This window comes from Microbacterium pratiae, from assembly GCF_047302165.1.
In the GTDB taxonomy this organism is placed as follows: domain Bacteria; phylum Actinomycetota; class Actinomycetes; order Actinomycetales; family Microbacteriaceae; genus Microbacterium.
In genome coordinates this window covers 853,070-967,294 of the sequence record NZ_CP154843.1, presented here as the reverse complement: position 1 = coordinate 967,294, position 114,225 = coordinate 853,070, and the positions used below count along the sequence as shown (strand labels likewise).

Genomic DNA, 114,225 nt, shown 5'->3' with positions numbered 1-114,225 from the left:
CGACGACGGAGCCCACCGGGCCGGTGCCCGAGAGGCTTCCGGCGAGCAGGTCGATCATGAGCGACAGCCCTGCACCCTTGGGACCGCCGAGCGGGGCGAGGTCGCCGTCGAGCGCGGCCGCGGGATCGGTCGTCGGCGCGCCGGTGGCGTCGGTGGCCCAGCCGGCGGGGATCTCGGTCTCACCGTTGTCGAAAGCGCGCCGGATCTTGCCGCGCGCCACCGTCGTCGACGACATGTCGAGGACGGCCAGGGGGCGGCGCCGCGAGGGCACCCCGATCGCGATGGGGTTGGTGCCGAGCAGCCGACGCGTGCCGTTGAAGGGCGGCATGGCGGGCGACGCGTTGGTCAACGCGATGCCGACGAGCCCGCTCTCGGCGGCAGCGCGGACGTAGTGTCCCGCGACGCCGAAATGATTGGAGCGGGCGACCGACACGACGCCCGCTCCGTACGCGCGCGCCCGCTCGATCGCGTGCACCACCGCGCGGCTCGCCGCGAGCTGCCCGAAACCGTTCGCCGCATCGAGCAGCGCGGTCGCACCGCGGTCGCGAATGAGCACCATCTCGGGATCGAGCGCCATCACTCCGGCATCGACACGGTCGAGGTACGTCGCGAGACGCGTGGTGCCATGAGAGTGGACACCGAGCAGATCGGCTCCGACCATCACCCCCGCGACCACGTCGGCGTTCTGCCGCCGCATCCCGGCCGCCGTCAGCACGTCGGTCGCGAACCGTCGCAGTTCGATGCCGGTCGTCGTCATAGCCGTCTCCCCGTTGAGATCGTGCAAGTTTCACTGGTTGCAATACCAGTGCGTCAAATGAAACTAGCACGCCGCGTGGGCAGCCGGAAGGCGCGGGCGTCGGGCCGCGATGTAAGGTTTCGCGCCTGGACACCCCGTGGCCCGGGTCACCCGGCCGGCGTGTCGCCCGGGATGTCTTGCGTCCGCGCACCGGCGTCACCGAACGCCGCCGGTCGGCGCGGCCGGCGGGTGCGAGGTGCGGGTACCCTCAGGAGCGCCGTGCGCGAGCCCGAGTGGCCGCCAGCGCGGTGGCACCGGCCGCCGCGACGAGCGCGCCGAGGAGCGCCGTGGTCGCGAGCGGCTGACCGGGGGCTCCGGATGCCGCGAGCCGGCCCGAGCCGGCTCCACCGGAGCCCGCGGGGACGACAGGCGGCGCGGCGTTCCCCGTCCCCGGCGCTCCGGGCTCCTCCGGCTGCCCCGGTCCGGCGACTCGCTCCACCGCGAAGGCGACGACGACGACCTCGCCGGCCCTCACCTCGACCTCCTGCGAGACATCACCGACGGCCGTGAACCCCTCGGGCGCCTCGAGCGCGACGGTGTAGACCCCCGGGGGCAGGTCGTCGACAGCGAAGACACCTGCTTCGGAGGTCTCGGCCTCGACCGCGACATCCGCTCCCACGACGGTGGCGACGGCCCCCGCGACGGGGGCTTCGTCCGCGTCGAGCACGACCCCGGCGATGCCGCCCGTGGGGACCGGCACGACGACCGGCGCGATCACGAAGTCCTGGTCGGTCACGGGCTCCTCCGAACCCGCCTCGACAGTGAACGGTGCAGGGGCGGACACGACCTCGAACCCATCGGGAGGCGTCAGACTCGCCTGATAGGCACCCGGGTCCACGTCGGTGAACTCGAACGCGCCCTCCGTCGTCGTGACCGCGGTGCGGTCTTCATCGAGAGACACGACCACGTCGGCGACCGGTTCGCCCGCGTCGTCGACCACGGTCCCCGTGACCGCCACCGACCTGACATCGCGGATGACGAAGTCGGCGACGGCATCCGACACGCTGAGGTCGACGATGGCGCTGGCGACATCGGCCGTCTGGCCCGTCGGCGGCACGATCGTGACGCTGTAGCCGTCCGACGCCTGTACGGCGGGGAACGCATACGTGCCGTCGGATGCGGATTCCGTCGTCGCGATCACCGAACCGGCGGGATCACGCAGTTCGAGCGTCGTCCCGCCGATCCGCTCGTCGGCCACGTCCGTCACGGTGCCGGTGATGCCGCGGCTCAGGGAGGCGAACCACGTCTGGTAGATCGGGGTGCCCGACCGGACCGAGAACTCGAACGTGAGCGTCGCCAGTGGGACCGACGGCTCGAACCATCCCGCAGCGCCGGAGGTGTCGAGTGCACCGTCGTTGCCGATGAGGATCTGCGTGTCGGCGTCCCACCGCGCGACGTCACCGGCGAGGATGACGCCGGAGCACGACGGCCGACCCGGGAGCCCCTGCTCGCAGTAGTTGAAGCCACCGCGGAAACCCAGCCCGGACGCCGGGACGGACGAGCCGTCGGGCGCCGTCGCCGTGACACGCACCTGGTCGGCGTCGATGTCGCCGAGGGCGAAGGCCCATCCCGTCGCGGGAGTGGGGCGGTCGAAGGTGTAGGTCGTGACGGACGGCGTCGAGCCGCGCGCGCCGATCGTGAGGTAGGGCTCGTCGCGGCTCGAGCCGTAGCGGGCGCCGATGGGCGTCCCCTCGCTCAGCCACGTGCTCGCGCCAGACGCGCGCTGCATCGTCGACGCGGTGCTGGCGATCGTGGCGTTCAGCGCGGGCAGCTCGGCGATCGCCACGCTGCCGGTGCGGGCTCCCGCGGTCCCCTGAGGTTCTGACGGCTGCCCCCACTGCGACGACTGCGCTGCGGAGGCGGGGGCGGCGCCGGCCCCCAGGACGGCCGTCATGGTCCACGCCGCCGCGACGACCAGTGCCGCCGCGGAGCGCCACCTGCGTCCGGTCGTCGAGGTCGTACCGAGGGGGGTCGCATCTGAGCGCATGGGGGTCATCCTCCGCCCGCGAGGGGGAGCCTGTCCAGAAGTTTTCCTGAGCAGATGAAGATGCTTATGCCACCAACCCAGGTCGGACCGGCCCGGGCCGCGATGCCAGAGTTCGAACGGGACATCCCGAGCCCGCGGCATCCTGACCGGGGTGTCAGGTCCGATTCATTGCATTCCGGCCCGGAACGGACGGATGCCGGCAACCCGGGTCAGGCGTCGAGAACGACCTCGTCGCCGATCCGAACGACACCGCCGCCATCGGCGGGGAGGAGCAGGATGCCGAGGGTCGGCTCGGCCTGGTCGAACTCGGTCGTCAGCACGCGCAGCAGCCGCGCGTCACGCTCCCCCGTGTCGGGATTGGCCATGATCGCGGCGCACCGGCCGATGGGGCGCTGCACGTCGAAGGCGACGTCGCCGATGCGGATGCGTCCGCTCCAGCCCAGCTCGTCCCACGCCGCGACACCCGAAACGACGATGTTCGAGCGGAACCGCCGGCTGTCGACGGGCGCGGCCACCGCGGCATCCACATCATCGACCGAGGCGGCGCCGTGCAGCGAGACGTAGCCGCGGGCACGGTCCTGGAACCGGGCGGTGACACCGTCGCCGACGAGCCGCAGCGGCAGCACGCCCTCCCGATCGAGCCGACGCGCATCGGGAGACGCCTGCACGAACGCGGTCGCCGCCGCTTCGAGCTCCCGCCGTCCCGCGTCGTCGAGCCCCGCCTCGGCGAGCACCACTCCGTCGGCGCTCAGCCTCAGCCGCTGCGCGTCGGCGTCGAACGCCAGTGCCACGCGCGCGAGCGCCGGGAAGTCCATGAGAGCGAGACCGCGGCTCTTCGGCCAGGACTCGAGGCCGTCGGCATCCTCCGGATCGACGGCGTCGGCGAACCGGAACGCGAGCACCCGGTCGCCGGCGATCCGCCCGTCGGCCTGCACGACGAGCTCGTCGCGCGTTTCGGGAGTGAATCCCTTGACGGGATAGCGGTAGAGAGCGGAGACGACGGGCACACCGATACTCTGCCGCACCGGACCCCGCGCCGCCGCACCCGACCCCGCGCCGCCGCAACGGACCCCGCACCCGATCAGCGGCCCGCGACCGCCCAAGCCGCGAGGGCCGCGACGAGCGTCCGGTGCCCGGAGGCCTCGAAGGCGCGTGCGTCGTGCCCGAGGACATCGACCGCGATGCGGCCGCCGCCGTACTCGCGCACCCACGCCGCCGCCTCTTTCGCGCCGTCGCCTTCGTGCCACGCGACGACGGTCCGATGCCCGAGCCGCTGCAGCGCGCAGTAGCGCTCGTCGTGCGTGTGGAAGGTGGTGGGCACCTCGACGGGCACGGCATCCGGTTCGACCTGGACCGTCATCTCGCCCGCCTCGGGGTGGAACGAGAGCTCCGGCAGCCAGATCGCACCCAGCGCGGGCGCCCATTCGGGATAGTCGCGCAGCGACGAGACCGCGGAATGCACGGCGAGCACGCCGATGCCGCGTTCGAGGGCTGCGGCGAATCCCGCCACCGACGACGGCGGCGCGCCCCGCGTCAGGCTGCTGCCACCGCGCCAGGGATCGCCTGCGCAAACCGCGACGAGGTCGTAGCCATCGAGGTTCGCCATGCCCTGGTCGACGTCGTCCGACACGGCGACATCCCAATCCCGGTGGCGGAGGATGTCGGCGACCTGCGCGCCCACCTCGGCGAACGGATGCCACGGGTCGGCGTACCGTCCCGATCCGGTCAGGACGAGTGCTCGATGTGCCATGGCTGCGCTCCCTCGCTCGCGTGCTCCCACCGTAGGGGTCGCCCGGCACCCGCGCCGACGGGTTGAGAATCGCCGTCGCCTGTGACAGCGATCGCGGTCAGACGGAGCCGAGCTCTCCCGCCCGGAGCCCGAGCAGAGCCTCGACGGCCGTCGACATCAGGCGGATGCGGGAGTCGGCGTCGCGCCACGACACCAGTGCGTGCGCATTGAGCCCGTCGATCATCCCGAGCACCTGGGCCGCGACGGCAGCGGCATCGTCGACGCGGAACGCCCCCGCGCGGACGCCGTCGCGGATGATGCCCTCGAGGAAGGCCGTCCACGCGTCCATCTGTGCCCGCACCCGCTCGGCGAGCGCTTCGTTGCGGCGACCGAGGGCCCACGACTGCACCCACACGAGCGTCACGTCGGAGCGGGTGCCGTCGAGGAGCGTGTGCAGAAGTTCGCGGACGAGCACGACGGCGTCGGGATCGCCCGTCCGCAGGTGCTCGAGGTCCGTCAGCTCGGCGGCGACGATCGTGTCGAACGCCGCGGCGACGACGTCGTCCATGCTGGGTGCGTGGTGGGCGACCAGGGCCGGTCCGACACCGACGGCGGCCGCGACGGCCCGCAGGGTGACCGCACTCAGGCCCTGCTCGCGGGCGATGCGCTCGGCGGCGGTGGCGATCTGCGCACGCCGCTGCTCTCCGCTCAGCCGCGCTCGCCCCGGGGATTCCTTTGACGCCATGCCCGCCAGTCTGTACGCTTCCGAGAAATTGATCAACTGATCAACTAGACCTCGGAGGACCGCGATGCCCTGGAGGATGCCGGCCGAGTCCGCGCCGCACGAGCGCACCTGGATGGCGTTCCCGCGCGTCGGGTTCACCCTGGGTGAGACCGACGCCGACCGCGCGGAGGGGTACGCAGCGTGGACCGCCGTCGCCCACGCCGTCGCCGAGTTCGAGCCGGTCACGATGCTGGTCGATCCGACCGAGACCGCGCGGGCGCGCAACCTCCTCGGCAGCGGGATCGAGCAGCACGAGACGCCGGTCGACGAGTTCTGGATGCGCGACCACGGCCCGACCTTCGTCGTCGACGACGACCGACCCGGCGTCCTCGGCGCGGTCGACTGGATCTTCAACGGATGGGGCGCCCCCGACTGGGCGGACTGGCGGCTCTCAGCCCAGCACGCCCGTACCGTCGCAGCCCACGTCGGAGCCGACCTGGTCAGCTCGATGCTCGTCAACGAGGGCGGCGGCATCCACGTCGACGGCGACGGCACCGTGCTGGTGACCGAGACCGTCCAGCTCGATCCGCGCCGCAACCCCTTCGCGGACCGGGCGCGCGTCGAGGCCGAGCTGCTCCGCACGCTCGGCACCGGCACCGCCATCTGGCTGCCGCGGGGACTCACGCGCGACTACGACGAGTTCGGCACGAACGGCCACGTCGACATCGTCGCGACGTTCGCGGCGCCCGGCCGGGTGCTGCTGCACGCTCAGCCCGACCCCGCGCATCCCGACCACGCGGTCATGCCCGAGATCCGTGCCGCTCTCGAGACCGCGACGGATGCCGCGGGCCGGCGCCTCGAGATCATCGACCTGCCCGGTCCGGCGCAGCTGCGCGACGACGAGGGCTTCGTCGACTTCAGCTACGTCAATCACCTCGTCGTCAACGGCGGGGTCATCGCGTGCGGGTTCGGTGATCCTGTGGCCGACGACCGCGCCCGCGGCATCCTCTCCGACGCCTACCCCGGCCGCCGGGTCGTGACGGTCGATGCCCGTCCCCTGTTCGCCCGCGGCGGCGGCATCCACTGCATCACGCAGCAGCAGCCCGCCCTGCCCGCGCAACCCCCCGTCGACTCGCCACGAATTGCGGATGCCGCCCCCTCGGGATCCGCACTCTCTGGCGAGTCGACGGTGAGCAGAACAGAGACCGACCGGTGACCGAGGTCTGGGAGGCCTCCATCGCCGAGCTCGGGGCGGCGCTCACGAGCGGCGAGACCACCGCGGTCGAGCTCGTCGAGGCCTACCTCGCCCGCATCGACGCCTACGACGGCGCCGACACCGCCACGGCTCTGAACGCGGTCGTCGTGCGCAATCCCGACGCCCTCGCCGAGGCGCAGGCGTCGGACGAGCGTCGCGCCCGCGGCGAGAGCCGGGGCCCGCTCGACGGCATCCCGTACACGGCGAAGAACAGCTACCTGGTCCGCGGCCTCACCGCCGCCGCGGGAAGCCCCGCGTTCGCGGACCTCGTCGCGCAGCGCGACGCCTTCACGATCGAACGACTGCGGGATGCCGGGGCCATCTGCCTCGGGCTGACCAACATGCCCCCGATGGCCAACGGCGGCATGCAGCGCGGTCTGTACGGGCGCGCCGAGAGCCCCTACAACCCCGATCGGCTGACCGCCCCGTTCGCTTCGGGGTCATCGAACGGATCGGGCACCGCCACCGCCGCGAGCTTCGCCGCGTTCGGTCTCGGCGAGGAGACCTGGTCGAGCGGGCGCGGCCCGGCCTCGTACAACGCCCTCTGCGCGTACACGCCCTCGCGTGGCGTGATCTCGGTGCGCGGCAACTGGCCGCTCGTCCCGACGATGGATGTCGTCGTGCCGCACACCCGCACGATGGCCGATCTGCTGGCCGTGCTCGATGTCGTCGTCGCCGATGATCCCGACAGCCGCGGCGACTTCTGGCGCATGCAGCCCTGGGTCGAGCTCCCGGCGGCCTCGACCGTCCGGCCGCCGAGCTACCGCGACCTCGCGGTCGCGGACCCCGTCGACGCCCGCGCCGTCCTGGCCCGCCAGCGCATCGGCATCCCGCGGATGTACATCGGCGCCGACGGGGATGCCGGCACCGCGACCGATCCCGGTATCGGCGGGCCCACGGGGCGGCGCATCCAGACACGGCCGGGCGTGATCGCGCTGTGGCGCGCACTCCGCGACGATCTCGAAGCCGCCGGAGCCGAGGTCGTCGAGACCGACTTCCCCGTCGTGTCGCGCTACGAGAACGACCGCCCGGGCGCGGGGTCCATCGCGACGAACGGACGGGTGAGTCCCGCGTACCTGCGCCGCGAGATCACCGACCTGTCGGCATGGGCATGGGACGACTTCCTCCGCGCCAACGGCGACCCCGCCTTCCCCGGCCTCGCGGGCATCGACGGCGCGCGGATCTTCCCGCATCCCGACGGCGCCCTGCCCGACCGCTACGACGGCTTCGACGACGACATCGCCGAGTACCCCGAGTGGGTCCGCACCCACCCGGACGTCGAGCTCATCGACATCCCGCACCTCGAGGGCGGGCTCCGCGGTCTCGAGGACACCCGACGCATCGACCTCGAGGAGTGGATGGATGCCGCCGGCCTCGACGCCGTCGTCTTCCCCGCTGTCGCCGACGTCGCTCCCGCCGACATGGACGTGAACCCCGCCTCGGCCGACCTCGGCTGGCGCAACGGCACCTGGATCGCCAACGGGAACCTCGCCATCCGCCACCTCGGTATCCCGACCGTGACGGTTCCGATGGGGCTCCTGCCCGACATCGGGATGCCGGTGGGCCTGACGATCGCCGGACGCGCGTACGACGACAGCGCGTTGCTGCGCCTCGGCGCCGCCGTCGAGGCGCTCGCTCCGCGCCGGGTCGCGCCACCGCGCACCCCGCCGCTCTCCTGAACCGCTCCTCCCGGCCCCGGCCCGCCCCGACAGAACTACCCTCGACGCAAGGAGGACCCCATGACCGAGCGCTTCCCCGCCCGCATGCACGATGTCACCGATGAGACACGGGCGATCGTCGATCTCGTGCTGGAGTACTCGCGCGGCCGGCTCCTCGCCGAAGACACCCCGCTCGACAAGCCCCTGCCGCCGTCCGAGCTGCGCCGGCTCGCCGGACGCACGATCGAGGCCGAGGGCATCGGCGCCCGCAAGGCGATCGGCGTCTTCGAGCACATCCTCGCCCCGTCGTGCATCTCGACCGACGACCCCCGCTACCTCTCTTTCATCCCAAGCGCGCCGTCGAAGGCCGCCGCCGCGTTCGACCTCGTGGTCTCGGCGAGCGCGCTCTACGGCGGGTCGTGGCTCGAGGGCGCCGGAGCGGTGCACGCCGAGAACGAGGTGCTGCGCTGGCTCGCCGACGAGTTCGGGCTTCCCGCGGGCGCCGGCGGCGTGTTCGTGCAGGGCGGCACGCTGGGCAACCTCTCGGCGCTCGTCGCCGCTCGCGAGACCGCCCGCGCGCGCGGCATCCGTCCCGACCGGTGGCGCGTCGTGTGCAGCGCGGAGGCCCACTCGTCGATCGCGTCGGCCGCGCGGGTCATGGATGTCGAGGTCGTGGCGGTGCCCGTCGCGGACGACGGTGTGCTTCGAGGAGAAGCTGTGCGCGCCGCGCTCGCGGAGCACGGCGAGAGCGTGTTCGCCGTCGTCGCGACCGCCGGGTCGACCAACTTCGGCATCGTCGACGACATCGCGTCGGTGTCGGCCGTGACGCGCGAGCACGGGGTGTGGCTGCATGTCGACGGCGCGTACGGTCTCGCCGCGATGCTCTCCCCCGTCGCACGCCATCGGTTCGCCGGCGTGGAGAACGCCGACTCGGTCATCGTCGACCCGCACAAGTGGCTGTTCGCCCCGTTCGACGCGTGCGCGCTGATCTACCGCGATCCCGAGCTGGGACGGCGAGCGCATACCCAGCACGCCGAGTACCTCGACACCCTCACCGAGACCTCCGACTGGAGCCCCTCCGACTACGCCGTGCACCTCACGCGTCGACCGCGCGGCCTTCCCCTGTGGTTCTCGCTCGCGACCTACGGCACCGACGTGTACCGCGACGCCATCACCCGCTCGATCGAGCTCGCCGAGCGCATCGCCGCCGAGATCGAACGCCGCCCGGAGCTGACGCTGGTGCGCCGCCCGCAGCTCGGCGTCGTCGTCTTCGAGCGGGTCGGCTGGGAGCGTGCCGACTACGCGCGCTGGTCGTCGGACCTGCTCGAGCGCCAGCACGCCTTCGTCACCCCGAGCAGTCACGCGGGGCGGACGAACGCCCGGTTCGCGATCCTCAACCCGCGGACGACGTACGACGACCTCACCGGCATCCTCGACACGATGGCCTGACAGGCACGGCGGCGCTCGGCCTCACGCCGCGCAGGACGAGGTGAGCCCGAGCGCGACGGAGACGAAGCCGATCGTCGCGGTGTTCGTGGCGGCACGCTCCCACCCGCCGGGGCCGACGGCATACAGGGTGAAGACCGACGAGCCGAGCTCGACGAGACTGGGCGCGAGCGACACTGAGGTGGCCGTGGCGGGCAGGGTTCCGGATCGGTTCGCCGCCCCGACGAGCGTCCACCGGTACCCGGTGAGGTTGCCTCCCGCCGGCGCGGCGTTCCACCCGACGATCGCAGGAACCAGGAGCCCGGACTGCACGCACCGCACCGCGCCGGGCGAGGTCACCGTCACAGCGGAGAAAGTTCCCGACGAGGCGACCTCGGCATCGACCCACGCCGCATCGGTCGCGATCGGCGCGGACAGACCCGCGGCGATGCACCCGGCGAGCACGAGGGCGGCGGCGGCGGATCGGCCACGGGCACGATGCGGGCGCGGCCTCACGACGTCCTCCTCGACGGAGCTGCCCGTCGCCGTCGAGGCCCTCTCCGACGTCGCCGCGGCCAGAAGACCGCCACGACGAGCACCGTCGCCGCCAGGGTCACCGCGACCATGACGGGCGGCGTCGCGCCGGCGGCGATCAGTGGCGCGACCCCCGGAATGGAGAACACGACGATGCGAACGCGTTCCACGTCGTAGGGGAAGGGGTCCTCGACCGCGTTAGCGTCGCCGCGCATCGTGATCCGCCGCGCATCGAGAGCGCCGCCCGGGGCAGGGGCGACGCTCGTCACCCGGTGGGTGATCGGCAGCTTGCCCGCCCGGTCGACGGTCACGACGTCACCGACGCGGACCTCGGATGCCGGGATGCCGCGAGCCACCGCGGCCGCCCCGGCCGGGATCGTCGGCGACATCGAGCCCGTGCTGAAGAGCGTCACCCGCACGTCGAACACGGCCGCCGCGATGGCCAGCACGATGCAGATCGCTCCTGCTGCCGCAGCCAGCACGAGCATCGCGTCACCGATGCGCGCGAGACGCCCGCGCCGCGGGGCGTCGGCCCGCGCATCCCGGGCCTCGGCACGGGTCGACGGCTGCGTCGGCATCGGCACGGTCGGCGACGTCATGCCGGGCTCAACTCGCCGATGTTCCGGTGAAGGTCCACGTGACCGTTCCGGATGTTCCCTGGAAGGAGTTCGCGGCACCCGGCTGGATGCGCACCTCGACGCAGAAGCCGAGCTGGGCTCCCGCTGCGTCGATCGGGTTCGCGACGGCGCTGCCCGGAACGGTGGTGACCGGGATGTAGGTCGTCGCACCGCCCGCCACGAAGACCGGTGTGCCCGACGTGAAGGCGGCCGCGTTGCACGTCGCCGTGGGAACGGCGGCGCTCAGCCGCACCGCGCGGTACTCGAGGGCCGAGGCCAGCCCGCCGGTCGCCGACGCGGACGTCAGCGAGATCGTGCCCCCGACCGTCGAGGCCGGCGTTGTGCGCACGTTGATCCAGGCCTGGGCGAGCGCACCCGGCGAGAGGGCCCCGCCGGAGAACGTGAGGGTCGCCGCGTTCGGGGACGTCGCGTGGCTCGCGTAGGTCGGCGACCCGGCCGTCTGCGACTGCGTGTCGAAGACGCTCGCGACGAAGGAGCCCGTCGCCACCTCGCTGTCGGTCCAGGCCGCGATGGTCGATGCCGTGCCGACCCCCAGCACGGTCCCCGCCGCGAGCACCGCCAGGAGGCGTCGACGCCGCCACCGGCGCCGCACATCGCGTCTCGTCTGCATCCGCGGACTCAGGGCAACGTGTCGCCCGAGGTGCCCGCGAACTCCCACGTGATCGTTCCGGCCTCGCCCTGCCCGATCGCTCCGGCTGTCACGACGAAGCAGAGGCTGACGGGCTCCCCGGCTGCGGTGAGGTCGAATACGTCGACGGTTCCCGTCGCGTCGGCGGCACGGTCCGCGACCACCTCGGCACCCGCCGGCGGCGTGGCCGCAGAGCACGTCGCGCCGAAGTCGTCCTCGATGAACAGCGAATAGGTGAGGTCATCGCCGATGGTCCCACCGATGACGTTCTCGATCGTGACCGCGGCCTCGTTCGTCGAGGTGTCGGAGAGCTGCACGGCGAACGGCGCGTAGACCACGTCGTCGGGGGCGAGGGTGTCGGCGTCGAGCGTGAAGGTCAGGGTCTTGCCGGGTGCGGCGGCGTCACTCGTGAACGCTGCGCCGTCGGTGCTGCCCTGCAGGTCGAACGAGCCCGCCCCGAATGTGCCCGTGGCGAACTCCGAGTCGTTCCAGACGGCGAGGGTGACGATCGCGCCGACGCCGAGGACCAGGCCGCCCGCTGCGAGCGCCAGCGCCATCCGGCGGCGGCGGTGCGGCTCGGCGGGTCCGTCCGTCCGGGATCGTTCGGTTCGTGCGGGTGCGGATGTCATCGGTGAGGCTCCTCGGACGCGACGCGGACGGTTCAGGTCCTGAGGACTGTAGCCGCGGGGCAGACGCGCGCGAGAGCGTCGGGGACGGAACCCGGTACGCGGGGATTCCGCCCCAGCGGTCCCTCAGTAGTCAGCCTGACGCACTACCGAGAAACCGCGCGAGGCGCCGACCTCACCCGATGACGGCGATGCGCTGCTCGTCACCCGCGGAGGAGACGAGCACGATCTCGCCCGGCCGCGCGTCGTCCGAGACGCCCTCGACCGCGAGCACGCTCAGCCGGGGCGCGTAGTCCATCGTGCAGACCTGGTCGGCGGCTGCCGCGGCCTCGGTCGCGCGCACGGCGCCGCCCTCGTCGATGGCGACGGTCTCGAACACCGGCGGGCAGCTCGACGAGCCCCATGTGAGCAGGACGAGGCCCGCGTCGTCGAACCAGCCGGCGCTCGGCAGCATCTCGTCGTTCACCGCGCCCGTCGGACCCTCGAGGCCCGCGACCCCGTCGAGATCGGCGTCGCCGGTGTACCCGCCGGTCACGATGATCTCGACGTCCTGCGCGGGGTCGATGCCCACCGGCAGTCCGACGTACGACGCCCGCGGCACGTAGTCGCGCGTGCACGCCGCGCCCTCGGGGTCGTTGAGCTCGACCGTGACCGTCTGTCCCGAGGCCGACACCTCTCCGACGACGGGCTGACACGACGAGCTGCCGTAGGTCACGAGGCCGACGGACCGCCCGCCGTCGAGCCACGCGGCCTCGACGTCGGCGTCCTGCGCCGGCGCCGACGAACCGGCATCCGCCCCGCCGGAACCGGTGCTCTCCGGAGTGGCCCCGCCGGGGGTCGTGGCGCAGCCGGCGAGGGCGAGTGCCGCCAGGAGCAGCAGAGCGGATGCTGCGGTCGTGCGTGTCGTCGTCATGGTCTCATCCTTCCGTCATCCCGAGAGTGTCGCGTCACCGCGCATCGTCTCACTGCAGGGCAGAGGTCAAGCGCGCGAGGTTGTCGAGCACCGTCGATCGGAGGGGCTGCTTCATCCACTCCTCGAGGGTCAGCTCGCGGGAGAGCGACCGGTACTGGTCCTCGACCGCACGCAGCTGGGCGATGAACTCCTCGCCCCGCACGAGCATAGAGATCTCGAGGTTCAGACCGAACGACCTCATGTCCATGTTGCTCGATCCGATGATGGCGACGTCGTCGTCGATCGTCAGGCTCTTCGTGTGCAGGATGTACGGCTTGCGGTACATCCAGATCTTCACGCCCGCTCGCAGCAGCGCCTCGTAGTAGCTGCGCTGGGCGTGGTAGACCATCGCCTGATCGCCTTCTTCCGAGACGAACAGCTCGACCTGCAGGCCCCGCTGGCAGGCCGTCTGCACCGCCAGCAGCAGCCCTTCGTCGGGCACGAAGTACGGACTGACGATGATCACGCGCTTCTGAGCGGCGAACAGAAGGGCGGTGAAGAGCTTGAGGTTGTTCTGGAACTCGAAGCCAGGTCCGGACGGGACGATCTGGCAGTCCAGGTCGCCCGGCCCGCTCTCGAGCTCGAACAGGCCGACGTCCTCCGAAGGCGCCGATCCGGTCTCGCTGTACCAGTCCGAGAGGAACACCGCGTCGATGCTCGCCACCACGGGCCCCTGCACCCGCACCATCAGATCGACCCAGTGCAGACCGCGCTTGATGTTCTTCTTCAGGTTGTAGGTCGAGTCGGTCATGTTCTGCGACCCGGTGAACGCCACCGTGCCGTCCACGACGATGAGCTTGCGGTGGTTGCGGAGATCGGGACGCTGATACTTCCCGCGCAGCGGCTGCACCGGGAGCATGTGGTGCCAGTCCGCCCCCATGGCCGTGAGGCGTTTGACCGTGTCGCGATAGAACGGCTTGCCGCGGTTGGCCCAGTAGTCCAGAAGCACCCGCACGGTCACCCCGCGGGCGGCGACCTCTTCGAGCGCGGCGAAGAACACCTCGGTCGTCTTGTCGGACTGGAGGATGTAGAACTCGACGTGCACGTACCGTTCGGCCTTGCGGACCTCCTCCGCCATCCGACGGATGCTCTCCTCGTAGTCGGAGATGATCTCGGCGCCGTTGTCGCCCGCGAGCGGCATCGCGCCGAGGTTGCGGTTGAGCGTGACGACCGACGTGAACCACGCCGGCGCGTCGGGACGCAGGGTGCCGAAGTCGAGCCCCTCGCTGGTCTCACGGATGTACTGGTTGATCTCCCGCTGCATCCGGCGCCGCTTGCGCGGAAGGCGCGGGTTGCCGATGAGCAGGAAGAGCAGCACGCCGACGAACGGGATGAAGTAGATCGCGAGCAGCCACGCCATCGCGGCGGTGGGACGCCGGTTGCGGGGCACGACGATGATCGCCGTGATGCGGATGATGAGGTCGGCGATGAAGACCAGGACGAGCCACCAACCGGGGAACTCGAACGCGGTGAACTCGATCGTCACGCCGCCCCTCCGATCTCCTCGGAATCAGCGTATCGGGCCAGACCGCTCATCCCACGGGGTCAGGGGGTCGAGCTATCGGGCGTCGGCGCGGCGAGCCCGCGGGCCGCACGCTCCTCCGCCTCGATCTTCGCGTACGCCCGGCGCTCGGTGCGATCCATGCGCAGGATGCCGCGGAGGACGAAGACGAAGAGCACCGAGACCACCAGGGTCGGCAGCAGCGACCAGATGACCGCGCTCACGTATTCGTCCATGCCCCCTATCGTACGTGTCCCCGCTGATGAAAGGCCCAGTCGGGCAGGTGGCCGATCTGCGCGAACGACAGCAGGATCTCGGCGAGCCCGTGATCGGGATCGATCTCCAGGGCGCGCTCGGCATACGACGCCGCATGCGTGGATCGCCCCAGTGCCCAGGCGAGCCAGGCGCACAGCGCGAGCGGCCCGGGCCGTAACCGGCGCGGAGCGAGCGCGGCGACCTCGCGCACCACCGCGAGTGCTGCGAGCAGTCGCTCAGGGTCGGGCCTGTCACCGTCGCCCCACATGATGCGACCGAGCCGCTCGGGATACTCCTCGCCCTCCTCCCACCGACGCTGCGCATCGAGGGCGTCGTCGCCGCGACCCGCGTCCGTAGCCCACTGCACGAGGGCGACATCGCGCAGCGAGGGACGCGACAGGCACCACACCAGCAGAGCGACGGCGAGCGGCTCGAGCTCGGCGGGATCGCCGTCGAGGACCCGTTCGAACAACCGCGGCGGATCGTCGAGCTCGCACGCGGCCTCGAGGGCAGCCGGATCCACGTTCCCGTCGCCGCCCGGCTTCGCTGCGCGTGACGGGCGCCGGCCGCCACCCACCCGCGGAATGCCGCACACCACCGTGAGCGCCGTCTCGAGCGAGCGGAGCGCTCCGCCCACGACGCGGCGTTCCGCGGCGCTGCGTCGCGGGAGCTCGGCTCCTGACTCGTGATCGCGATCGATCGCGGGGCCGGGCACCGGATCGCCGTGATCCGCGGCGGCGCGCTCGATCTCGGCGAGCGACCTCCCGCCCGCCGGGCACGCGGCGTCGAGATGCGAACCCCAGCCGTCGGCCGCGACGGCGAGCAGGTCGACGACCCGCACACCGCAGACGTCGGCCGCGCGACTGACGGCCGCCAGGACGGGCACGCCGGGAAGCCCCTCGGCCGCGGACTCCGCCGTGTACGCGATCGCCGTCAGCGCGTCGGCATCCGGAATGCGGCACACCATTCCGACGATCGTCGCGGCGGCGCTGTCGAGGTCGCCGAGCGCGCCGGTCGGCAGATCGACACGCATCGCACCGAGACTGCGTGACCCGGCGAACGGCACGACGACGAGACTCCGGCTGGGCGCGAACCCGAGCAGATGAGGGACGAGGGAGAGGAAGTGCGCGGCATCCGCTGCGCGAACAGTCGTGGTCATGCAGACCAGGCTGGCGGCGGGCGCACCGCTGCGGAGACGGTCCGGAGGAGGATGTGGAAACCGCGCCGACCGCTCCTCCTTCGCAGGAATCGACGGTTACTTGACGAGCGGGAAGAGGATCGTCTCGCGGATGCCGAGGCCCGTGATCGCCATCAGCAGGCGGTCGATCCCCATGCCCATGCCACCGGTGGGCGGCATCCCGTGCTCGAGGGCACGCAGGAACTCCTCGTCGACGCGCATCGCCTCGTCGTCGCCGCGGGCGGCGAGCTTCGCCTGCTCGACGAAGCGCTCGCGCTGGATGACGGGATCGACCAGCTCGGAATAGCCGGTCGCCAGCTCGAAGCCGCGGACGTACAGGTCCCACTTCTCCACGACGCCCGCGATCGTGCGGTGCTCGCGGACGAGCGGCGATGTGTCGACGGGGAAGTCCATGACGAACGTCGGGCGCTCGAGACCGCCCTTGACGAAGTGTTCCCAGAGCTCTTCGACGAGCTTGCCGTGGGTGGCGACCTTCTCGGGCACGACGACGCCGACCTCGGCCGCGAGAGCCTGGAGCTCGTCGAGCGAGGTGGCGGGGGTGATCGCACGCCCCGCGGCGGCCGAGAGGGAGTCGTACATCGAGATGCGGTCCCACTCGCCGCCGAGGTCGAACTCGGTGCCGTCGGCCCACGTGACGGTCGTCGATCCCGCGACGGCGATGGCCGCGTTCTGGATGAGCTCCTGCGTCAGATCGGCGATGCCGTTGTAGTCGCTGTACGCCTGATACGCCTCGAGCATCGCGAACTCGGGGCTGTGGGTCGAGTCGGCGCCCTCGTTGCGAAAGTTGCGGTTGATCTCGAAGACCCGGTCGATTCCGCCCACGACCGCCCGCTTGAGGAACAGCTCGGGCGCGATGCGCAGGAACAGCTCGGTGTCGAAAGCGTTCGAGTGCGTGATGAACGGCCGCGCGGCCGCGCCGCCGTGCTGCACCTGCAGCATCGGGGTCTCTACCTCGAGGAAGCCGTGCTCGTCGAACGTGCGGCGGAGCGAAGCGTTGACCTTCGCCCGCGCGACGACCGTCTCACGGGCCGTGTCGCGCACGATGAGATCGAGGAAGCGCGAGCGCACGCGGCTCTCCTCGCTCAGCTCCGAGTGCAGGTTCGGCAGCGGCAGCAGCGCCTTCGACGCGATCTGCCACGTGGTCACCATGATCGACAGCTCACCGCGGCGGCTGGAGATGACCTGGCCCGTGACCGAGACGTGGTCGCCCAGGTCGACGAGCTCCTTCCACGCCTGCAGCGACTCGTCGCCGACCTCGGCGAGCGAGACCATCGCCTGGACACGGCTGCCGTCGCCGGCCTGCAGCGATGCGAAGCACAGCTTGCCGGTGTTGCGGCTGAACACGACGCGCCCCGCGACCGATGCGACGACCCCGGTCTCGGCGCCGGCCTCGAGATCGGCGTAGCGCTCGCGCAGCGCGGGGATGGTGTCGGTGACGGCCACGGCGACGGGATAGGCGCCGCCCGCGGCATCCTCTCGCTCGCTCAGCAGCCGCTCGCGCTTGGCGAGGCGCACGGCCTTCTGTTCGATGACGTCGTCGGCGTCGTCGGCGGGGGGCACGGGCGCGTCGCTCATGGCAGAAGAACTCCTCGGGATTCGACAGGCCAGTCTACCGAGCGCGCCGCGGCTGCTTGGCGATACACCCGTCGGACCGCTGGTGCTGGTGTCGCCTCGTCGGCGCGGTGGCGTCACTCCAGCACCGCCGGTCCGACGAATGTGCACCCGGCGAGCGGCCGGCGGCGCCGATCCGGCCTGCTATGCGACGGGCCCGCGAGCGACCCGCAGCCCGATGTCGTCGTGCGCGCTGTCGGGGCGGGCCCCGCGGCGCGTTCCCGCCCGCACGGACGTCGCGGCGTCGGCGAACCCGCCACCGCGGAACACGCGATCGCGCGAACCCGTGTCGGGCGCGAACAGATCCCAGCACCACTCCGAGACGTTGCCGAGCATGTCGAACAGACCGAAGAGGTTGGGATGCCGTCCGCCCACGTGCTGCGGCGACGAGAGGTTGTCGGCGGCGGTCCAGGCGATCTCGGCGAGCGGTCCGTACTGCGCGGCCCGCGAACCGGCGCGACAGGCGTACTCCCACTCGAGCTCGGTCGGCAGTCGGTAGCCGTCGGAGTCGTCGTACCAGCGCACCTCATCGCCGTCGACCGCGTAGGCCGTGTCGAGCCCCTCCCACTCCGACAGCGCGTTGCAGAACCGCACCGCCCGCAGCCACGACAGCTCCACGGCCGGCCGCCGCGGGTGCACGGCCGTCACCCCGAGCACCTCGCCGAGCTGCTCCTCGGTCACGGGATACACGCCGATCTCGAAGGACTCGACCCGCGGTCCCCGGGCAGCGCCCGCGACCGGCAGGTGACCCGCGGGGATGCGGGCGAGCTCGACGTCGCTCACAGCAGTTCGTCGTCGGGGGTCGCGCCCCGACCCGCAGCGGTCAGCGCACGCTCGACGGTCGAGTGCACGAGGGTCGAGAGGAAGCGGCCCGGGGCGGGGACGCCGGCATCCTCGAGCAGGGATGCCGACTGCTGCACGATCGACGCGGCGAACTGCGTCGCCGTCGCGATCGCCTCGCCGTAGGCCGGCCGGTCGGCGTCGGCGACGACGACGGGCTCGCAGCCCAGCTCGACGGCGAGCGCCTGCCCGATCGGCAGGACGGCGGCCGGCGCGGTCACGGCGGCGTAGGCGCCAGTGAGCTGACGCAGGTCGAGCGTCGATCCCGTGAAGGCGATGGCCGGGTGGACGGCGAGCGGGATGGCTCCCCGCGAGGCGGCCGGTGCGAGCACGTCGAGGCCGTGGCCGGGGTCGGTGTGCAGCACGAGCTGTCCGACCTGCCACGCGCCGAGCTCGGCGAGACCGCTGACCAGCGGACCCAGCTCGTCGTGAGGCACCGCGATGACGACGAGCTCGCTGCGACGCACGACCTCGTCGGCGTCGAGCACGGGAACCCCGGGGATCACCGCGTCGACGCGCTCGCGGTCGGATCCCGCGGTGACGCCCGTCAGCGCGTGACCGGCGCCCGCGAGTGCGGCACCGATCACGGGTCCGACCCGGCCGGCTCCGATGATGCCGACGCCGAGGCGCGAGCTCGCGGTCATCGCCCGTCCTCCGACGACGTTTCGCCCGTACCCGGCGGCACGTACGGCGGCGGCGGAACCGCACCCGGCGGCAGCTCCGTCACGCCCGGGGGAACCGCGCCCGGCGGGGGCGGCAACGGCACCGCCGTCCCCGCCGGCGGCCGCGTCTCGAGGCTTGGGGCGAGAAGCGCGGGCTGCGCGTCATCCGTCAGCTCGGCCCAGCGGTGCGAGCGGTCCGACGCGGCAGCCGAGACGGCCAGCCGGGCGACCCGGTCGAATGACGCGATCGCGTCGTCGCGGTCGATCGCCGCGACCGAGGTGAGGACGGGTCCGGCGACGGTGTGCGCCCGCAGGGTCGCGACGCGCAGACGACGGGCGATCGGCCCCTGGTGCAGCGCGACCGACTGCAGCCGGGCGAGCGGCACCACCGCGAGCATGCGCCAGATCAAGCCACGCCGCAGCATGAGCAGGTCGCCCGTGATGGCGAGGCCGTTCCGCCGCCACGACAGCAGGCGCAGGATGCGGGCCCGCCGAGGCGTCGTGACGTATCCCCCGGCGGACGATCCCCCGAGCACGCCGTCGCGGACGATCGCGGAGCGCGCCTCCTCGCCCACCGACGGCAGGATGAGGGCGAGCACCCGCTCGACGTCGCCGAGCGTGCCGACGGGCAGGACGGTCGTGAACTGGTCGGTCGTCGTATCGGACGCGCTGCGGCCGGTCATGCGGTTGATCCGGACCGTCCACCACCCGAACCCGCGCCAGAGGATCGACTGCGTGACCTCGACCGCGTGGATGCGTCCGGGGGGCAGGATCTCCGACACGGTCGTGAGCAGGCCGAACGTCACGCGGACGCCGTCGCGGGTCGGCGCGATGGAGTACCGCAAGGACTTCACGATCGTGCGCACCCAGTATGCGCCGAAGCCGAGCAGCGCCGGGAAGTAGGCGAAGAGCACCCAGAACACACCCTGCGACAAGGCGATCGCGAGGGCCGTCGCGCCCGCCAGGATCACGACCGTGCCCCAGCTGGCGAGCTGCGAGCCGATGAGCCGCCCGGGCGGGATGCGCACGACGGACTCGGGCTCCGCGGCATCCGCGTCGTCACCCTCGATGAGGCCGGTGATGCCGCGGGCGACGGTGTCGGCGACGGCGACGCGTCCTCCGCCGGCGGCCGCCGCGGCCGCGCGCTGTTCGGCGAGGCGCTGCCCCGAGGCCAGCCGCAGGATATCGGCGCGGATCGTCTCGGCATTGCCGGTCGAGAGGTACTCGAGCTTGACGTTCGCGTCAGCGCCCGCGCCGACGATCTCGAGCTTCGCCGCGCCCAGAAGTCGCGCGACCGCCGGACGGGTGAGGTTGACGCCCTGCACCCGGTCGAGCGGTGCACGCCGTTGCGTGCGCGAGAGGATGCCGCTGCGCACCTCGACGTCGTCGTCGGTGATGCGGAAGGTGTGGAAACGCCACGAGAGGTAGAACGCTCCGATGATGACGGCGAGCACACCGGCGGTGATGAGCAGCGCGATGAGGAGGAGGTTGTTCGCCAGCACCCACCCGATCGGGTCGCCGGCGGCCTCGTACTCCTCCCACTCGTCGATGGGAGCGTCGGGAGCGAAGGCCGGCACGAAGATGCTGATCAGCCGGTCGCGCATGTTCGCGACGACGATGCCGAGCACCACGAGCAGCGCCAGGCCGCCGCGCAGCAGCGGTGTGAGCGGGTGCAGCCGGTGCCACTCGCCGTCGCTCAGGGGCGATCGGACGAGAGCGGCGGGCGGGGCGGAGACGCCCGCGTCGGCCGGAGGCGGAGTCGGAACGGGATCGGTCACAGCCCGGTCCGCCGCGATTCGGCCACCGACATCAGGTGATCGCGCAGGGCTTCGGCGGCCTGCTGCGTGAGGCCCGGGATCACAACCCCCGTCGCTGCGGCGGCGGTGACGAACTTCAGCTGCGCGATGCCGAAGCCGCGGTCGAGCGGCCCGTGCGTGATGTCGACGAGCTGCATCCGGCCGTACGGCACCGCCACCATGCGCTGCCACAGGATGCCGCGGCGGAAGACGAGGTCGTCCTCGCGGAGCTGGTAGCCGATCGAGCGCACCTGGCGCGGCAGGATCGCCATGCCTGCCAGGGTCAGCACGATCAGGATGACGCCGGGGATGAGCGCCCACGACTGCTCGGCCACCAGGAACAGCACGAGCATCACCGCGACGATGATCGCCAGGATGAAACCGTTGCTGATCAGCTGTACGGCGAGGTACTTGCGCGAGATCTGGTGCCACACGCCCTGCTCGAGGGCGAGACGTCCGGCGCCGCGCGGCTCGCGGATGCGGTCGTAGGTTCCGGCGTCGAGGGTCGCACCGATCGCGCCCGGCTCCGCGGCGTCAGTGGTGGGAGGGAGTGGCGTCGGGCTCGGGTGGTCCGGGCTGGTCGTCATCGTCGTCCTTCCGAATGGTGCAGAGCTGTTCTGCGATCACGCCGGCCGCCACGAGCAGCACGGCTCCGACGATCGCGGCGACGACCGCTCCCGATGAGCCTACTGACGGCGGGACGGGCCGTGTGAGGAGGAAAAGCAGGAGGCCGACGCCGACGCCGCCGACGAGCGCTCCGACGATGCTCGAGGCTTTCGCCAGCATCGCGACGCGAACCGCTCGGAACGGGTCGACCCGCGGAGCCTGTCCGCGCGTCGCGCGACGGATCGGCAGGGCGAGGGCGATGACCGAGACACCCAGCAGCACGAACAGCACGGGCAGCATGATCGACGGCGTGAAGGTCGCACGCCCCGCGCCGGTGAGCACCTGGTCGATGACGAAGCCCGCGGCGATGCCGAGCACCGCCGAGACGACGAGGGTCGCGGGCGACGTCCGTCTCACGGCGTGCTCCCGGGCAGAGCAGTCAGCAGCGCGTCGACGCGCCCCCGTCCGGGAAGCACGGCGTCGGCGTCGACGGCCAGCCACGGCCGCAGCACGAAGTCGCGCTCGTGCGCGCGCGGATGCGGCAGCACGAGCGTCGGGGTCTCGCAGACGACGTCACCGTGAGCGATGAGGTCGAGGTCGAGCGTCCGATCCTGCCACCGGGCCTGGTCGGCCGAGCGCGGGGCTCGGCCGTGCCGCTCCTCGATCGCATGCAGGTAGCCGAGGAGCACGCTGGGGGCGAGCCGCGTGTCGACGAGGGCGACGGTGTTGAGATAGGCCGGGGCGGCGGCATCCGGGCCGTCGAGGGTGATCGCGACCGTCTCGATCGGGTCGGCGGCGCGCACGACCCGCGTCAGCGGCAGCCGGTCGAGCTCGGCGATCGCCTGATCGACCGTCTCGGCCCGGTCGCCGAGGTTCGCACCGATCGCGATGACGGCTCGTCGCGCGGGTGCGGTGTCGGCGGGACGGGGCTCGGGCGATTCCTGGGCGAGGCGGCGGCTCATCGGTTCTCCCGTCGTCGGATGAGGGTCACGCTGACGTCGCCGAAGGGCATCGCGATGGGCGCCTGCGGCTTGTGCACGGTCACGGCGACGGCATCCACGCGATCGAAGGCGAGCGCCGCTCGCGCGATGCGATCGGCGACGGTCTCGACGAGGTTCGCCGGGTCGCCCGAGAGGATCGCGGCGACCCGCTCGGCCAGCTCGCCGTAGTGCACCGTGTCGGTGACGTCATCGCTCGCGGCGGCGTCGGCCAGCGACAGTTCGAGCTCGACGTCGGCGACGAACTCCTGCCCCTCGCGTCGTTCGTGCTCGTAGACGCCGTGGTACCCCACGGCCCGGATGCCGCGCAGCGTGATGCGATCGCTCATGAGGCCTCCCGCCACCGCGAGCGCACCGTGAGGGCGTCGCGGGTCGTTGCGACATCGTGCACGCGCACGCCCCACGCTCCCGCGTCGGCCGCCAGCACGCTCGTGACGGCGGTCGCGAGGTCGCGCCGGGCGAGGTCGGGTTCGCCCGCTGCAGGGCTGCCGGCGCCGGCGTCAGCGCCGAACGGGGTGTCTCCGATCGCCTCGCGCAGGAAGCCTTTGCGGCTCGTGCCGACGAGCACCCGCTTGCCGAGCCCGACGATGCGGTCGAGGCGGTTCAGCACCGCCCAGTTCTGGTCGCCGCGCTTGCCGAAGCCGATGCCCGGGTCGAGCACGATGCGCGAGGGGGCGATTCCGGCCGCGGCCGCCGCGCTCACGCGCTCCTGGAGTTCGGCGACCACTTCGCCGACGACGTCGTCGTACCGCGCAGTCGCATACATGTCGGTCGAGTGCCCGCGCCAGTGCCCGATGGCGACATCCGCATCGGATGCCGCGACCGCGGCGAACATATCGGGATCAGCGAGCCCGCCCGAGACGTCGTTGACGATCCGGGCTCCCGCCGCGACCGCGGCCGAGGCGGTGGCGGCGTTCATGGTGTCCACGCTCACCACGACGCCTCGCGCCGCGAGTGCCTCGATCACCGGGACGACGCGTCCGCGCTCGACATCGGGGTCGACGCGCTCCGCGCCCGGACGGGTCGACTCGCCGCCGACATCGACGATGTGCGCGCCGGCGCGGCGCAGGGCCTCGGCGTGACCGATCGCGACGTCGAGGTCGAGGTACCGACCGCCGTCGCTGAACGAATCGGGCGTGATGTTGAGGATGCCCATGATCAGCGTCACGGGGCACCGCCCGAGATCAACGCGATCAGCTCGGCCCGGTCGGCGGGCTCGGTGTAGACGCCGCGGGCGGCGACCGTCACGGTCGAGGCGTCCGTCTGGCGTCCGCCGCGCATCGTGACGCATTCGTGGGCGGCATCCAGCACGACCAGCACGCCGCGCGCGTCGAGCGCGCCGGCGATCGTGTCGGCGATCTGCTCGCCCAGGCGCTCCTGCACCTGCGGTCGCGCCGCGAGCGTGTCGACCACACGCGGCAGCGCGCCGAGCCCGACCACCTGCTCACCCGGCAGGTAAGCGATGTGCGCGTGCCCGGCGAAGGGCAGCAGGTGGTGCTCGCAGAACGAGCGGAACCGGATGCCGCGCACCATGACGGCGCCCGACGGCAACGTGTCGGGCGCCGGCCCGCGAGCCACCGAGATCGTGTGCGCGAGCGGTTCCGCGGCGTCCGCGCCGACCCCCGAGAAGAACTCGGCGTACGCGTCGGCGACCCGCTGCGGGGTCTGCTTCAGCCCGGGACGGTCGGGGTCCTCCCCGATCGCCTCGAGCAGGTCGCGCACGAGGGCGGCGACGCGTTCGCGATCGACGGCCACGCCCCGAGCCTACGCGGTCGCGGGTCGCGCCTGCCCCGAGGGGCGACGGTGCGGAGCACGCTCGGCGGCCGCCTCGGCCTCCGCATCGGCGACGGTGGATGCCGCGAGCCCGGCCTCCTCGCGACGCTTGGGAACGTCGATCGGGGGCAGAGTCGACACCGGACGGTCCTGGCTCGAGAGCCACTGCGGGCGCGGCGGGAGCTTCTTGATGTCCTTGAAGATCTCGGCGAGCTGCAGGTGGTCGAGGGTCTCCTCCTCGAGGAGGGCGAGCGCGAGCTTGTCGAGCACGTCACGGTTCGCGTTGATGACCTCGTACGCCTCGTTGTGAGCCTGCTCGATCAGCAGCCGCACCTCGGCGTCGACGCGCTCGGCGATGCGCTCCGAGAAGTCGCGTCCGTGGCCCATGTCGCGTCCCATGAACACTTCGCCCGACGACGACCCGAGCTTCACGGGGCCGACCTCGGTCGTCATCCCGTACTCGGTCACCATCTTGCGGGCGATGCCCGTCGCCTTCTCGATGTCGTTGGAGGCACCCGTCGTGGGGTCGTGGAACACGACCTCCTCGGCGACGCGTCCGCCCATCGCGTAGGTGAGCTGGTCCTGGAGCTCGTTGCGCGTCACGGAGTACTTGTCCTCGAGCGGCAGCACCATCGTGTAGCCGAGCGCCTTGCCGCGCGGGAGGATCGTGACCTTCGTGACCGGGTCGGAGTGGTTCATCGCCGCGGCGGCGAGAGCGTGGCCGCCCTCGTGGTACGCCGTGATGAGCTTCTCCTTGTCCTTCATGACGCGCGTACGACGCTGCGGACCGGCGATGACACGGTCGATCGCCTCGTCAAGGGCGCGCATGTCGATCAGCTGCGCGTTCGAGCGCGCGGTCAACAGCGCGGCCTCGTTCAGCACGTTCGCCAGGTCGGCACCGGTGAAGCCCGGGGTCTTGCGGGCGATGACGGCGAGGTCGACCGAGGGCGAGAGCGGCTTGCCTCGCCCGTGCACCTCGAGGATCTTCTGCCGGCCCTTCAGGTCGGGGGCGTCGACGCCGATCTGGCGGTCGAAGCGGCCCGGGCGCAGCAGCGCCGGGTCGAGGATGTCGGGACGGTTGGTCGCCGCGATGACGAGCACCGACACCTTCGGGTCGAAGCCGTCCATCTCGACGAGCATCTGGTTCAGCGTCTGCTCGCGCTCGTCGTGACCGCCGCCCATGCCGGCGCCGCGGTGACGGCCGACGGCGTCGATCTCGTCGATGAAGATGATGGCGGGAGAGTTCTCCTTCGCCTCCTTGAAGAGGTCGCGCACACGGCTCGCGCCGACGCCGACGAACATCTCCACGAAGTCCGAACCCGAGATCGAGTAGAACGGCACGCCGGCCTCGCCCGCGACGGCACGCGCCAGGAGGGTCTTACCGGTTCCGGGAGGGCCGTACAGCAGCACGCCCTTCGGGATGCGGGCGCCGACGGCCTGGAACTTCGTCGGATCCTTCAGGAAGTCCTTGATCTCCTGCATCTCCTCGATGGCCTCGTCGGAACCCGCCACGTCGCCGAAGGTGACCGTCGGGGTCTCCTTCGTGACGAGCTTCGCCTTCGACTTGCCGAACTGCATGACACGGCTTCCGCCGCCCTGCGCGCTCGACATCAGGAACCAGAAGAGCAGGCCCAGCAGCACCAGCGGCAGCATGAGCGAGAGGAAGCCGTCGAACCACGTGGCCCGCGGCACGACGTCGTTGTACCCGTCGGCGGGGTTCGCCGCGTCGACGGCCGCCACGACCTCGTCGGCACGTGCGGAGGTGTAGTAGAACTGCACCTGCGTCGAGCCCTCGAAGTCGTCGGAGAGCGTCAGATCGACGCGCTGATCGCCGTCCGTGGTCTGCACCTTCGTGACGGTGTCGCCCTTGAGCAGCTCGAAGCCCTGCTGGGTCGTGATCTGCTTCGCGCCGGTGAGGCTGGAGATCAGCATGAAGCCGATCAGCAGCAGCGCGCCGATGAGCAACACGTACATCAGCGGGTTGCGCGTGACTTTCTTGACGTCCATGGTGCGATCAGGCTACCCCGCGCCGACTATGCGGGCTCTGTGCGTTCGTTTTGGGCGTACCGGGAGCCGCCACGCGAAGCGGGTTCAGCTGTAGACGTGGGGCGCGAGGATCGCGACATCCCGCAGGTTGCGGTACTTCTCCGCGTAGTCGAGGCCGTAGCCCACGACGAAGTCGTTCGGGATGTCGAAGCCGACGTAACGGCAGTCGATCTCGACCTTCGCGGCCTCGGGCTTGCGCAGGAGGGCGAGCACCTCGAGCGACTCGGCGCCGCGCGACTGGAAGTTCTCGAGCAGCCAGCTGAGGGTGAGGCCCGAGTCGATGATGTCCTCGACGATCAGGACGTGCTTTCCGTGCAGGTCGGCGTCGAGGTCCTTCCGGATCTGGACGACACCGCTCGACTTCGTGCTCGCGCCGTACGACGACACCGCCATCCAGTCCATCGTGATGTCGCGCTTGAGCGCGCGGGCGAAGTCGGCCATGACCATCACCGCGCCCTTGAGGACGCCGACGAGGATCAGCTCCTTGCCCTCGTAGTCGGCCTCGACCCGGGCGGCGAGCTCGGCGAGCTTGGCCTGGATCTCCTCCTCCGTGACGAGGACGTCGGTGAGCTGGTCGGCGATCTCGGCAGCACGCATGCGACGAGTTTAGGCGCCGGTCCCGCCCGCCGAGAACTCGACGAGTCGGCCGACGCGGCGGGCGCGGCATCCGGGAAGGTCGATCGGCCCCTGGCCGGAGAAGTCGGTGACGAGCCGGGCGACCTCGAGCGTCTGGCTGCGTGTCAGGCTCTCGTGGAACTCGCTCTGCACGACGTGACGGATGATGCGATGCCGCAGCGCCGGCGGGTTCGCCGCGAGCGCCGCGACCGAGATGGCGATGCCCGCCTCCGCCGGCTCGACGATGTCTTCGATCGTCTCGGCGATCATGTCGTCGAAGGCCTGCGCGTCCTCGCGCAACTGCTCGGCGGTACGCGCGAGCGCCTCGGCCACGCCCGGGCCGAGCTCGGCCTCGAGGAGTGGCAGCACGCGCTCGCGGACCCGCACCCGGCTGAAGCGGTCGTCGCGATTGTGCGGGTCGAGCCAGGGATCGAGCCCGGCCGCGGCGCAAGCGGCGACGGTGGTCTCTCGGCGCACCGTCAGCATCGGGCGAAGCCAGCGCACGCCCGAATCGTCGTCGGTGCGGTCGGGGGCCATGCCCGCGAGGCTCGTCGCTCCGGAACCTCGAGCGAGCCCGAGCAGCACCGTCTCGGCCTGGTCGTCGAGCGTGTGGCCGAGCATCACGGCGGCGGCGCCCGCGTCGCGCGCGGCATCCCGCAGCACTCCGTATCGCGCGTCGCGGGCCGCGGCTTCGGGGCCACCCGTCGTGCCGACCTCGACGCGCACGACGAGCGGATCGAGCCCGAGGCCCGCAGCGGCGCGGGCGGCGGCGAGCGCGACCTCGTCGGAGCCGGGCTGCAGTCCGTGGTCGACCGTCACCGAGGCGGCGCGCAGGCCGAGCTTCGGAGCCTCGAAAGCCGTCGCCGCGGCCAGGGCCAGCGAGTCGGGCCCGCCCGAGAGTGCGACGATCACCGTGCTGCCGGCGGGCAGCGCGGACAGTGACGCGCGCACGGCGCGACGGACCTCGGCGATGGCAGGGCTGAGCGACGGCACGCCCCTACGGTATCCGGGCTCGCGCCGCCCGGCGGCGGCCCGTGCCGTCGACAGGCTTAGCTCGCGTTGCGACCGCATCGGCAGCCCGAACACCGGGCTGAGCCTGCTGACGGCACAGCACGACGCGGGGAGGCGCACCGGCCAACCCCGCCCGCCATACGACGGGGCTCGCACCGTCGACAGGCTGGGGTTCCCTGGCAGCTCGGCGTCAGACTCAGAACCCGGGTTCAGCCTGTATACGGCACGGCGGGCGGCGCAAGTAGGCTGGACGGCGGCATCCCACCGTCATATCGAAGGAGCACACGTATGGGCGCGTACGACGCCGTCATCGAGATCCCCCGCGGCAGCCGCGTGAAGTACGAAGTCGACCACGGCACCGGCCGGGTCTTCCTCGACCGCGTGCTGTTCACGCCGATGGGGTACCCCAGCAACTACGGCTTCTTCGAGAACACCCTCGGCGAAGACGGCGACCCGCTCGACGTGCTCGTGCTGCTCGACCGCGACATCTACCCCGGCGTCCTCGCGAAGGTCCGCCCCGTCGCCGTGCTGAAGATGAGCGACGAGGCCGGCGGCGACGACAAGGTCGTGGCCGTGCTCGCGAAGGACCCGCGCTGGGCGCACATCCAGGATGTCGGCGACATCGACGACTGGACCAAGAACGAGATCGGCCACTTCTTCGAGCACTACAAGGACCTCGAGCCCAACAAGTGGGTCAAGGTCGACGAGTGGGCCGGAGCGGCCGAGGCCGAGCGTCTCGTCTCCGAGGCGTTCGAGCGCTTCGAGGAGCACGAGGGCCAGACGAAGACGCAGGGTGAGGGCGAAGCCCCCAACTCGCTCTGAGTCTCAGACGACCGAAAGGAGGGGCGGATGCTGCGGCATCCGCCCCTCCTGCGTCGTTCGGGCTCGTGAGCGCTGAGGCTCAGACCGAGATGCCGCGGTTGCGCAGGAAGGGCGCCGGGTCGATGCGGACGCCGCCCTGGTAGATCTCGAAGTGCAGGTGGCATCCCTGCGAGATGCCGGTGTTGCCGGCGTATGCGATGACCTGTCCGGCTGAGACGCGCTGTCCGTATCCGACGTTGTAGCCGCCGTTCTGGATGTGCGCGTAGCCCGAGATGATGCCACCGCCGTGGTCGATCTTGATGTAGTTGCCCCAGTCGCCGGTGTAGGAGGCGTGGACGACCGTCCCGGATGCTGCCGCGTAGATCGGCGCGCCGCAACCGCCGGCGAAATCGATGCCGCGGTGGCCCGTGGTGCAGTATCCGTTCGAGCAGATCGTGCCGCGGTTGCCGAACCACGAGCTGATGTAGCCGGGGCCGGGGCGGACCCATCCGGAGGGCTGGACCTGACCGGCGCCGCCGCCCCCGCCACCGCCGCTGTTACCGCCGCCACCGCCGCCGCCACCACCGCCACCGCCGCTGTTGCCGGCGTTGGCTGCAGCTTCCTGACGGCGACGCTCCTCCTCGGCGGCACGGCGGGCTGCTTCTTCGCGCTCGCGCTGCTTGCGGGCCTCTTCGCGGCGTCGCTCTTCCTCGACACCCGCCTGGTAGCCGGCGACCGTGGCCGCCGTCTCGTCCTTGAGCGCCGCGAGCTGAGCCTGCAGGGTCGCCATGTTGGCGGTCTGCTCCTCGAGAGCGGCCTGCGCGACGGCGGCGGCTTCCTGAGCGGCAGCGAGCTTCTGCTCGGCCTCCTTCTGCAGGCGGTCGCGCTCGTCACGCGCCACACCGGCTTGATCGCTCAGGCTCTGGGCGGTCTCGCGGGCGGTGACGGCATCCGTGTAGACGCCGCGGTTCGCCTGCAGCAGCTTGTCCATCGTGCCGAGTCGGGCGAGCAGGTCATCGGCGCTCGCTGCGGAGTCAGAGAAGAAGAGTTTGAGGCTCGTGTCGTCTCCACCGTTGCGATAGAGCTGGGCCGCGAGCTTTCCCGCTCGACGAGCGGCCTCGAGTGCCGCGGCCGACTGCGCGTCTGCCTGCTCCTGGAGCGAGGTGGCTCGGTACGCGGCATCCTCGAAGTCGGCCTGCGCCTTGGCGTACTCGGCTCCCAGGCGTTCGGCCTCGGCCTGCTTATACGCGACGTCGGCGGTGAGGTCGGCGATCAGCTTCTCGATACGCGAGATCTCGGCCGCCTTCGCCGCTTCGTTGCCCTTGGCGCGCTGCACGTCGTCCCACGACGGATAGCCCTCGATACCGAAGGCGGAGGGGATGCCGGGGGCGAGGAACGCCGTCGCTGCGACGAAGCCGACGGCGCCGAGGCCGAGGGCGCCGCGGCGCGAGATCAGCTGGGAGAGCTTCTTGCTCTCTGCGGGCGTCGGGGCGCAACCGCAGTCTTCCGGGGAGTCGAGGCTCTCGTATCGCACGCGGGTGATCCTCCATATCGCGTGAGCAACTTCGTTCACAGTAGCAACACACGTCACATCACCGGAAGCGTCGCGAACGACGTCCGGCCCGTGCGAACCCGGCCATTGTGCCCCGCAGACACGCCCGGGCTGCGGACGCCACGCCCCCGATTCGCACATCGGCGGCGGATCGCATATGCTTGTCCCTCGGTAAGCGTGAACGTTTGACTCCCGGGTCTGGGTTCGCTCGGCCCCATCGTTTAGCGGCCTAGGACGCCGCCCTTTCACGGCGGTAGCACGGGTTCGAATCCCGTTGGGGTCACTCCCACAACTTAATAAGCATGGCCCTGTAGCGCAGTTGGTTAGCGTGCCGCCCTGTCACGGCGGAGGTCGCGGGTTCAAGTCCCGTCAGGGTCGCTCTAAAGCGACGGGCCCTTTGGTTTCCAGAGGGCCTTTCGTCTAGGACATGGCATCCTCTGACGCCATGCGGCTCTGTAGCTCAGTTGGTAGAGCGCACGACTGAAAATCGTGAGGTCACGGGATCGACGCCCGTCGGAGCCACACGGACCGTCATTACAACGGCCCTAGAAACCCTCGCCTAGCTTCTACATGGCGGGGGTTTTGCTTTGCCCCGCGGCCGCGGCGCGGTCCTCCGATCGACCGCGAGGCCCTATGGTCAAGGCATGAACGCGTCTCCGCGACCGCAGAGCCCCCGCACGAGGCGTCTGCGCCGGTGGGCGGTGGCGTTGGGCGCATTGAGTGCCGCCGCGTTCATCACGTCGATCGTCTTCGCGGGTCTGCTTCCGGATGCCCCGGCACTGGTCTACCCGGCATTGCACTTCGTCGGGCTCGCGACCGCACTCGCCGGATACCTCCTGTGGCAGCGGTCGGACCCCGTGTACGACTACCGGCAGGAACCGACTGCCGACGAATGACGTCGCCGGACGGCGCGCCGACGAGATATCGCTCCCCTCAACTCGCCCCAGCGGGGCGAATGACAGCCGTCGAGTCGGCGTCGACGGCACGCCCGTCCGAGTCCGCCGGCCTCATCTCTGCGAGCACATGCCCGTCCGCATCGACAAGCACTGAGCGCGGCTCGCCATCCTCGAACGCGTGACGCTCACCCCACTGCCGGAGCGCAACGATCACCGTGAAGAAGTCGCGCCCCGCCTCGGTGAGGACGTAGTGCTGGCGGCGACCGGATGCCGCGGCCTTACGCCGCAGGAGTCCGCGATCAACGAGGCGCCGCAGCCTCTCCGTGAGAATGTTGCGCGCGACGCCGGTGCGCTGCTGGAAGTCCGTGAAAGACCGGGCGCCGTCCATCGCGTCGCGGATGATCAGCAGGCTCCACCGGTCGCCGACGAGGTCGACCGTCCGAGCGACCGGGCAGGTCGGGTCGGTCCAGGTCACGTCCTCGATGTCTCCGACCACTCGCTCGGCTCCTCCCGCTGAGTTGCGAATTGCCACTATCCTGACATACTGCGATAAGTTGCAAATAACTACCATTGGGGGCTCGTGAACGGGATCGGTGGAGCGAGGATGCTGCTCGCAACGGTGTGCGCGGTCGCTGTCTCGACGATCTACGTCGCCCAGCCGATGCTCGCTCACATCGGCCGAGACGTCGGCATCGCGACATCCGAATGGGGATGGGTGATCGCTGCCGGGCAGGTCGGCTACCTCATCGGGCTGATCGGCCTCGTGCCCCTCGGTGACGTGATCGATCGGCGGCGGCTCATCGCGCTCCACCTCGTTCTCTGCGCCGCCGGCACCCTGGTCACGGCATCGGCCACGGGTGCCGTACTCCTGGTCGTCGGGCTCGCGACGACGGGACTCTTCGCCGTCGTCGTCCAGACGGCCGTCGCCTTCGCCGCGGATCTCTCCGCTCCCGCCGAACGCGGCCGTTCGCTCGGTGTCGTCACCTCCGGGGTGGTGCTGGGAATCCTCGGCGGACGCGTCGTCGCCGGGGTTCTGACCGATCTCTGGGGCTGGCGAGCCGTCTACCTCGCACTCGCAGCGATGCTCGTCGCGCTTGCGGTCGCTGTCCTCACCCGGTTACCGACGGAAGAGCGAATGAGTCGCAGAACTTACGGTGACGTGCTCGGCTCGCTCGTCCGCATGTTCGCCGCACCGTTCTTCGTCTCCCGTGGTGTGATCGCGTTCTTCCTCTTCGCGTCGTTCGGCACGCTCTGGAGCGGACTGGCCCTGCCCCTGGAGGCCGGACCCTGGCATCTGGATGCCACGCAGGTCGGGCTGTTCGGCATCGCCGGGCTGGCCGGCGCGCTCGGGGCAGCCCGGGCCGGCCGGTGGGCGGACAACGGTCGAGCGAGCCGCGTGACCGGGACGGCGCTCGTCGTCCTGGCGCTGTCGTGGATCGCGTCTGCTCAGGCCACATGGTCGCTCTGGCTCGTGATCATCGGCGTCATCGTTCTGGACTTCGCCGTCCAGGCGGTTCACGTCAGCAACCAGTCGCTGCTCACCGAGGCCTACCCCGAACAGACCAGCAGCGCGATCGGTGGCTACATGGTCTTCTACTCGCTCGGATCCATTCTGGGCGCGACCGCCACGACCGCCGTCTACGCGGCGTCGGGGTGGGCGGGATGCGCGTTACTCGGCGCAAGCTTCGCGCTCTGCGGGCTGCTCACGTGGGCGCTCAGCCTGCCCAGGGCAGAGCGGCCGGCGGAGCTCGAGGCGCTACCCGCGGCCCGATGACGCGGGCCCGAAGGGCCGGTCAAGCCACCGGGTCCAGCAGCGTCGGGTCGGCGGGATCGACCGTGCGGGAGTTGCTGACCTTGCGATCGACGACGTGCTCGCGGATCGTCGAGGCGACCTGACCGGACGTGTGCTCGAGCATCGCTAGCGTCTCGGCCTTGCGCTCGCCGGTGAGCTTCTCGGGGGTCAGCCAGGCATCCCAGGTGTCCGGCGTCAGGAAGGCCGGCATCCGGTCGTGCACCTGTCCGCTCGCATCGCGAGCCTCGCGGGTGATGACGACGAAGCAACGCGTCTTCTCCCCGGTCGGCAGTTCCATCGACCAGGTGAGCCCGGCCGCCGAGAGCAACCCGTCGCCGTGGAGGAAGTGCGGGGTCTTCGGGGTCTTGTCGCCGGTCCACTCGAAGTAGCCCCGCATCGGAACGATGCATCGAGCCGCGCTGAACGCCGGCGCCCAGAAGCCCTGGCCGAGCTTCTCCATGCGCGCGTTGATGATCGGAGCGCCCCGCGGGCGATTCGCCGGCTTCTGCCAGTCCCATCGGACGAGTTCCAGCACCCGGCCCTCGCCCCGGTCGCGGAGGATCGGCGCGTCCTCGGTCGGCGCGATCGAGTAGGCGCCGGCCCAGGAGTTCACCCAGTCCTCGGGGTTGCCGCCCTCGGCGACGTACTCCCGGATCAGCTCGTCCGTCTTGGCGTCGTTCGCGAATCGCCCGCACATGGGAGTGACCCTACGGCGCAGGGTGACCGGCGTCGAGCGGTCAACGTTAGGCGGATGCCGGAACTGACCGAGCGCGGCGACGTCCGCTGGAGCACGCCGGATGGCGGGGGTACTTTTGCCGTCAAAGCGAAGCAGCGAGGCAGTCGGAGAGGAGGATGATGCTCACACGACTCAGCGCCGATGCCGTGGCGGTGCTCCGAACGGCTCTGAAACACGTGCCCGACGATCTCGCGCACCCGAATGACCTGCTCGCGGCGTTGCGGTCGTCCGACACTCCGACCGGGCGGCTCCTCCGCCAGCGGATTCCAGCCGACGAGCGTCGCCCGGTCGAGCGGGCATCGCCTGCCAGCGCGTCGCTCGCTCTCGCCGACGCGCTCCGCCGGGCGTCGCAGCTCGCGCCGAGCGACCGCCCGATCACGACCCGCGACCTCCTCGCCGCGCTGGTGCCGGCATCCGAGTTCTCTGCCGAACTGAGCTCATGCGTCGCCGTGATCGACGCGCAGCGGTCGGGGGCACCCGAGCAGCCGCAACGACGCGCGTCCCAGTTGACGGTGACATCCGCAGCACGTCCCGCGAACAACGCGGAGGCGTAGGGGGCAGACCCTGTCGCGTAGAGCCTGGGCTCACACGACCCAGGCTCAGGCCGGCTCGGTGACGCGGACGAGTCCGCAGTTCAGGCACGACCACGCCACGAGGAACGCCTCGTCGTCGAGGATCTCGAAGCGCAACGGATCGCCGCAGGTCGGGCAGACCCACGGTGCCGGCTGCGCGCTCACGCGCCATCCCGATCGGTCACCCGCCGAGCCTAAACGCCGTATCGCACCGTCGGGCGAGAGCGACGGCATCGTGCGGTGCCCTCCCCCGCACGTCGTTGTCGAAGTACACCCACACGTCGCGCGGACGACCATCGGATGCCGCCGAGCCGTCGGCCCATCCGCGGATGCGGTCCGCCCACTCGTCGAGCTCGGCGTCGGTGTACCCGCTGGCGTACAGGTCGGTCGCGCCGTGGAGCCGCACGTACACGTGCCCCGCGGTCGTGACCTCTTCGAAACAGGGGAAGCGTCCAGCGGTGTCGGCGACCACGAGAGCGGTGTCGTGCGAACGGAGCAGCGCGAGCGCGGCATCCGTCCCGAACCCGGCCGATCTCGGCTCGAGGGCGTGCCGGATCGGCCGGTCCTCCTCGATCTCGAGCCACGCGCGCCCGTCGAGGCGTTCGTCGTGCCGCTCGGCGAGCGCGAGGGCTTCGCCGGTCGTCCGCGGCAGGAGCGCCAAGAACTCTGCGAGCACGTCGGCGTCGAACTCCTCGCGTTCGGGCAGCTGCCAGAGCACCGGACCGAGCTGCCGCCCGAGCGCGAGCACTCCCGAGGCGAAGAAGTTCGCCAGCGCCGTCTCGACACCGCGCAGGCGCAGCATGTGCGTGACGTAGCGCGAGCCCTTGACCGCGAAGACGAACGACGCGGGCACTTCGCTCCGCCAGCGCTGGTAGCTCGACGGGCGCTGCAGCGAATAGAACGACCCGTTCAGCTCGGCCGTCGACATCCGCTGCCCCACGTATTCGAGCTCCCGCCGCTGCGCGAGGCCCGTCGGGTAGAAGTCGCCGCGCCATCCGGCGTATCGCCACCCCGAGATGCCGACGCGCACCCGGCCCGGGGTGGCGGGAGCTGCGTGCGCGTTCATGGTCCGGCAGTCTTCGCCGCACCCGCCGGACGCGGAAGGGGGTTGCTCTCGGCGCGGCATCCGGGAACGCGGCCCTGCGTCCTCAGCCGCGCACCCTAGGATTCGACGGACGCACCGGGCACCACAGGGGGAGTATCGATGGCCGCAACGCGACGTTCGAACGCGCGGCGACAGCGCAAGCGCCGGGCCGTCGGCATCAGCGCGGCTCTCACCGGAGTCCTTCTCGTCGCAGCGGTCGGCGGCTGGTTCACCGTCGCCGCGATGCACCGGTCGAGCACGGACCCCGACCCGGCGGCATCCGCGGGCACCCCCACCCCCGGGCCCGAGACCCCGACGCCCGAACCGCTGTCGCCGGCGGAACAGCTGATCGCCGACGCGAACGATCCGAACGCGTGCGCCGTGTCGTTCACGGGCGACGCGATCGACATCGCCCCCGTCCTCGAGACGCAGGGAGAGCCTTACTCCTCGCTGCCGATCCCCTCGCGAGACGGCATGGTGTTCGCCGGCTGGTACGACACGGCCGAGGATGCCGCCGGGCTCGCGATCCCCGGACGACTCAACGGCGCGGATGCGGTCGCCTGCGACGCTCAGCAACGCACGGTGCACGCCGCGTGGATGAGCGCCGCCGACAACGCCGCCGCGAAGACGCGCATCCCGATCCTGATGTACCACCAGTTCACGACGAAGCCGGAAGGCGAGTCGGGGTGGCTGCGCGGCAACTACGCCTACGTCGGCGACTGGGAAGCGCACCTGAGGTACATCTCCGAGCAGCGGTTCTACCTGCCGACCTGGCCCGAGCTGAGCGCCTTCATCGACGACGAGCTGTTCCTGCCCGACCACTCGGTCATCATCACCGACGACGATGCCGACCCGTCGTGGCTCGAGCTCGCCGTGCCGCTCGTGGAGAAATACGGGGTGATGACGACATCCTTCGTCATCACGGTGAACGGCGCCGGACCCGACCTCACCCCTTACGTGCTCAAACGCTCGCACACGCACGACATGCACTCCGCGGGAGCCGACGGCCAGGGCCGCATCGTCACGTGGACGCACGACCAGATCGTCGCCGACCTCGACACTTCTGCGGGTGTCCTCGGCGGAACGAAAGAAGTCGTCGCCTACCCGTTCGGCCACTACAACGACGCCGCCAAGCAGGCGGTCGCCGACGCGGGCTTCGAGATGGCGCGCACCATCGAGCCCGGCTACGTCTCGATAGGGAGCGACAAGCTGGCCCTGCCCGTCGTGCGCGTCAACTACGGGATGACCGTGGATGACATCAAGAAGGCCATCGGGTGAATCTCAGGCGATATCCAAAGAGTCAACCGCTTGTACGCGTATGAATCCTCAGTACTGTGTGAATTCCCCCGTCCCTTTCGACTTGCGAGCGTTCCATGGACCTGACGATCGTCGTCCCGACCTTCAACGAAGGTCCGAACGTCGTGGAGCTGCTGCGACGGATCGGTGACGCGGTCGACGACCGGATGATCGAGGTCGTCTTCGTCGACGATTCGACCGACGACACCCCCGCGATCATCGAGCAGGCCGCGAAGACGGCCGACTTCCCGGTGCGGCTGGTCCACCGCGACGAACCGGTCGCGGGACTCGGCGGGGCCGTGGTCGAAGGCATACGGGCCGCGAACTCCTCGTGGTGCCTCGTGATGGACGGCGACCTGCAGCATCCGCCCGAGGACATCCCGCGCCTGCTCGCGCGCGCCGACCGTGGCGATGTGGATGTCGTCGTCGCCTCGCGCTACATCGCGGGCGGCGACTCGAAGGGACTGGCCGACGCGACGCGTACGACCGTCTCGCGCGCGTCGACCCTGCTCACCAAGGCGATGTTCCCCCGCAAGCTCGGCGAATGCAGCGACCCGATGACCGGGTTCTTCCTCGTCGACCGCGACACGATCGACATCGACGCGCTGCGCCCCCGCGGCTTCAAGATCCTGCTCGAGATCCTCGCCCGCCGCCATATGCGCGTCGCCGAGGTGCCGTTCGCGTTCGCGCCGCGATACGCCGGCGCGTCGAAGGCGACCTTCACGCAGGGCATCCGGTTCCTCACGCAGCTGCTGATGCTGCGCTTCGGACGGATGTCGGCCTTCGCGCTCGTCGGCGGCGTCGGCGCCATCGCGAACCTCGTGATCATGTGGGGCCTGATCCGGCTCGGAATGGACTACCTGCCGGCATCCATCATCGCCAGCGAGATCACGATCATCGGCAACTTCCTGTTGCTGGAGTACCTCGTGTTCTCCGACATGCGCTCGGAATCGGGCAGCATGACGCAGCGGTTCGTGAAATCGTTCGCGTTCAACAATGCCGAGGCCGTCATCCGCATCCCCGTGCTGTGGGTTCTCGTCGAGAACGCACATATCCCGAGCGTCATCGCCGCCGGGCTGACCCTGATCGCGGCGTTCGTCGTGCGGTTCGTGTTCCATGCGCTCGTCGTCTACGCACCCAAGAAGCAGCGGGTACCGGCGATGCTCGAGGCCGCGCCGGAGCGCGCTCGGGCCGCCGAGTACTGAGCCCTTCGCGCCGAGAACGCACCACCCCGTCGAGAGTGCTCGCGGGGCGGTGCGTTCTCGCGTGCACGGTACACGCTGAGGGAATGGAGGCAATCGCCTCCGGTCCTCGTCGCGGACGTACCCTGGAATCATGACCGCTTCCACCGACACGATCACGATGTTCGGCGCCGACTGGTGCCGTGACTGCCGACGCACCAAGGCTCAGCTCGACGAGCTCGGCGTCGACTACACCTACATCGACCTCGAGGCGGAGCCTGCTGCAGCCGACGTCGCGCGCGAGATCTCGGGACGCACCCAGATCCCCGTCGTGGTGTACCCCGACGCGACCCACCACGTCGAGCCGAGCAACGACGACGTCGCGTCCAAGCTGCGCGAGCTCTCGCTCATCTGACCTGGCGCCGGGCGCGCCTACGCGCGCGTGGCAGGCCGGATTGCAAGACATCCGGGCCCACTGGCGTCCGTGGGAATGGCCGGAATGCAAGAGTTCCGGCCCGACACCCTGTGACGGATGCCGTTCGGCCGGGGTGTCGGGGCGAATCCCTTGCATCGCGGCGCGAGGGCCCGAACCGGGCCCGGACCGACGGGAAGGCGCGCACTGGTAGACTGGGAGTTCTTGTGGCGCGCTCGCGCCGCACGCGTCGTAGAACGCCTTCCGCCTACCGGGTCACGACCGGCATCCCGCGGACTCTTTCGTACGGCGACCCCGCATGCGCACCCGCATCCGGGCCACCGACCAGGGCGCCGACGTGCGCCCGGAGACACACTCCCTCATGACTGACACCACTTTCCGCACGCTCGGCGTGCCCGCTCCCCTCGTCGAAGCCCTCGCGAAGGACGGCAAGACCACGGCCTTCCCGATCCAGGTCGACACCCTGCCCGACACGCTCGCCGGTCGCGACGTGCTCGGCCGCGGCAAGACCGGCTCGGGCAAGACGCTCGCCTTCTCGATCCCGATGGCCGCGCGCCTCGGCGGCGAGCTGGCCGGCGGTAGCCGCCGCGCCGCCCGCATCCTGGGTCTCGTGCTCGCCCCGACCCGCGAGCTCGCGACGCAGATCAACGCGACCCTCGAACCGCTCGCAGCCGCCTACGGCATGAAGACGACGACCATCTTTGGCGGCGTCAACCAGAACCGCCAGGTGCAGGCGCTCAACGCCGGCGTCGACATCGTCGTCGCCTGCCCGGGTCGCCTCGAAGACCTGCTGCAGCAGCGCCACCTGACCCTCGACTCGGTCGAGATCACGGTGATCGACGAGGCCGACCACATGGCCGACCTCGGCTTCCTGCCGGCCGTCACGCGCATCCTCGACAAGACCCCGCGCGACGGACAGCGGATGCTGTTCAGCGCGACCCTCGACAACGGTGTGGACAAGCTCGTCAAGCGCTTCCTGCAGAACGAGGTGCTCCACTCGGTCGACGAGGCGCACTCCCCCGTCGCGGCGATGACGCACCACGTGTTCCACCTCGCCGGTGCCGAGGAGAAGAAGGATGTCGTCAAGGCGCTCGCCTCGGGCATGGGCCGCCGCATCCTGTTCACCCGCACCAAGCACGCCGCGAAGAAGCTCGCCAAGCAGCTGACCTCGCAGGGCATCCCCTCGGTCGATCTGCACGGCAACCTCTCGCAGCCGCAGCGCGACCGCAACCTCGCCGCGTTCTCGTCGGGCGCCGCGAAGGTGCTCGTCGCGACGGACGTCGCCGCGCGCGGTGTGCACGTCGACGACGTCGAGCTCGTCGTCCACGTCGACCCGCCCATGGAGCACAAGGCGTACCTGCACCGCTCGGGCCGCACCGCCCGCGCGGGCGCCGAGGGTGCCGTCGTCACCCTCGTGATGCCGGGCCAGGAGCGCGACGTCAAGGATCTGCTCCGCAAGGCAGCCATCGCGGTCACCCCGGTCTCGGTCACGGCCGAGTCGCCTGAGGTCACCGCTCTCGTCGGCAAGGTCGCGCCCTATGTGACTCCGGCTCCGGTCGAGGTCGCACCGCGCGGCACGAGCCAGGGCGCCAACGCTCAGCGCAAGCGCGCTGCGCGCGACGCTCGCGAGGGCGGGTCGGCGAACGGCGGCGGCCGCTCCGGCGGTGGCAACGGCCGTGGCCGCGGCGGACGCGGCCAGGGTCAGAGCCAGGGCACTGCCGGTGGCCGCGACGGTCAGGGCGCACGCTCGGGCGGTCAGCGCGACCAGCAGCAGGCCCGCGGTGGACAGCAGTCCTCGCGCGGCGGCCAGACCGCTGACCGCGCACCCCGCGAGACGCGTGACGCCGCACCCGCGGGCAACCCGCGCCGCACCGGCCGCCGCGCGTCGTCGAACGGCGGCGCCTCCGGCGGCAAGCTCATGGTCGGCTCGGTCGTGCGCCAGAACAGCGCCGGCCGCCGCAGCGGTCGCTGACCCGCAGCATCCGCCTCGCCCCGGCATCCGCGAACGACTGAGCCGCCGCAGCCTGCCGTCTCCCGTCACGGGATGACGCAGGCCGCGGCGGCTTTCGTCATGGCACCCGGCGCTGCTCGCCGGGGCCTATCGCCGAGAACGCACGCTCGCCGCGAAAACGCACCCTCGACCGTGCGTTCTCGCCGCGACGGTGCGTGCTCGGCGCGCGCCGCGCGTCTATCTCGCGATGACCTCGGCAACGCGACGGAGAGCACCACCCGGCGCGGACCACCCCACCGAGAACGCACGCTCGCCGCGAGAACGCACCCTCAACCGTGCGTTCTCGCGGCGACGGTGCGTTCTCGGCGCGCGGTGCGCGCGCGGCGCGCGGGTCAGACCGTGAGCGCGAACTCGGCGTCGAGCGCGTCGAGTTCGGCGGTGACCTCGGCGACGCGACGGGCGCGCTGCTCGGCGGGCAGCCAGGATGCCTCGAACGACGAGACCGCCATGCGGCGGACCTGCTCGTGGGTCGCCCCGATCTGCTCCGACACGATGCCGTACTCCGCTGCGAGCGTCGTGGGGAACATGCCGGGATCGTCGGAGCACGGGATGACGTTGAGCCCGGCCTCGAGCATCGCGCCGATCGACGCGCGACGCCAGGGCCGCCACGAGCGACGCGACGTGGTCGACGCGACCGTGAACGCGACCTGCTCCTCGCGCATCCGCTCGACGACGGCGTCGTCTTCGAGCACGTAGTACCCGTGGTCGATGCGGTCGCAGCCGAGCAGATCGAGACACGTGATCGTGTTGACGGCGGTCGGCGCGTGCTCGGACGAGTGCGCCGTACGGCCGAGCCCGGCCTCGCCGGCCAGACGGTACGCGTCGACGAAGCGCTCGGGCGGACCGGCCGTCTCGAGGTTGTCGAGGCCGATGCCCGCGACGTACGGGTGCGGGTTGTCGACGACGCGGCGGACGACCGCGAGGGCCTCCTCGCCGCTGCGGCTGCGGTCGATGCCCTGGATCATCAGCCCGGTCATGCCGAAGTCGCGCTCGGCCATGCGGATGCCCTCGGCGTACGCCTCGACGGCGCCCATATATCCGAGGGACTCGAGGTGCGGCGGCAGGGCGTCGAAGAAGAGCTCGAGGTGGCGCGTACCGCTGCGGCGATGAGCATCCTCGAACGCCTCGTAGACGATGCGCGTCAGGTCGTCGGCATCCCGGAGCACCTCGACAACCCAGTTCGACACCTGGAAGAGCGAGTACGACACCTCGGGCTCATCTGCGGCTCGCTGCTGAGGGACGGGGATGCGCGTGTCGCGATACAGCGCCGGGTCGGGCGGCAGCGAGTTGATGTCGGCGAAGATGCGCTCGGGGTCGGCCGGCAGTTCGAGCGACTCGCGACGGGCCAGCTCCGCGAACGTGGACGCTCGCACGGTGCCGATGAGATGGCAGTGCAGGTCGGCCTTCGGCAGACGCTGCAGGTAGTCGACGGGGAGGGATGCTGCGGAGGTCATGGTGCCGTTCGTACTCGTGGAGCGGTGCGGTCCGGGAACCGCGAGAAGAGGCCCGGCCGTCGAGGATGGGGGATGCTCGACGGCCGGGCGGTCTGGATCAGCGCGAGGCGACCTCGCGCGCGAACCGCTCGACCCACTGCGCACGGTTCGGGACGACCTCGGCGGGGTCGAGCGTCGCGTAGCCGGCTGCGATCGGGTCGGTGGCGATGTCGCCGACCACCGCGGTGATCTCGGCGGGGATCGTCGCGTCGAGGGCGACGGGCAGGTCGCCGACGATCTCGGCCGACGACGTCTGCGCCTCGACGGAGAGCAGGTAGTCGATGAAGGCGTACGCGCCCTCGAGGTTCTTCGCGCCGCTGGGGATCATGGCCCGGTTGGTCGCCATGTAGCGACCCTCGGCCGGCGCGGTCCAGGCGACGGGCTCGCCCGAGGCGACGAGCGTCGTGGCGAAGCCGCTGAGCGCGTCGGCGGCGACGATCTCGCCCTGGGTCAGGAGGTTGGTGACCTCGGTCGACGACGAGTAGAACTGCAGGATGTTCGGCGCCCACTCGCCGATCGTCGTGTAGGCGGTGTCGATGTCGTACGGGCCGTCGCCGAAGGTCGAGGCGACACCCGAGACCGCGAGCTGGCCGGCCGTCACGGCGATGTCGGGGAAGGCGAGACGTCCGCTGTAGGCGGAGTCGGCGTAGAGCGACCAGTCGGCGGCCTGCGCGGCATCCAGCTCGTCGGTGTTGTAGAGCGTGCCGTTGAGCTGGTAGCTGTAGGCGGGGCCGTCGTAGCCCTCCTCGACCGCGAAGTCGGCGATCGTCGCGAGGTTGGGGACGTCGGACTCGTCGAATTCCTGGAACAGCCCCTGCTCCTGCCCGGATGCCGCGAAGGTGTCGGAGATCAGCATGACGTCGATCCCGGCGTCACCGCCGGCGAGCTGCAGCTGCGAGAGACGGTCGGCGTTCGAGCCGGTCTCGATCTCGACCGTGATGCCCGTCTTCTCGGTGAAGGGATCGACGATCGCCTCCTGGAACTGCTCGACGCCGAACGGGAACGCGCTGACGACGATCGAGTCGCTCGAGTCGCCGTCGCCGGCATCCCCCGAGCCGCCGGAGCAGCCGGTGACGACGAGGGCCGTGGCCGCGACGGCGGCGGATGCCGCGAGGATGCGGCTGGTGCGGGTGCGGATCATGCGGGTTCCTCTCGGTGCTCTGCGGGCGGGCCGCAGGGGCGCGGGTGCTGGTGCTAGTGCTGGTGGAGCGGGATGTCGGCGGAGGTCAGGCCGCGAGACGGATGAGTCGGGCGGTGGGGGCGGTGACGGTCACTCGGTCGCCGGGGCGCGCGGCGACGGCCTCGTCGCGGACGTCGGCGACGAGACGCACGACCGCGCCGGTGGCGTCGGCGGTCTCGACGGTCACGAGGCGATCGACGCCGCGGTAGGCGACATCCAGCACGAGTCCGTCGAGCGCGAGTCCGGTGCCGTCCGCGGGGCGTCCGAGAGCGAGATGCTCGGGCCGCACGGTCGTGAGCGTCCCGTCCGCTCCGGCGAGGAAGTTCTCATACCCGAGGAACTCCGCGACGAAACGGTTGGCCGGAGCGGTGAACACCTCGGTCGGAGCACCCTCCTGCATGATGCGGCCGTCGCGCATGAGGACCATGCGGTCCGACATCTCGAGGGCCTCATCCTGATCGTGCGTGACGAGCACGACGGTCAGGCCGGTCTCGGACTGGATGCGGCGGATCTCCGCGCGCATCTGCACGCGCAGGCGTGCGTCGAGGTTCGACAGCGGCTCGTCGAGCAGGAGCAGGGTCGGCCGGATCGCGATGGCGCGGGCGAGAGCCACGCGCTGCTGCTGTCCGCCGGAGAGCTTCTTGGGCCGGCTCGCCGCGAGGTGCCCGAGGCCGACGAGGTCGAGCGATTCCTTGACACGACGCCGACGCTCGGCCGCCGGAACCTTGCGCAGCTTCAGGCCGTAGCCGACGTTCTCGGCCACGGTCATGTGCGGGAACAGGGCGTACGACTGGAACACCATCCCGAGACCCCGCCGCTCGGGCGGCGTGCGGGTCGCGTCCGTGCCCGCGATCATGATGCGCCCCGACGTGGGCTGCGTGTAGCCCGCGAGCATCCGCAGCGAGGTGGTCTTGCCGCATCCGCTCGGGCCGAGCAGCGTCGTGAGCTGCCCCGACGGGATGGCGAGGTCGATGTCGTCGACGGCGGTGAAGTCGCCGAAGCTCTGGGTCACCCCGACGAACTCTGCTGCGGTGGTCATCGGTTGATCCCTCCGAAGATGCGGGCGAAGCCGACCGTGCGCTCGGCGATGACGGCGATGACGACGGTGCCCGCGAGGATGATGGTGCTCGTGGCCGCGACCATCGGGTCGTAGCTCTGCTGGACGTAGTCGAGCATGGTGACGGGAAGCGTGCGGAAGTCGCGGCTCTGCAGCAGCAGCGACAGCGGCACGTTGTTGAACGAGGTGACGAAGCTCAGCAGCCCCGCCGAGAAGATGCCGGGTCGCAGCAACGGCAGCGTGACGGAGAAGAACGCGCGCAGCGGCGAGGCGCCGAGGCCCCGGGCGGCCTCCTCGATGCCGGGATCGGCGAGAGCGAGCGACGCTCCGGTGACCCGCACCGCGTAAGGCAGCATCAGCACCGTGTGGCCGATCAGCAGCACGGGGAAGTTGTCGAGTCGCAGGCCGATCATGAGCTGCTGGTAGAGCGCGAGGCCCACGACGAGCTCGGGGACGATGAGCGGCGAGAGGAAGAGACCCTCGACGAGTCCCTTGCCCGGCAGCTTGCCACGGTGGATCGCGAGCGTCACCGGGACACCGATCAGCAGCGCGAGGACCGTCGCGATCAGGGCGAGCTGCAGGCTCGACAGCAGGGCGCTGATGAACGGGTCGTAGTTCAGTGCCGCCTCGAACCACTGCAGCGAGAACCCCTCGGGCGGGAAGCGCAGGGTGCGTCCGCCCGTGAACGCCGTGGCGACCACGAAGAGGATCGGCACGATCATGATGATGTAGCCGGCGACGGCGAGGGATGCCGCGACGGGACGACTCGTCTTCACGCGGTGGCCCCCCGTCGTCCGACGACGGCGGACAGGCCAGACACGGCGAAGACGAGGACGGTCATGATGATGGCCGTCGCACTGGCCGCCGCCCAGTCGATCGTGACGCTCGAGTACGAGTAGAGCTGGGTCGACAGCATCCGCTGGCTCGAACCGCCGAGCAGGTACGGCGTCGTGTAGGCGGTGACGCTCCCCGCGAAGACGAGCGTCGACGCGACGACCATGCCCGGCGCCGAGAGCGGCACCACGATGCCCCAGAACGTCCGGGTGCGGCTCGCGCCCAGACCCCGGGCGGCGTCGTCGAGACCCGGGTCGACCTGGGCGACGGCGGAGTAGCACGAGATGATCGCGAGCGGCAGGAAGAGCTGCGTCAGACCCAGCACGATCGCGAGCTCGGTGTAGAGCAGCTGCGGTGCACGGTCGACGAGGCCGAGGCCGGTGAGGAGCTGCCCGATTGCGCCGTTCGAGCCCAGCAGCACGAGCCAGCCGAACGTGCGGACGACGTTGCTCAGCAGCAGCGGGAAGATCGCGAGCGCGAGCAGCACTCCCGACCAGCGCGAGGTCGAGCGGGCGAGCAGGTAGGCGATCGGGAACCCCAGCACGATGCAGATGACGGTGACGATGAGGCCGAGGCCGACCGTGCGCCCGATGATCGCGAGATCGAACGGGTCGGTCAGCATCCGGCCGAGGCGTTCGAGGATGTCGACCAGGCTGACGCCGGGAGGGGCGAACAGCATCGCGATCGACGGGATGAGGAACCCCGCCAGCAGGAGCGCGAGCCCGGGGAGGGCCAGCAGTCCGGTGCGGCGTGAAACCACGAGCGAACTCCGTTCGTGCGAGGGGGGTGCGGGTGCAACCGGTTGCGCAACCGGTTGTTCCTACCGTAGAGCCCATGCGGCGAGGCCCGCGACCATTCGTGTTAACACCGTGTAAAACCGCCGATCAGCGGCGGTGCAACCGGTTGCTTCGGCTCAGTAGGATGAGCGGACCGTCGCGGCACGCGGCGGCGGGACGAAGCGGCGCGACGAAAGGGGCACGGTGACGACACTCGCCGACGTCGCCGCGCATGCGGGTGTATCGAAGTCGACGGCATCCCGTGCGCTCAGCCGCCCCGACCTCGTCGCGCCCGAGACGGTCGCGCGCGTGCGCGCCGCGGCCGAGACGCTCGGCTTCATCCCCAACCGGGCCGCGAGCCACCTCGCCCGGGGACGCAGCGGCATCGTCGCTCTCGTCGTGCCGACCCTCGACAACGCGTTCTTCACCCCGATCATCGCGGGTGCTCAAGAGCGCGCCCGCGAGTCGGATCTGCAGCTCACGGTCGCGGTGCACCGGCTCGACGACGTCGACGGACTCGACGAGCTCGAACGGCTCGCGCGGCAGGTCGACGGCTGCATCCTCGTCGCCCCGCGCGGCCCCGACGACATCGTCCGTGCCGCCGGCGCCTTCGGTCCGACGGTCCTCGTCGATCGCGAGATCGAGGGCATGACCTCGATCGTGGCCGACACCGCGAGCGCCTTCGCCGAGCTCGCGACGCGCCTCGCCGACGCCGGTCATCGCGGGATCGTGTACCTCGGCGGCCCCGAGGGGTCGTGGCAGGACCGGCAGCGCTCCGCCGCGATCGAGGCCGCGGTCGGCGAGCGCGTCGAGCTGACGGCGCTCGGTCCGTTCCCGGCGACCTTCGCGGCGGGCGTCGCGACCGCCGACGCGGTCATCGACTCGGGCGCGACGGCGGTCGTGCCCTACGCGACATCCATCGGCCTCGGTCTCGTCTTCGCGCTTCGCGCTCGCGGCGTCGCCTCGCCCGGTGAGATCGTCGTCAGCGCGGAACGCCTGGTGGCCGAGGCGATCGGGGCCGACGACGTGCCCGCGATCGACGTCGACGGTGACGAGCTGGGCCGCGAGGCGATGGCCGCGCTCATCCCGATGCTCGCCACCCCGCCGTCCGCCCCCACCCGGCGTCGCCTCGACGTGTCGGTGCACTGGCCCGCGGCGAGCCCCGCCGAGAACGCACTCTCGCCCCGATAACGCACCGTTCGCGGTGCGTTATCGCGGCAACGGTGCGTGCTCGGCGCACGCCGGCGGGGCGCGGGGTCAGCGTGCGAAGCGATCGGTCGCGGCGACGAGGGCTGCGGCGATGCCGGGCTCGCCGGCCGAGTGGCCGGCATCGTCGACCATGACGAACTCGGCCTCGGGCCAGGCCCGGTGCAGGTCCCACGCCGTCATGGGCGGGGTGCATGCGTCGTAGCGGCCCTGCACGATCACGCCCGGGATGCCGCGGAGCCGGCCCGACGCGGCATCCTCGATCAACTGCCCCTCGCGCAGCCACCCGCCGTGGAGGAAGTAGTGGTTCTCGATGCGCGCGAAGGCCGTCGCCGACTCGGCCCCCGTCATGCCCGCCACCAGCTCGGGATCGGGTCGAAGCGTCACCGTCGACGCCTCCCAGCGGGTCCAGGCCTGCGCCGCGGGAACGTGAACCTCCGGATCGGGGTCGGTGAGCAGGCGGTGGTACGCCTCGATCAGCCGGCTGCGTTCGATGACCGGGACCGGAGCGAGGTAGTCCTCCCACAGGTCGGGGAACAGCGCCGCCGCGCCGCCCTCGTAGAACCATTCGAGCTCGTGGCGCCGCAGCGTGAAGATGCCGCGGAGGACCAGCTCGGAGACGGCATCCGGATGCGCCTGCGCATAGGCGAGCGCGAGCGTCGAGCCCCACGAGCCGCCGAACACCTGCCACCGGTCGATGCCGAGATTGCGCCGCAGCAGCTCGATGTCGGCGACGAGGTGCCACGTGGTGTTGTAGCGGAGGTCGGCGGCGGGGTCGCTCGCGTGCGGCGTCGACTTCCCGCAGCCGCGCTGGTCGAACAGGATGATGCGGTACGCCTCGGGATCGAAGAAGCGCCGGTGCCAGGGCGAGGTCCCGCCGCCGGGGCCGCCGTGCAGGAACACGACCGGCTTGCCCTCGGGGTTGCCCGACTGCTCCCAGTAGACGCGCTGACCGTCGCCGGCGAGCAGGAAGCCCGTCTCGTAGGGCTCGATCTCGGGATACAGGATGTCGGCCAGCGCGGCCGACACGCTCACCGTGCGGCTCCGCGGTCGTGTTCGTTCATGCGATTCACCGTACCTGCGGCGCGTCGCCCGCCATGTCACCGCACGACGACGAGCCGGGATCCGCCGCGGCGGGCCGGTCCGCCATGCCGCGATACAAGGGATCGGCCGCGACACCCCGGCCGTGCGGCATCCATCACGGGGTGTCGGCCCGGATCCCTTGCACCGGCGCACGCGTCGCACTCCGCCCAGCGCCCCGAGCGGCGGCAGGAATAGGCTCGGCTCATGGACGCCACCACCGTCACCGTCACCGGCGCGGCCGGTCAGATCGGCTACGCCCTGCTGTTCCGCATCGCCTCCGGCGAGATGCTCGGCCCCGACCGGCCCGTGAACCTCCGCCTCCTCGAGATTCCCGACGGCGTCCGCGCCGCGGAAGGGACGGCGCTCGAGCTGCAGGACGGCGCGTTCCCCCTGTTGCGCTCGGTCGAGGTCACGGATGACGCGCGGACGGGGTTCGCGGGCGCCAACATCGCGATGCTCGTGGGCGCACGGCCCCGGTCGGCCGGCATGGAGCGCGGCGACCTGCTCGCCGCCAACGCGGGCATCTTCGGGCCGCAGGGCGCGGCCATCGCCGCATCAGCGGCATCCGACGTCCGCGTGCTCGTCGTGGGCAACCCCGCGAACACGAACGCGCTGATCGCGGCGTCGGCTGCCGAGGGCGTGCCGGCCGAGCGCTTCAGCGCGATGACCCGCCTCGACCACGAGCGCGCCGTCGCCCAGCTCGCTGCGCGCCTCGAGGTCCCGGTCACCGACATCGAGGGCGTCGTCATCTGGGGCAACCACTCCGCGACGCAGTTCCCCGACGTCGCGTCCGCGACGATCGCCGGTCGCCCTGCGATCGACGTGCTCGCCGACCGCCTGGGCGGAACGGATGCCGCTCACGCCTGGCTCGACGACGAGTTCGTGCCCCGCGTGGCGAAGCGGGGCGCCGAGATCATCGCCGTGCGCGGCGCGTCGTCGGCGGCGTCGGCCGCCAACGCCGCACTGCGTCACGTGCGCGACGACGTGCTCGGCACCGAGGGCCGGCGCACCTCGGCCGCGGTCGTCTCGCGCGGCGAGTACGGCGTTCCCGTGGGGCTGGTCTGCTCCTTCCCCGTCACGAGCGACGGCTCGGGCTATCGCGTCGTCACGGGGCTCGACCTCGACGAACGCGGCAGGTCGCGCCTCGACGCATCGGTCGCGGAGCTCGTCGACGAGCGCGACGCCGTCCGGGCACTCGGCATCCTCTGACGGGCAGCCGGACGCATGGAGCTGCTGCCCGGACTCATCCTCGGTGTCGTCGCGATCGCGCTCTCGACCTCGTTGTCGAAACGCCTGGGGGTCGCCGGCCCCCTGATCCTCGTCGCCGTCGGCCTGACCGCGTCCTGGCTGCCGATCCTCGACGACTTCGAGGTCGATCCCGAGCTGATCCTCGTCGGGGTGCTGCCGCCCCTGCTCTACGCGGCGGCGGTCCGCCTTCCCGCGGTCGAGTTCCGACGTGACCTGCCGTCGATCTCGGGGCTCGCCGTCGCCCTCGTCGTCGTCAGCGCGCTCGCGATCGGCGGGTTCCTCACGCTCGTGCTGCCACAGCTCGGGTTCCCGCTGGCGGTGGCGCTGGGTGCGGTGCTGAGCCCGAGCGACGCTGTCGCCACCTCGATCGTCAAACGATTGGGCATATCGCCGCGGGTCGTGACGATCCTCGAGGGCGAGAGCCTCATCAACGACGCCACCGCCCTCGTGCTGCTGCGCAGCGCGATCGCCGCGGTCGCGGGCGGGTTCGCCTTCGCCGACACGGTCGGCACCTTCGTCTGGGGCATCGTCGCCGCCGTGATCGTCGGCGTCGTCGTGGGCGGCCTGAACCTGCGCGTCCGGGCACGCATGAACACCGTCGCTGCCACCGCGCTCGGGTTCATCGTGCCCTTCGTGGCGTACCTGCCCACCGAGCACCTCGGCGGCTCGGGACTGGTCGCCGCGGTCGCAGCCGGGATCACGACCGGCCAAGGCGCGGCCCGGCGGTTCACCGCGGAGCAGCGGGTCTCGGACGAGATCAACTGGCGCACCGTCGAGCTCGTGCTCGAGGGCGGGGTGTTCCTGGTGATGGGGCTCGAGCTGCGCGGCATCCTCGACGACAACTTCCGGCAGCAGAGCGGTCCGGGCAAGGCGATCCTCCTCGCCCTGGGCTCGCTCGCGATCCTGCTCCTCATCCGCGCCGCCTACGTCGCCGGGCTCATCTTCGTGCAGGGCCGCCGCGCGCGCCTGCGTCAGCGCGACCGGCTCGAGCAGATCTCGGAACGGCTCGACAACCTGCCGCCCGACTTCGCGGGGCGCGGACGCAATCCAGGTGCGACACGCAGACGCTTGGAAAGCATGCGCAGCCGCGTCACCCGGGCGTTCAACGACCTCGACTACTACGAGGCGTCACCGCTGGGGTGGAAGCACGGCACCATCATCGTCTGGGCCGGCATGCGGGGTGTCGTGACGCTCGCCGCCGCGCAGACCCTCCCCCGCGACACGCCGGAGCGTGAGCTCCTCATCCTCACCGCCTTCCTCGTCGCCGTCATCAGCCTGCTGCTCCAGGGGCTCACCCTGCCGGGCCTTGTGCGGGCGCTGCGCATTCCGAACACCGCGGCCGACGCCTCGCTGCTGCGCGAGGAGGAGGAAGCGCTCGACGCCGAGCTGCGCACGGCGGCGATGGATCGTCTGGCAGACCCGACGCTCGCCGTCGAGGAGGGCGGCAGATGGGATGCCCGAACCCTGACGATCGCGCGTCGCCGGCTGGAGCATGCCGCCGATGAGGATGCCGGAGCCCTTGCGCGCGAGCTGCAGCTGCTGCTGATCGGCGCCATGCGCGCGCGGCTGCTCGAGCTGTCGAGTGAGGGCGCGTTCTCGTCCGAGGTGCTGCGCGAGTCTCAGCGACGGCTCGATTCGCAGCAGGTGAGCCTCGAGATGCGTCAGAACGACATCTGACGCGAACTCGTGCTGAAAACCGTTCTCGCGTCGGCGACAATGAGAGGGTGAGCACCCCGACCGACGACGACCGGACCACGCGCCCGGCGGCGGACTACGCCGAGACGCGTACGATCGCGCTGCCCGATTCCCCCGTCGACGAGCTGCCCGACAGCTTCGCGGCTCTGCAGCCGAGCCCCGAGTGGTGGGCCGCCCGCCCCGCGGGAGCCCGCCTCGTCGGCCTCGTCGTCTCGCGCGACGACATGCCGAGCATCGTGGCTCAGCGCGACGCCCTGGCCCAGTTCGGCGTTCCGATCGAGGGCTTCCGGCATCCGGCCCCCGAGACCGGCGAGAGCTGGCAGGAGCGCCTGTCGCGACTGTTCGGTCACCTGACGGCGGGCGACGTCGTCGTGGTCTCCGACGTTCACGCGCTCGGCCGCGACGCCGACGAGGAGACCCGGACGATCGCCGAGCTGCGCCGACGGTCCGTCATCGTGAAGGTGCTCGGGTCGCGCCAAGCCTGATGCCGGTCAGGCCGGTCAGGCCGCGGTCAGGCGGTCGGCACCGCCGTCGACTCCCCCGCGACGAGGTCGCCCGCGAGACGGTGGAGTCCCGGCTCGTACGGCTGACCGTCGATGACATCGGCGAGGTGCGCAGCCGCCCGGGCGCCGAGGTCGGCGAGGCGGAAGTCGATCGTCGTGAGGCTCTCGTCGTCTTGCCCGGTGAGGCCCGACAGGTTGTCCATCCCGGTGATGGCGACATCCTCCGGTACACGGACGCCCGCTTCGGAGAGCGCGGCGATCACGGCTCGGGCGATCGTGTCGTTGCCGCAGCACACGGCGTCGAACGACTCGCCCGACACGATCAGCCGCTCGGCGGCCTCGCGGCCCCAGCCCCGTGACCAATCCCCGCGCAGCACGAGCTCGGGCGCGAGGTCGGCACCGGCCGCTGCGAGGGCCGCGGCGAGGCCGTCCGCCCGCTCGCGCGCCGAATGGTCTTCGGCGGAAGCCGTGATGTGCGCGATGCGGCGACGGCCGGCGGCGAGGAGGTGTTCGCCGGCACGCCTTCCGGCGGCGTAGCCGTCGTGCACGAATGACGCGTCGGCGGCGTCGTCGGAGATGCCGTAGACGTAGACCACCGGCGCGGGGAACCCGGCGGTCACCGAGCGGATCTCCGATCCGGATCCATCGCCGACGACGAGCAGACCGTCGATGCTGCGCGCGCGCAGCTTGCGGACCGTCGCCGCGAGGAGCGTGCGGTCGAGGTGCGCGTCGGTCACGAGCACCGACAGGTCGCGGGTGCCGAGCGTCGTCGTCGCACCGGTGAGGACCGGCATCGTGAAGGCGCCGGGCGCGTTCATCGTGAGCACCCCGACGGTGGCGCTGCGCCCCTGAACGAGGAACTGGCCGAGCGCGTTGGGCTGGAAGTCGAGTCGCTCGGCCGCCTCGAAGATGCGCTCGCGCGTCGCGTCCGATGCTTTGCCCTGGCCCCGCAGGACCTTCGACACGGTCGACACCGAGACGCCGGCGACAGCCGCTACGTCACGGAGGGAAATCGCTTTTCTCGCCATCTCGCTCCGAGTCTATGACCTCGTCTCCGGCGCGACATCGCCCGATCGGTCGACACGCAGCGAGATGACGGACTCCCGGGTCTCCCCGGGACCCAGGCTCAGGGTTCCGAGCGCGTCGAGAGGCGTGCCGTAGGGGTCGGCGGCGGGTTCGAGCCCGACGGCATCCATCGAGCCCCACCAGGGGAAACCGGTGCTCCCCCGCTGCTCCTGCCACACGTACAGTCGGGGCAGCAGCTCCGCATCCCAGTCGAGCGCGACCTCGACCCCGGCGTCGGGCGCGGTGATCGTCACGGCGCCCGCGGGCGCGGCGACGTCCGCGAAGGATGCCGCCGGCGCCGGGTCGAGCGGCACGACGCGGTCGCCCGAGCGAACCGTCGAGGCCGGACCGAACAGGTCGCCGGCGAACGCCGGGTGCTCCGCCCACCCGTAGCTGACCGGCTCGCTCCCCACGTTTCGCACGGCGGTCTCGATCACGAGCATGTTCGCGCGCACCGACATCCATCGGTCGATCGCGAGCGGGACGGTCCGCAGGACGACCGACGCGCGGCAGGCGTTGCGGCTGCCGGTGAGTCGCCAGGTGCGCCATGCGGCTTCACCGTGGAACGGCTGGGGCGGGGACGCCGCCGCTGGGCTGTCACCTGCGCGCGGCAGCAGCAGATGCCAGCCGCCGCGATAGGCGCGATGCCACTGCGCGCTGGAGTCGGCCATCACGAACCCGTCGGCGGGGTCGTCCGACCAGGGCGTCGAGGCCAGCAGCTCACGGCCGGTGGGCATGTGACGGAGCGACGAGATGCGAGCCCCGTCCGACTCCACCACCGCGACGAGGTCTTCCGACCCGATGCGCACCCGCATCACGGCGTCCGCCGGAGCGATTCGACCAGCCGGCGCACCCTGTCGACCGGCTCGCGGAAGAGCCCGCCGCCGATCCCGACGGCCACGGCGCCCGCGGCGATCCAGTCGGCGGCATCGTCCACTCCGATGCCGCCGGTCGGCATGATGGCGACATCGGGGAGCACGTCTCGAACCGCCCGCAGGTGACCGAGACCGCCGCTCGCGGCCGGGAAGAGCTTCGCCATGCCGCTGGTCCCGGCGGCGGCGCGCAGCTCGGTCGGCGTGAAACCGCCCGCGATGAAGACGGCCGGACCGGCGGCGGCACGCACGGCATCGTCCACGACCGTGGGAGACACGAGGAAACGCGCCCCGGCATCCCGCGCCGTCTCAGCCTGGGCGACCGACGTGACGGTTCCCGCGCCGAGCAGGATGCGGTCGAAGGCGGAGTCGTCGGCGATCTCCGCGAGCACGCGATCCCACCCCGGGGTGGTCGTCGTGATCTCGAGCACCGGCAGACCGGTCTCGAGGGCGAAGTCGATCTGCCGGCGCAGCTCGGCCTCCGACGGCGCACGCAGGACGGCGACGACGGCAGCGGCCCCGAGCGCGGCGCGCACGTCCCCCGTCATCGTCCCGCCTCCGCGAGCTCGCGCTGCCCCGCCTCGAAGGCGTCGAGCTCGGCTCGCCGCGGGAAGCCGTCGTGGTCCCCGGGGTCGGCGACCACGCGGGCCGCGCACCACGCCGCGACCGGCAGCGCTTCGTCGACGGTGTAGCCGCGCAGGGTGCACGAGATCCATGCCGCCGCGAAGGCGTCGCCGGCGCCGACGGGGTTCGTCGGCTCACCGACGGCGGAGGCGGGAGTGAATCGCCGGCGATCCGCGTCTCCGGCCATCGCGCCGCGACCGCCGAGCTTGACCACGACGACGCGGGGGCCTCGCCGAGCGAGCTCCTCGACCGCGGCATCCGTCGATGTCGAGCCGGTGAGGATGCGGGCCTCGTCCTCGTTGCAGAAGAACGTGTCGACCACCTCCAGCCAATCGTCGACGACGGCACGCAGCTCGTCTTCCGACATGAGCTGCGGTCGATGGTTGGCGTCGAGCGAGATCGGGATGCCGCGCATCGAGGCCTCGTGCAGGACGTTCTCGAACAGCCCCTTCGGGCCGGATCCCAGTGCCGGCGTGATGCACGTGGCGTGCAGCCAGCCGGCACCGTCGAGCGCCGCCGCCGGGAGGTCGTCGGAGCGCAGCCGACTCGCCGCGCTCGTTGCGCGGTAGTGCTCCGAGCGGATGTCGTCGCCGCCGAGACGCTGCTTGACGATCAGGCCCGTCTGCTCGCCGGGAGCAGCCACCAGGAGGCGGTCATCGATGCCCTCGGCGCGCAGGGTCTCGCGCACGAGTCCGGCGAAGGCGTCGTCGCCGAGCCGAGACGCCCACGCGACGTCGTGCCCAAGCCGCGCGAGACCGACCGCCGTGTTCAGCTCGGCGCCGGCGACGGTGGCGCGCGTCAGCGATCCCGTCACGTCGACCGACGCGGTGGCGAGGGCCTCGCCGAAGGTCACGATCCGGCCGGTCATCGTTCCCCCTCGTGGGGAGCGGGACGAAGCACGAACAGTGCGTCGCCGGTGAACTCGGGCTGCTCGAGCCGGATGCCGCCCTCGACCGCGGACCACCGTGCGGCGTCGGGCCGCCGCGCCGACAGGTCGTGGACGGTCACCTCGAGGCCGTCGGCCTCCCCCTCGCGCAGGGCGAGCGTGAGGGCGAACGGCGTCGGCGCGTAGACGGCGATCACGCCCTCGGGAGTGCGGCCGGCGACCGCCCCGGACGGCTCGGGGACGATCAGATCGGGAGCCTCATCGAGGCCCCAGAGCCGCTCCGCGTCGACGACCCGGCGGAGGTAGGCGACATCCTCGGCACCGGGGAAGGCCGCTGCCACGGAGAACGGGAAGGGGGCGCCGTGCACGTCTTCGGCCGAGAAGCCCTCGCCGCGGCGGTGCCACGACCAGACCCCGTGGGCGCCGTAGCCGAGGCCTGCGGCTGCGCCCGCGACGACTCCGGTCCAGCTCGCGCGGCGGACGTCGGCGGCCGAATGCCGGGCGGCGCCGCGGAAGCGCCCGAGTCCCTCGTAGCAGGGCTCGAGGTTGATGATCGGCCGCGCGACGTCGAGCGCGCGGTAGTAGCGGGTGAGGTCGGCGGGCAAGGTCTCCCACGCCTCGTTGTGGCCCGATTGGAGCGCGTGAAAATCGACGAGCGCGCTGTCGGCCAACGGCTGCGGCATCCGCGCGGTCGGGGTGTCGTGCCATGTGACGAGCTGGCCGGGTGCGACCTCGCGGAGCAACGCCGCCACCGAGCTGTACCGCTCAAGCGCGACGTCGTCGTCGAGGTCGTCGTCGCCCGACACGATCCAGATCGGATCGAATCGGCGGAACCTCGCCACCGTCTCGCGCACGTACGTCTCGGTCTGCTGCGCGCTGAGCACGTGCTCGGGGGTGAGGCGCGAGCCCCACGTGCCCGGGACGAAGTTGTTCCACAGCAGCACGAGCATCGGCGTGAAGCCGCGTTCGCGGGCCTGCTCGAGCATGCGCTCCGCGACGGTCCAGTAGTCGGGATCGCCGGCCGCGAAGTCGACGGCGCCGTCACGCAGCGCGTACGGCGAGCGCGTGCCCGTCGACCGGTCGTGCTCGATCGGCAGCACGCTGATCAGCAGTGCGTTGAAGCCCTGCCGTCGGCGGAGCTCGAGATGATCGAGCCATTCGTTCTCGGTGGGGCCGCCGAAGGCCGCCCAGACGGTGTCGGCGAGGAGGAACGTCGGTTCGCCGCCGTTCAGCAGCCAGCGCCCCGAGGGCGCGATCGACCACGTGGTCATGGATCTCTTTCGGGTTCGAGGTTCGAGGTTCGAGGTTCGGGTGGGCGCGGAGGCGCGGAGCGCCGCGCGATCAGGGTGCGATGAGGGCGCCGTCGGGAGCCCGCACGCCTGCGGCCCACGCGTCGTGCCCGGAGAGGCCGGCGGGGAAGCGGGCGGCGGCGGACTCGTCCAGCTCGATGCCCCACCCGGGGGCGTCGTTCGGCGTCAGCCACCCGTCGACGATGTCGATCATCCCGGGGAAGACCTCGTGCGTCTCGTCGTTGTAGACGTGGCCCTCCTGGATGCCGAACGCGGGCGAGGACACGTCCAGGGCGACCGCGGCTGCGACGGCGAACGGCGAGGCATCGCCGGGCGAATGCCAGGCCGTGCGCACGCCCTCGATGTCGGCGAGGACGGCGAGCCGGCGCGCGGCGCTGACACCCCCGACATCCGAGAGGTGGCTGCGGATGTAGTCCACCTGATGCTCGCGGATGAGACGGGCGGCGTCGGTGAAGGATGTCGCGAGCTCGCCGACGGCGATCGGCACCGGCGACGCCGCGCGCACCTCCGCGAGACGGTGCCAGTGCTCGGGCGCCAGCACGTCTTCGAGGAAGAAGGGCCGGTAGGGCTCGAGCGACCGAGCGAGGGCGATCGCCGTCGCCGGGGTCAGTCGTGAGTGCACGTCGTGCAGCAGCTCGACCCCGTCGCCCAGCGCTTCACGCACGTGGGCGAACAGCTGCGGCGTGCGGACGAGATAGTCCTCGACGCGCCAGCCCGCCGGGTTCTTCGCCCACGCGAAAGATCCGGCGACGGGCGGGGCGCCGTAGTGCCCGACCCCCTGCTGGCCGGTCTGGATGCGCACGTGGCGCTGCCCCGCGGCGACGAGCTCGCGCGCGTGCGCCGTGGTCTCGTCGAGATCGGCGCCCTCGGCGTGCAGATACGTGTCGGCGGCGGCCCGCACCCGACCGCCGAAGAGCTCGTACACCGGCATCCCGGCGCGTTTGCCGGCGATGTCCCACAGCGCCATGTCGATGCCCGAGAGCGCGTTGTTGCCGACCGGCCCCTCGCGCCAGTATCCGGTGAACCGCACGAGGCGCAGCAGGTCCTCGATGTCGCCGGGATACCGCCCGACGAGGAGCGGCCGCAGGTGATCGAGGAAGGCGACGACGGCCTGCCAGCGCTGCGTGAACGTGGCACAGCCGTATCCCCACAGTCCGTCCTGGTCGGTGTCGATGCGGACGACCACCAGCGGAATGCCCTCGGGCGCCGTCACGATCGCCCGCACATCCGTGATGCGCACGTTCTCGCGCGGCATCCAGGGCTGATCGAAGGTCGGGGGCTCTGTCGTCATCGGTCGCTCCTCACGAGTGCCGGATAGGGGGTGGCCGTGCCGTCGTGGATCGACTCCTGCGGTTCGAATCCGAGCAGCGTCCGGGCAGCCGTCAGATCGACGAGCGTCTCGTGACCGGCCAGGTCGGGGGGCGGCTCGGCGGCGGGCGCGTAGCGACGCAGCAGCTCGGCTGTGGGTTCGTCGAGCAGGGTGTCGCGTGCGCTCAGCGGAACGACCACGGCGCCCGCGACATCCGCCCGCAGTCCCTGTTCGACGGCGCGGACGGCGTCGGTCATCGTCAGGTACGCCCACCCCTCGCGGGCCATCCGCACGGGGTCCGCCCGCACCTCGTCGGCGACGTCGTGCAGGACGTGCGGCCACTTCACGAGCGGGAATCGCAGCGCGACCACGTCGATGCCGTACCGACGATGGGCGTATCGGGCCGTCGCCTTGTCGGCGAGTTTCGAGAGCGAATAGGCGTCGGCGATGTCGGGCGCGGTGTCGGCGTCGAGCGGGAACGCCGCCGGGAACGTGTCATGCGGATTGTTCGGGTAGCCGATGGCGTTGATACTGCTCGCGATGACCGCGCGCTTCACCCCCGCCTCGGCAGCGCGCGTGAGCACGTTGAACGTCGCCGACGTGTTGACCCGGAAGACGTCGTACGGGGCGCCGAGACTCGGGTGCGGAATCGCGGCGAAGTGCGCCACCGCGTCGGCGTCGCGCATCGCCTCCTCGACGTCGACCCGCGACGTCGCATCGCCCGTGATCTGCCGATCGGCGGGGTGTTCTCCGCCGAACGCGAGCGAGAGGGCCGTGACCTGATGGCCGCTCGCGACGAGGTGGTCGCTGACGGCGCGACCGATCTCGCCGTCGGCGCCGGTGACGAGGATGCGGCTCATCCCTTCACCCCGCCCGCCATGCTCGCGCCCCGGAGGAACTGGCGCTGGAAGATCAGGAACAGGGCCACGGGGATGATCAGCGAGAGGAACAACGCGGCCATCTGCACGCTCAGCTCGGTCTGGTCCGCGAGCCGGGGCAGGGCCACCGAAACGGGTTGCTTGTCGGGATCCGGCAGCACGAGGAGGGGCCACAGGTAGTCCTTCCACGACGCGACGACCGTCAGAAGGCCCACCACGCCGAGGATCGGTCGCGACAGCGGAAGGACGATGCTCCAGAGGATGCGGAGCGGGCCGGCACCGTCGATGCGTGCCGCCTCGTACAGGTCGGCGGGGATCGCCTCGAGGAAGCGGGCGATGATGAGGACGTTGAACGCCGCAGCCCCCGCGGGGAGCCACACGGCCCACCAGGTGTTGATCAGCGAGACACCCAGCACCGGCAGCTCGCGCACCGTCAGGTAGAGCGGCACGAGCGAGACGATCGACGGGATGAACAGCGTCGCGAGGATGGCTCCCGAGAACACCTTTCCCCACCGCGGCCGGAGCACGGTGATGACGAAGGCCGCCGTCGTCGAGACGACGAGGGTCACGACGACCGACCCCGCCGCGAGGATCGCGGTGTTGGTGAGGTAGTGGCCGATGCGGCCGCGCTCCCACGCGATGGCGAGGTTCTCCCACTGCACGGTCCCGCTGGCGAAGAACGAGAACGGACCGCGGATGAGATCCTGCGTCGGCGAGATCGCCGCCAGCGCGAGCCAGATGAGCGGGCCGAGCCCGGCGATGATCAGGCCGGCGAGCACGACGACCTGGCCGATGCCCAGCCAGACGCGCACCGAAGGACGCTGACGGTCGCTGTCCGAGATGTTCGTCCGCGACAGCGGTTCGGGGGTCACGTCACGACGCCGCGCGAGACGCCGGGTGGGAAGAAGGGCGCTCATGCTCGGCTCCAGCGTCGGGTCAGTCGGAAGTAGAGGAGCGACAGCAGGCCCAGGGATGCCGCGAGCAGCACGCTGAGCGCGGTCGCGGCGCCGTAGTCGACGCGCACGAAGGCGTAGTCGTAGATCGTCATGAGCAGTGTCTTGGTGGCGCCCTGCGGCCCGCCGCCGGTGAAGAGGAACGGCTCGGTGAAGATCTGCATCGTGCCGATGACCTGCAGGAGCAGCATCGTGGCGATGATCCCGCGCATCTGCGGGAGGGTCACGTGCCAGACGCGGCGCCAGATGCCGGCGCCGTCGAGCTCGGCGGCTTCGTAGAGCTCGGAGGGGATGCTCGTGAGGGCCGCGATGTAGATGATGATCGCCGTGCCCGCGCCCGCCCACGTCGTCTCGAGGACGATCGACGGCATGGCCGTCGCGGTGGAGTTGAGCCACGGCAGGGGCCCGATCCCGACCCATCCGAGCACCGTGTTGAAGAGGCCGTCGGCGTCGGGGGCGTAGAAGAACTTCCACAGCAGGATCGCGACGACCGGCGGCACCATGACCGGCAGGTACGCGAGCGCGCTGAAGTACCAGCTGCGGGAGCGCATCTCGGAGATGAAGACCGCGAGGGCCAGCGGCACCGGGAACCCGAAGAGGACCGCCAGCAGCGTGTAGTAGATCGTGTTCAGCGTCGCCTGCGGCAGCCCGGGGTCGGAGAGGACGTAAGCGAAGTTCTCCCACCCGACGAAGCTGCTCTCGCCGCCGATGACGACGCGCTGCACGCTCATGGCGAGCGAGCTGACGATCGGCCCCCACGAGAAGTAGAGGAAGACGAGGATCGCGGGCGCCGCGATCGCGAGTGCCGTCAGGCCGGGGCGCCAGCGGCGGCGCCTCCGCGGCGGCGCCGCCTCAGGGGATGCAGGCGCGGATGCCGTCATCCGGGTCCGCGGTCTCACGTCGGTCATGGGGTCCTCCGGTCGGGGGCGGGCCGAGGTCGTCGGCCCGCCCCGTCGGGTCAGCGGCTCAGGCGGGACTGGACGTCGCTCTGAGCGGTGGCGAGCAGAGCGGGGATGTCGGCGCTCTTGTCGGTGAGCACCGTCTGGACGACGGTGTCGAGCGCGCCGTACACCTCCTGCGCGTTGTTCACGGGCTCGGGCACGATCGGGATGTCGGCCGACGCCTCGAGGTAGGGCGTGAAGTTCTCGCTCGGCACGTTGATGTAGTCGGCGATCCACGTGAAGTACTCGGAGTACTTGTCGGCGTTCACGACGGGCAGACCGGGCAGACCGGTCACCGACCCGGCTTCGTTCGACGCGCGCGCATCGTCGACGGCGGTGTCCTCATCGAGGAAGCGCTGCAGGTAGAAGAACTCGACCCACTTCACGGCCGCCGTCTTCTCGGCGTCGCTCGCGTTCGGGTTGACGATCTGCACGGTGCCGCCGCTGAGAGTGCCCTGCACTCCCTCGGCCTGGGGCATGCCGCCGATGCCGAACTGCTCGGCGGGCAGCTTCAGGTTCTGGACGACGTTGTAGTACGAGTCGCTCGCGCCGAGGATCATGCCGATCTTGCCGGCGGCGAAGTCCTGCCCCTGCGACTGGACGTCGTAGAGGGTGTTCTCGGGCAGCGTGCCGTCCTCCCAGCGCATCGTCTGGAGCAGATCGAGCGCGTCGGTCGACGGGGCGTCGTCGAAGGTGGCCTTCGAGCCGTCCTCGTTCTCGACCGTCCCGCCGAACGAGTAGGTCATCCCCGTGAACTGCCATCCGCCCGTGTTGGCGGTCGTCAGCACGGAGAAGCCGGCGGCATCGGTCGCGTCGCTGATCTTCTTCGCCGCTTCACGGACCTCGTCCCAGGTCTTCGGCGGGTTCTCGGGGTCGAGACCGGCCTGCGCGAAGAGATCGCGGTTGTAGACGAGCCCGAAGGAGTACGCGTTCGTCGGGATCGCGAAGACGCGGTCGTCGCTGTTCTTCGTCAGGGCGAGGATGGTCGGGTTCAACGCATCGAGCAACCCCTCGCTCTCGAGCGCATCGGTGATGTCCGCTGCCTGATTCCGCTTGATGAGCCCCTGCGGCTCGGTGAGCGGAACGCTCATGACGTCGGGCAGGCTGCCGCCGGCGGCGAGCGCCTGGAACGTCGAGGCGTCGTAGCCCGTCTCGACCGGCTGCAGGTCGATGTCGGGGTTCGCCTTCTCGAACGCGGCGACGCGCTCGTCGTAGTACGCGCGGTCCTCAGGCCGATCGGCGGTCGGGCGATCGCCGATCTCGATCGTGACGGTGCCGTCGGCGGGAGCCGATGCATCGCTGCTGCAGCCGGCGAGGGCGGCGACGGACAGTCCGCCGACGGCGATGGCGGCCGCGACGGAACGGAAACGTTTCGTCATTGAAACTCCTTGATGTGAGTGGCAAGCAGGAAAAACGATTGCTCTCCGATGTCTAGCACCTCTCGGCCCACGACGTCAAAACAAAACTGATTGAGCGTGTCGTGGCCGGGAAGTTCGACGGTCCGTATCGGCGCGAGTGTTGACAGACCGATCTTCAGCCCGCCAGACTGCCCGCTGGACAAACGATTTTCCTACCCGTCCACCACCCGCGCCCACTCGATGAGGAGCACCGCGTGCCGAAGCATCCTTCCCCCCGTCCCGTCCGGCGGCTCGCCTCCGCGACCGCCGCACTCGCACTCAGCGTCACCGCCGGTGTCGCACTGGCAGCACCGGCGTCCGCAGACCCGCCCGCGCTCTCTATCGAGCCCGAAGCCTGGGGCAATCTGTTCCACACCGGCGACACCGTCTCGTTCCGATACGAGACGACGTCGCCGACGGTGACGTGGCGGATCATCGACGGCTGGGGCGAGGTCGTCGACGACGGCACGGAACCGGCCGACGGCGCTCTGGCACCCGAAGTCACCGAAGGCGGGTGGTACCGCCTCGAGGTGACCGCAGCCGGCGACGGAGGAACGAGCGCGGCGACCACGTTCGCGATCCTCCCGGACGCGGATGCCGCAGCCTCGGCGACCGGCCGTTTCGGTGCGGCGACCCATTACGGGCAGTCCTGGGACCCCGCGTCGATGCAGGCGCTGACCGCCGGCGGCTTCGCGCAGCTGCGCGACGAGGTCTATTGGAGCGAGGTCGAGACGCAGCCGGGCGTCTACGACTGGTCGCGCGCCCGCGCCGAGTTCCTCGACCCCGCCCGCGAGCAGGGGATCCGCCCGCTCCTGCTGGCCGGTTACGGAAACCCCCTGTACGACGCGGGCAACGGCCCGGTCAGTCCTGAAGCGGTCGCCGCATATGCCGACTACGCCGCGGCGATGGCCGCCGAGTTCGGCGACATGTCCACGGGTATCGAGGTCTGGAACGAGTGGGACCTCGGGCTCGGCGGCAACACCAACGTCTCCCCCGAGGACTACGTCGGTCTGCTCTCGGCCGCAGCGCCCGCGATCGAGGCGGCCGCGCCCGACCTGCCGATCATCGGGCCGGCGGTGGCGAATCTGAACACCGACTGGCTCGAGCGGACCTTCCAGCTCGGAGCACTCGACCACCTCGACGGCATCGTGCTGCACCCCTACAGCTACCCGGTCGGTGCGGATGCCCTCGACGAGACCCTGACGCGCATCGATGCCCTGGTGCGGCGCTACAACGACGGTCAAACGAAGCCGCTGTGGATCACCGAGCACGGCTGGCCCACCGGCACCAACGCGCGGGCCGTCTCCGAACGGCAGCAGGCCGCCGACATCGCGAAGTCGGCCGTCATCGCCGCGGCCCACGACGCCGCCCGGTACTACGTGTACGACCTCGTCAACGACGGCGTCGACGACGCCGAGACGGAAGAGAACTTCGGTCTGCTGCACCACCCCGACGACGCTCTCGGCGCCTTCACGCCGAAGCCCTCGTTCGCGGCATACTCCGTGGCCGCAGATGCCCTCGCGACGGCGACGTACGCCGAGCGCGACGAGCCGCTCCCGGGCCTGCGCCAGGTTCGATTCGACACCGCCGACGGACCGCTGCACGTCCTGTGGTCCGATACCCCGCAGACCGTGGCGCTCGAAGTGGCCGGTTCCGCTGAGCTGACGACGATGTTCGGCGCGGCCGAGACCGTCGCCGGTGGCGGCCCGGTGCTGGCGCAGACCGGCACGGAACCGCTGTACGTCCGCGGCGATGTGACGGCGATCACGCAGACCGGCACCGACCTGACCCTCGACCCCGGGGTCGTCGGCGCCCCCGTCACGGGTGAGTGGACCGCAGAGGGTCGCGCGGATGCCGCTTCGTCGTGGCGTCTCGTCCTGCCGGACGGCTCGGAGGCGACGCAGACGACCGGCCCCGGCGCGACCGCGAGCACGACGGTCTCGTTCCCGGCCCCCGCGGCCGCGGGGACATACGAGACGAGCGCCCGTGTCTACGAGGGCGATCGCTACGTCGGCACCCTGCGCGCCGCCACGTCGGTGAGCGAGCCCGTGACGCTCCAGGCGGCGCAGGCGCTCACGGACGAGGGCGCGTCGGTGCTCCGCATCCGTATCGCCAATGCGTCCGCCGCGCCCCGCACGCTCGACTCGCTGTCGTACGCGGTCGGTGACGCCGGCGGGCAGCCGGAGACTCCGGCCGTGATCGATGCCGAGGCGGATGTCGTCGTCGACATCCCGCTCGATACGCTGACCGGCCCGGCGTCCTTCACGGCGACCGCGGTCGTCGACGGGTCGACGCTGACCGCCTCGGGGCGTGTCGCGCCCGTCGACGCGGCATCCGTCCTGCCGGCGGCTCACCGCACGATCACCGTCGACGGCTCGCTCGACGATCTCGAGGGGGTCGCACCGATCGCGTTCGCCGCCAACCCCGACGCCGACGACGACGCCGACCAGTCCGCCGTCGCCTGGATCACGTGGGACGAGGAGTACCTGTACCTCTCGGCCGATGTCTCGGACGACGTGCACGACCAGCCCGCGCAGGGCGCGAACATCTGGCAGGGCGATTCGATCCAGTTCACCGTCGCGGGCGGCGCCCCGGGCGCGGCGACGACGTGGCACGAGTTCGGCATGGCGCTCACGAGCGCCGGTCCCCAGCTGTACCGATGGCTCTCCGTCAACGCCGGAGCCGGGCCGGTGCCGGGCGCTCCGGTGGCCATCTCGCGCGACGACGCCGCCGGGCGAACGGTGTACGAGACGGCGATCCCCTGGACCCTGCTGCGCGGCGTCGACCCGACGACGTCGCTCCTGAGCAGCGCCGCGATCGTCAACGAGGCAGACGGGAGCGGGCGTGCCGGCTACCTCTCCTGGGGCGGCGGCATCGCGGGAGAGAAGGATTCCGGCGCGTTCACCGCCGTGCGGCTGCTCCCGGCCCCGGTCGTCGAGCCGCCCTCCGAACCCGCCCAGCCCGCGACACCGGGCGACGACGGTTCGGTGGCGCCCGGCGCCGCGGGAGGGAGCGGGACGGCGGCAGGATCCGCCGAGGCCCGAACCCTCGCGAGCACGGGCGGATCACCGATGTTCGGATGGCTCGGCGCAGCGGTAATGGCCGGAGCCGCCGGTATCGCGCTCCTGACGGCGCAGCGCGCGGCGCGGCGGTCGTGAGCCTCGCTCGCTCGCCTCGGGTCGTCGGCCTGCGCGTGGGGCGGCGGCGGGATCTCGCCGTCGCCGCCTCGCCGCAGCCACCCGTGTCGTGGCTCGTCGAAGCACCCGCCGCGTGGGAGGCGGCCCGAGCCGAGCTCCGCCTCGACGGGTCCACGACCGCGACCATGCGCCCCTACGGCATCCTCGAGGAGTGGCCGTTCGCACCGCTTCGAGCCGGCGCATCGCATCGGCTCGAAGCCCGCGTCGTCGGCGTCGACGGCACAGCGAGCGCCTGGTCGGAGCCCTGCGAGATCCGCCCCGGATTCACCGAGGCGGTGTGGACCGCGCCCTTCCTGCGCCTCGCGAGCCCCGGCCGCGTCGCTCAGCCGTTCTTCGCACGGCGCGAATTCTCCATCGCCGAGACGGTCGTCGCCGCCGAGCTCCACGTGGCGACGCACGGCGTCCATCACGCTCGCATCAACGGCATCGACGTCGACGACGCCGTGCTGAGTCCCGGCTGGACGGCTTACCAGCACCGGCTCCCCCTGCACCTGACCGATGTCACCGCCCTCGTGCGGGTCGGCGCGACGAACGCCCTCACGATCGAGGTCGCCGGCGGCTGGTACACCGAGGCGTACGGTTTCGGCGAGACGGCCGAACGCTTCTACGGCGACCAGCCCGCCGTCGCGCCGCTTCTGCGTCTGCGGCACCGCGACGGCCACGTCGACGAGATCAGCCCCGACGACCGGTGGCGGCTCTACGGCGACGGCGAACTCGTCTCGAGCGGCATCTACGCCGGCGAGGAGGTCGATCTCCGCCGGCATCCGTCCGGCTGGGAATCCGCGGGCTTCGACGACAGCGCGTGGGAGCTCCCCGCCCGGACAGAGCCCGACCGGCAGCCCGAGGTCATCGACGTCGAGCCGGTGCGGCGCATCCGATCCGTGCCGGTCCGGGCCCTGCTCGAGAGCGCTGATCCGGGGCGCGTGCTGCTGGACTTCGGGCAGAACCTCGTCGGACGTGTGAGGTTCCGGGTCTCCGGCCCCGCCGGCACCCGGATCGTGCTGCGGCACGCCGAGGCGCTCGACGATGGACGGCTCGACACCCGCTCGCTCCGGGCAGCCGCTGCGACCGACACCTTCGTCCTCGACGGCGCCGCCGACACCGTCTGCGAAGCACGGTTCACCTTCCATGGGTTCCGCTACGTCGAGGTCGCCGGCTACCCCGGGGAGCTCGACCCCGCCGACTTCGCCGCCGTCGTCCTCCATTCCGATCTGACGCGCACCGGCTGGTTCTCGTGCTCCGACGAGCGACTCACGCGTCTGCACGAGAACATCGTGTGGAGCTTCGCCGGCAACGCCCTCGCGCTGCCCACCGACTGCCCCCAGCGCGACGAGCGACTCGGGTGGACGGGCGACGCCCAGGTGTTCGCCCCGACGGCGGCATCCCTCTTCGATGCGAACGCGTTCTTCGCCTCCTGGCTCGACGACGTCGCCGCCGAGCAGCGCGCGCGAGGCGGCCGGGTGCCGACGGTCGTGCCGCAGACGATCGGGAGGCTGGGCGAGACGATGGCGGCCGGATGGGGCGACGCCATCACCGTCATCCCCTCCGTGATGCACAAGCGGTTCGGCGATCGGGGCCTGCTCGATCGGATGACGGGACCGATGCGGGCATGGGTCGACGCCGTCGCGGATGCCGCGGGACCCGAACGTCTGTGGGAGCGCGGGTTCCAGTACGGCGACTGGCTCGACCCGACCTCCGCCCGGCCCGACAAGGCCAAGACCGACCCGGGCCTCGTCGCCACGGCCTACTTCGCCCGCTCGGCCCAGCTGACCGCGGATGCGCTCGCCCGCTCAGGCGAAGCACCGGCGTCCGTCCGCTACGCCGAGCTCGCCGCCGAGGTGCGCGACGCGTTCGTCGCCGCGTACCTCACCCCGCGGGGCCGCCTCGCCTCGGATGCCCCGACGGCGTACGCGCTCGCCCTCGAGTTCGATCTGCTCCCCGCTCCGCTGCGCGCCGCGGCGGCCGAGCGGCTCGCCTCCCTCCTCCGGGCCGGCGGGTACCGCATGGCGACCGGGTTCCTCGGCACCCCGCTCGTCCTCGATGCGCTCCTGTCGAACGGGCAGGAATGGGCGGCCGAGCGGCTGCTGCTGCAGACGATGTGTCCGTCCTGGCTCTACCCGCTGTCGCAGGGAGCGACGACGGTGTGGGAGCGGTGGGATGCCGTCCGTCCCGACGGCTCGCTGCATCCCTCCGGCATGACGTCCCTCAACCACTACGCGCTCGGCTCCGTCGGCGACGTGTTGCATCGCCGCGTCGGCGGGCTCGCGTGCGCGGAACCCGGCTGGGCCCGTCTACGGATCCAGCCGTGGTTCGTGTCGGCGCTGGATCACGCGAGCGTCGCGCACGACACCCCGCGGGGACGCGCCTCGGTGTCGTGGGAGCGGGATGCCGGCACCCGCGAGCAGGTCCGCGTCCGGGCGCAGGTTCCGCACGGGGTGACGGCAGTCGTCGAGCTCCCCGGTCGCGCGCTGTTCGAGGTGGGCGCCGGAACGCACTCGTGGGAAGCGACCGCCCCGGTCCCCACCGTCCTCGCGGTCGGGGTCGAGTCCGACCTCGCGACGATCGCGGACACGCCGGATGCCTGCGCCGTGGTGTCGCGCACGATCGCCGGCCATTCCCCCGAGATGGCGGAGGAATTCGACGCGTACATCCGGTGGGTTCCCGGCAGTCGGCTGCGCGATGAGCTCGCGGCCGTCTCGGCGCCCGACGCGCTCGTCACCCGCATCGATCGAGCGCTCGCGGCGCTCGCACGCTGACCCGAGGCAGTCGCCCCGCTCCGCTCCTCGGTGTCAAGACCCTGGTGCGCGGGGTCGCTGGCTCTACCGATGAGCCTGGCCGATCCGACCCGGGGATGCGGCCGCAGGGAGACGCCATGGTCACGAACGAACCTCCGCCGACGGAAGCGATGCTCGACGGTCGCTACCTGCTGGGAGAGTGCGTCGGCCAGGGCGGCATGGCCCGTGTGCACCGCGCCGAGGACGTGCTGCTGGGACGTACCGTCGCGGTCAAGCTCCTGCGCCCCGAGCTGGAAGGTGCGAGCACCTCGTCCCGCGCCCGCAGCGAGATGACCGTGCTCGCCTCTCTCAACCACCCCGCCCTCGTGACCCTCTACGACGCGCAACTGGCCCCGGGCCGGGCCGAGTACCTGGTCATGGAGTTCGTCGACGGCCCCACGCTGGCCGCACGTCTCGCCGGCGGTCCGCTGCCGGCTCGGCAGGCCGCCGTCCTCGTCGCCGACCTCGCCGAAGCGCTCCATGTCGTCCACGACGCCGGGATCGTGCACCGCGACATCAAGCCCTCGAACGTCCTCATGGCGCCCGTGCCGCCGCTCGGCGACCGGTCGGGCGCCAAGCTCGCCGATTTCGGGATCTCGGTACTGGTGGACGCCGCACGGCTCACCCAACCCGGTACGGTCGTCGGAACGGCGGCGTACCTCGCACCCGAGCAGCTCACCGGCGCGCCGCCGGCCCCGCCCTCCGACATCTATGCGCTCGGCCTGGTCGCACTCGAAGCGCTCACCGGCCGGCGCGGCTTCCCGAGCGCCGAGGGATTCGGCGAGGCGCTCGCCCGGCTCACCGTCGCACCCGAGATCCCCGACACTCTCGATCCCGCCTGGGCCGCTCTGCTTCGGGACATGACCGCGATGGATCCCGACGACCGGCCGAGCGCGGCAGAGGTCTTCGCGGCGGCGAGGGCTCTCGCGGAACGCCCGGCAGCCCCCGCTCTGCCTCCTGTCCCCGCAGCGGTCGCGGCCGCGACGCCTCCCGCGACGGCCGCGACGACGACCCGCGTCCTCCCCGCGGCGGCTCCCGGGCAGACGACGGCGGTGGCCGCGCGCCGCCGACCCTCGCGGGCGCGGGCCGGACTCGTCGGCGGGCTGGCTGCCGCGGCGCTCGCGGCCACGGCGATCGGCGGTATGTGGCTCGCGGGCTCGACCGGCGAGCCCGCCCCCCGCACACCCGCCGACACGGAGCAGTCCGCCGTTCCCGAACCCGCACCTGCCGAGACGACCGAGCAGGTGACCGTCGTGGACGAGCAGACCGGAGGGCCGGACGAACAGCCGGCCGCGCCCGTGGAGGACACGACGACGCAGGACGGACCGCAATCGGAAGCAGACCGCAAAGCCGCTGAGGACGCAGCGAAGAAGGCCGAGCGAGAAGCCGAGAAGGCCGCGGACGAGCAGAAGAAGGCCGAACAGCGAGAGAACAAGCGCGATCAGGACAAGCCCGGTCAGGACAAACCCGGTCGCGACTGACGGCGCGGCGTCAGGGCGTACAGCCCCGCACGGCATCCCCTGCCCCGCCGTTGGCGCGCACGAGCTGCACCTCGATGCACGTGCGGCCCGACGGGTCGGCAGGCACGGTGACCGTCTCGTCCTCGACCCGCTGCGGTGCGCTCGCGCCGTCGAGCGTGACGGGGTACCAGAGGTACGAATCGCCCTCGGCGGGATTCGGGTTCGTCCAGGTGAACGTCACGTCGGCGCCCGCCACGGCACCCGCGAGATCGCCGACACGCGGGACGAAGCCGGCGAGCGGGTCCTGCGGAGCGCTGGAGGGCGACGCGCTCGCCTGGGGCTCGGCCGGAGCGGTCGGTTGGAGCATGCTCGCGACGACCACGACGGCAACCACCAGCGCCGCGGCGACACCGCCGAGGGCGATCCACAGCCAGGAACGAGAGCGCGCGGGAGCGGCGTCCGCGGACGTACCGGTGTCGGAGTGCTCGGCTGACTCGGGTTGCAAGACGTCCGGGGCCGTCGTGTTCGCGGAGTCGGATGCCGCAGCACGCCGTTGCACCGTGTGATCCGCGACCGGCTCGACCGTGCGCGGACGGCGGACGGTGGCCTCCTGCCCCGCGCGCGCGGAGGGACGCAGCACGGTCTCGTCGGGAGCGGACGGCGCGAACGGCGAACCGGCCGCAGACGGGGCGAACGGCGACGTTGCGTCCGAGCCGCCCTTGCGGCGCGTGGACCCGGCAGGCGGCGCGGTGGTCGGTTCGATGCTCACGATGCCGCGGACGCGAGTCAGCTCGCCGTCGGCATCCTCTTCCTCCTCCGCGTCGGGAGAATCGTCGAGGATGTCGATCGGCGTCACCGAGTGCGCGAGCTCGATCTGCACCCGCTGCAGCGCGCGGGCGAACGCCACCGCACTGTCGAAGCGCGCCGCGGGGCTCTTGGCCATCGCACGCCCGAGCGCCTGCTGCAGCGACGGCGGCACGTCGGCGCGATCGAGCGGTTCGAGCGGCGCGGTCTCGATGCGCTGGATGAGATCGGCGGCTCCGTTACGACCGCCCGGCTGCTCGAAGGGCGAACGCCCCGCGAGGAGGGTGTAGATCGTGGCGCCGAGCGCGTAGACGTCCGAGCGCACGCCGGAGTCGGGCCCATCGGCGAAGGCCTCGGGCGGCGACCACGGAATCGACATGCCGGCGGTCTCGTCGGCGCCGTCGGTCGTCGTCGCGATCCCGAAGTCGGTGAGCGCCGGCCGGTTGTACTCCGTCACGAGGATGTTGGCCGGCTTGATGTCGCGATGGAGGATGCCGGCCCGGTGCGCCGTCTCGACGGCGGCAGCCACCTGGATGCCGACGCGCAGCGCCTCGGCCACCGAGAACGCCGCCGCCCGATAGCGCACCTGCAGGTTCGGCCGCGGACAGTTCTCCATCACGAGATACGGCCGCTGGTCGTCAGCGAGGCCGGCCTGGTAGATCGTGACGATCGCCGGGTGCGTCGACAGCATGGCCATCACGTTCGCCTCGGCGGTGAACTGCTCGACGGAACCACCGGCCATCCGGTCCGGCAGCAGCACCTTCACCGCGACCTTGCGTCGAGGCAGGTGCTGTTCGTAGAGGTAGACGTCGGCGAAGCCGCCCGAGCCGAGCAGTTCGAGGTACGTGAAGCCGGGCAGCTCGGGCGGCGGCGCCGGGGGCCGCTTCGCGCTCACGGGAGATCCTCGAAGGCGATCGTCACGCCGTCGCCGATGTCGAGCACATCGCCCGAGACGACCATCGTCGGCTCGTTCGGGTGCAGCCGCACCGGGTCGTTGCCACCGCGCAGCAGGACCGAGCCGTTCGTCGTGTCTAGGTCGACGACGAGCACGTGCTCGCCCTCGGCACGGATCTCGACGTGGTTGCGCGAGATGTCCTGCTCGGGGCTCTCGACCGCGATGAGCGTCGGCAGCATGTCGCCCGTCGAACGCGACGAACGCGGACGCCGGCCGACGATGACGGTGGTGTCGAGCTCGACGACCTGTCCGTCCGATACGCGGATGCGGCCCCGCGTCAGGCGGCGAGCGGGGACGATCTCCGTCGACTCGTAGACCACGGGCTCGTTCCGCCGAGCGCTGCGGATGTCGGCGACGGCGATGGTCTCGCCGTCGTGATCACCCGCCGGCTCGGGCGGGGACGACACGACGGTGGCATCGTCGGCGGGGGATGCCGGCTCCGCCGCTTCGGGCTGATCGGCCGGAAGCGTCGGGCGCACGACCGTCTCGCCCCAGATCATCGCGTGCTCTTCGGCGGCGGCCGTGTCGCCGAGCGGGACGAACGTCTGCGCACCGGGCGATTCGTCGAACGGGATGTCGTTCTCGTCGTCCGACGGGTCGCTCGGAGTCGCCGACCCGGTGACCGGCGCAGCCGGCTCCTCGGGCTCGGGCGTGGGCTCTGGTTCGGGCTCGGGCGTGGGCTCGGGTTCGGGCTCGGGCGTGGGCTCGGGTTCGGGCGTGGGCTCGGGTTCGGGCGTGGGCTCGGGTGCGCGCTGCACAGGCGCCGGTGCGGCGGGTGCCGGCGCACCGGGTGCCGACGCGCCGGCGACGAACGGGCTCGCGGGCCGGACGCCGGGACGCGCCCCCGTGAGGTCGACGGTGATCGAGTCCGCCGCGACGACGCCCTCGACGAAGGGAAGCGACGCGGTCTCGTCCGCCGCGGCGGCGAACAGCGCCGACGCCCGGTGCACCCCCGGGATGTGACGCTCGACCCAGGTCGAGACGCCCTGACCCGAGACCGAGAGCGGGCCCGACTCGGCCTCGACGACGAGCTCGACCGGCCCGCGTACGGCGACGCGGAGCCCATCGCCTTCCACGATGGCCAGGATGAAGTCGGGAATGGCCGCGAGCGAGGTGCCGAACGCGCCGGTGAGAGCCTCGATGACCGCTCCGATGCCCCGCTCCTCCAGGCGGCGCCAGACGGCCTCGACCGTCGGGATCGACACGTTCGCGGGCAGAGCGACGGCAGCCGCGGGCGCGAGGGCGACGCGCCAGTGCTCCGCGCCCGTCGCCGGGACGTACCGGACCTCGACCATCAGGCTCTCCCCCCTGCGGCCGCTGCGCGCGGCCGGGTGTCTATGTCTGCGTCATCCGGCTGGGCGGACGGCACGGTGTCGTACACATCGTCGCCGCCCTCGCCCGACGCGTCGACGACGATGACCGTGACGTTGTCACGACCACCGTGCAGCAAGGCTTCGTGGACGAGTCGTTGGGCGGCTTCCTGCGGCTCGGCTTCCTCGTCGAGGATACGGGCGATCCGCTCGTCGTCGAGCTCTGTCGACAGCCCGTCCGAGCAGACGAGGATGCGGTCGCCGCTCTCCGCGGGCAGCATCCAGAAGTCGGCCTGGCCGACGCTGCCCGCCCCGAGCGCACGTGTGATCTCGTTGCGCCGCGCATGACGGGCCGCCGTCTCGGCATCCATCTGTCCCGAGTCGACGAGCTCTTGCACGACGGAATGGTCGACGCTGATCTGCTCGAGCCGGCCGCGGGCCCACCGGTACGTCCGCGAGTCGCCGATGTTGAGCGTCAGCCAGTAGCCGGCATCGCCGACACGGGTCAGCACGACCCCGGTGAGAGTCGTGCCTGCCGCGCGCTGACCGGTCGCGAGGGCATCGATGTTCGTGCGGGCTCGTTCGATGGCGGCCCGCACGTCTTGGTGCGACACCGCCGCGACACCCACCAGCGACGCGAACTCGGCGACCGCGGCAGCGCTCGCCCGTGCACCGGCCTCGTGACCGCCCATGCCGTCGGCCACGACGAAGACGGGCTCGTCGGCGAGGTAGGAGTCCTCGTTCGCGCGGCCGCGCAGCCCGGCATGCGTCGCCGCACCGTGTCCGACCCGGAGAGACATCGACGTCACCGCATGACCTCGATGACGAGCCATCGATCGCCGAGGTCGAGCCTGTCTCCGCTGCGCAGCACGGTCTGAACCCCGGGCACCACCGGAACACGGTCGGTTCCGCGGGTCACGACGACCCCGTTCATCGACGCACGATCGATGACGACGAGACCGCCGGGCTCCTGGGGCACGAGCTCGAAGTGCGTGCGCGACAGCGTCAGCGTCTCATCGCGCAGCACGACCGCATCGGTGCCGGCGATGCGCGACGGGTCTCGGCCGAAGACGGTCCGACCGTAGACGGCCGTGCGCGTGCCGTCATCCCACAGCAGCAGCGCACGCGCCCCGCTCCGGATGTCGGGCACCCCTGAGAGCGGTTCCGTGTCGAAGATCATCGCGCTCATGCCCCACCTCCGCGAGCTCGGCGGGTTCGGCCCCGCAGGAGCGAGCGCAGGCTCAGCCGTGCCCGCAGGCGGCGCCAGACCGACACCCGACCGCTCATGCCCACGACGATCGCGTCGACCTCCCGCCAGAAGGCGTCGACGTCCTCCGCGGTCGGTTCGCCCGGTCCGAACACGCGGGCATCGGCGGACGTCGCGAGGGCGGTCACGTCGGGCTGCTCCATCGTCGCGGCCACGACCTGTGCGCTCTCGGTGCGGGTCGCACCCGATGCGACGGGGGCGTTCAGGTCGACAGCACGGTCGATCAGCTCGTCCCACCCGCCGGAGATGCGGTCGGCGGGTTTCTCGGCGTTGCGCCGCTTGGTGCGTCGGGCCGTCTTGACGGCACCCATGATCACGAACGGAGCGAAGATGATCGCGAGCACGCCGATGCCGATGCCGACCGGGGCGAGGATGGCGCCGATCCAGTCGAAGCCGGGATCGTCCTCCTCCTCCTGGTCGCGGTCGTTCGCGATCGCGGGAGGCAGGTCCGCCGGCTCCTGGGCGGGCGGCGGCGGCTGCAGCACCTGCGGCTTGGGATTGGCTCGCGGGGTCGTCGTCTGCTCGTTCGGCTCATTGTCCTCGTCGGGGGTCGGATCGAACGGGACCCATCCGTACCCCTCGAAGGCGACCTCGACCCAGGCATGGACGTTGTCGCCCGTCGCCGTGAACTCGCCGGCGGTGTCACCTTCTTCGGGGTGCCACCCCATCACCACGCGCGCCGGGATGCCCAGCTGCGCCGACAGCAGCGCCATCGCGACGGCGTACTGCTCGTCGTCGCCGATGATCTCGTCGCCGCCGAAGAAGCTCGTGATGCGGGCGGCACCGTGGCCGGATGGCGAATACGGGTCGTCCTCGAGTCCGTGACTGAAGTATCCGTCGGTCGAGAGCCAGTCGGCCAGGGCGCGGACCTGCTTGATCGGCGTCTCCGCATCGCCCACGGCATCCGTCGCGATCTGAGACAGCCCGTCGGGGATGCCCTCCTGCTTCGGCATCTTCAGCGGCGCGAAAGCCGCGTCGGCGAGCGCTTGGTCGGTGGGCAGGACGGGGAACACGGTGTCGACCGTGTAGGTCGTCCCGGGCGCGAGTCCCGCGGTGACGGCTGCCGTGCCCGTGGCGTCGTTGTAGTGGGCGGTGCGGCGCAGTTCGTCGGCGCGTTCGCCCTCGAACTCGATCGACCGCACGGCGCCGGCGTCAGGGAGCCACACGCCGCGCAGCTCGTCGATCTCGAACTGCAGCTCGCCGGGCACGCCCTCGGCGTCGGGCGACATGTTCGACCGCAGGGGCGTGAACGAGCTCGACGAACCGGCCCCCTCGTCCGACACGTTGAAGACGATGCCGTTGTACGCGTCCATCGTCGCGAGGCGGATGCGTCCGTCGTCCGGAAGTCCCTGCACCGTGAACAGCGGCGTCTCGGCGTCGTCACGCACGAGGCCGCGGAAGGCCTGCAACGGGCTCGGGTACTGCTTGACGTCGAAGGGCGGGATGACGATGTCGCGCAGCACGTATCGCGTCGACGGGGGGCTCGCGACGGCGGCGGTCGCGACGCCGGCGCCCACGGCGACGGCGACGACGGCCGTTCCCGAGATCAGGCGGCGCAAGCGCGTGTGCCGGAGGGTCGCGGCATCCGATGTCGCCGTGGGTTCGATGCGCACGGCCGCGTTGTCGGGATCCCACGCCTGTCGCAGCGCGAGCCATACCGCCGCGACGACGGCGAAGACGACGCCCTGCAGGACGGGCACGGCCGGCTCGGTCATCCCGAGCAGGATCTGCGTCACGAGGAAGGCCGTCACCGGGATCAACGCCCACGCCGCCTGTCGCAGTCGCAGCGCGAGAGACGCCGTGAGCACCGCCGCGACGAGCGTCAGCAGGAACGGCACGATCAGATGCCCGTCGTACGGCGCCACCGGGGCGACGGTCGTGAGCAGGCGCTTCCACGACTGGACGGAGCCCAGGGCGAGCTGCGTCCAGGTGTCGAGCGTGGGGATGACGCCGAACAACGCGGTCTGCGGCAGCGCCAGCGCGCCGCCGAAGATGAAGTAGGCCGCGACGGTGAGTCCCGCCGTCGGCAGCACTCCCCAGCGGCGACGAGCGCACAGCCAGGCGATGCCGACCCCGATGACGAGCGCGCCGAACCCCGCCACGAGGTAGGCGCCGCCGTCGAAGGTCGGCCCGAATCCGACGATCGCGACGGCGAGCAGCAGTGCGACGGCGACGAGGTCGAGGACGAGTCGACGGCGCGCGGGCGACATCACGAGAGCACCTTCCGCATGGCGGGCGCGAGCTGGTCGAGCGCGCTGATCGAGATGACGTCGGCATCGCCGACGCGACGCAGCAACGGCACCTCGACCGAGCGATCGGCGACGACGGCGAGCACGCGGACCCCCTGCGGCAGTCGCGAGCAGGCGAGCTTGAGCTCGGCCGAGTCCGTTCCCGAGCCGCAGAACAGCACGACGATCGCGATGCCGTGGGAGTTGATCGCGATCGTTCCCGAAAGAGCGACGATGCCGCCGTCCCGCTGACGCGAGTGCTCGAGAGCCGACAGGTTGTCGAGCAGACGACGCGGTCCCTGCGTGCGCAGCGGGCCGCGCTGCGTGCGAGCCTCGAGCACGCGCGAGTCGCGCAGGGCGCGCAGACCGATCGATCCGGCCGCCGAGATCGCGAGCTCGAACTCGTCGGGGTCGGCGTAGTCGCCGGCGTAGGTGGACAGCCCGAGCACGAAGTGCGACCGGCGGGTCTCCTCGTACTGACGCATCATGAGGTTGCCGACGCGTGCTGTGGACTTCCAGTGCACGTGGCGCAGGTCGTCTCCCGGCTGATACTCCCGCAGCGCGTGGAACGACACGTCGTCGCGGGCCAGCTGCGTCGAGGGAAGCCCTTCGAGGTCGCGCAGACGCCCGAGCGAGAGCCCCTCGAGGGGAACGGTACGCGGGTGCACGTAGAGGTCGACGGCCTGCCGGCGGTCGCTGCTGCGTTCGAAGAGTCCCAGCGGATCGCCGCGCAACACACTGACCGGACCCACCGCCAGCACACCGCGCGCGGTGGTGGGGATGGCGAACAGCTCTTCGTGGGTGGCCTGCGGCGCAAGCCGCGGCACGTCGAACTCGCCGCGGCCGGAGCCGACCGGCAGGACGACTCGCGACGGCAGAATCGACCGCGATGTCCCGTTGACGAGGGTCAGCCCGCCGATCGCGCGCTCACCGACGACGACGTGCGTGCGCGTGAGATCGAGATCGACGTCGTAGGCCGTGCCGCCGAAGAGGAACGGCACGCTGACGACGACGATGACCGTGAGGATGACGGCCGCGATGACCATCTCCTGCCAGCCGAAGCTGAGGGCGACGACCCAGAGCAGCACGGTCGCGAACAGCATGACCCACCCGAGCGGGCGGATGGTGCGGGTGACGAGGCGGATGCCGCGCCGCGCGACCGCCCACCACGATTCGAGCCGTTCGCGCCAGACGACCAGCCGCGACGGGGCTTCCGCGTTGACGGGAGCGGCGTGGGCCGACAGGGTCGTCGTCCCCACCTGGACGGTGGCATCGGCGTCGCGCGTCGTCTCCCCGACGGTCCGCGTGTCGGCGGTGGCTCCTGCCGTGCGGTCGGCACCCCCCTCACCGGCGGCAGCACCGCGGCCCCGGCGCGTGCGACGCGTCGGGTTCGGGGCGGCAGGGGGTGTGGCCATCAAGCGTCCGCTCGTGCGAGGGGTGCCTCGACGTCGGCGAGGGCGTTGTTCATGACGGTCTCGGCGGTCGTGCCGGTGAACTCCGCTTCGGGGTCGAGAACCAGACGGTGAGCCCACACCGGCAACGCGAGCAGCTTGATGTCGTCGGGCACGACGTAGTGACGCCCCTGCGCGGCGGCGTAGACCTTGGCGATGCGGATCATGGCGATCGCGCCGCGCACCGAGACGCCCAGTCGCGTCGCCGACGCCTCACGGGTGGCCTCGACGATCTGCGCCGCGTAGCGGGCGACGACCGGATCGATGTGGACGGTCGCGGCCAGATCGGCCATCTCACCCACGGCACGCGTCGTGATCACGGGCTTGAGGCTCGCCGACGGGTTGCGGTCGACCGCGCCGACGAGGATGCGCTCCGAGACCGCCAGGGTCGGATATCCGATCGACGTCTTGATCATGAAGCGGTCGAGCTGAGCCTCGGGCAGCTTGTAGGTACCGGCCTGCTCGATCGGGTTCTGGGTCGCGATGACGAGGAACGGGCGGCCCACCTCGTGCGCGACGCCGTCGACGGTCACGCGCGACTCCTCCATGACCTCCAGCAGTGCCGACTGGGTCTTGGGCGACGCACGGTTGATCTCGTCGGCGAGCACGATCGAGGCGAACACGGGGCCACGGTGGAACTCGAAGCGCTTGTTCGCCTGGTCGTAGATCGTGACGCCGGTGACATCCGAGGGCAGCAGGTCCGGCGTGAACTGGATGCGCGTCGAGGTGCCCTGCACGCTCGCCGCGATCGCCTTCGCGAGGCTCGTCTTGCCCGTTCCCGGCGCATCTTCCAGCAGCACGTGTCCCTCGGCGATCATCGCCGACAGCACGAGGGCCACGACCTCGCGCTTGCCGAGGAGGGCGGCGTCGACGTTGTCGATCAGGCGCGTGAAGGTGTCGCGGAACCACGCTGCCTGCTCGGGTGTCATGCTCATTCGTTCGTTCTCATTCCTCGTGATGAATGGATGCCGGTGGTCATGGCGCCGGGGCTACCAGCGCGTGTGCTCGGTCTCGCCCCAGCCGCGGATCACGGCCCAGGCCTCGTTGCCGTCCGCACCGAGGTGGCACGTGATCTGGGTCGCCCCGTTCGCCTCGAGTCGGAAGGGCCCCTTGTAGTCGTTGAAGGCCCGGCCGTTCGAGACGCAATCGATCTGGTAGTCACCGGCGGGGAAGTTCTGCGTGTTGATCACGAAGTAGTAGCAGCCGTTGACGCATCCGCCGACGGGAGAGCCCTTCGTCAGGTACGCGCGCGGCTGGGGCGGCGGCGGCGCATCAGGCGTGCGTACCTCGGCGCGCGCAGTGGTGGTGCTGCTGCCCGGTGCCGATGTGCGCACATCGATCGTCTGCGTGCTGCTGTAGCCCACATCGCCCCGCGGGCTCGATCCGCTCGCGTCGACGCGCTGCCAGCCGCCGCCGTTGATGCTGATCTCCGTGGTGATGTCGCGGCCGTTGCGTGCCGGCGACGACCACGACAGCGTGACGCGGTTGCCGTCGCGCGTAGCGCTAGCCGACGGGTTGCCGATCTGGCCGTAGGGCGCGACCTGGTTCGAGGCAGCCGAGGGCTCGCCCTCGTACGTCGACCCGTCGGCGGTCGCGACAGCCCGGACGCGCACGGTGTAGGTGCCGTTGTTGTTCACCTGACCGTTGCCGATCGTCCCCGACCCGCCGTTGCCGCCGCCGACCCAGTCACTGCGCCAGGCGCCGTTGTTCACGGAGTACTGGTAGGTGACCTCACCGGGGTTCGCACCGTTGAGCGACCCGGCCGTCCACGAGACGGTGACGCGGTTGTCGCCTTCGCTTGCGCTGATGCCGGTGGGGGCACCGGGCGGGGTGAACGCGCGGCGCGGTGCGGACGCCGCACTCCATTCGCCCCAGCCCGCCTTGTTCTGCGCCCGGACGACGAACGTGTAGTCGGTCGTCGAGGTGTCGACGGTCACCGCTTGGCTCGTCTGGCCCGCGGGGACGCTGATGGTGTCGACGGTCGCTCCGCCGCGGCGCACCTGCAGCTGGTAGCCCGCGATCGCGTCGCCGTTGTTCGCCGGCTGGTTCCAGCTCACCTGCATCTGCGAGCGGTTGCCCACCGGGTTGAGCCGCTGGGTCGACGGCGCGCCGGGGGCGTCCGGCTTGCCCGCGGGCACCATGGCCTGCGACCAGACGCTCCAGCTCGACGGCTCGGGCGCGCGGTTGTGGGCACGCACGCGCACCTGATACTGCACGCCGTTCTGCAGACCGTCCCACGTGATGGGACTGCCGGTCACACCGGTCTTCTCCGCCACGCCGGAGGGCGGTGCGGGCGAGATCTGCAAGCTGTAGCTCTCGACGGGCGAGCCCTCGGTGCGGGGTGCCGTCCAGCTCACGTCGAGGCTCCGATCGCCGAACGCGAGGGTCGGCGGGTTCGGAGTGTCGGGACGCTGGTCGGGACGCGCGGTCTCCGACGGCAGCGACGGGTCGGACTCGCCGACGCGGTTCGTCGCCGTCACGACGAAGTTGTACTCGACGTTGTTCGTCAGTCCGTCGAGCGTGCAGGTCGTCGACCGGCACTCGCGGGTGTACGAACCCGAGGTCGAGCGCACCGTGTAGCCGGTGATCGACGCACCGTTGTCGACGGGCGGCGACCAAGACATCACGACGGTGCGGCTCTCGACGCTCGTCACCGTCGGCTTGCCCGGCGCGTCGGGGCGTCCCTGCACCGTGACACGGATCTGACCGTCGACCTGACGATCGGGGTCGCCGGTCGCGTCCTGCACCCGGTAGCGCACGACCAGGGTGCCGACGAAGTCAGCGCGGCTGGTGACCTCGACACGGTCTCCCGCCACCCGCGCATCACCGCCCGTGGACTCGCTGAACGCGCCGACGATCTGCAGCGGCGTCTCGGGGAACGGGTTCACATCGTTGTCGAGCACGGCAACCGAGATGGTATTGCCCTGGTCTGCCTGCTCGATGACGTCGGCGTTCGCCGTCGCGAGGGGCCGCGTCGAGGCCGTGACGGTGACGGTGATCGTCGCCGTCACCGGGTCGGACTCGCCGTCGGTGACGCTCACCTGGACGGGCAGCGACGTGCCCTTCGCGACGTCGGTGCTCGCCTGCACCGACAGCACCGAGTCGTCGACACGTGCGGTGAGCCCGTCGGGCGCGCTACCGACGATCGCGAACCGGAGCTTCTCGGCGTCGCCCGGGTCGGGATCGGTCGCGAGGGCGGCGAGATCGAGTGTTCGCGCATCCTCGCCCTGTGCGACATCCATCTGCGCACCGATCATGGTCGGCGGCCGGTTGTCGGGAGGCGTGACGGTGATGGGGATCATCAGGGTCGCCTTGCGCCCCGCGGGATCGTCGGGCCCGGAGCCGTCGGTGACCTCGAAGGTGAGGGCGTCCTGGCCGAAGTAGTCGGCGGCCGAGGTGTAGACCAGCGTCCGCTCATCCTTGACGAGGGATGCGCCGTCGGAGTGGGCCGCGGTGACCTTCTCAGCCTCTGTGACGACGACGTCGCGTCCGCCCGAGGCCCGCACGTACTCCGAGAGCGGCAGGTCGACGGTCTCGCCGCTCTGGACCACGAGCGCCTCGGTCGAGATCAGGCTCGGAGGAAGCTCGGCGAGGGAGGGGACGTGGATGAAGGCGGCTGCCGTCAGCTCGTCCTCGTCGGTGATGAAGTAGGTGATGAGCTGCCGCTCGTCGGTCAGCTGCACCGACACCGTGCCGTTGGGGCGCACCGTGGCGTTCTCGCCGCCGACGCCGAGCGTCACGCGCAGCGCACTGCGGGTGCCGTCGGGGTCGTCGTCGTTGTCGAGCACCGCGACCTCGGCGACGCCGTTCTCGTCGACGTCCTCGGCCCGGACCCGGTCGTCACGGGCGATGGGGCGCTGCAGCGGCACGTCGGGGTCGACGGTGATCTGCACGGGAGCCGTGGCCTTCAGACCGCGTGCATCCTCGATCGTGTACTGGATGCTGGTGTTCATCGGCACGTCGGGCGCGGTGATGATGACCTGCTCACCCGACACCTCGGCCGCGAGACCGTCGACGTCCGGCACTTCGAGAGCGTCGGCCGCGAAGCCGAACAGATCGCCGTCGGGGTCGGAATCGTTCAACAGCACCGAGACCGCCACCTGGCGTCCCGGCCGCATGATGACGGCATCCTTCACGGCGTACGGCGCCTGGTTGGTCGTCTCGGGAGGCGCGATGCCGACCTGGATGCGCGCGGTCCCTTCCTTGCCGAGACGGTCGCGCACGCGATAGGTGAACGAGTCCGAGCCGACGCTCGTGTCGAAGGCCTCGTAGACGAAGGTGTTCGATCCCGTCTCGACGATGCGGCCCTTGCTCGGCGAGCTCGCGATGCCGATCAGCTCGACCGAGTCGCCGTCCTCGTCGATGCCGTCGAGCGGCACCGGGATCGTGACCTTCGAGCCGCTGAGCGTGCGCGCCGTGAGGTCGCGCGGTCGCGGTGCGGCATTCGCGTCGTCCTGCCGCGGCAGGATCTGGATCGTCACGTAGGCGCCGGCGCGCTGGCCCGAGCTGTCGACCGCCTCGTATGTCGCGTTGACGGTCTTGGGCTCGTCGCCCGCGCGGAACCGGAGCTTGTCCTCCGAGACGAAGACCTGGCCGTCGGCCTCGTCGATGAGCGGGGGCACGAGCTCGGGCGAGACGTGCAGAGTGTCGCCGTTGGGGTGGGTGTCGTTCGCGAGCACGTCGATCGTCACGACGTCGCCGACGCGCACGACCGCCGTGTCGTTGTTGGCGACCGGTGGCCGCAGCCGGTCGGGCGCCGGAATCGGGATGACGACGATCTCACCGGTGGCCGATTGATCGCCGTTGGAGATGGTGTACGACACCCGGGTCTGCTCGCTGAGCGAGCCCTGGTCGGTGATGCGGACAGTCTCGTGGCCGAGCACGGCCGCGGTGACGCCTCCGTCGGGGTCGGCGGTCACCGACTGGACGACGAGGATGCCGCCGGCGGGGTCGGTGTCGTTGCCCAGGACGTTCACGAGCACGTCACCGCCGGTCGGCAGCAGCGCGACGTCGCGCACCGCGACGGGCGGCAGATTCGTGTCGGCCGCCGGGAGGACGTCGACACGAACGAGGCCGGGGACGCTGTTGGGCCCCGCTGAGACGAGGTAGTCGACGTAGTAGGTGTTCACGACGTCGGAGGTGAAGGTGAAGGTCTGCTCGGCGAAGTCGGGCTGGATCGTCGCGCCCTCGACCTCGTCGACGCGCGTCAGACGCAACGGCTCGCGGCCGGCGCTCGTGTCGTTCGTGAGGGGCGAGACGGTGACGGACTGTCCGACGCGGGTCACGACGTGGTCGGCGTTGGTCACGGGCACCGTCGTGCCGGGAGGACGGACGTCGATGCGGAGCACCCCGGCGCCGTCGTCCGTTCCGTCGGACACGATGATGGGCACGTCCTTGCGACCCTGCACGGCTCCGATCGCACGGTAGGTGATCTGACCGTCGGAGGTGAAGTCGGCCTCGTCGCCGCCGTCGGGCTGGACCGACTTGAGGAAGATGTCGTCGCCGTCCGGATCGATCCACTCACTGAGGACGTTGTACGACGTCGTGCCCCCGGCCTCGACGGTCACGGGGGTGACGCGCTGCTGGACCGGCGGCGAGTTCTCATCGTCGCCTCGCACCGACAGCCGGACGGTGGCCGATGCCTCGCCGCCCCGGCCGTCATCGGCCTTGTAGGTGAACGACGTCGAGCCCGACGCGTCGTCGGGTACCGCGATCTGGAGGGCGCCGCCGTTCTGGATCGGCGAGATCTCGCCGAACGCGGGATCGCTCGTCGCCTCGGCGACCAGCACGTCGCCGTCGGCATCGGTGTCGTTGAAGAGGACGGGGAGGACCGTCGTGCGCCCCGGCCGCACGCCGAACGAGTCGTCGACCGCGATGGGCGGCGTGTTCTCCTCCGTGCGCTCGGGCAGCGCCGTCTCCACCGTCTCCTCGGTGGTCTCCTGCTCCTCGTCACCGGTGCCCTCGGGCGGGGTGATGTCGGTCCAGTTGTCGACCCGCTGCATGTTCTCGCTCGCGAGCCAGGCGGCCCCGCCGAACACGTCGTTCAGCACGACGACATCCCGGTTCACGCGGAACTCAAGTTTCGCGGCGGGATCGATGCCCTCGATCTCCTGCACTACGTCGTCGGCGTCGTTCGCACAGTCGCGCACGAAGACTCCCGATCCCGACCAGGCGCCGTAGGCACAGCCCCCGACGTAGACGGGGTCGGCGGGGGTGCCCTCGGCACCGGCCTCGATCGTCGTGATCTGCCCGCCCGGCTGCACCCGGAGCAACGCGCTGGGCGTGCTCACGGTGAGCGTCTCGGCAGAGTTGGACGGACGCTGCAAGAGCGCGTCTGCGGGGAGATCGGTCTGCGTGCCGTCGCCGCCGTAGAGCACGTTCGTCGTCCGGTCGAGGACGAACGGCGTCTGCCCGAGCGAGGTGATCGCGAGCTCGTGGTCTTCGGCGATGCCGTCGAGGCTGCGCTCAGCGGTCTGCGCGACCGTGCCGTCGCCGATCGGCGCATAAGCATAGAGAGAGGCACCGGCCGCGGACGCGGCGTAGATCGTGCCATCGGTGCCGACGGTCGCGGTCGCGTTCTCGCCGAGCTCGGCGATCGGCTCGTTGCCCTCGAGGCTGAAGCCGTTCACGCCCGCGAACTGGACGGTGCGCAGGTTGCCGGCCGCGTCGAGCACCGAGACGGTGTCGGAGCCCAGACTGATCTGCGCGCCCGGCTGCACCTCCGCCGTGCCCGAGAGCACGACCTTCGCCGGATCGACGGCCGACATCGCCGACCCGTCGGCGTCGACCACGACGACGCGGGGGCCCGATTGGAGGACGTCGTATTCCGCGGACGTCGTGCGCAGGCTGCCGTCGAGCACCCGGGACTCGTTGTTGTAGTGCCCCACGAGCAGGCTCGACTGCTTCGTCACCCAGACGCCGCCGTCGTGGAGGTCGACCTCGGTCGTGGGCTCGCCCTCATAGGCGACGGCGAGGGTCCCGATGGTGAGGGCCGCGACGGTGACGATACCGGCGGAGATGAGCGTTCGCGGGCGTGCCCGCAGCCACGAGGTCGACTTCATTGGGCTCGGCTCCCCCCGGGGCGACGATCATCGGCCCGGCTCCCGGGCTCGCACTGGTTGAACTGCGGAACCACCCTATGTCAAGCGGGGTGCCGGATTTGTCTGTTGACATGGGGAGTTCTCCCCATGTCAACCATCGCGAGGGTGTGCATCAGCGCTCCGATCCCGCGCTCGTCCCGATGTAGCGACGCAGATGGTGCGCCGTCAGCGTGTCTGCCGTCGCGACGAGGTCGGCCGGTGCCCCTGCGAACACGACCCGCCCGCCGTCGCGCCCGGCACCGGGCCCGATGTCGATGAGGTGATCGGCATGCGCCATGACCGCCTGATGGTGCTCGATGACGATGACGGAGTTGCCCGCGTCGACGAGACGGTCGAGCAGGGCGAGGAGCTTGTCGACGTCGGCGAGATGCAGTCCGGTCGTCGGCTCGTCGAGGATGTACACCGAGCCTGCCGTGGCCATCGAGATCGCGAGCTTCAGCCGCTGCCGCTCGCCTCCCGAGAGGGTGCTGAGCGCCTGGCCGAGCGTGATGTATCCGAGGCCGACATCGATCAGGCGCGACAGGATGCCGCCGGCCGCTCGCGCCGGCAGCGCCTCCGCGGCCTCCGCAGCGCTCAGCGCGAGCACGTCCGCGATGGTGCGCCCGTCGAGGGTGTACTGGAGGACGTCGGGGCTGAAGCCGGACCCCTGGCACACGTCGCACTCGGTCTCGACCGATGCCGTGATGCCGAGCTTGGTGACGATGACCCCGAGCCCTGCGCAGGCCGGGCATGCGCCCTGCGAATTCGAGCTGAACAGGGCGGGCTTGACCCCGTTGGCTTTCGCGAACGCGGAGCGGATCGGATCGAGCAGACCCGTGTACGTCGCGGGGCTGCTGCGGCGATTGCCTCGGATCGGCGACTGGTCGACGACGACGACCCCCTCCCGCCCGGCGAGGCTGCCGTGGATCAGCGACGACTTGCCCGAGCCCGCCACGCCGGTGACGACGGTGAGGGTCCCGAGCGGGATGTCGACATCCACCGATTTGAGGTTGTTGGCGGTCGCACCCCGGATCTCGAGGACGCCGGTGGCAGCGCGCACCGCCGGCTTCAGCTGTGCGCGGTGGTCGAGATGCCGGCCCGTCAGCGTGCCGGATGTCCTGAGCTCGGCGACCGACCCGGTGAACTGGACCCTGCCGCCGTGGCGCCCTGCCCCGGGCCCGAGGTCGATGACATGATCGGCGACCTCGATGACCTCGGGCTTGTGCTCGACGACGAGCACCGTGTTGCCCTTGTCACGGAGACCGCGCAGCAGGTCGTTCATGCGCTGGACATCGTGCGGGTGGAGCCCCGCGGTCGGCTCGTCGAAGACGTATGTCACGTCCGTCAGGCTCGACCCGAGGTGCCGGATCATCTTCGTCCGCTGAGCCTCACCACCCGACAGCGTTCCCGACGCGCGGTCGAGCGAGAGGTAACCGAGGCCGATGTCGATGAACGACTGCACGGTCGCCCGTAGTCCGGCGAGCAGGGGCTCGACGGTGGGATCGTCGATGGAACGGAGCCAGCCGGCGAGATCGGTGATCTGCATCGCCGCGGCGTCGGCGATGCTCGCGCCGGCGATCTTCGCGGAGCGAGCGCCCGCGTTGAGCCGCGTTCCCTCGCATGCCGAACAGGGCATGAACTTGACCGCGCGATCGACGAAGGCTCGGACGTGAGGCTGCAGCGCGTCGCGGTCTTTCTGCAACATCGACTTCGTGATGCGGGGCACGAGGCCCTCGTAAGTCATGTTGATGCTCTGGATCTTGACCTTGACGGGCTCCTTGTAGAGGAGGTCCGCGAGCTCTGCATCCGAGTACTCGGCGATCGGCTTGTCGGGGTCGAGCAGACCAGACTCGCTGTACCCGCGCACCATCCAGCCGTCGGCGCTGTAGCCCGGCACCCGGATGGCGCCCTCGTTGAGCGACTTCGACCGATCGATCAGCTCGTCGATGTCGATGTCCCTGACCTCGCCGAGACCCTCGCAGGTGGGACACATCCCTCCGGTCACCTGGAACGATCGTCGCTCGGCGCGGCCTTCCTCGCCTCCGACGGCGACCGTGATCTCACCGGCGCCCGACACCGACGGCACGTTGAACGAGAACGCCTGCGGCGACCCGACGAACGGCTCGCCGATGCGACTGAACAGGACGCGCAGCATGGCGTGCACGTCGGTCGCCGTACCCACGGTCGAGCGGGCATTCGCCCCCATCCGTTCCTGATCGACGATGATCGCGGGACTGATGTTCTCGAGCGCGTCGACATCGGGGCGCCCGATCTGCGCCATGAACTGCTGGACGAACGTGGGATAGGTCTCGTTGATGAGACGCCGCGACTCGGCCGCGATCGTGCCGAACACGAGCGAGGACTTGCCCGACCCGCTCACTCCCGTGAAGACCGTGAGACGACGCTTCGGGATGTCGACATCGACACCCGTCAGATTGTTCTCGCGGGCACCGCGGACGCGGATGACCTCGTGCGCGTCGGCGACGATCTCAGCGGATGCGGCGGCCATCGGACATCCTCTCGGTGCGGACCTCCCCATTGTGGGGCTTCGCCACGTCGAGGGCGAGGGTTCGGTGGCATCCCTCGACGTGGTCGTCGACCATGCCGGCCGATTGCATGAGCGCGTACATCGTCGTCGGCCCGACGAATCGGAAGCCACGGCGGCGAAGGGCCTTGCTCATCGCCTCGGATTCCGCCGTCACGGGCGGCACGTCAGCCAGCGTCGCGGGGCGGGGCCGACCCGGCTCGGGGGCGAACGACCACATGAGCTCATCGAACTCGCCGTCGGCGAAGTCGAGCAGCAGCCTCGCGTTCGAGATGGTGGCCTCGATCTTCGCGCGATTGCGGATGATGCCGGCATCCGCCATGAGGGCCGCGACCTCGGTCGCACCGAAGGCGGCGACCCGCACCGGCTCGAAACCCGCGAAGACCTCGCGGAAGCGCGGGCGCTTGCGCAGGATCGTGATCCAGCTCAGCCCCGCCTGGAACCCCTCGAGACTCAGCTTCTCGAACAGCGCGCGGTCGCCGTGAAGCGGGCGGCCCCATTCTTCGTCGTGATAGCGCCGGTACTCGGCGTCGCCACCCACCCAGCCGCAGCGGTCGAGGCCGTCGGGTCCGGTGATGAGGTCGAGCGCCATTCCGTCAGGCTAGCGAGCGGCTGCGACATCGCCGGAACGCGGGGCCCGGGCGGCATCCCGTCAGGCGTCACGCTTGCCCGACTTCGCCAACGTCTTCTCCGAGACGGGCGCGTTGCCCGACGCGGCGAGGTCGGCGAAGTACTCGTGCGCCTCGCGCTGCCGCTCCGCCTCCGCGCCGGACGCGATGGGAGCGCGGACGTGCTCGGGCGCGAAACCGAAGGCGTCGACGAGATCTTGGGCGTGCGGGCGCAGGCGCGCGCAGAGCCGGTCGATGTAGCTCGTGACGGCGGCTGCCCGCTGGGTCGAGAGGCGACCGTTGATCAGGTACCAGGCGAGGTGTCGCTCGATGAGCGTCAGGCCGAAGAGGTCGCGCAGCCACACGAGCACCTGGCGGGTCCCCTCGTCGCCGACGCGCTCGACACCCTGTGCGAACGCCTCCCACTGCAGCAGCTCACCGTGGGCGCGTGCGGCCTCGATCAGTTCCGACTGGTGCTGGTTGAAGACGGCGGCGGCATCCTGCTGCGACATCTTCGACGCGGGACGTAGAGCGGCGGCGATGTCGGCGATCATCTGCTCGACGCGGCCCGTCAGCAGTTCGTGCTGCTGCTCGGCCCGGAGCCCGAGCTCGACCGACCGCGCCATCTGCCCGAAGTCGGCGACCGACTGACCGAGCCGGCGAAGACCGGCACCGTGGAACACGCGCTCGGCCGTCGAGACAGCGGCGAACTTCGCGAGGGCCCGCGCGTCGGCGCCCTTGAACTGCTTGGCGTAGTCGCTGAGCAGACGCTTCCCGACCAGCTGCAGGAGCACGTTGTTGTCACCCTCGAATGTGGCGAAGACGTCGAGGTCGTGGTGCAGGTCGACCATGCGGTTCTCGGCGAGGAAGCCCTGACCGCCGCACGCCTCGCGACACTCCTGGATCGTGTCGAGCGCGTTCCACGTCGACAGGGGCTTGAGGGCGGCGGCGAGCGTCTCGAGGTTCTCGCGTCCCTCCGGGGTGTCGGTGCGTCCCGAGAACACGCCGTCGAAGGCCTGCAGCAGCTCGTCGTGCGAGAAGAACTGCGCATAGGTCTGCGCGATCCGCGGCAGCAGGCGGCGCTGATGCCGCCCGTAATCGAGCAGGGTCACCTCGTCGGTGCCCGCACCGGAGTCGAACTGACGACGCTGGTTGGCATACGTCACCGCGATGTACTCCGCGAGCGCCGAGGCGGTCGTGGCGGAGCCGTCGAGCGACACACGCCCCTGCACGAGCGCGCCGAGCATCGTGAAGAACCGGCGGCCGGGGCTGGCGATGTCGGAGCTGTAGGTGCCGTCCGCAGCGACGTCGCCGTACCGGTTGAGGAGGTTCGTACGCGGGATCCGGACGTGGTCGAAGTGGAGACGGCCGTTGTCGATGCCGTTGAGCCCGCCCTTGACGCCGTCGTCCTCGCCGCCGACGCCGGGCAGGAAGTCGCCCTCGTCGTCGCGGAGCGGCACGAAGAAGCAGTGGACGCCGTAGTTCACGCCGCCCGTGATCAGCTGCGCGAAGAGGGTGGCCGCCTTGCCGTGCACCGCCGCGTTGCCCAGGTAGTCCTTCCACGCGCCGCGGAACGGCGTATGGATGACGAACTCCTCGGTCTCGGGGTCGTAGGTGGCGGTCGTGCCGATGGCCGCGACATCCGATCCGTGCCCGGTCTCGGTCATCGCGAACGCACCGGGCAGGCGCATCTCCATCGCGTCGCGAAGCCACGCGTCGTGGTGGGGCTTCGTGCCGAGCTGGTGGATGGCCGAGCCGAACAGGCCCCACTGCACGCCGGACTTGATCTGCAGGCTCGGATCGGCGAGCACGAGCTCCTGGAAGCCCGCGAGGTTCGCGCCGTTGTCGCCGTCGCCGCCGTACTCCTTCGGGTAGCCGCGCCCCGAGGCGCCCCGCTCGACGAGGAGGTGGAGCTGCTTGAGCACGCGTTCACGGTGCTCCGCCATCGGCTCGCCCGGGATCTGCCAGAACACGGGGTCCTTGATCATCTCGCGCGCCTCGCGACGCGTCGCCGCCCAGGTTCCGAGCAGCATGTCGGTGACCGCGTCGATGTCGATGCGCGCCTCGTGCGCCTCTTCCGCGGTGTGGGGCGCGGTCGGAGCTCCCCCGGCGGGGGTGCGGTCTGCGGTTGCGGGCTTGTGGGGACGAACAGCGGCGTCGGTCATCGCGTGCCTTTCGACGTCGGAAGGATCGGAGTCAATAGTCACGGTAGGACTTCCACAACGCCTCGCCAAGCGGGTTGGACGATGAGCACAACAGGATGCCGGTACGTCGGCGACCCGCGTTGTGCGACCGCGACATCCGGCCGGTCAGTGCGACGCGACGACGGCCAGCACGGCGTCGCCGTAGGCCTCGCGCTTCTTGGCGCCGATGCCCGTGATGCCCTCCAGATCGGCCGAGGTGCGGGGCCGGCGATCGGCGAGGGCGCGCAAGGTCGCGTCGCCGAAGACGATGTAGGCAGGCACCCCCTGCTCGCGCGCCTGTTCGGCACGCCACGCCCGCAGCGCCTCGAAGAGGTCGCGGTCGCCCTCGGCCACCTGCTCGGCGGCCGCCGCCTTGCGCACCCGTGAGCCGCCGCTGTTCTGACCCCGGCCGAGCACGTCGCGCCGCAGCGGTACGCCGGACTCGCCCTTGAGCACGGGGGCTCCGGCGTCGCCGACCGCGAGCACGCCGTACTCACCGCGAGCGACGAGGATGCCGCGGGCGAGCAGCTGGCGGATGACGCTCCGCCAGTCCTGATCGGAGAGATCGGAGCCGAGGCCGTACGTCGCCAACTCGTCATGGCGCTGCTGACGGATGCGCTCGGTCGACGCGCCGCGCAGGATGTCGACGAGATGACCGGCGCCGAACGACTGGTTGCGTTCGCGCTGGAGTCGCACGATCGTCGACAGCAGCTTCTGGGCCGGGACGAGGCCGTCCCAGGTGTCGGGCGGGGTGAGACACGTGTCGCAGTTGCCGCAGGGCTCGGACTCCTGTCCGAAGTAGCCGAGCAGGTTCTGGCGTCGGCAGGCGACCGTCTCGCACAGGGCGAGCATCGCGTCGAGGTGCTGACCCATCCGCATCTTGAAGGTGCGGTCGCCCGGGCTCTGATCGATGAGACGCCGCTGCTGGACGACATCGCCCAGGCCGTACGCCATCCAGGCGATCGACGCCTCGCCGTCGCGGCCGGCGCGCCCCGTTTCCTGGTAGTAGCCCTCGACCGACTTCGGCAGGTCGATGTGGGCGACGAACCGCACGTCGGGCTTGTCGATGCCCATTCCGAACGCGATCGTGGCGACCATGACGACACCGTCCTCGCGGAGGAACCGCGACTGGTGCTTGGCGCGCATCTCGGCGGGAAGACCCGCGTGGTACGGCAGCGCGTCGAGGCCTTGCGCGGCGAGATAGTCGGCGGTCTGCTCGACCGACTTGCGGCTGAGGGCGTAGACGATGCCGGCCGAGCCCTCGGGCATCGAGCGGATGAACGTGACGAGCTGCCGCCGCGGGTCGACCTTGGGCTCGATGCGGTACTGGATGTTGGGCCGGTCGAAGCTCGCGACGAAGTGTCGCGCCTGCGGCAGGCGCAGCCGCTCGGTGAGCTCCTGGTGGGTGGCCCGGGTGGCGGTCGCGGTGAGCGCCATGCGCGGCACCCCGGGGAACCGCTCGTCGAGGTCGCCAAGGGCGAGGTAGTCGGGTCGGAAGTCGTGACCCCATTGCGAGACGCAGTGAGCCTCGTCGATCGCGATGACGCTCAGGGTTCCTCGCTGGAGCAGCTGCGTCGTCTGCGGCACGCTCAAGCGCTCGGGGGCGACGTACAGCAGGTCGAGCTCGCCCGCGAGATACGCCTGCTCGACGCCCGCCCGCTCGCCCGCCGACTGGGTCGAGTTGAGGTAGGCGGCTCGCACGCCGTTGGCGATCAGGGCGTCGACCTGATCGTGCATGAGCGCGATGAGAGGGCTGACGACGAGGCCCGTGCCCGGGCGCACGAGCGCGGGCACCTGGTAGGTGATCGACTTGCCGCCACCGGTGGGCATGAGCACGACGGCATCCCCGCCGCCGACCACGTGCGAGACGATGTCGCCCTGGTCGCCGCGGAAGTCGTCGTATCCGAAGACCTCCTTGAGCACCGCACGCGGGTCGGCGTCTGTGAAGTCGCGGCGCGCGAGGGAGAGGACGGCGGCGGGAGCTGCGGCCGGAGCCGCGGTGCGTGGTGGTGCGGCTCGGGTCGGGGCTGCGGCGCGGGCCGGGGGCGCGGTGCGGCGGGCTGCGGCGGGGGCATCGCCGGGCGCGGGGGCCGCAGCGCGATCGCGGGTGGCGCGGGCGACGGCGGCGCCGTAGCCGTCGAACTCGGGCGGCGGCGGCGCGTCGAAATCCTCGGGCGGGGCGAACTCGTCGGGGTTCCAGTCGAGGTCGGCGTAGGGATCGGCATCCCAGGACTGCTGCTCTCGACTCACCCGATTCACGATAGCCGCGGCATCCGACATCCCGCTCCGTGCGTTCACAGGCGCGGGATCGATTCCCGCCTCGTCAGCACCATCGTTCGGCGAGCGTCACGACGACGTTGAGGTTGCGGTTGGTCGCGATGCCGAGGAGCTTCGCCGCGCCCAGGGGGTCGACCGTCCCGTCCTGATACCCGGGTTGCAGGAGCGCGTGGACCGCGCGGCCGCGGACCAGCATGCGACCCGCGGATGTCGCGAGGGCCTCGACCCGATCGATGGTGTCGGCGTCGAGCTCGTCCTTGAGCAGATACACGTAGTGCCGGGCGAGGCCCGGGTTCGCGTCGCTCACCGCGAGCGCCTCGGCGGCGAGCGCGGCGAACTCATCGGTGCGGAACGTGATCGTCGGCACCTCGAACCCTCGATCGGCCGCATACGCCGCCTCGAGGGTGCGCTCGATCTTGGCGCGCGAGCGCAGGCGCGTGCCGAAGCGGATGTTGCCGGTGTTGATATGCGTCGCGACATCCTCGAAGCCCGCGGCCTCGGTCACCCGGCGGATGTCGTCCTTCGGGAACACCCGCGTCGCGCCGAGGTTGATCGCCCGCAGGAACCCGAGATGTGTGGCCACGCCCTCATCATGCCCCGGGCCTGCGACATCCGCGCCGGGCCTCGCCTTCCGCTCACGTCCCGCGAACAGGCTCAGCCGCCGCATCCGCCCTCAGACCGGCCCCGAGACCACGCTCAGCCTGTCGGCGGCACGGTAGGGGCGTCGGCTCCGCCGTCGCGCCTCGCCCTCGCCCTCGCCCTCGCCCTCGCCCTCGCCCTCGGGAGAAGCCGAGCTCCCCCTTGAAGCCGCGGGTGCCGGCCTCCGCGCGTCCCGCGAGCAGGCTCAGCCCCGGCAACTCAGCCGAAGTCGGCCCAGAAACCGCTCTCAGCCTGTCCACGGCACGCGGCAACCCGTGACGACGGGCGCGGAGTCAGAGGCGGACGACCTCGACGACCCGCACAACCGCCGTGCCGGCCTCGACGGACTGCTCGAGGTCGACCTCGGCCCGGATGCGCCAGTCGTGGTCGCCGGCGGGGTCGTCGATGATCTGCTCGACGCGCCAGAGGCCGTCGCGGGCCGCGGACTCGTCGATGACGCACAGCGACGGCGACCGCGCGGCGCCGCCGGTGAGCACCTCGTCGTGGTCGTCGTAATACCGGTCGAGGACCTCGGGCCAGTCGATCTCCGGGTCGAGGGCCTCGAGCGCCTCGTCGTCCTGAAGGGCGGCGAGCTGAACGCGGCGGAACAGCTCGTTGCGCACGAGCACCGTGAACGCGCGTCGGTTCGTCAGCACCGACGGCGGGGCGGGCGGCACGACGGGGGCATCGGGGTCGCCGGTCGGGTTCGCGAGCGACTCCCACTCGTCGACGAGGCTCGAGTCGACCTGCCGTACGAGCTCGCCGAGCCACTCGATGAGGTCCATGAGGTCGTCGGTGCGCGCCTCGGCGGGCACCGTCTGCCGGATCGCGCGATACGCGTCGCTCAGGTAGCGCAGCACGAGCCCTTCGCTCCGGCCGAGCTGGTAGAACGAGACGAACTCGCCGAACGACATCGCCCGCTCGAACATGTCGCGCACGACCGACTTCGGAGACAGCTCGAAGTCGCGCACCCACGGCTGACTCGACGCGAAGGTCTCGAAGGCCTGGGCGAGCAGGTCGGCCAAGGGCTTGGGCCAGGTGATCTCCTCGAGCAGCGCCATGCGCTCGTCGTACTCGATGCCGTCGCGCTTCATGGCGCCGACCGCCTCGCCCCGGGCCTTGTACTCCTGCTGCGACAGGATGGCGCGCGGGTCGTCGAGCGTCGCCTCGATCACGCTCACGACGTCCAGGGCGTAGTGCCCGGTGCCCGTCTCGGCGTCGTCCGGCGACAGCAGCTCGATCGCCGCGAGCGCGAAGGGCGACAACGGCTGGTTGAGCGCGAAGTTCGGCTGGAGGTCGACGGTGAGCCTGATCGTCGACTCGCCAGAGACTGCGGATGCCGCACCCCCCGCATCCGCATTCTGTGGCGAGTCGACGGCAAGAGCCGCGGCAGCGGGGCGCACCACCTCGACGATGTCGGCGGCGACCAGCGTGCGGAAGATCGCGAGAGCCCGGCGGGCGAAGGCGTACTGCCGGGCGCGGGGCTCGTGGTTGTCGAAGACGAGCGAGCGGACGTTGCCGAACACGTCGCCGCCGCGACCGATGACGTTGAGCAGCATCGCGGCGGTGAGCTGCAGCTGCGGCGTGAGGGGCTCCGGCTGCGCCTCGACGAGCCGCTCGAACGACCCCTCACCCCAGTTGACGACGCCGGTCGGAGCCTTCTTGCGCACGATCTTCTTGCGCTTGGCGGCGTCGTCGCCGGCTTTCGCGAGCGCGACGGCGTTCTCGATCTCCCACTCGGGCGCCATGACGACGACGTTGCCGTGCGGGTCGAAGCCGGCGCGTCCGGCGCGGCCCGCGACCTGATGAAACTCGCGGGCGCTGAGCTGCCGCATCCGGGTCCCGTCGTACTTCGACAGCGCCGTGATGACGACCGTGCGGATCGGGACGTTGATGCCCACCCCGAGGGTGTCGGTACCGCAGATGACCTTGAGCAGCCCGCGCTGGGCGAGCGTCTCGACGAGCCGCCGGTAGCGCGGCAGCATCCCGGCGTGGTGCACGCCGATGCCTGCCCGCACGAGGCGCGACAGAGTCTTGCCGAAGCCGGTCGTGAACCGGAATCCGCCGATCGCCTCGGCGATGGCATCCCGCTGCTCGCGGGTGGTGATCTTCACGCTCGACAGCGCCTGCGCGCGCTCGAGCGCAGCGGCCTGCGAGAAATGCACGATGTAGACCGGGGTCTCGCGTTCCTCGAGCAGCCGCTCGAGCACGTCGTGCACGGGGCGCCGCTCGTACGAGAAGTGCAGCGGCACGGGACGCTCGACGCCGGTGACGAGGGCCGTCCGCCTGCCCGTGCGGCGCGAGAGGTCGTCGGCGAGGTCGGTGACGTCGCCGAGCGTGGCCGACATCAGCAGGAACTGCGCCCGGGGCAGGGTCAGCAGCGGCACCTGCCAGGCCCAGCCGCGATCGGGGTCGCCGTAGAAGTGGAACTCGTCCATGACGACCTGATCGACGTCGGCGTCGGCTCCCTCGCGCAGCGCCAGGTTCGCGAGGATCTCGGCCGTGCAGCAGATGATCGGCGCCTCGGGGTTGACCGACGAGTCACCCGTCACCATGCCGACCCTCTCGGCTCCGAAGATCTCGACGAGGGCGAAGAACTTCTCGCTCACGAGCGCCTTGATCGGGGCGGTGTAGTACGTCCGTCCGCCGCGGGAGACGGATGCCGCGTGCGCGGCGACCGCGACGAGCGACTTGCCCGTGCCGGTCGGCGTGGCCAGCACCACGTTGGCCCCCGAGACGAGCTCGATGACCGCCTCGTCCTGCGCCGGGTAGAGCGTGAGACCTCGGCCCTCGGCCCAGGTCGTGAAGGCGTCGTAGATCGCGTCGTCGGAGGGATCCGGGCCGATGAGGTCGAGCAACGGCGCGGAGGTCATCCCTCGAGTCTGCCCTACGCCTGCGGAACGGCGGCCGCCGCGTCGACCTGTCGCACCGATGCCCGTACGCGCAGAGGCAGGGGCAGCAGCGCGGGGGCGACCGGCGCGTCGACCGCAGCGGTGTCGCCCTTCGACGCCTCGACGCGGTCGATGAGCAGTTCGACGGCTCGCTTGCCCATCGCCCGGTGGGGCAGGGCGAAGGTCGTCAGCCCCGGCCGCAGCCATTGCGCGAACGAGACATCGTCGAACGACACGACCGAGACGTCATCGGGCACCGCGAGGCCTCGCTCGCCGAGCGCCTGATACGCGCCCATCGCCAAGCGGTCGTTGAAGCAGATCAGCGCCTGCGGCACGGTTCCCCGGTCGAGCAGCTGCGAGGTCAGCCGGAAGCCCTCGGGCGGCAGCCACTGGATGACGGGACTTCCGGAGGCCGGTTCCAGCCCGGCGTCCCGCAGCGCATCGAGGATGCCGCGCAGTCGCTGCTGCGCGCCGAGCGAGAACGGCGGTGCGTCGTCTCCGGTCGGACCGGCGCCGATGAGGTGGATGTCGCGGTGTCCGCGTTCGAGCAGGTGCCCGACGGCCTCGCGCCCGGCGGCGTACTCGTCGGGAAGCACCCGCGGCACATCCGTCGCCCCGTCGACCTCGAGGTTCAGCAGCACGGCGGGGCTGCGCGTCGCCTCGGGCGGCAGCGCCCGGCGGTGCGTGATCATCGACGCCAGGACGAGGCCGTCGACCTGCCGGTCGAACATCGCGTTGAGCAGCTGACGCTCGAGCTGGACGTCACCCCCGGTCTCGCCGACGAAGACCAGGAATCCCCGGGCACGGGCGGCGTCGATGGCGCCCTTGATCATCTCGCCCGCGAGTCTCGACGAGGCGACGGAGTCGGAGATGAAGGCGAGCGTCGACGTGCTCCCCGTGCGCAGTCCGACCGAGACGGCGTTGGGACGGTAGCCGAGCCGCTCGGCGGCGGAGCGCACCCGCTCCTGCAGCGACTGCGAGAGCCGCAGCTCGCTGCCGCGCCCGGCGAGGACGAGGGATGCCGTCGATGCCGCGACCCCGGCCTCGACGGCGACCTGTGCCAGCGTCACGCGTTTGCGGTTCATCCCTCCCCCTTTCGCTCCGGTGCAGCTTCAGTATGCCGCGATTGCGAAGAAGCGCGACAAGCTAGTACGTTTTAGCCCAGGTGCTATTTCGTGTTAGCAGCACCTACTCCTCCACCACCCACAGAAGGTAGACGATGATGTCGACACGAATGCGACGACGTGTTCTCACCACCGCGGCGACCGGCTTCGCCGTCGCGGTCACCCTTTCGGCGTGCGCTCCGCCAAGCGCCGCCCCCGCCGGCGGCGGCGCGGCATCCGGCGGTCCGATCGAGACGACCTGCGGAACGGACGACGTCACCCTCGACGCCTACGTCGAGACGGGCTTCCCGGTCTTCAGCGACCTCGCCACCGAGTTCGAGAAGCAGTTCCCGAACGTCACCGTGAACCTGCGCGAAGACCAGTTCGCCGTGATCACCCAGAACGCGCCCCGCGTGCTGGTCGACTCGCCGCCGGACATCATGCGCCTCCCCACGATCGTCGACCTGGTCGACAGCGACCTCCTCTACGACCTCGATCCCTACGCCGAGGCCTACGGCTGGGACCAGTGGCCGTCGTCGCAGCTCGAGCAGCTGCGGGTCGACGAGAACGGGCAGCGCGGCGATGGCCCGCTGTACGGCATGGGCATCAACTACTCCGTCACCGGCGTGTTCTACAACAAGACCCTGGCCGCGCAGGCGGGCATGACCGAGCCGCCCGCGACCCTCGCCGAGCTCGACGGCTACCTGCAGGCCGCGAAGGATGCCGGGCTCACGCCCGTCGCACAGTTCAACGGCGGCGCGACCGGCGGCCTGGCCTTCCCGCTGCAGGCCCTCATGGCCTCGTACGGCGAGCCCAGCAAGATCAACGACTGGATCTTCCTCAAGGACGACGCCTCGATCGACACCCCCGAGAACCTCGAGGCGGCCGAGCACCTGAAGGGCTGGATCGACGCCGGCTACTTCGCTCCCGACATCAACTCGATGGACTACTCGCAGATGATGAGCCGCTTCATCGGCGGCGAGAGCGTCTTCATCTTCAACGGCGACTGGGAGTCGGGCAACCTCGACGCGCAGATGCCCGACAACGTCGGCTTCTTCCTGATGCCCCCGGTCGAGACCGGCGGCCAGGTCGGCGCGATGTCCGCTCCGACGACGTACGGCGTCTCGGCCTACGCCGACGAGCCCGACTGCGCGGCGTTCTTCTTCAACTGGGTCGCCACCGACGAGACGGCGCGCACCATCGCCGTCGAATCCGGCGGGTCTCACCCCATGGGTCCGGCCGACGCGTTCATGCCCGAGATCGCCGAGGGCAGCGTGACCGCTGAGACCCTCGCCGCGGGCGCCGAACTCTCGGCCAACAACGGCTCGATGGACTTCATCGCCAACGCGACCGGGTCGATCTACGCCAAGACGCTGACCCCGAACCTCCAGGAGCTGTTCGCGGGCAAGCAGACCGCCGACGGCCTGCTGACCAAGGTGCAGTCCGACTACCTCAGCCAGAAGAAGGAGTAGGCCGCTCCGATGACCGTCACCGGACAGCTCGGCGACCGCCGGGCATCCCGGGACTCATCGGCCTCTCGGCCGCGCAGGCGCCGCGTCTCCCCGCGGCGCCTGCGCGAGAGGTCGATCGGTCTCGCCCTGATCGCTCCCGCACTCATCGCCTACGCGATGTTCGTGCTCATCCCGCTCAGCTCGACCGTGCAGTACTCGTTCTACGACTGGGACGGCATCACCACGGCGACGTGGGCGGGCTTCGACAACTACATCCGAATCTTCACCGACTCGGCGCTGCTCGTCCCGATCCTCAACGCGCTGAAGCTCATCCTGTACTTCTCCATCGTGCCGGTGATCCTCGGGCTCGTCTCGGCTGCGCTGATCCGCAAGCTCGGCGGCAGCCGTCTCGCCGGGGTCTCGCGCACCGTGCTGTTCCTCCCGCAGGTGATCCCCCTGGTCGCCGCGGGCATCATGTGGACGTGGCTGCTCGCCGCCGACGGTCTGGTCAACCAGGCGCTGCGCCTGGTGGGACTCGGCGGCGTCACGCGCGCGTGGCTCGGCGACTTCGACACCGCCCTCCCCGCCGTGGGCGTCATCGGAGCCTGGGTCTCGCTCGGCCTCTGCATGCTGCTCATGCTCTCGGGCATGACCAAGATCGACCCGGCGCTCTACGAGGCCGTCCGCATCGACGGCGCCGGCCCGATTTGCGAATTCTTCACGGTGACACTACCCGCGGTGCGCCAGGAGCTCGGCGTCGCGATCCTCATCACGGTGATCAACGCTCTCCGCAGCTTCGACATCATCTACATCTCCACGCAGGGCGGCCCCGGCGGCTCGACCACCGTGCCGGGTCTCGAGATCTACTACCTCGCGTTCTTCCAGCGCGAGGTCGGCCAGGCCTCCGCGCTCGCCGTCGTGCTGACGGTGCTCGTCCTGGTGATCGTCCTGCCCCTGAACCGCATCACGCGCGGAAGCGAGAAAGACGCATGAGAACCTCCGCCGTCGAGGCCTGGACGGGCCGCATCGTCCTGATCGTGGTGATGGCGTTCACGATCATCCCGTTCATCACGCTCTTCGTCACCGCACTCCACGAGCCCGGCACGTACCCGAAGGGCCTGTCGTGGCCCGAGACCCCGCACTGGGACAACTTCGCGCTCGCGTTCCAGTCGGCCGACATGCTCAAGATGCTCGGATCGAGCGCTCTCATCGAGCTCGGCGTCGTGCCGATCTCGCTCGTCATCGCGACGCTCGCCGGTTTCGCCCTCGGGCACCTGCGCGTGCCGTTCGCCCGTGCGATCTTTGTGCTGTTCGTGCTCGGCCTGACGCTGCCCTTCGAGGGCATCATCGTGCCGATCTACTACCAGATGAAGGGATACGGCCTCCTCAACACACAGCTGGCGATCGTCCTGCCGCTGATCGGTCTGTTCATGCCGTTCGCCGTGATGTGGATGCGGGCTCACTTCGTGAACATGCCGCACGAGCTGACCGAGGCCGCGCGCATCGACGGGGCGACGACATGGCAGCTGTTCTGGCGCATCCACGTGCCCCTGTCGGGCCCGGCGATCTCGTCGCTGGCGATCCTGCTGTTCCTGTGGACGTGGAACCAGTTCCTGCTGGCGATCGTCCTCGTCGACGATCCCACCAAGCGGACGATGGCCGGCGCGCTCGGCGCGTTCCAGGGACAGTGGGGCACCGACATCCCGCTGCTGTGCGCGGGGTCGATCCTCATCCTGCTGCCGACGCTCCTGGTGTTCCTGATCTTCCAGCGTCAGTTCGTCGCGGCTCTGCTGCAGGGGGCGGTGAAGGGATGACGGATGTCGCACGCCCTCCCTTCGACGCCGCCGTCGCCCGCGCTCTCGTCGAGTTCGACGACCTCGTCGTCGTGTCGATGACGAGCGACGAGATTCCGCGTGTGCGCGAATCCGGCATCGCGGCTCCGCTCGCCGAACTCACCGCGCACGGCGCCTTCGAGCGCGACGAGCTGCTCATCCCCGGGTGGCGTGAGGACGACCCGCCCGTCGGCGTCGTCGTCTACACGCCCGTCATGGTGCGCCGACCGGTCCCGGTCATCCTGCACCTGCACGGCGGCGGGCTGATCGCGGGCACCGCCGACTCGGACATGCCCGCGACGGCCGAGCTCGCCGAGCGCACCGGGTGCGCGGTCGTCTCGGTCGAGTACCGGCTCGCTCCCGAGCATCCGTATCCCGCAGCTCTGGAAGATGCCTCGGCCGCCCTCCGCTGGCTGGCCGGCCCCGATGCGCCCGACGCCCTCGACGGCGACCGGGTCATCGTCGCGGGAGTCAGTGCCGGGGGCGGCCTCGCCGCGGCCGCGGCCCTGTTCGCCCGCGATCGGGGCGGTCCGCGCATCGCGGGGCTCGTGCTGCTCTGCCCGATGCTCGACCACCGGTCGGACTCGGAGTCGGCGCGGCAGATGGCGGGTCACGGTTCGTGGGACCGCGACGCCAACGCGACCGCGTGGGCCGCCTACCTCGCCGGTGTCGACGGCGAGGTGCCGGCGTATGCGTCACCCGCTGCGGCCGACTCGCTCGCGGGACTTCCTCCTACCTTCATCGACGTCGGCTCGGCGGAGACGTTCCGCGACGAGTGCGTGGCTTTCGCCCGGCGGATGTGGGCCGACGGCGGCGACGCCGAACTGCACGTCTGGCCCGGCGGGGCGCACGCCTTCGACTTCCTCGCACCGTGGACCGTTCTCGCTCGCGATGCGCGGCGCGCCCGTGAAGACTGGCTGCGCCGCCTCCTCCACCGCATCTGACCCCCGGAAGAACTCCCGACCCATGAACCCTGATTCCCCCCAGCTCATCACCTACGTCGACCGTCTCGGCGGCACCGTGACCGGCATCCGCGACCTGCTCGCGACCCGACTCTCCGGTGCCTTCGGCGGCGTGCACCTGCTGCCCTACTTCACCCCGTTCGACGGGGCGGACGCCGGCTTCGACCCGGTCGACCACGCCGCGATCGATCCCCGATTGGGCACATGGGACGACGTCCGCGCGCTGAGCGAGACGCACACGGTCATGAGCGACCTGATCGTCAACCACGTCTCCGCCGACTCCGCCGCGTTCGCCGACGTTCGCCGCCGCGGCGACGCCTCGCCGTTCGCGCCGATGTTCCTCACGCTGGGCTCCGTCTTCCCGGACGGCGTCACCGAGGCCGACCTCACCCGCATCTACCGCCCCCGCCCGGGTCTCCCGTTCACCGCGATGGTGCTCGGCGATCGGCTGCGGCTCGTGTGGACCACGTTCACGTCCGAGCAGATCGACATCGACCTCCGCACCGACGCCGCCTGGGACTACCTGACCGAGGTCATCGACGCCCTCATCGCGGGCGGCACGTCGATGCTGCGGCTCGATGCCGTCGGCTACACGGGCAAGGAGGCCGGCACGAGCTGCTTCATGACGGAGGCGACCGAGCGCTACACGCAGCGCATCCTCGAGCTCGCCCACGACCGGGGCGCCCGGGTACTTCTCGAGATCCACGGCCACCACACGCAGCAGATCGCCATCGCGCAGACGGTGGACTACGTCTACGACTTCGCCCTGCCGCCCCTCGTGCTGCACGCGCTGCACGCGCACGACTCACGGCCGCTCGAGCGCTGGCTCGAGATCCGGCCCGCCAACTCCATCACGGTCCTCGACACCCACGACGGCATCGGGATCATCGACGTCGGCGTCAGCGACCTCGCCCCCGGCGAGCCGGGACTGCTCGAACCCGGGCAGATCGACGCGCTCGTCGAGGCGATCCACGACGCCAGCGGCGGCACCAGCCGGCAGGCCACCGGGGCGGCAGCATCCAACCTCGATCTGTACCAGGTCAACTGCACGTTCTACGACGCCCTCGGACGCGACGACCGGCGGTACGCGCTCGCCCGGCTACTGCAGCTCATGGCCCCGGGCATCCCGCAGGTGTACTACGTCGGGCTCCTCGCCGGCGAGAACGACATGGAGCTGCTGAAGGCCACCGGCGTCGGCCGCGACGTCAACCGGCATCACTACACACCCGACGAGATCGACGCCGCGCTCGCGCGACCGGTCGTCGGGCTGCAACTCGACGCGCTCCGGCTGCGCGCCACCCACCCCGCCTTCACCGGAACGTTCACGCACGACCTGCGAGACACGCACGGTGAGCTGCGGTGGGATGCCGCCGACGCGTCGGTCACGCTCGGCTTCGACCTCGACGACGCGTCGTTCCAGCTGACGGCGACCGACGGCTCGGCGACGAGCACCTGGTCCCACACGCTCCTCGTCGGGAACTGAGCCGAGGCGGGTGGGGCGGGCCACCGCCCCACCCGCAGCATCAGCCGGCCGTGCCGGCATCCTTCGCCGACAGCACCCGGCCGCATGCCTCGTCGATGCGCTCGGCAAACGCCGGGTCGGACTGCGCCTGAGCGAGCACCGCGTCGTACATCGCGGGAAGCACCGTCGGGTCGGCCGACGCCAGCACGATGTCCACCCCGGCCGACAGCGCTTCGACGGCCCGATCACCCGGGGCGACGATCTCTGCTGCGGCCGCCGCCGAGAGGTCGTCGGTGATGACGACGCCGTCGAAACCGACACGGTCGCGCAGCAGATCGAGCACCGCGGACGAGAATGCGGCCGGGTGGTCGGGATCGATGTTCTGATATCGCGCGGTGCCGACCATGACGAGCGAGGCACCGGATGCCGTCAGCTCGCGGTACACGTCGACGTCCGGCGAGTCCGCGGACACCACTGTGTCGAGGACCTCGGCGGTGTAGTCGGTGTTCGCGTCGACTCGACCGAGCCCCGGGAAGTGCTTGAACGTCGGCACGACGCCGGACGCGCGCATCCCGTCGGCGAACGCTTCGGCGCCCGCGGCCACCGTCTGCTCGTCGTAGCCGTACTGCCGGCCGAGCGCCCCGATGGGCGGATTGTCCAAGCGGGTCTCGGCGCTCGTGACGATGTCGGCGACGGGGGCGAGATTGACGTCGATGCCCGCGGCGGCCAGCTGCGCGCCCCAGGCGGTCGCGGCTGAGCGGAGCGCATCGGGGCCGAGGTCGGCCTGCCGGATGGCGTAGGGAATCTCGTCGAACCCGGGGCCGCTCAGCACCTGAACCTCGCCGCCCTCCTGGTCGGTCGCGACCCAAAGCTTCGGCGACCCTTGGGGCGCGAGGTCGCGGAACTGCGCGACGAGGGCCGCCGTGGCCTCGACGCCCGAGCTCGAGCGGCCATGGAGGAACAGCCCGCCCACGCCGCGGTCACGGATCGCGGCTGCGGCATCCGGCGAGACCGTGTCGACCGGCGTCCCGACCATGAGCACCTGGCCGACACAGCCGTCGAGCCCGAGAGCCGCGGCCGGGTCGGGTGAGCCTGTGGGGGTCGGGGTCGCCGGAACCGTCGCGGTCGGGCTCTCGGCGAAGGTCGACGGGTCGGCCGGTCCGGGCTCGGGGGCGCAGCCGACGGCGAGCGCCAGCACCCCGGCCAGTCCGGCGGCGAACGCGGAACGGGCGGCGCGCGAGGAGGAGGAAGTGCGGGTCACTTCTCCATGGTCACCCGGTCAGCAGCAGCGCGCACCCGGGTTGCGGTCCTGGTCGTCCATGCGCTGGCGCCAGAACTGCCGCTCGGTGAGGGGCGGGGTGTCCGGGTGCGTCCGGCGCTGGTGGGCGAGGTACGTCGCGTACGCGTTGTCACCCATGAGCGATGTGACGTACCAGTGCACCGCGCGGGCGGCACGGAGGACGGCCCGACCGGTGCGCGCGCACAACTCCTTCGATCCGGTGCGCTGCGGCGCGGAAACCGCGGTTCCCGCGCCGAGGGGCGCCGATTCTGAGGAGTTGTGCGCGAGCACCATCGGTCAGTGCCCCCGGCGGGCGGTCTCGGCCCGCTCCTCGGCGAGCAGCGGCTCCCACTCCTTCTCGAGCTCGCGCTCGGGGGACGTGGGGATGAAGCCGGCGGGCGCGAAGCGGCGAGAAGGCACCGCGGGGTCCTCGGTCTCGTCTCCCCCGCCCCGCACGATCGCCCGGACGGCGACGACGACGGCCGAGACGATGACGATGATCGCGAGGACGACGAAGATGATCGACAGCGTGCCCTGCACCCCCGTGTTGCGGATGACCGCTTCGACGGTCGCGACCGGGCCGAGGCTCTCGTCGCCCGAGGCGAGCGCGTCGCGGTAGCGGAAGTGGTTCGCCCAGTAGCCGATCGCGGGCACCGGCGAGAAGATCTTGTACGCCGAGGCGGTGATCGTCACGACGGCCGTGAAGGCGAGCGGCACCGCGATGATCCAGATCCACTTCACGTACGACCGGCCGCGCTTGGCGACGATCGCGAGCACGACGGCGAGCGCGATCGCGGCCAGCAGCTGGTTGGCGATGCCGAACAGCGGGAAGAACGTGTTGATGCCGCCGAGCGGGTCGGTGACGCCGAGGATCAGGATGGCACCCCAGCCGGCGACCATGATCGCGGTCGTGATCCAGACACCCGGGCGCCACGACACGTCGCGGAACTTCGGGATCCAGGCGCCGATCGAGTCCTGCAGCATGAAGCGGGCGACGCGGGTTCCGGCATCCACCGCCGTCAGGATGAACAGCGCCTCGAACATGATCGCGAAGTGGTACCAGAACGACATCATCGCCTGGCCGCCGAGGACCTGCTGCATGATGTGCGCGAGCCCGAGGGCGAGGGTCGGCGCCCCGCCGGTGCGCGAGACGATCGATTCCTCGCCGACGTCGGCGGCGGTGGAGATGAGAAGGTCGGGCGTGATCTCCACCCCGGCGAGGCCGAGCGAGTTGACGAACGCGACCGCTCCCTCGACGGTGCCGCCGGTCGCGGCCGACGGAGCGTTCATGGCGAAGTAGATGCCCTGGTCGATCGAGATCGCGGCGACGAGAGCCATGATCGCGACGAACGACTCCATGAGCATGCCGCCGTATCCGATGAAGCGCGTCTGGCGCTCCTTCTCGACGAGCTTCGGTGTCGTCCCCGAGGCGATGAGCGCGTGGAAGCCCGACAGCGCGCCGCAGGCGATCGTGACGAACAGGAACGGGAAGAGGGGACCGGCGAACACCGGACCGAGTCCGTTCTCACCGAAGATCGTGACCGCGGGCACCGAGATCTCGGGGCGGACGAGCACGATCGCGCCGGCGAGCATGACGATGACGCCGATCTTCATGAACGTCGAGAGGTAGTCGCGGGGAGCGAGCAGCAGCCACACCGGCAGCACCGCCGCGATGAAGCCGTACACGATGATGCCCCACGCGATGACGGTGCGGTCGAGGTGGAAGATCTCCTGGCCCCAGGCCGTGTCGGCCACCCAGCCGCCGGCGATGATCGCACCCATCAGCAGCACGAATCCGATGATCGACACCTCGGTGACCTTGCCGGGCCGGAGGTAGCGCAGGTAGACGCCCATGAAGAGGGCGATGGGGATCGTCATCGAGACCGAGAAGACGCCCCATGGGCTCTCGCCGAGCGCGTTGACGACGACGAGCGCGAGGATCGCGACGATGATGAGCATGATGAGCAGGGATGCCACGATGGCGGCGGTCCCGCCGATGCGCCCCAGCTCTTGGCGGGCCATCTGGCCGATCGTCCGTCCACCGCGGCGCATCGAGAAGAAGAGCACGGTGTAGTCCTGCACGGCGCCTGCGACGACGACGCCGACGATGATCCAGATCGTGCCCGGCAGGAAGCCCATCTGCGCCGCGAGCACGGGACCGACGAGCGGACCGGCGCCGGCGATCGCGGCGAAGTGGTGACCGTAGAGCACACGGCGGTCGGTGGGGACGTAGTCCTTGCCGTCCTGCTTGACCTCGGCGGGCGTGGCCCGTCGGTCGTCGGGTCGCAGCAGGTAGCGCTCGATGACCTTCGAGTAGAACCGGTAGCCGATCAGGTACGTGCAGACGGCGGCGAAGACGAACCAGATCGCATTGACCGTCTCGCCGCGAACCACGGCGAGCATGACCCACGCGAGCCCGCCGAGCAGGGCGATCGCGATCCAGATGATTACCTTCAGCGGCGTCCAGCGGGCGGCGGCACGGTGCTGCTCGTCGGAGACGGCGACCGGCGGCAGTTTCGGATCGGTGACGATGTCGGACGAGGATCGAGGCATCGGTTCTCCTGGGGGAAGGCGCTTCATTGCGTTTTCCCAGCTTAGGCGGACGCTCCGCGGCACGACCGGTATTTGGTCGTAATGGTCTCGACCGGCCTTACCGTGGAGGGGATCGAGAGGAGATCACCATGACCGACGAGACCCCCACCGTGATCCGCAACGACGAGCACGACCGCTACGACCTCCACGTCGGCGACGTGGTCGCGGGCTTCGCCGCCTTCCGGCGCGACGACGAGGGACGCCTGGTGTTCGATCACACCGAGGTCGACAAGGCCTTCGGGGGACGCGGTCTCGGCAAGGCGCTGGCCGCCGATGCCCTCGCCGACGTCGCGCGCCGCGGCGAGACCGTCGTTCCCGAGTGCCCGTTCATCGTGAAGTTCCTGCGCGAGAACGAGGTTCCCGGCCTGCAGGTCGACTGGCGCGACGAGGATGCCGCCGACGCCGCTGCCCCGGCGGAACCGTCGGCGTGACCCGCTTCGACGCCGAGACGGCGCCCGTCGACGAAGACCCGGGGGAAGGCTCCCCCGGCCGGCGACGGGTGCTGCTCGAGGGGCGCGAGGTTCCGCTCGGCGGCGTGCGCGCGATGTCGGTGCACCGCTTCCTGCCACAGCGCGATCTGCCGCTCGTCGGCGCGTGGTGCTTCCTCGACCGGTTCGGCCCGCAGCGCACGCGGATGCGCGTCGAGCCGCATCCGCACATCGGACTGCAGACCGTCACCTGGCCGCTCGCCGGCGAGGTGCACCACCGCGACACGCTCGGCAGCGATGTCGTCATCGAGCGCGGTGCGCTGAACATCATGACCAGCGGTGCCGGCATCGCCCACTCCGAGTATTCGGTCGGCGATGAGCCGATCCCGCTCGACGCCCTGCAGCTGTGGGTGGCCCTCCCCGAGGAGCGCCGCCACGGCGCCCCCGACTTCGAGCGTCACGTCGACCTGCCCGAGCTCGACCTCGGTGGCGGGGCCACGGCGACCGTCGTCGTCGGCGAACTCGCCGGAAGCGTCTCGCCCGCGACGATGCACACGCCGATCGTCGGCGCCGAGCTGCGGCTGCCCGCCGGGGCGGTCGTCGACCTACCCCTCGAGACCGCGTGGGAGTACGCCGTCGTGCCGGTCTTCGGGTCGGTCCGGGTCGACGGCACGGATGCCGCGGCCGAGGCCGAGGCCGACGCGGATGCTGGGGCGCAGGATGCCGTCGCACCCGGCGCCCTGCTCTACCTCGGTGACGGTCGTCGTGGCATCCGCCTGACCGCCGGCGAGGAGGAGGCGACGGTGTTCCTCCTGGGCGGCGAGCCGTTCGGCGATGAGATCGTCATGTGGTGGAACTTCGTCGGCCGCAGCCACGACGAGATCGAGGTCGCGCGCGAGGAGTGGGAAGCGGCATCCGATCGATTCGGTCACGTCGCCGGCCACGGCGACGAGCGCATCCCCGCGCCGCCGCTCCCGCACGTGCGGCTGACGCCCCGCCGCCGGCGGCTTTGACCCATCCGCTGATGGAGGCGTGGCCCGGTTCGAGCCACGCCCCCGACCCGACGCGGCCCGTCAGACGCGTTCGGTGTGCAGGAGCGTCTGCAGGATCGACCTCGCCCTCGCGTGTCGGCTGCGCACCGTGGCGGCGTTCATTCCCAGGTGCCGCGCGGCCTCCACCAGCGTGAATCCATCCCAGTAGACGAGGCGGATGATCTCCTGATCGACCACCTGGAGCTTGGTGACCGCGGCGCGCACATCGGCGGCATGATCCTGCTCCTCGACCGGCGCCAACTCTGCGAGGTGTCGTGCGAGCTTGTTCGTGAGCGCATGCCGACGTGCATGCGACCGCCAGCCTTGGGAAAGAACGCGGCGAGCGATACCGAACATCCACATCCGCGCCTCGACGGCATCGGAAGGAACCGACCGCGCCTTGCGCCACACGACGACGAGGGTTTCACCCAGGAGGTCTGCGGCATCTTCGCGATCGGGCACACGCCGGACGAAGTAGTCCAGGAGTGCACCGGCGTGATCCTTCACGAGCCGGGCGACGCGCTCGTCGTTGGTCACGGCGGGCTCAGGTGCCCCCGTCAATGCAGCTGTCCCGTGCAGTCGGTGTCGGTGCCGACACCACCGTCGCCGGGCAGGATGTGAACGTCGGCCCCGGCGAAGATCACATCCTGCGCCGCCCCGAAGAACGGCGCGAAGTCACCGGCCGCGTCGCGCTTGAGGGCCTCCTCGTAGATCCGCTGTCCCACACCCTCCCAGTTCTGAGACGCGATGTGCTCGACGGCGTTCGCGTTGGTCTCGACGTGGTCGAGTTCGCCGTTGAAGAGCTCGATCGAGCAAGAGATCTCACGACCGGTGTCGGTAACGTATGAGACGGGGATCTCGAAGTCTGGGATCATTCGCGGGTCGGTGCCGGCTGTAGACGCGAGCGCGATTCCCGGCAAGGCGAGCACCGGCACAGCGACCCACGACAGCCGGCGCACACGCCGCCGGCGCGCCGCATGAACGCGCGCTGCGATCCCGACGCGATCTACTTCCGCTGCGACCATCCCGTCCGTTGATACGCGGCGCGGGGCACTTGCCCGCAACAGGTCATCAATCGATGTGTCCATGAAGTCCTCCTCGGTGCTCACCACGTACATGGCCGGACCTCGGTCGAACGTTGCACTGGAGCGAGAAGTCATGAAAGACCCGCGTGGTCAGCCTCGCTCATCACCCCGTCCGCGGAACATCGCGATAGGCGCGACCTGAGACCATCCGAGGCTCTCGTAGAGCTTGCGGCCGTCGGCGCTCGCCACGAGGATTCCCGTCGTCGCACGCTGCTCGGCGGCCCAAGCGGCGAGGCCGGTCATGATCAGGCGCCCGAGCCCTCGGCGTTGGAATGCCGACATCGTCCTGATGCGATCGAACACCGCGTCGCCCGCAGCCACGGCGACCTGCCCGTGAGCGGCCAGCTCGCCGTCCATGTGGATCCGTGCGTAAGCCACCCGCCCGTCCTGCTCGATTTCGACCTCGGCCGGCACGATGCCCGGCCGGATCGGCGCGCTCATCATGCACTCGCTCGTGTTCGCGGGATCGAGAACAGCGACAGCGTCACGCATCGACGCGTCGAGTTCACCGATGAGAGTCAGCCGCACATCGGGCGCGCTCGTCACTGCGACCAAACGGTCGATTTCTGTCAGCGACGCCGTCGACGCGATGCGTTCCTGGGAACGGTCGTCTGCCCCGACCTCCACGAGCCAGCTGTCGCCGTCGCGGCATCGTTGCATCTGCCGCGAATTGCACCACCCCGTGACCCATCGGTCTACCCAGGCACTCGTCATGATCGTCCTCACTGGCCGCCGTACCCGACGGCCACTCCCCGTCGAGGCACTGACACGAATCCGCCTCTCGTCGCAGGCTACCGACCTCGATGCTTCACCCCGTGCTCACTCCTCGGGGCAACCGACGGACGGCGGCGAGGACCTCCTGCTCCTCGTCCGTCGTCAGCCCGGAGCGCCGGGGCCGGTCGATGCCGCGCGAGATCTCGTTTGTGAGCACACGGGTCAGGGTGTCAGCGAGCGGTCGCGACCGACCTCCGGTGGCAATGAAGGCGCTTCCAGCTCGCTGAGCGAAGCCCACGGCCTCGATCGGCAGCCACGACGGGAGAGACCGGGGGCCGGCCCAATAGTGCACGTCGAGAGCGAGGAGCTCTTCGTCGTCAACCGTGATGAGTTCGCCGTCGAACCCGGCGACCGACCGCGCGGCACGAAAGAAGTCATGCATCGTGTGGGCCTCACCGACGGCGTTGACGACGCCGGTGATCCCGGCCGCACCCGCGCTGACGATCCAGCCCGCGAGGTCCTCGACGTCGATGAACTGCACGAATCGCTGGCTCATCGTTGGAGCGAGTACGTTGCCACCGCTGTGCAGCCGAGCCGGCCAGTAGCCGAGGCGGTCGCTCGGATCACCCGGACCCGCGATCAAACCGGGCCGGGCGATGAGCAGGCGGTCACCGAGCGCTGCCGCGGAGGCCCGTTCGGCGGCCACTTTCGCGTCGGGATACTCGGCGAGGTTCTGCGGTTCGACCAGCTGCGCCGTTTCGTCGGCGCCCGGCGTGCTGTTGTCCGCGTACACCGACACGGTCGAGACGAGAGTCCAGTGCGCCGCTCGGGCGGCGAGCGCCTTCAGAGCGGACCCGACGAGCTGCGGCTCGGAGGCGAGCTCGACAACGTCATCCCATTCACCCCCGAGACCCTCGTAAGCCCCGGCGAGCGATCGGTCGGCACGCACGAGCTGCACACCATCCGGCGCCGATCCCGACTCGCCGCGCGCCAGGCAGACCACCTCGACTCCGCTGTCGCGCGCCTGTCGCGCGATCTCGCGCCCCAGCCATCCGGTTCCGCCCAGCACCAGAGTCCGTCTCATGCCCGCCAGTCAACAGGCACCGGCCGGCGCGAAGGGGTCACCTTCGCTGTGGGCGCAAACTGCGCCCGGGTGCCCGCGGGCGAAGCGCGGTTGTTGAATGGTCGGATGAGCGCTCTCACCGATTACATCGAGGCCTGGAAGACGAACGAGACGGAGCGGATCGTCGAGACCGTCACCGAGGATGTCGTGATCACCGAGAGCTTCGGACCGGTGTACTACGGCCGTGAACGCGTGCGGGAGTGGTGCGAGAAGTGGAACGACGAGGGGTCGCGCGTCCTGGACTGGACGATCACGAACGAGTCCCAGACGGGCGATCTGCTCGTGGCCGAGTGGCGGTTCGAGTACCACCAGGGCGGTGAGGACCGGACGCTTCTGGGGGCGACGATCGCTACTCAGCGCGACGGCAAGATCGCCGAGCTTCGCGAGTACGCCGTCACCGACGATCTCTACACCTGGGAAGGCGAGTGGAAGTGAGGCGACGCCCTCGCGGCAGGTGTCCGGGCGCTACATCATCCGCGAGGCGGATGCGTCTCATCCAACCGAGCGACGACGCAGACGGCTGGTGTTCGTAGCGTCGTTGGCATGACGAAGCACCGCCTCCCCCGCGACATCCCACCCGGCGCCGCCGCCCTCGGCATGGCAGCCATCCTGCTGACGTTGTCGGGCTGTGCAGCCGTCGACAATGTGGCCTACGGCCGGGCCGAGACCACCTACGACACCGCGAAGGAACTCGTGCAGGCGCGCGGCGAGGCTCCTGCGTGGCTGCCCGCCGATGCACGCGAGCTCACGCGCGTCGTCTCGACCCGAGCTGACGCCGAATCGATCGTCTTCTCGAGCGACACGGGCCTCGCCGCAGACTGCGCTGAGGTCGAGCGGCTCTCGGCACCCACCATGGAGATCACGTCGGGCCCCGATGTCTATGCGATCGACCGTGTCGCCGTCTGCGGCGAGTGGGCGGTGGCGGAGAACGACGGCACCTACTACGCCTGGACCCCGGCGACGGAGGCCGATCAGGACTGAGCCGGTGGCGGCGCTCGTGCTCAGCGCCGCGTGAGGTTGCCGTCGGCCCACTCGCCGAGCTGGCTGAGGATCGGCACCAGGCGCGACCCGGCATCCGTCAGCGCGTAGGTGACCGCGACGGGCGGCCCCGCCTCGACCCGTCGGACGACCAGCCCGACGTCGGAGAGCTCGGTGAGTCGGTCGGAGAGAACCGCATCGCTGATACCGGCGACGGCCCGACGCAGACCGACGAACGAGAGCTCGCCCTGTCCGAGCACGTCGACGATCATGCCGTTCCACCGCTTGCCGAGAACCGAGAACGCGTGCGACACCGCGGCGTCGCACTGTCGCGCATCGTGGGGCTCGGTCATGCCTCCATCGTACGTGTGCTAGCGTTCCCGAAGCCGCTTTGTTTTTCATAGTCCCTCTGATCGGAGAAGCGCATGACCCTCTTCCGCCTGGATGCCAGCATCCTCCCCGCCACCTCGGCCAGCCGCGCGCTGGGCGATCTCGTCGAGGCCGAGTGGCTCGCCGCCCACCCCGCGAGCGACGTCGTCCGGCGTGACATCGCCGCCGACCCGGTGCCGGCGACCGCGTGGCGGGATGCCGTCACCGCCGGCTTCACGCCCGCCGAGCAGCAGACCGATGGTCAGCGCGACGCGATCGCCTTGCGCGAGCAGCTGGCCGACGAGCTCGTCGCCGCCGACGCCCTGCTCTTCACCGTGCCGCTCTACAACTACGGCGTATCGCAGCACGTGAAGACCTGGTTCGACCTCGCTTACACCGATCCGCGCATCGACCCGCAGGGCACGGCGCTGCGCGGCAAGCCGGCGACTCTGGTCACGGTCCTCGGCGGCAACTACGAGCCCGGCAGCCCGAAGGAGGGCTGGGACCACTCGACCGGTTGGCTTCGGCGGGTCTTCGAAGACGTGTGGGGCCTCGACCTCACGGTGGTCCACCGCCCCTTCACGCTCGTCGGCGTGAACCCGGCGCTCGACGCCTTCACCGAGGCGGCGGCCGAGCTGCGGGCCAACGCCGAACGCGACGCCGTCACCGCCGGCCGCACGCTCGCGGCATCTCGCACCGCCTGAACCATGACGACGGGGCGCCCGGACCGAAGTCCGAGCGCCCCGCGCATCCGCGCCGCAGCGCGTCAGCCGATCATCACCACAGCACGAGGAAGCCGCTGAGCCCCAGCGATCCCTCGACCGTGTCACTGCCGCTGTACGTGGCGACGATGACCTTCAGGCCGCGCGACTGCCGGGGCAGCTCGACACGGGCCGTGCCGTCGACGACATCCGCGCTGTATCGAGTCGAGTTCACCCAGATGTCGACCGTGCCCGTCGCGGGGGCGCCCCCGGTCGGGGTGACCTTCACCGACACGACGTAGGGCTGCGAAGCCGTTCCGACGTAACGGTTGAGCGACACGGTCGTCGCCGAGGTGAACTTCACGAACACCTCGTTCGACACCGCGGTGCCGGCCTGCGGGTTTCCCTCCGCCGTCGCCGTGACCTGCACCGACAGAGCGGTGCCGACGTCGGCGCGCGTCACCTTGTACGACGCCGAGGTGGCACCCTCGATGGGCTCACCGCCGCGCAGCCACTGGTACGCGACGCTCACCTCCGCGGGATCCCACTCGCCGGCCGTCGCCTTCAGCGTGCCGCCGACCTTGGCCGAGCCGGTGACCTCGGGCGCCACGACGGCGACCGGGGCTCCCTGGCCCGACTCGACCTCGACGATCGTCCGGATGGACGAGTCGCCGTAGCGGACCACGCCGAGGTACGACGTCTCGGGCTCGAGACCGGCCCACGACAGGGTGTAGGTCGCCTTCTCGCCCTGCACCGTCGGCAGCGGGTCGGGGCTGGCGGTGAACTCGCCGCCCGATGCCCCGGCGGCGACGACCGCGGTGGTGAGGTCGTAGGTGAACGGCTCGCTGAACGAGTACCGGTTGACCACGACCAGGTAGGTGCCCGCGGTGGGCGTGGTGAGCGAGACGGCCTCGTTGGCGGATGCCGTCGCCGACGACCACTGCTCGTAGTAGCGCAGGTCGTCGGGGCTGACCACGCGGTACACGGTCATGTCGAGGTCGGTGGTCTCGGTCGCCTCGGTCTCGACGGCGAAGCGCGCGTACTCCGTGCCCTCCGGGACGTCGACGATCTCGTACGTGTTGAACCCCGCCGCACCCTCGTCGTAGAACGAGTCCTGGTCACCGGAGTGTCCGGGCACCTCGGGGAAGTCCGGGTTCACGCGCAGTTCCTGCGCGACGAGCCCCGAAAGACCGAGGTCGATCTCACCCGTCAGCGACGGTGCGACCGTGACGTCGACGGAACCGGTCGTCCCGGTGCCCGACACGGACTCGGGAGCATCGACCGGCACGGGGAACACCGCGATCGGCGAGCGGACCTCGTTCGCGCCACCCGTCCAGGTGAGGAAGCCGGTGGCCCACTCGCCCATCGGGGCGTCGACGCGCGACAGCGTGATCTCGACCGTGGCCGAATCACCCGCCCCGAGCGTGACCGACGACGGGGAGACCTGCACGTCGACACCGGGAACGGATGCCTGCGCCTCGTAGGTCCCGGCCTCGGTGGCCGTGATCGTGCGGGTCACCGTCTGCGGCGCCCCGAGAGCCCCGACCCCGATGCTCGGGAGGTTGAGGTCGCTCGGATCGATCGGGTCGACCCCGAAGTCGCGCAGCCCGAGGCCCTGCAGGTAGGCGGCCCAATCGGCCGGACCATTCAGGTAGAGCAGTCCGGGCTCGAAGTACTTCGTCGGGTCGGTCTGACCGGCACCCTGCGTGAACGGGTCGGTGACGGTGCCGCCGGCGGCATCCACGGTGTCGTACGCGGTGGTCATCATCGCGGACTTCACCTCGGCGGGAGTCGCCAGAGGGTGCTCGCCGAAGTAGAGCGCAGCGAGGCCCGCGACGTGGGGCGACGACATCGAGGTGCCCGAGAGGATGCCGAACGTCGGGTCCTCATCGATGCCGTTCTCGGTGGCCGCGAGGATC

The 114,225-nt window shown here is 70.9% G+C and carries 99 protein-coding genes and 3 tRNA genes (2 of these 102 only partly in view); 31 read left to right on the top strand and 71 right to left on the bottom strand.

Annotated features, from left to right (window positions below):
• From AA0Y20_RS04535 to AA0Y20_RS04515, 5 genes are all read right to left on the bottom strand, one after another.
• Positions 1 to 757, bottom strand: the 5' portion of a protein-coding gene (locus tag AA0Y20_RS04535; protein ID WP_412937720.1) for an Ldh family oxidoreductase. 284 nt of this gene lie to the left of the window's left edge; the window shows 757 of its 1,041 coding nt (coding positions 1-757); its start codon is at positions 755 to 757; its stop codon lies beyond the left edge, outside the window.
• Positions 758 to 1,004: 247 nt separating this feature from the next.
• Complete coding sequence (locus AA0Y20_RS04530; protein WP_412937719.1) at positions 1,005 to 2,783, bottom strand: collagen binding domain-containing protein; 1,779 nt, start codon at positions 2,781 to 2,783, stop codon at positions 1,005 to 1,007.
• Between the two features lie 209 nt (positions 2,784 to 2,992).
• Complete coding sequence (locus AA0Y20_RS04525) at positions 2,993 to 3,790, bottom strand: MOSC domain-containing protein (RefSeq protein WP_412937718.1); 798 nt, start codon at positions 3,788 to 3,790, stop codon at positions 2,993 to 2,995.
• 74 nt (positions 3,791 to 3,864) lie between these two features.
• Positions 3,865 to 4,533, bottom strand: a complete 669-nt coding sequence (locus tag AA0Y20_RS04520) for a ThuA domain-containing protein (protein WP_412937716.1) — start codon at positions 4,531 to 4,533, stop codon at positions 3,865 to 3,867.
• Between the two features lie 97 nt (positions 4,534 to 4,630).
• On the bottom strand, positions 4,631 to 5,257 hold the full coding sequence (locus AA0Y20_RS04515; protein ID WP_412937715.1) for a TetR/AcrR family transcriptional regulator: 627 nt from the start codon (positions 5,255 to 5,257) through the stop codon (positions 4,631 to 4,633).
• A 64-nt stretch (positions 5,258 to 5,321) separates the two neighbouring features.
• Here AA0Y20_RS04515 and AA0Y20_RS04510 point away from each other — a divergent pair, with 64 nt between their 5' ends.
• Genes AA0Y20_RS04510 through AA0Y20_RS04500 form a run of 3 tightly spaced genes read left to right on the top strand, consistent with a single transcriptional unit; the run spans position 5,322 to position 9,598 of the window.
• On the top strand, positions 5,322 to 6,452 hold the full coding sequence (locus AA0Y20_RS04510; protein WP_412937714.1) for an agmatine deiminase family protein: 1,131 nt from the start codon (positions 5,322 to 5,324) through the stop codon (positions 6,450 to 6,452).
• A complete protein-coding gene (locus tag AA0Y20_RS04505; RefSeq protein ID WP_412937713.1) occupies positions 6,449 to 8,170 on the top strand; it encodes an amidase in 1,722 nt (573 codons plus the stop codon). Before AA0Y20_RS04510 ends, AA0Y20_RS04505 begins: the two co-directional genes overlap by 4 nt.
• Positions 8,171 to 8,230: 60 nt before the next feature.
• On the top strand, positions 8,231 to 9,598 hold the full coding sequence (locus AA0Y20_RS04500) for a pyridoxal phosphate-dependent decarboxylase family protein (protein ID WP_412937712.1): 1,368 nt from the start codon (positions 8,231 to 8,233) through the stop codon (positions 9,596 to 9,598).
• 21 nt (positions 9,599 to 9,619) lie between these two features.
• Here AA0Y20_RS04500 and AA0Y20_RS04495 read toward each other — a convergent pair whose 3' ends face one another.
• The 21 genes from AA0Y20_RS04495 to tilS form a co-directional block, all read right to left on the bottom strand.
• On the bottom strand, positions 9,620 to 10,090 hold the full coding sequence (locus AA0Y20_RS04495; protein ID WP_412937711.1) for a hypothetical protein: 471 nt from the start codon (positions 10,088 to 10,090) through the stop codon (positions 9,620 to 9,622).
• The gene (locus AA0Y20_RS04490; protein WP_412937710.1) at positions 10,087 to 10,707 is read right to left on the bottom strand and encodes a S26 family signal peptidase; all 621 of its coding nucleotides are present in this window, start codon (positions 10,705 to 10,707) and stop codon (positions 10,087 to 10,089) included. Before AA0Y20_RS04490 ends, AA0Y20_RS04495 begins: the two co-directional genes overlap by 4 nt.
• Before the next feature lie 7 nt (positions 10,708 to 10,714).
• Positions 10,715 to 11,356: a SipW-dependent-type signal peptide-containing protein gene (locus tag AA0Y20_RS04485; protein WP_412937709.1), complete on the bottom strand. Its 642-nt coding sequence runs from the start codon at positions 11,354 to 11,356 to the stop codon at positions 10,715 to 10,717.
• A gap of 8 nt (positions 11,357 to 11,364) precedes the next feature.
• Positions 11,365 to 12,003, bottom strand: coding sequence for a SipW-dependent-type signal peptide-containing protein (locus AA0Y20_RS04480; protein WP_412937708.1), 639 nt, complete (start codon positions 12,001 to 12,003; stop codon positions 11,365 to 11,367).
• A 172-nt stretch (positions 12,004 to 12,175) separates the two neighbouring features.
• Positions 12,176 to 12,913 (bottom strand): hypothetical protein, encoded by a 738-nt coding sequence (locus AA0Y20_RS04475; RefSeq protein WP_412937707.1) that lies wholly within the window; start codon positions 12,911 to 12,913, stop codon positions 12,176 to 12,178.
• Between the two features lie 49 nt (positions 12,914 to 12,962).
• Positions 12,963 to 14,432, bottom strand: coding sequence for a cardiolipin synthase (cls, locus tag AA0Y20_RS04470; RefSeq protein WP_412939702.1), 1,470 nt, complete (start codon positions 14,430 to 14,432; stop codon positions 12,963 to 12,965).
• A 65-nt stretch (positions 14,433 to 14,497) separates the two neighbouring features.
• The gene (locus AA0Y20_RS04465; protein ID WP_269266992.1) at positions 14,498 to 14,689 is read right to left on the bottom strand and encodes a hypothetical protein; all 192 of its coding nucleotides are present in this window, start codon (positions 14,687 to 14,689) and stop codon (positions 14,498 to 14,500) included.
• A 5-nt stretch (positions 14,690 to 14,694) separates the two neighbouring features.
• Positions 14,695 to 15,867 (bottom strand): DUF4192 family protein, encoded by a 1,173-nt coding sequence (locus AA0Y20_RS04460; protein WP_412937706.1) that lies wholly within the window; start codon positions 15,865 to 15,867, stop codon positions 14,695 to 14,697.
• Positions 15,868 to 15,963: 96 nt separating this feature from the next.
• A complete protein-coding gene (gene lysS / locus AA0Y20_RS04455) occupies positions 15,964 to 17,481 on the bottom strand; it encodes a lysine--tRNA ligase (protein ID WP_412937705.1) in 1,518 nt (505 codons plus the stop codon).
• 180 nt (positions 17,482 to 17,661) lie between these two features.
• Entirely contained in the window at positions 17,662 to 18,300 is a 639-nt protein-coding gene (locus tag AA0Y20_RS04450) for a formylglycine-generating enzyme family protein (protein WP_412937704.1), read from the bottom strand.
• On the bottom strand, positions 18,297 to 19,001 hold the full coding sequence (locus AA0Y20_RS04445) for a DUF2520 domain-containing protein (protein ID WP_412937703.1): 705 nt from the start codon (positions 18,999 to 19,001) through the stop codon (positions 18,297 to 18,299). Before AA0Y20_RS04445 ends, AA0Y20_RS04450 begins: the two co-directional genes overlap by 4 nt.
• A complete protein-coding gene (locus AA0Y20_RS04440; RefSeq protein WP_412937701.1) occupies positions 18,998 to 20,797 on the bottom strand; it encodes a PH domain-containing protein in 1,800 nt (599 codons plus the stop codon). The genes AA0Y20_RS04445 and AA0Y20_RS04440 overlap by 4 nt, the downstream gene beginning before the upstream one ends.
• Positions 20,794 to 21,402: a PH domain-containing protein gene (locus AA0Y20_RS04435; RefSeq protein ID WP_412937700.1), complete on the bottom strand. Its 609-nt coding sequence runs from the start codon at positions 21,400 to 21,402 to the stop codon at positions 20,794 to 20,796. Before AA0Y20_RS04435 ends, AA0Y20_RS04440 begins: the two co-directional genes overlap by 4 nt.
• On the bottom strand, positions 21,350 to 21,838 hold the full coding sequence (locus AA0Y20_RS04430) for a DUF3180 family protein (RefSeq protein ID WP_412937699.1): 489 nt from the start codon (positions 21,836 to 21,838) through the stop codon (positions 21,350 to 21,352). The genes AA0Y20_RS04435 and AA0Y20_RS04430 overlap by 53 nt, the downstream gene beginning before the upstream one ends.
• The gene (folK, locus tag AA0Y20_RS04425; RefSeq protein ID WP_412937698.1) at positions 21,835 to 22,383 is read right to left on the bottom strand and encodes a 2-amino-4-hydroxy-6-hydroxymethyldihydropteridine diphosphokinase; all 549 of its coding nucleotides are present in this window, start codon (positions 22,381 to 22,383) and stop codon (positions 21,835 to 21,837) included. The genes AA0Y20_RS04430 and folK overlap by 4 nt, the downstream gene beginning before the upstream one ends.
• Positions 22,380 to 22,748 (bottom strand): dihydroneopterin aldolase, encoded by a 369-nt coding sequence (gene folB, locus AA0Y20_RS04420; protein WP_412937697.1) that lies wholly within the window; start codon positions 22,746 to 22,748, stop codon positions 22,380 to 22,382. The genes folK and folB overlap by 4 nt, the downstream gene beginning before the upstream one ends.
• Complete coding sequence (gene folP, locus AA0Y20_RS04415) at positions 22,745 to 23,587, bottom strand: dihydropteroate synthase (RefSeq protein WP_412937696.1); 843 nt, start codon at positions 23,585 to 23,587, stop codon at positions 22,745 to 22,747. The genes folB and folP overlap by 4 nt, the downstream gene beginning before the upstream one ends.
• Positions 23,584 to 24,174: a GTP cyclohydrolase I gene (gene folE / locus AA0Y20_RS04410; protein WP_412937695.1), complete on the bottom strand. Its 591-nt coding sequence runs from the start codon at positions 24,172 to 24,174 to the stop codon at positions 23,584 to 23,586. The genes folP and folE overlap by 4 nt, the downstream gene beginning before the upstream one ends.
• Before the next feature lie 9 nt (positions 24,175 to 24,183).
• Positions 24,184 to 26,199, bottom strand: a complete 2,016-nt coding sequence (gene ftsH, locus AA0Y20_RS04405; protein WP_412937694.1) for an ATP-dependent zinc metalloprotease FtsH — start codon at positions 26,197 to 26,199, stop codon at positions 24,184 to 24,186.
• A gap of 84 nt (positions 26,200 to 26,283) precedes the next feature.
• The gene (hpt, locus tag AA0Y20_RS04400; protein ID WP_023952935.1) at positions 26,284 to 26,835 is read right to left on the bottom strand and encodes a hypoxanthine phosphoribosyltransferase; all 552 of its coding nucleotides are present in this window, start codon (positions 26,833 to 26,835) and stop codon (positions 26,284 to 26,286) included.
• A 9-nt stretch (positions 26,836 to 26,844) separates the two neighbouring features.
• Entirely contained in the window at positions 26,845 to 27,846 is a 1,002-nt protein-coding gene (tilS, locus tag AA0Y20_RS04395) for a tRNA lysidine(34) synthetase TilS (protein ID WP_412937693.1), read from the bottom strand.
• A gap of 306 nt (positions 27,847 to 28,152) precedes the next feature.
• Between tilS and AA0Y20_RS04390 the strand changes: the two genes are divergently transcribed.
• A complete protein-coding gene (locus AA0Y20_RS04390) occupies positions 28,153 to 28,686 on the top strand; it encodes an inorganic diphosphatase (protein ID WP_120263697.1) in 534 nt (177 codons plus the stop codon).
• Positions 28,687 to 28,765: 79 nt separating this feature from the next.
• Here the strand turns inward: AA0Y20_RS04390 and AA0Y20_RS04385 are convergent, their stop codons facing one another.
• Positions 28,766 to 30,199 carry a M23 family metallopeptidase gene (locus AA0Y20_RS04385; RefSeq protein WP_412937692.1) on the bottom strand — a complete coding sequence of 478 codons (1,434 nt, stop codon included), beginning with the start codon at positions 30,197 to 30,199 and terminating at the stop codon, positions 28,766 to 28,768.
• A 228-nt stretch (positions 30,200 to 30,427) separates the two neighbouring features.
• Here AA0Y20_RS04385 and AA0Y20_RS04380 point away from each other — a divergent pair.
• The 4 genes from AA0Y20_RS04380 to AA0Y20_RS04365 all read left to right on the top strand — a co-directional run bounded on the left by AA0Y20_RS04380 (position 30,428) and on the right by AA0Y20_RS04365 (position 31,113).
• Positions 30,428 to 30,500: transfer RNA gene (locus tag AA0Y20_RS04380), tRNA-Glu, on the top strand.
• Positions 30,501 to 30,521: 21 nt separating this feature from the next.
• A tRNA-Asp gene (locus AA0Y20_RS04375) sits at positions 30,522 to 30,595 on the top strand.
• Between the two features lie 71 nt (positions 30,596 to 30,666).
• Positions 30,667 to 30,739: transfer RNA gene (locus AA0Y20_RS04370), tRNA-Phe, on the top strand.
• Between the two features lie 122 nt (positions 30,740 to 30,861).
• Positions 30,862 to 31,113, top strand: coding sequence for a hypothetical protein (locus AA0Y20_RS04365; protein WP_412937691.1), 252 nt, complete (start codon positions 30,862 to 30,864; stop codon positions 31,111 to 31,113).
• 37 nt (positions 31,114 to 31,150) lie between these two features.
• On the opposite strand, the gene AA0Y20_RS04360 is transcribed toward AA0Y20_RS04365, so the two are convergent.
• Positions 31,151 to 31,609: a winged helix-turn-helix transcriptional regulator gene (locus tag AA0Y20_RS04360; protein ID WP_412937690.1), complete on the bottom strand. Its 459-nt coding sequence runs from the start codon at positions 31,607 to 31,609 to the stop codon at positions 31,151 to 31,153.
• Between the two features lie 84 nt (positions 31,610 to 31,693).
• On the opposite strand from AA0Y20_RS04360, the gene AA0Y20_RS04355 reads away from it, so the two are divergent.
• Positions 31,694 to 32,887 carry an MFS transporter gene (locus AA0Y20_RS04355; RefSeq protein ID WP_412937688.1) on the top strand — a complete coding sequence of 398 codons (1,194 nt, stop codon included), beginning with the start codon at positions 31,694 to 31,696 and terminating at the stop codon, positions 32,885 to 32,887.
• Positions 32,888 to 32,906: 19 nt separating this feature from the next.
• On the opposite strand, the gene AA0Y20_RS04350 is transcribed toward AA0Y20_RS04355, so the two are convergent.
• Positions 32,907 to 33,602 carry an SOS response-associated peptidase gene (locus AA0Y20_RS04350; RefSeq protein WP_412937687.1) on the bottom strand — a complete coding sequence of 232 codons (696 nt, stop codon included), beginning with the start codon at positions 33,600 to 33,602 and terminating at the stop codon, positions 32,907 to 32,909.
• Between the two features lie 155 nt (positions 33,603 to 33,757).
• Here AA0Y20_RS04350 and AA0Y20_RS04345 point away from each other — a divergent pair, with 155 nt between their 5' ends.
• The gene (locus AA0Y20_RS04345; RefSeq protein WP_412937686.1) at positions 33,758 to 34,195 is read left to right on the top strand and encodes a hypothetical protein; all 438 of its coding nucleotides are present in this window, start codon (positions 33,758 to 33,760) and stop codon (positions 34,193 to 34,195) included.
• Between the two features lie 45 nt (positions 34,196 to 34,240).
• Here AA0Y20_RS04345 and AA0Y20_RS04340 read toward each other — a convergent pair whose 3' ends face one another.
• Positions 34,241 to 34,378: a hypothetical protein gene (locus AA0Y20_RS04340; RefSeq protein ID WP_199484999.1), complete on the bottom strand. Its 138-nt coding sequence runs from the start codon at positions 34,376 to 34,378 to the stop codon at positions 34,241 to 34,243.
• 16 nt (positions 34,379 to 34,394) lie between these two features.
• On the bottom strand, positions 34,395 to 35,279 hold the full coding sequence (locus tag AA0Y20_RS04335) for a DUF72 domain-containing protein (RefSeq protein WP_412937685.1): 885 nt from the start codon (positions 35,277 to 35,279) through the stop codon (positions 34,395 to 34,397).
• Positions 35,280 to 35,417: 138 nt separating this feature from the next.
• Here AA0Y20_RS04335 and AA0Y20_RS04330 point away from each other — a divergent pair, with 138 nt between their 5' ends.
• The 4 genes from AA0Y20_RS04330 (at position 35,418) to AA0Y20_RS04315 (ending at position 40,179) form a co-directional block, all read left to right on the top strand.
• Positions 35,418 to 36,575, top strand: coding sequence for a polysaccharide deacetylase family protein (locus tag AA0Y20_RS04330; protein ID WP_412937683.1), 1,158 nt, complete (start codon positions 35,418 to 35,420; stop codon positions 36,573 to 36,575).
• Between the two features lie 95 nt (positions 36,576 to 36,670).
• Positions 36,671 to 37,798 carry a glycosyltransferase gene (locus AA0Y20_RS04325; RefSeq protein ID WP_412937682.1) on the top strand — a complete coding sequence of 376 codons (1,128 nt, stop codon included), beginning with the start codon at positions 36,671 to 36,673 and terminating at the stop codon, positions 37,796 to 37,798.
• Between the two features lie 130 nt (positions 37,799 to 37,928).
• Positions 37,929 to 38,189: a glutaredoxin family protein gene (locus AA0Y20_RS04320; RefSeq protein ID WP_412937680.1), complete on the top strand. Its 261-nt coding sequence runs from the start codon at positions 37,929 to 37,931 to the stop codon at positions 38,187 to 38,189.
• 379 nt (positions 38,190 to 38,568) lie between these two features.
• A complete protein-coding gene (locus AA0Y20_RS04315; RefSeq protein WP_412937678.1) occupies positions 38,569 to 40,179 on the top strand; it encodes a DEAD/DEAH box helicase in 1,611 nt (536 codons plus the stop codon).
• A 371-nt stretch (positions 40,180 to 40,550) separates the two neighbouring features.
• Here the strand turns inward: AA0Y20_RS04315 and AA0Y20_RS04310 are convergent, their stop codons facing one another.
• The 5 genes from AA0Y20_RS04310 to AA0Y20_RS04290 form a co-directional block, all read right to left on the bottom strand.
• Positions 40,551 to 41,672: an adenosine deaminase family protein gene (locus AA0Y20_RS04310; protein ID WP_412937677.1), complete on the bottom strand. Its 1,122-nt coding sequence runs from the start codon at positions 41,670 to 41,672 to the stop codon at positions 40,551 to 40,553.
• Positions 41,673 to 41,769: 97 nt separating this feature from the next.
• On the bottom strand, positions 41,770 to 42,852 hold the full coding sequence (locus AA0Y20_RS04305; protein WP_412937676.1) for an extracellular solute-binding protein: 1,083 nt from the start codon (positions 42,850 to 42,852) through the stop codon (positions 41,770 to 41,772).
• 85 nt (positions 42,853 to 42,937) lie between these two features.
• Positions 42,938 to 43,930 carry an ABC transporter ATP-binding protein gene (locus AA0Y20_RS04300; protein WP_412937675.1) on the bottom strand — a complete coding sequence of 331 codons (993 nt, stop codon included), beginning with the start codon at positions 43,928 to 43,930 and terminating at the stop codon, positions 42,938 to 42,940.
• Positions 43,927 to 44,724 carry an ABC transporter permease gene (locus tag AA0Y20_RS04295; protein ID WP_269266966.1) on the bottom strand — a complete coding sequence of 266 codons (798 nt, stop codon included), beginning with the start codon at positions 44,722 to 44,724 and terminating at the stop codon, positions 43,927 to 43,929. The genes AA0Y20_RS04300 and AA0Y20_RS04295 overlap by 4 nt, the downstream gene beginning before the upstream one ends.
• Positions 44,721 to 45,542: an ABC transporter permease gene (locus tag AA0Y20_RS04290; RefSeq protein ID WP_112615945.1), complete on the bottom strand. Its 822-nt coding sequence runs from the start codon at positions 45,540 to 45,542 to the stop codon at positions 44,721 to 44,723. Before AA0Y20_RS04290 ends, AA0Y20_RS04295 begins: the two co-directional genes overlap by 4 nt.
• A gap of 220 nt (positions 45,543 to 45,762) precedes the next feature.
• On the opposite strand from AA0Y20_RS04290, the gene AA0Y20_RS04285 reads away from it, so the two are divergent.
• The gene (locus AA0Y20_RS04285; protein ID WP_412937674.1) at positions 45,763 to 46,749 is read left to right on the top strand and encodes a LacI family DNA-binding transcriptional regulator; all 987 of its coding nucleotides are present in this window, start codon (positions 45,763 to 45,765) and stop codon (positions 46,747 to 46,749) included.
• A gap of 66 nt (positions 46,750 to 46,815) precedes the next feature.
• Here AA0Y20_RS04285 and pip read toward each other — a convergent pair whose 3' ends face one another.
• The gene (pip, locus tag AA0Y20_RS04280) at positions 46,816 to 47,793 is read right to left on the bottom strand and encodes a prolyl aminopeptidase (RefSeq protein WP_412939701.1); all 978 of its coding nucleotides are present in this window, start codon (positions 47,791 to 47,793) and stop codon (positions 46,816 to 46,818) included.
• A 258-nt stretch (positions 47,794 to 48,051) separates the two neighbouring features.
• Here pip and AA0Y20_RS04275 point away from each other — a divergent pair, with 258 nt between their 5' ends.
• Genes AA0Y20_RS04275 through AA0Y20_RS04265 form a run of 3 tightly spaced genes read left to right on the top strand, consistent with a single transcriptional unit; the run spans position 48,052 to position 51,275 of the window.
• Positions 48,052 to 49,056, top strand: coding sequence for a malate dehydrogenase (locus tag AA0Y20_RS04275; RefSeq protein ID WP_412937673.1), 1,005 nt, complete (start codon positions 48,052 to 48,054; stop codon positions 49,054 to 49,056).
• A gap of 15 nt (positions 49,057 to 49,071) precedes the next feature.
• Positions 49,072 to 50,772: a cation:proton antiporter gene (locus tag AA0Y20_RS04270; RefSeq protein ID WP_412937672.1), complete on the top strand. Its 1,701-nt coding sequence runs from the start codon at positions 49,072 to 49,074 to the stop codon at positions 50,770 to 50,772.
• 47 nt (positions 50,773 to 50,819) lie between these two features.
• Positions 50,820 to 51,275 (top strand): recombinase family protein, encoded by a 456-nt coding sequence (locus AA0Y20_RS04265; protein WP_023952973.1) that lies wholly within the window; start codon positions 50,820 to 50,822, stop codon positions 51,273 to 51,275.
• A 26-nt stretch (positions 51,276 to 51,301) separates the two neighbouring features.
• Here the strand turns inward: AA0Y20_RS04265 and AA0Y20_RS04260 are convergent, their stop codons facing one another.
• The 10 genes from AA0Y20_RS04260 to AA0Y20_RS04215 form a co-directional block, all read right to left on the bottom strand.
• On the bottom strand, positions 51,302 to 52,321 hold the full coding sequence (locus AA0Y20_RS04260) for a LacI family DNA-binding transcriptional regulator (RefSeq protein ID WP_412937670.1): 1,020 nt from the start codon (positions 52,319 to 52,321) through the stop codon (positions 51,302 to 51,304).
• Positions 52,322 to 52,333: 12 nt separating this feature from the next.
• Complete coding sequence (locus AA0Y20_RS04255) at positions 52,334 to 53,173, bottom strand: hypothetical protein (RefSeq protein ID WP_412937669.1); 840 nt, start codon at positions 53,171 to 53,173, stop codon at positions 52,334 to 52,336.
• Positions 53,173 to 53,778, bottom strand: coding sequence for a bifunctional 4-hydroxy-2-oxoglutarate aldolase/2-dehydro-3-deoxy-phosphogluconate aldolase (locus AA0Y20_RS04250; protein WP_412937668.1), 606 nt, complete (start codon positions 53,776 to 53,778; stop codon positions 53,173 to 53,175). Before AA0Y20_RS04250 ends, AA0Y20_RS04255 begins: the two co-directional genes overlap by 1 nt.
• A complete protein-coding gene (locus tag AA0Y20_RS04245) occupies positions 53,775 to 54,722 on the bottom strand; it encodes a sugar kinase (protein ID WP_412937667.1) in 948 nt (315 codons plus the stop codon). The genes AA0Y20_RS04250 and AA0Y20_RS04245 overlap by 4 nt, the downstream gene beginning before the upstream one ends.
• Entirely contained in the window at positions 54,719 to 56,011 is a 1,293-nt protein-coding gene (locus tag AA0Y20_RS04240) for a DUF4038 domain-containing protein (protein WP_412937666.1), read from the bottom strand. Before AA0Y20_RS04240 ends, AA0Y20_RS04245 begins: the two co-directional genes overlap by 4 nt.
• A 70-nt stretch (positions 56,012 to 56,081) precedes the next feature.
• Positions 56,082 to 57,341, bottom strand: coding sequence for an enolase C-terminal domain-like protein (locus AA0Y20_RS04235; protein ID WP_412937665.1), 1,260 nt, complete (start codon positions 57,339 to 57,341; stop codon positions 56,082 to 56,084).
• Positions 57,338 to 58,219 (bottom strand): NAD-dependent epimerase/dehydratase family protein, encoded by an 882-nt coding sequence (locus AA0Y20_RS04230; protein ID WP_413332054.1) that lies wholly within the window; start codon positions 58,217 to 58,219, stop codon positions 57,338 to 57,340. Before AA0Y20_RS04230 ends, AA0Y20_RS04235 begins: the two co-directional genes overlap by 4 nt.
• Complete coding sequence (locus AA0Y20_RS04225; RefSeq protein WP_412937663.1) at positions 58,216 to 59,154, bottom strand: carbohydrate ABC transporter permease; 939 nt, start codon at positions 59,152 to 59,154, stop codon at positions 58,216 to 58,218. Before AA0Y20_RS04225 ends, AA0Y20_RS04230 begins: the two co-directional genes overlap by 4 nt.
• On the bottom strand, positions 59,151 to 60,098 hold the full coding sequence (locus AA0Y20_RS04220) for a carbohydrate ABC transporter permease (RefSeq protein ID WP_412937662.1): 948 nt from the start codon (positions 60,096 to 60,098) through the stop codon (positions 59,151 to 59,153). Before AA0Y20_RS04220 ends, AA0Y20_RS04225 begins: the two co-directional genes overlap by 4 nt.
• 50 nt (positions 60,099 to 60,148) lie before the next feature.
• Positions 60,149 to 61,510, bottom strand: coding sequence for an extracellular solute-binding protein (locus AA0Y20_RS04215; protein WP_412937661.1), 1,362 nt, complete (start codon positions 61,508 to 61,510; stop codon positions 60,149 to 60,151).
• 233 nt (positions 61,511 to 61,743) lie between these two features.
• On the opposite strand from AA0Y20_RS04215, the gene AA0Y20_RS04210 reads away from it, so the two are divergent.
• The 3 genes from AA0Y20_RS04210 to AA0Y20_RS04200 all read left to right on the top strand — a co-directional run bounded on the left by AA0Y20_RS04210 (position 61,744) and on the right by AA0Y20_RS04200 (position 68,980).
• The gene (locus AA0Y20_RS04210; RefSeq protein ID WP_412937660.1) at positions 61,744 to 64,686 is read left to right on the top strand and encodes a sugar-binding protein; all 2,943 of its coding nucleotides are present in this window, start codon (positions 61,744 to 61,746) and stop codon (positions 64,684 to 64,686) included.
• Positions 64,683 to 67,481, top strand: coding sequence for a family 78 glycoside hydrolase catalytic domain (locus tag AA0Y20_RS04205; protein WP_412937659.1), 2,799 nt, complete (start codon positions 64,683 to 64,685; stop codon positions 67,479 to 67,481). Before AA0Y20_RS04210 ends, AA0Y20_RS04205 begins: the two co-directional genes overlap by 4 nt.
• Positions 67,482 to 67,597: 116 nt before the next feature.
• Positions 67,598 to 68,980 (top strand): serine/threonine-protein kinase, encoded by a 1,383-nt coding sequence (locus tag AA0Y20_RS04200; RefSeq protein ID WP_412937658.1) that lies wholly within the window; start codon positions 67,598 to 67,600, stop codon positions 68,978 to 68,980.
• A gap of 10 nt (positions 68,981 to 68,990) precedes the next feature.
• On the opposite strand, the gene AA0Y20_RS04195 is transcribed toward AA0Y20_RS04200, so the two are convergent.
• The 15 genes from AA0Y20_RS04195 to AA0Y20_RS04125 all read right to left on the bottom strand — a co-directional run bounded on the left by AA0Y20_RS04195 (position 68,991) and on the right by AA0Y20_RS04125 (position 96,281).
• Positions 68,991 to 70,658: a protein kinase domain-containing protein gene (locus AA0Y20_RS04195; RefSeq protein WP_412937656.1), complete on the bottom strand. Its 1,668-nt coding sequence runs from the start codon at positions 70,656 to 70,658 to the stop codon at positions 68,991 to 68,993.
• Positions 70,655 to 72,013, bottom strand: a complete 1,359-nt coding sequence (locus AA0Y20_RS04190; RefSeq protein ID WP_412937655.1) for an FHA domain-containing protein — start codon at positions 72,011 to 72,013, stop codon at positions 70,655 to 70,657. Before AA0Y20_RS04190 ends, AA0Y20_RS04195 begins: the two co-directional genes overlap by 4 nt.
• The gene (locus tag AA0Y20_RS04185) at positions 72,013 to 72,828 is read right to left on the bottom strand and encodes a PP2C family protein-serine/threonine phosphatase (protein ID WP_412939699.1); all 816 of its coding nucleotides are present in this window, start codon (positions 72,826 to 72,828) and stop codon (positions 72,013 to 72,015) included. The genes AA0Y20_RS04190 and AA0Y20_RS04185 overlap by 1 nt, the downstream gene beginning before the upstream one ends.
• 5 nt (positions 72,829 to 72,833) lie before the next feature.
• Positions 72,834 to 73,217, bottom strand: coding sequence for an FHA domain-containing protein (locus tag AA0Y20_RS04180; RefSeq protein ID WP_412937654.1), 384 nt, complete (start codon positions 73,215 to 73,217; stop codon positions 72,834 to 72,836).
• Positions 73,214 to 75,505, bottom strand: a complete 2,292-nt coding sequence (locus AA0Y20_RS04175) for a transglutaminase-like domain-containing protein (RefSeq protein ID WP_412939698.1) — start codon at positions 75,503 to 75,505, stop codon at positions 73,214 to 73,216. Before AA0Y20_RS04175 ends, AA0Y20_RS04180 begins: the two co-directional genes overlap by 4 nt.
• Positions 75,505 to 76,938 (bottom strand): DUF58 domain-containing protein, encoded by a 1,434-nt coding sequence (locus tag AA0Y20_RS04170; RefSeq protein ID WP_412937653.1) that lies wholly within the window; start codon positions 76,936 to 76,938, stop codon positions 75,505 to 75,507. The genes AA0Y20_RS04175 and AA0Y20_RS04170 overlap by 1 nt, the downstream gene beginning before the upstream one ends.
• The gene (locus AA0Y20_RS04165; RefSeq protein ID WP_412937651.1) at positions 76,938 to 77,909 is read right to left on the bottom strand and encodes an AAA family ATPase; all 972 of its coding nucleotides are present in this window, start codon (positions 77,907 to 77,909) and stop codon (positions 76,938 to 76,940) included. The genes AA0Y20_RS04170 and AA0Y20_RS04165 overlap by 1 nt, the downstream gene beginning before the upstream one ends.
• Before the next feature lie 54 nt (positions 77,910 to 77,963).
• A complete protein-coding gene (locus AA0Y20_RS04160; protein WP_412937650.1) occupies positions 77,964 to 84,035 on the bottom strand; it encodes an Ig-like domain-containing protein in 6,072 nt (2,023 codons plus the stop codon).
• Positions 84,036 to 84,186: 151 nt separating this feature from the next.
• Complete coding sequence (locus AA0Y20_RS04155) at positions 84,187 to 86,562, bottom strand: ATP-binding cassette domain-containing protein (RefSeq protein ID WP_412937649.1); 2,376 nt, start codon at positions 86,560 to 86,562, stop codon at positions 84,187 to 84,189.
• Positions 86,543 to 87,190, bottom strand: a complete 648-nt coding sequence (locus tag AA0Y20_RS04150) for a DNA-3-methyladenine glycosylase I (RefSeq protein ID WP_412937647.1) — start codon at positions 87,188 to 87,190, stop codon at positions 86,543 to 86,545. Before AA0Y20_RS04150 ends, AA0Y20_RS04155 begins: the two co-directional genes overlap by 20 nt.
• Positions 87,191 to 87,250: 60 nt before the next feature.
• On the bottom strand, positions 87,251 to 89,371 hold the full coding sequence (locus AA0Y20_RS04145) for an acyl-CoA dehydrogenase (protein WP_412937645.1): 2,121 nt from the start codon (positions 89,369 to 89,371) through the stop codon (positions 87,251 to 87,253).
• A 144-nt stretch (positions 89,372 to 89,515) separates the two neighbouring features.
• Positions 89,516 to 91,639, bottom strand: coding sequence for a DNA helicase RecQ (gene recQ, locus AA0Y20_RS04140; RefSeq protein ID WP_412937643.1), 2,124 nt, complete (start codon positions 91,637 to 91,639; stop codon positions 89,516 to 89,518).
• Positions 91,640 to 91,712: 73 nt separating this feature from the next.
• Positions 91,713 to 92,249 (bottom strand): DUF1697 domain-containing protein, encoded by a 537-nt coding sequence (locus AA0Y20_RS04135; protein WP_412937642.1) that lies wholly within the window; start codon positions 92,247 to 92,249, stop codon positions 91,713 to 91,715.
• A gap of 349 nt (positions 92,250 to 92,598) precedes the next feature.
• A complete protein-coding gene (locus AA0Y20_RS04130; protein WP_412937641.1) occupies positions 92,599 to 95,178 on the bottom strand; it encodes a DEAD/DEAH box helicase in 2,580 nt (859 codons plus the stop codon).
• A gap of 14 nt (positions 95,179 to 95,192) precedes the next feature.
• A complete protein-coding gene (locus AA0Y20_RS04125) occupies positions 95,193 to 96,281 on the bottom strand; it encodes a LacI family DNA-binding transcriptional regulator (RefSeq protein WP_412937640.1) in 1,089 nt (362 codons plus the stop codon).
• 134 nt (positions 96,282 to 96,415) lie between these two features.
• Between AA0Y20_RS04125 and AA0Y20_RS04120 the strand changes: the two genes are divergently transcribed.
• Genes AA0Y20_RS04120 through gtfA form a run of 5 tightly spaced genes read left to right on the top strand, consistent with a single transcriptional unit; the run spans position 96,416 to position 102,027 of the window.
• Positions 96,416 to 97,771 (top strand): ABC transporter substrate-binding protein, encoded by a 1,356-nt coding sequence (locus AA0Y20_RS04120; protein ID WP_412937639.1) that lies wholly within the window; start codon positions 96,416 to 96,418, stop codon positions 97,769 to 97,771.
• A gap of 9 nt (positions 97,772 to 97,780) precedes the next feature.
• A complete protein-coding gene (locus tag AA0Y20_RS04115) occupies positions 97,781 to 98,743 on the top strand; it encodes a carbohydrate ABC transporter permease (protein WP_412937638.1) in 963 nt (320 codons plus the stop codon).
• Complete coding sequence (locus AA0Y20_RS04110; protein WP_064955134.1) at positions 98,740 to 99,564, top strand: carbohydrate ABC transporter permease; 825 nt, start codon at positions 98,740 to 98,742, stop codon at positions 99,562 to 99,564. The genes AA0Y20_RS04115 and AA0Y20_RS04110 overlap by 4 nt, the downstream gene beginning before the upstream one ends.
• Entirely contained in the window at positions 99,561 to 100,526 is a 966-nt protein-coding gene (locus AA0Y20_RS04105; protein WP_412937637.1) for an alpha/beta hydrolase, read from the top strand. The genes AA0Y20_RS04110 and AA0Y20_RS04105 overlap by 4 nt, the downstream gene beginning before the upstream one ends.
• Positions 100,527 to 100,548: 22 nt before the next feature.
• Positions 100,549 to 102,027: a sucrose phosphorylase gene (gtfA, locus tag AA0Y20_RS04100; RefSeq protein WP_412937636.1), complete on the top strand. Its 1,479-nt coding sequence runs from the start codon at positions 100,549 to 100,551 to the stop codon at positions 102,025 to 102,027.
• A 40-nt stretch (positions 102,028 to 102,067) separates the two neighbouring features.
• On the opposite strand, the gene AA0Y20_RS04095 is transcribed toward gtfA, so the two are convergent.
• The 3 genes from AA0Y20_RS04095 to AA0Y20_RS04085 are packed head-to-tail and all read right to left on the bottom strand — an operon-like array spanning position 102,068 to position 105,838.
• On the bottom strand, positions 102,068 to 103,267 hold the full coding sequence (locus AA0Y20_RS04095; protein ID WP_412937635.1) for a glycoside hydrolase family 3 N-terminal domain-containing protein: 1,200 nt from the start codon (positions 103,265 to 103,267) through the stop codon (positions 102,068 to 102,070).
• An 18-nt stretch (positions 103,268 to 103,285) separates the two neighbouring features.
• Complete coding sequence (locus tag AA0Y20_RS04090) at positions 103,286 to 103,579, bottom strand: YbdD/YjiX family protein (protein WP_412937634.1); 294 nt, start codon at positions 103,577 to 103,579, stop codon at positions 103,286 to 103,288.
• 3 nt (positions 103,580 to 103,582) lie between these two features.
• On the bottom strand, positions 103,583 to 105,838 hold the full coding sequence (locus tag AA0Y20_RS04085; RefSeq protein ID WP_412937632.1) for a carbon starvation CstA family protein: 2,256 nt from the start codon (positions 105,836 to 105,838) through the stop codon (positions 103,583 to 103,585).
• 128 nt (positions 105,839 to 105,966) lie between these two features.
• On the opposite strand from AA0Y20_RS04085, the gene AA0Y20_RS04080 reads away from it, so the two are divergent.
• Together AA0Y20_RS04080 and AA0Y20_RS04075 are read left to right on the top strand one after the other, a co-directional pair.
• Positions 105,967 to 106,308 (top strand): GNAT family N-acetyltransferase, encoded by a 342-nt coding sequence (locus AA0Y20_RS04080; RefSeq protein ID WP_412937631.1) that lies wholly within the window; start codon positions 105,967 to 105,969, stop codon positions 106,306 to 106,308.
• Positions 106,305 to 107,318 carry a pirin family protein gene (locus tag AA0Y20_RS04075; protein WP_412937630.1) on the top strand — a complete coding sequence of 338 codons (1,014 nt, stop codon included), beginning with the start codon at positions 106,305 to 106,307 and terminating at the stop codon, positions 107,316 to 107,318. The genes AA0Y20_RS04080 and AA0Y20_RS04075 overlap by 4 nt, the downstream gene beginning before the upstream one ends.
• Before the next feature lie 60 nt (positions 107,319 to 107,378).
• Here AA0Y20_RS04075 and AA0Y20_RS04070 read toward each other — a convergent pair whose 3' ends face one another.
• The 4 genes from AA0Y20_RS04070 to AA0Y20_RS04055 form a co-directional block, all read right to left on the bottom strand.
• A complete protein-coding gene (locus AA0Y20_RS04070) occupies positions 107,379 to 107,873 on the bottom strand; it encodes an RNA polymerase sigma factor (protein ID WP_412937629.1) in 495 nt (164 codons plus the stop codon).
• A gap of 20 nt (positions 107,874 to 107,893) precedes the next feature.
• Positions 107,894 to 108,496, bottom strand: a complete 603-nt coding sequence (locus AA0Y20_RS04065) for a hypothetical protein (protein WP_412937628.1) — start codon at positions 108,494 to 108,496, stop codon at positions 107,894 to 107,896.
• A gap of 15 nt (positions 108,497 to 108,511) precedes the next feature.
• A complete protein-coding gene (locus AA0Y20_RS04060; protein WP_412937627.1) occupies positions 108,512 to 109,135 on the bottom strand; it encodes a GNAT family N-acetyltransferase in 624 nt (207 codons plus the stop codon).
• Positions 109,136 to 109,229: 94 nt separating this feature from the next.
• Complete coding sequence (locus AA0Y20_RS04055) at positions 109,230 to 110,219, bottom strand: NAD-dependent epimerase/dehydratase family protein (RefSeq protein ID WP_412937626.1); 990 nt, start codon at positions 110,217 to 110,219, stop codon at positions 109,230 to 109,232.
• Positions 110,220 to 110,324: 105 nt separating this feature from the next.
• Here AA0Y20_RS04055 and AA0Y20_RS04050 point away from each other — a divergent pair, with 105 nt between their 5' ends.
• A complete protein-coding gene (locus tag AA0Y20_RS04050) occupies positions 110,325 to 110,693 on the top strand; it encodes a nuclear transport factor 2 family protein (RefSeq protein WP_412937625.1) in 369 nt (122 codons plus the stop codon).
• 108 nt (positions 110,694 to 110,801) lie between these two features.
• Entirely contained in the window at positions 110,802 to 111,239 is a 438-nt protein-coding gene (locus tag AA0Y20_RS04045) for a hypothetical protein (protein ID WP_412937624.1), read from the top strand.
• Positions 111,240 to 111,259: 20 nt separating this feature from the next.
• Here AA0Y20_RS04045 and AA0Y20_RS04040 read toward each other — a convergent pair whose 3' ends face one another.
• Positions 111,260 to 111,589, bottom strand: coding sequence for a winged helix-turn-helix transcriptional regulator (locus AA0Y20_RS04040; protein WP_114588955.1), 330 nt, complete (start codon positions 111,587 to 111,589; stop codon positions 111,260 to 111,262).
• 72 nt (positions 111,590 to 111,661) lie between these two features.
• On the opposite strand from AA0Y20_RS04040, the gene AA0Y20_RS04035 reads away from it, so the two are divergent.
• Positions 111,662 to 112,309, top strand: a complete 648-nt coding sequence (locus AA0Y20_RS04035; protein ID WP_412937623.1) for an FMN-dependent NADH-azoreductase — start codon at positions 111,662 to 111,664, stop codon at positions 112,307 to 112,309.
• 73 nt (positions 112,310 to 112,382) lie between these two features.
• On the opposite strand, the gene AA0Y20_RS04030 is transcribed toward AA0Y20_RS04035, so the two are convergent.
• Positions 112,383 to 114,225 carry the 3' portion of a S8 family serine peptidase gene (locus tag AA0Y20_RS04030; protein WP_412937622.1) on the bottom strand. It continues 1,769 nt past the right edge of the window, so 1,843 of the gene's 3,612 nt are visible here — the last part of the coding sequence; the start codon falls outside the window, past its right edge; its stop codon occupies positions 112,383 to 112,385.

Excerpts from the sequence above, each read along its gene's own strand:
- AA0Y20_RS04250 (WP_412937668.1), bottom strand. The coding sequence starts at position 53,778 with ATGACGGGGGACGTGCGCGCCGCGCTCGGGGCCGCTGCCGTCGTCGCC.
- AA0Y20_RS04365 (WP_412937691.1), top strand. The coding sequence starts at position 30,862 with ATGAACGCGTCTCCGCGACCGCAGAGCCCCCGCACGAGGCGTCTGCGC.
- AA0Y20_RS04225 (WP_412937663.1), bottom strand. The coding sequence starts at position 59,154 with ATGAGCGCCCTTCTTCCCACCCGGCGTCTCGCGCGGCGTCGTGACGTG.
- AA0Y20_RS04485 (WP_412937709.1), bottom strand. The coding sequence starts at position 11,356 with ATGCAGACGAGACGCGATGTGCGGCGCCGGTGGCGGCGTCGACGCCTC.
- AA0Y20_RS04175 (WP_412939698.1), bottom strand. The coding sequence starts at position 75,505 with ATGTCGCCCGCGCGCCGTCGACTCGTCCTCGACCTCGTCGCCGTCGCA.
- AA0Y20_RS04345 (WP_412937686.1), top strand. The coding sequence starts at position 33,758 with ATGATGCTCACACGACTCAGCGCCGATGCCGTGGCGGTGCTCCGAACG.
- AA0Y20_RS04475 (WP_412937707.1), bottom strand. The coding sequence starts at position 12,913 with ATGACGACGACACGCACGACCGCAGCATCCGCTCTGCTGCTCCTGGCG.
- AA0Y20_RS04325 (WP_412937682.1), top strand. The coding sequence starts at position 36,671 with ATGGACCTGACGATCGTCGTCCCGACCTTCAACGAAGGTCCGAACGTC.
- AA0Y20_RS04330 (WP_412937683.1), top strand. The coding sequence starts at position 35,418 with ATGGCCGCAACGCGACGTTCGAACGCGCGGCGACAGCGCAAGCGCCGG.
- AA0Y20_RS04350 (WP_412937687.1), bottom strand. The coding sequence starts at position 33,602 with ATGTGCGGGCGATTCGCGAACGACGCCAAGACGGACGAGCTGATCCGG.
- AA0Y20_RS04320 (WP_412937680.1), top strand. The coding sequence starts at position 37,929 with ATGACCGCTTCCACCGACACGATCACGATGTTCGGCGCCGACTGGTGC.
- AA0Y20_RS04220 (WP_412937662.1), bottom strand. The coding sequence starts at position 60,098 with ATGACCGACGTGAGACCGCGGACCCGGATGACGGCATCCGCGCCTGCA.
- AA0Y20_RS04170 (WP_412937653.1), bottom strand. The coding sequence starts at position 76,938 with ATGGCCACACCCCCTGCCGCCCCGAACCCGACGCGTCGCACGCGCCGG.
- AA0Y20_RS04055 (WP_412937626.1), bottom strand. The coding sequence starts at position 110,219 with ATGAGACGGACTCTGGTGCTGGGCGGAACCGGATGGCTGGGGCGCGAG.
- AA0Y20_RS04390 (WP_120263697.1), top strand. The coding sequence starts at position 28,153 with ATGGGCGCGTACGACGCCGTCATCGAGATCCCCCGCGGCAGCCGCGTG.
- AA0Y20_RS04085 (WP_412937632.1), bottom strand. The coding sequence starts at position 105,838 with ATGCCTCGATCCTCGTCCGACATCGTCACCGATCCGAAACTGCCGCCG.
- AA0Y20_RS04035 (WP_412937623.1), top strand. The coding sequence starts at position 111,662 with ATGACCCTCTTCCGCCTGGATGCCAGCATCCTCCCCGCCACCTCGGCC.
- AA0Y20_RS04275 (WP_412937673.1), top strand. The coding sequence starts at position 48,052 with ATGGACGCCACCACCGTCACCGTCACCGGCGCGGCCGGTCAGATCGGC.
- AA0Y20_RS04530 (WP_412937719.1), bottom strand. The coding sequence starts at position 2,783 with ATGCGCTCAGATGCGACCCCCCTCGGTACGACCTCGACGACCGGACGC.
- AA0Y20_RS04305 (WP_412937676.1), bottom strand. The coding sequence starts at position 42,852 with ATGATCCGCACCCGCACCAGCCGCATCCTCGCGGCATCCGCCGCCGTC.
- AA0Y20_RS04110 (WP_064955134.1), top strand. The coding sequence starts at position 98,740 with ATGAGAACCTCCGCCGTCGAGGCCTGGACGGGCCGCATCGTCCTGATC.
- folB (WP_412937697.1), bottom strand. The coding sequence starts at position 22,748 with ATGAGCGATCGCATCACGCTGCGCGGCATCCGGGCCGTGGGGTACCAC.
- AA0Y20_RS04180 (WP_412937654.1), bottom strand. The coding sequence starts at position 73,217 with ATGAGCGCGATGATCTTCGACACGGAACCGCTCTCAGGGGTGCCCGAC.
- AA0Y20_RS04490 (WP_412937710.1), bottom strand. The coding sequence starts at position 10,707 with ATGACGTCGCCGACCGTGCCGATGCCGACGCAGCCGTCGACCCGTGCC.
- AA0Y20_RS04255 (WP_412937669.1), bottom strand. The coding sequence starts at position 53,173 with ATGCGGGTGCGCATCGGGTCGGAAGACCTCGTCGCGGTGGTGGAGTCG.
- AA0Y20_RS04120 (WP_412937639.1), top strand. The coding sequence starts at position 96,416 with ATGATGTCGACACGAATGCGACGACGTGTTCTCACCACCGCGGCGACC.
- AA0Y20_RS04065 (WP_412937628.1), bottom strand. The coding sequence starts at position 108,496 with ATGACTTCTCGCTCCAGTGCAACGTTCGACCGAGGTCCGGCCATGTAC.
- AA0Y20_RS04335 (WP_412937685.1), bottom strand. The coding sequence starts at position 35,279 with ATGAACGCGCACGCAGCTCCCGCCACCCCGGGCCGGGTGCGCGTCGGC.
- AA0Y20_RS04240 (WP_412937666.1), bottom strand. The coding sequence starts at position 56,011 with ATGACCACGTGGTCGATCGCGCCCTCGGGGCGCTGGCTGCTGAACGGC.
- AA0Y20_RS04185 (WP_412939699.1), bottom strand. The coding sequence starts at position 72,828 with ATGTCTCTCCGGGTCGGACACGGTGCGGCGACGCATGCCGGGCTGCGC.
- AA0Y20_RS04215 (WP_412937661.1), bottom strand. The coding sequence starts at position 61,510 with ATGACGAAACGTTTCCGTTCCGTCGCGGCCGCCATCGCCGTCGGCGGA.
- AA0Y20_RS04270 (WP_412937672.1), top strand. The coding sequence starts at position 49,072 with ATGGAGCTGCTGCCCGGACTCATCCTCGGTGTCGTCGCGATCGCGCTC.
- AA0Y20_RS04115 (WP_412937638.1), top strand. The coding sequence starts at position 97,781 with ATGACCGTCACCGGACAGCTCGGCGACCGCCGGGCATCCCGGGACTCA.
- AA0Y20_RS04125 (WP_412937640.1), bottom strand. The coding sequence starts at position 96,281 with ATGAACCGCAAACGCGTGACGCTGGCACAGGTCGCCGTCGAGGCCGGG.
- AA0Y20_RS04480 (WP_412937708.1), bottom strand. The coding sequence starts at position 12,003 with ATGACATCCGCACCCGCACGAACCGAACGATCCCGGACGGACGGACCC.
- AA0Y20_RS04090 (WP_412937634.1), bottom strand. The coding sequence starts at position 103,579 with ATGGTGCTCGCGCACAACTCCTCAGAATCGGCGCCCCTCGGCGCGGGA.
- AA0Y20_RS04130 (WP_412937641.1), bottom strand. The coding sequence starts at position 95,178 with ATGACCTCCGCGCCGTTGCTCGACCTCATCGGCCCGGATCCCTCCGAC.
- AA0Y20_RS04060 (WP_412937627.1), bottom strand. The coding sequence starts at position 109,135 with ATGACGAGTGCCTGGGTAGACCGATGGGTCACGGGGTGGTGCAATTCG.
- AA0Y20_RS04310 (WP_412937677.1), bottom strand. The coding sequence starts at position 41,672 with ATGACCTCCGCAGCATCCCTCCCCGTCGACTACCTGCAGCGTCTGCCG.
- AA0Y20_RS04510 (WP_412937714.1), top strand. The coding sequence starts at position 5,322 with ATGCCCTGGAGGATGCCGGCCGAGTCCGCGCCGCACGAGCGCACCTGG.
- AA0Y20_RS04190 (WP_412937655.1), bottom strand. The coding sequence starts at position 72,013 with ATGGTCGAGGTCCGGTACGTCCCGGCGACGGGCGCGGAGCACTGGCGC.
- AA0Y20_RS04160 (WP_412937650.1), bottom strand. The coding sequence starts at position 84,035 with ATGAAGTCGACCTCGTGGCTGCGGGCACGCCCGCGAACGCTCATCTCC.
- AA0Y20_RS04045 (WP_412937624.1), top strand. The coding sequence starts at position 110,802 with ATGACGAAGCACCGCCTCCCCCGCGACATCCCACCCGGCGCCGCCGCC.
- folK (WP_412937698.1), bottom strand. The coding sequence starts at position 22,383 with ATGAGCCGCCGCCTCGCCCAGGAATCGCCCGAGCCCCGTCCCGCCGAC.
- AA0Y20_RS04245 (WP_412937667.1), bottom strand. The coding sequence starts at position 54,722 with ATGACCGGCCGGATCGTGACCTTCGGCGAGGCCCTCGCCACCGCGTCG.
- gtfA (WP_412937636.1), top strand. The coding sequence starts at position 100,549 with ATGAACCCTGATTCCCCCCAGCTCATCACCTACGTCGACCGTCTCGGC.
- AA0Y20_RS04520 (WP_412937716.1), bottom strand. The coding sequence starts at position 4,533 with ATGGCACATCGAGCACTCGTCCTGACCGGATCGGGACGGTACGCCGAC.
- AA0Y20_RS04080 (WP_412937631.1), top strand. The coding sequence starts at position 105,967 with ATGACCGACGAGACCCCCACCGTGATCCGCAACGACGAGCACGACCGC.
- AA0Y20_RS04145 (WP_412937645.1), bottom strand. The coding sequence starts at position 89,371 with ATGACCGACGCCGCTGTTCGTCCCCACAAGCCCGCAACCGCAGACCGC.
- AA0Y20_RS04465 (WP_269266992.1), bottom strand. The coding sequence starts at position 14,689 with ATGGACGAATACGTGAGCGCGGTCATCTGGTCGCTGCTGCCGACCCTG.
- AA0Y20_RS04165 (WP_412937651.1), bottom strand. The coding sequence starts at position 77,909 with ATGAGCATGACACCCGAGCAGGCAGCGTGGTTCCGCGACACCTTCACG.
- AA0Y20_RS04300 (WP_412937675.1), bottom strand. The coding sequence starts at position 43,930 with ATGACCACCGCAGCAGAGTTCGTCGGGGTGACCCAGAGCTTCGGCGAC.
- AA0Y20_RS04040 (WP_114588955.1), bottom strand. The coding sequence starts at position 111,589 with ATGACCGAGCCCCACGATGCGCGACAGTGCGACGCCGCGGTGTCGCAC.
- hpt (WP_023952935.1), bottom strand. The coding sequence starts at position 26,835 with ATGCGTGCTGCCGAGATCGCCGACCAGCTCACCGACGTCCTCGTCACG.
- AA0Y20_RS04235 (WP_412937665.1), bottom strand. The coding sequence starts at position 57,341 with ATGACGACAGAGCCCCCGACCTTCGATCAGCCCTGGATGCCGCGCGAG.
- AA0Y20_RS04435 (WP_412937700.1), bottom strand. The coding sequence starts at position 21,402 with ATGACGACCAGCCCGGACCACCCGAGCCCGACGCCACTCCCTCCCACC.
- ftsH (WP_412937694.1), bottom strand. The coding sequence starts at position 26,199 with ATGGACGTCAAGAAAGTCACGCGCAACCCGCTGATGTACGTGTTGCTC.
- AA0Y20_RS04315 (WP_412937678.1), top strand. The coding sequence starts at position 38,569 with ATGACTGACACCACTTTCCGCACGCTCGGCGTGCCCGCTCCCCTCGTC.
- AA0Y20_RS04460 (WP_412937706.1), bottom strand. The coding sequence starts at position 15,867 with ATGACCACGACTGTTCGCGCAGCGGATGCCGCGCACTTCCTCTCCCTC.
- AA0Y20_RS04445 (WP_412937703.1), bottom strand. The coding sequence starts at position 19,001 with ATGACCGCGAGCTCGCGCCTCGGCGTCGGCATCATCGGAGCCGGCCGG.
- AA0Y20_RS04200 (WP_412937658.1), top strand. The coding sequence starts at position 67,598 with ATGGTCACGAACGAACCTCCGCCGACGGAAGCGATGCTCGACGGTCGC.
- AA0Y20_RS04050 (WP_412937625.1), top strand. The coding sequence starts at position 110,325 with ATGAGCGCTCTCACCGATTACATCGAGGCCTGGAAGACGAACGAGACG.
- AA0Y20_RS04500 (WP_412937712.1), top strand. The coding sequence starts at position 8,231 with ATGACCGAGCGCTTCCCCGCCCGCATGCACGATGTCACCGATGAGACA.
- lysS (WP_412937705.1), bottom strand. The coding sequence starts at position 17,481 with ATGAGCGACGCGCCCGTGCCCCCCGCCGACGACGCCGACGACGTCATC.
- AA0Y20_RS04260 (WP_412937670.1), bottom strand. The coding sequence starts at position 52,321 with ATGGCGAGAAAAGCGATTTCCCTCCGTGACGTAGCGGCTGTCGCCGGC.
- AA0Y20_RS04105 (WP_412937637.1), top strand. The coding sequence starts at position 99,561 with ATGACGGATGTCGCACGCCCTCCCTTCGACGCCGCCGTCGCCCGCGCT.
- AA0Y20_RS04515 (WP_412937715.1), bottom strand. The coding sequence starts at position 5,257 with ATGGCGTCAAAGGAATCCCCGGGGCGAGCGCGGCTGAGCGGAGAGCAG.
- AA0Y20_RS04230 (WP_413332054.1), bottom strand. The coding sequence starts at position 58,219 with ATGAGCCGCATCCTCGTCACCGGCGCCGACGGCGAGATCGGTCGCGCC.
- AA0Y20_RS04155 (WP_412937649.1), bottom strand. The coding sequence starts at position 86,562 with ATGGCCGCCGCATCCGCTGAGATCGTCGCCGACGCGCACGAGGTCATC.
- AA0Y20_RS04150 (WP_412937647.1), bottom strand. The coding sequence starts at position 87,190 with ATGGCGCTCGACCTCATCACCGGACCCGACGGCCTCGACCGCTGCGGC.